We start from the raw sequence: 114260 nt of genomic DNA, 5'->3' as shown, positions 1-114260 counted from the left end.
GTAAATATCTCTGAGATCGGCCTCGGTAACGATGTGAACCGCATCATTGATGGTGGGATGCTGTGAGACACCACGCTCGAAACGTCCTTCCCGCCCCCGTTCACCGACCAGTTGGACCCTCAGCCATTGATTACTCTCGGGCCCAGGCGCGCCTTCTCTCACTGGGGCGGCACCAGCCCCGACCTGTGACACGAGGCCGAAAAGACTCGTGTACCCTAGCGGAATCCGCACGAAACTACCGACCTGACCAATGCGGTAGGCTTCGCCGTTGTGAAAGCTGAGGCCCGTCACCGTGTCTGTCACCAAGGCAACGCTGATTGATGTCCCTGAAACGTCTTGGACCGATCCGATGAGGGTCGAACTAGCTTTCATCAGCAAGTCCCGGCTCGGCTTCTCGATTGGAGAGCTGCGAGGCGAGCAGCGCTCCAAAGGCGGCGAAATCTCCTAGCAGCCATTTGCACTGTCCGTCCGGAGCCGCGGAACGCCCCGGAAGCGCGTCTCGGGTCACGGCGATCTCATAGGCCGGATTGTTGTCCTTGTGGTCACAACACCAAGCCCGCTCGACGGTACCAATCACGCCACCGTCGGCGGCCATGACAGTCAGATTGGCGTATCGCCGCGCGAGCTTGACCGCATCGGGTGCCGAGGCGAGATCGCCGTAGATCAACGCTAGACACGAGGCGTTCGGATTACCGGCGAGACCTTGGGCCAGATAGGCGTTGATGTGCTCGTCGACGAAGGAGTAGCCGCAGGTGACGACCACGCTTTGATGAGCGCGCAGGAAGACTCGCAGCCGGTCCAACATCGCGAGATACGGCATTTGCCGGCTCTGGTCATACTTGAGGTGAGACGGGTAGATCAGCAGTTGCTCGCCATCTACCTTGTCCCGACTACGCCGCACCTGATCGGTCTTGGTGAGCCACCAATTGATTGAGCCATGCATCTTCCACAGTCGCGCCCAACGGGCAGGAAGATCGTCCTCCACCATGGACTCGAGATCCAGGAAGGCGCTGGCTGCGCCGACGAAGCCGTCGAAATAGGGAACGCCCCGGTTCTCCAGCGCTTGCTCCATTAGTTCGTCATAGTTGGTCGTGAAGATCTCGACCGGATGCTCTCGGTAAATCGACTGAATCCAGCTCGCGAGCGTGTGGTACGGCGTGCCTTCGGTCGGGAGAGATTTAGACACCGCCGAACGTACTGTCGTGCAGGCCCCTTCGTCGAACGCCTTCAGCTGGGCCTTGCTGAATCCGTCGACGCCAGACTCGCCGCACAGCGACAAAAGCGTCCTCGCATGACTGAGCAAATCCTCAATCGTCGGTGCCGGGATCTCGCGGCCCTCGACTCGTTCCCATAGGCCGGTCGCCACGGCTTTCGTGCTTCCATCGGCGAGCAACGACGCCTTCACCAGCTGAGTGAGACCGGCGATGTCAGGGATCAGAGCAGCACCGTTCTCTCGAATGGAAAGGGGGCAACCCGCACCGAGGAGGAATGCGATCCGCATCCGCCCAGGCGAGAGACGCTGCAGTATATCTGTCACCCTCCGATAAGGGTCATGCGACGGCAAGCTGTTCGCCGCGCCATTAGTCGCATCTGCCATCTTCGCTTGCCGCCCCTAACTGGAAACTTGCGACTCTAAACGAGTTCCCAGGCAAGCGCCCCTACCGTGCAGCTTGGACCATGCCCACCTACACTGCAAGCTCGGGTTGCAAGCGGTAGGCTTTGATATTGCGGCTATAGACTGTTCTTCCGACCCTCTGCATGCGTCCCGCTGCGACCCGGCTAATCCACATGGCCCACACCCCGAGAGCAGACGCTGAGAACCGCCGCTTTGAGTCACGAACTGACCTGCCGTGCCGGCGCTCTGAAATGTCCGCCTCTGACCCCTTTGCCGACTCAAAAATAATCGCCCTCGGTCGATACAAGAACCTTCGTTCGGCGCTGACTCTTCTCGGACGATGAGAAGGTCCGACTCTATGCAATCGCGATTGCCGCCGACGGAGCGCTGCATATGCGAGCGAACGACTAGAAGGTGCGTGATGGCACGCATCTTATTTCAGTGCGCAAACATGCCAGAGGCTGTGTAAGCGCGGGGTGCCCCGGACGCTTATGGTTGAGCGTCGCCGTTAGCCAAGCTGCGACGGACGCAGGTCGCGATCAGCATAACGCTCAGCGGGTAAGCAGCAGCTCTAGGCTCGCTAGAAATTGCATGACATGCATACGCCGTCTTGGAGAAGTGCTTTCGATGAGTTCTCCCAGTCGCTCCAGTTGCTTGCTGGCGTCATTGGGCGGCTCCTGCTGAAGCCAAGCGGCGAGTGCTGTTGATGTCTTTCGGCCGGGGGAAAGGCCCCCAGACAGCACCCGGCTCATGTGTGGCTGCGAGAGCCCACAGGCGCGTGCGACGTCATTTTGGCTCAACCCCAGCTCTTTCATCCGGCGCTTCACAGCGTCCATATCGACCATATTGTTGTTGACCGGGAGCCATGTATTGCATAGAAATTATATGCATTACATGAGGTCGCGAACCTTGCAACAGATCATTGGCGGCTCCGACGGCGAGTATCGCTTTCTGGAAATCCCGGACCCTGATGCTTGGGTTATGCCTGGAGTGCGATGGGGTGCCTTCGAACACGCTCTAACGCCGGCGTTCTGGGTCAGTCAGGCGTGGCAGGAAGGCGAGCCGGAAGAGGGGTTCCAGCTGTGCAGCACCCTCATCGAGGAGGTTGTGACCTGCCTTCTCGGTGGTCATGGCGCTCCTGCGGAGGTCGGACTGGCCGCGTCTCGACGAGTGATTGAGGCTCTCCGCTTCAATCCGGCGGGTCCCCACGATTTTAGCTGGGCAGAGGAACTTTTGAAGGAGCCGTTGACCGTTCGTGGGCGTCAAGTCCGCTATCGGTTTGCATCTCAGCGCGCAAAATACCTTGCAGGTACGCTCGCGGGCCTAACCCACATCAATGAAAATGGCCTGGACGATCTGGGTCTCCGAGAAGCGTTGTGCGCTCTGCCCGGCATCGGACCAAAGACTGCTTCGTGGATCGTTCGCAACCGAAGGGGGAGCAACGAGGTCGCGATCCTCGACGTCCATATCGTCCGCGCCTGCGTGCACATGGGTGTCTTTCCGGAGGGAGCTGACCCGGCTCGACACTATTTCGACCTCGAGCGACGCTTCCTTGAATTCTGCGCAGGGACGAATGCGAAGGCCTCTCTTATCGACGCGGTGATGTGGGCGATCATGCGCCAACTGGACCGTTCACTGATGCGGCTTCTGATTGACCCCGGAACGCCGATAGCCGAACGTCTGCCCCTTCTTCAATGGGGCGAGGCGCAATGTCAGGTAGTGGCGGAACACGGGACGATTCGAGAGACTACGGGTCGGGAAAGTCGGGGGGCCAAGCGGGAGGCGCTGGCGGCGGCGAGGATCCATGCCTGATCACGCTTCGCGGGCCAATCAATAGCCCGCAAGCCGCAGCGCTGACAGGCGTGGTTGCGGGCGATACTCTGCTTGTCGAAGTCGACAAGACCGGGGTCGCACCGGTGCTCGTCGTAAAGACGCTGGCCGGCGCTCGTGCGGGATCGCTGACCATGTCGGGCTATCTGGCGATGATCGGCTGCATTGATCGCGGGCACAATTACGAAGCTACGGTCATGACGATCGCTGGCGCGATCTATGACGTGCGCGTGACCCGTATATGAGCGGCTTCACGATTGTTGGTGGCGTTTATCGAGAACGCTGCGTCCAGCCCCTGTGGGACTACATTTACGGTTCTGCTGGCCGGGCATTGGCCGCTACGTCGCAGCTAGCTCCCGGCGCGCGACTCGTTTCATACGTCGATGAGGTCACCACACCGGCCGCTCAGATACTGGCATCGGAAAACGGCGGAACGTTTGAGGCGCATGAGACTCATCGCAGCATCTGCTTTGACTACCTCCATCCGCTCGCAACGCCCAGGATCACTCCTCCGCCGGGATCCGCCTCGAACGCGGCAATCGTCGTCACAGATGACGTCGTCCTCCGGTACGGGATGCTGGAAGGCGACTCGATCGTTCACGCCAGGAAAGCGATCTACGACCCCCAATCATCTTTCGGCGCGAAGCGGTTCGAGGAAAATGGATCAACGGCTGATCGCTTGGCGGTCGTTCTGAATCAAACAGAAGCCCGGTCAATGACCGGTGAGCGCGATGCGAAGGCTGCAGCGGTCTCGCTGCTATCGAGCGGCGTGGAAGTCGTCGTCCTGAAAATGGGGCCCCAGGGCGCGCTGGTGGTAACAGCGGGGCGCGAGCAACTGGTGCCACTCTATAAGTCCAACACTGTCTTCAAGATTGGATCGGGCGACGTGTTTTCGTCCACCTTCGCGGCGTTGTGGGGTGTTCAGGGGTACGACCCGGTGGAAGCCGCAGACATCGCGTCCAGAGCGACGGCTTACTACTGCCAAGAACGTACCCTTCCGCCGCCTTCACCTGAGGCATTAAAGGAGCTGGAATTTCAGCCCGTCAGCCCCGGCACCGGCACGATCTACCTCGCCGGTCCCTTCTTCGATATCGGTCAACGATGGTTGGTCGAGGAAACGCACGATCTTCTGCGCGAGATGGGTGCGGACGTGTTTTCTCCAGTGCATGCCGTCGGGCCTGGGCCGGCTCACATCGTGGCACCGGAGGATATCGCCGGACTTGAGGCCTCCGATGTGGTGTTTGCGATCCTGAACGGCATGGACCCCGGAACCATCTTCGAGGTCGGCTACGCCATAAAGAAGGATATTCCCGTCGTGGGTCTCGCTCAGAACGTTCGCCCTGAGGATTTGAAGATGATGGCCGGAACGGGCTGTGAGATTCAGGACGACTTCGCGTCTGCGATCTACCGCGCCATTTGGTCTCTGCCGGCCTGATGGCAGCGCTCCTGCTCTCCGGAGGTATGGATTCCGTCAGCATCGCCTGGTGGAAACGCCCATCGGTCTCAATTTTCGTTGATTACGGACAGAAGCCAGCACGGGCCGAAGAGGGAGCCGGTCGCGCGGCGGCCGAGGTCATGGGGCTGCGCTACGAAGTGGTCCGCGCCGATTGTTCAGCACTAGGGTCCGGCGATCTAGCCGGGCGTCCCGCAGCAGCCGTTGCGCCGGCAAGCGAATGGTGGCCGTACCGAAACCAGCTCATTCTAACGATTGCGGGGACGGCGGCTCTTCAGTTGGGCGAAACAGAGCTGATGATTGGCGCCCTGCGGACGGACGGGCACCACGCGGATGGCCGACCGGAATTCATCCAGAAAATATCTGCATTGATGGAGATGCAGGAGGGAGGACTCTCCGTAACGGCCCCCGCCGTCGATCTATCAGCCCCTGAGCTGGTTGATATTTCCCAGATACCGCAAAGCGTACTCGCTTGGGCTCACTCGTGTCACACCGGCAACCTCGCGTGTGGGCAATGCCGGGGATGCGTCAAACACTTCGAGACTTGGAAAGCACTTGGTTGGACCCCGCATTAAGGAGCCTTTTCCTCGCCCGATAGCGGGTTGGGTGCCGTTCGTTTGGCCTGTTGAAGCGGGTGAACCGCTGGCGGCGGTATGGCAGGGCGACGGTAGATCTTTCGCGGATGTGGCTTGGTCTCGGCGCTCCAGGTTAGGTGCCGGCGTGACTCTAGCCGCTACCGGCAATCTGCTGCACCACCTAGCGCGCGACTTGAATCCTCCCCGCGTAGGGCGTGCTGGTCTTCCGATTCATGAGCGGATCGCCCCTTCGGCCGGAGGACTGCATCCGTGTAGTTTTGTCTGTGTGAGCAATGTGGAAGGGCGCGTCCTGCTCTATGATCCGATTTCTCACGCGTTCCGCCCCTTCAAAGGGGACCAGCAACGGCTTACGGACATCAATCGCTGCGATGTCGAACAGATTCTTGGCTCGGCTCCGGGCGTGACTGTCAGGATCGTCGCCGACGTCTCGTTGGTCGGTGCCGCCTATGAGAACCCCGAAACGCTCATTCTCCGTGATGCTGGCGCACTGTTGCCGGTGGCTGGAATGCTAGCGGAATGGCTGGGCCTATTGGTTTGTCCCCTCGGCTTCCTGGGTTCAAGCTTCATGGATCAGCTCGGCTTACCGCGCGAAAGGTTCATGGCCGTAGGTGGTTTTCAGCTTTCTTCGAACGACTGTGCGTCCCGCTGATATGGGAGCAGCCCCTTCGCAGGACCGCCCGATCACGCTTGCTGCTGGCGCGTTCGGGACGTCGGGAACCCCTGCGGCTGGCGCTTCCGGAAGTTCCGCTTTCGCAGGTGCGCCCTCGGCACACCTACCCCGAGCGGGGAGCGTCCAGGCCTCTAAGTCCTCCCGAGTATAGAGGACCGTGCCGCCTGCTCGGCGGAACGCCGGCCCTGTGCCTTGGCTGCGATGCTTCTCCAGCGTCCTTGGAGAGATGCGCAGGAGCGCCGCGGCCTCGGGGGTCCGCAGGAAGTGGACGGTCTCAGACAGGCGATCGGACACGGGCTGGCGCTCCTGCATCCATAACCTGCCTGAACCGCACCACTCGTGAGACCGGCGCCTCTCCCACCGCATGATTCCGGAGCCGCGATGAACTGATCGCCGTGACCGGCGACCCAACTCAAGTCGATTTGTCTGACAATGCCGGCGCAAAGCCTATCCTGCCCTAGACAGTCACGAGCCTTGCCAGCCGCCTATTTCTAGCTCTGGAGATCAGGGGATTCCGACGGCACCTAGGGCTGCGCTGGACGAGCTGGCTGCAGCTTTCCGAGAAGCTCAGCTGTCGACTGAAGGGTCTCTGAGGGAAGCCAACCGGGCCTCACAAAGAGCGATCACCCGGCTTTGCAGCAGTTCGATCCGCTCTCGCGTCCAAGCCAGCTCCTCGGCGTTGACCCTATAGCTTCGAGAGTAGCGCGCCTTGACGTAGGCTTGGCGCAGAAGCTCGAAGCACCGCTTCTGGAACTTCGCTTCCGTCGGCCAAATTTCCGCCAGCGACGGCTCGATCTGCTCGGCGAGATTTCTTAGGCGGACGAGGTTGTGGCTCTTGGGCGTGTACAGCGTCCGCACCAACAGCAGACCGTTGTAGAGGTGCTCGGCGGCTTGGTGCAGCTCAAATGCCGCCTCGTTGGTAAAGCCACGGCTAACAGCGAAAGCAGCTAGCTCTAGGCGACGCGATGCCGGAGGTATCCAGTCTTCATAGTGCGCCCCGGCCTCGGCCAGCGCGGCTTCTCGCTCCAAGGGCTGCGGCTCAGCAAATGCCGGAGCACTCTCCGCCTCATAGATCACGACGCCGTCGTTCAGGATGTCGACGAAGAACGGCCGGCCTCTCCCAAGCGCGTCATCGACCTCGGCCTGGCTATGGACGATGAAGCTGACCGGCGTACGCAACCGCTTGCCCGCCGACAACTCCGCCAGCAGCTTCCTCTCTGCCCCATCCCAGTACTCCAGCACGTCGGTGTGCGCCTCGTCCGCCACCACCACCAAGAGGTCGTAGTCGGAGAAATACCGCCCCACCGGATCCTCGACCCAGTCACCGCGCGCATAGCTCCCGTAGAGGACAATCCGCAGGATACGGCCGTTTTTCAGGCGCTCGGCCTGACGCGTCGAGATCGCTTCGTCGAAGCTGGTTCTCAGCAGCTCGACGACGAAGGCCAGCTCTGCCCGCTTGCCTGCCGGAAGATGATCGAGCGAACGCGCCATGCCCTTGGTCTGGCTCCTGCGGCGCCGCTTGGCAATCCGCTGCTCCTCGAAAGAGGCTCGGTGATAGTCACGCCGGATCATCCCCGGAGTCTCCCGCATCATAGCCCAACACGCAACGGCGGCGCGCTCCGCACACCCCGCGCAATCGCCATGGCGGCCCTATGCCGGACCGGCGGCGGCGCGTCAGGGGTGAGCGCGCCGCGCTCATCGCGCAGCGACGGCGAAGCCGCCCTTGAAGCGACGCCGGCGGTCTGGCCCACTCTCACCCCAGGCGAGGCCGCGCGGCCGACCACCCCAACTTCGATCCAGCTCCCGGTCTCCACATGCCCCTTCTCTCGCGCCAGGCGCTTTACGATCTTGTCTGGAAAGAGCCGGTCCGCACGGTCGCCGCATCGCTCGGCCTCTCGGACGTGGGCCTCAAGAAGCACTGCGTGGCGGCCAACATCCCGGTGCCCGACCGCGGCTACTGGGCCAAGCTGAACGCCGGCAAGCCTGTGGTGCACGTCAGCCTCCCCCAGCGCGCGCCCGGAAAGGCGGCGTTCATTCAGATCGGCGCTCCGGCCCGACACTGGCCTTACGACCCAGCGGCGGAACTGGCCGAGCCCCTCCCCGAGGCTCCGACGTTCGAGGAACCGCTGGAAGACGTCCACGGGAGGATTATCAAACAGGTCGGCAAGGTCCCGCGCGTGCGGGACCTCTCGTCACCGACGGCTGTCGTACGCAAACTGATCGAGGCCGACACGAAGCGACGCATCAAATACCAGGCCTCCAGCTTCGGTTGGGATCCTCCGCTCTTTGACTCGCCTTTCGAGCAGCGCCGGCTGCGAGTGCTGGATGCCCTTGCCAGCGGATTGTCGCGTCAAGGCGCGAAGATGGATGTCACGGGAAAGACGGGCCGCGATCTCCGTGTGAAGATCGGCGATCAATGGTTGGCGTTCAGCCTGGACCACCCGACAGCCAAACCGGACCGCTGGGGTGAACATCAGGTCCAGGCCGGTCCGGTCGGACCTCTGAAGTTTGAACTGAAGCCGCGTTGGGACGAGGACGTGCCCCGTCGGGTGTGGGCTGACGAAGAGGGCAGCAAGCTTGAAGACCAGCTGACTGAGATCGTCGCCGCCGCTCTGCTGACCGGTGAAGCGGAGTATCGCAACCTCGCGCGATCTCAACACGCCTGGGCGATCCAACGACGCGCCCAGAACGAAGCCGAGATCATCAAGCGGCGTACCGAAGCCGAGAAACAGGAACGCGAACGTCTGGAACGTGAGGCTCAGGAGCGCAGGGATCTGTTGTTCTCACAGGCGCACGCGTGGCGCACCGCCATGGATATAAGAGGCTTTGTAAGCGCCGTTCTGGAACAAAGTGCGTTGGATGGCTCCGGTTCGCACAAGGATTGGAGCGATTGGGCGTTAAGCGAAGCGGACCGTCTGGACCCGGTTAAGCAGGACGTACTTCGCGCTCCCGAGGGATTTTAACGCGTTAAATTTTAGCGACGCTATTTATGGCCGGAAAATCGCCGGGAGGCATTTTCCTAACGCCGACTCGGTTTGCGATTAAATGAGCAAAGCGCCGTAGCGTCGGATTTTACGACATTCGTAGAGCGATCTTTGAGCCAGCTTTTAAATAGCCAATCGCTGCGTCGTTCGGATTAGCGATAAAATTGGAGATCGTTGGAAAGGATCGCTTTTCCAACGCTACGATCGCGCAATGCGTTGTGCGTTTAAATGGGCTTATGCCCAGAACGGCAAATAGCGCGCGTAACGACGAGATTCTCCGCCGGTCGCGTCGAGCTTTATAAAACCGGCTTCGATCGTAGCTGCGATAATTTGCGAGACAGTCGCCAACTTGGCTTCTCCCAAGCCAAAACGTTCGCGTAGCGTTTGGTTGGTCATTCGCTCCGAGAGAACGTATTTCAGCACGCAGTGTTGATAGCAGGCGCGGATGCGGCCTTCGCGATCCATCTCATCAAACGGCTTCTGGCCGTAAATCGTCGCGACCGTTCTGCGATGCGCCGCTCTGAAGTCAGGTGCCGGAAGTTGATACCGTTCCGCCAGGTCAACGACACGATCAATGCCGCTGCTGCGCTCTTCGCAGATCGACATGCGGCGCATGAGGTCCGCCAGACGTTCGTTCCGAGATTGATAGCCGTCGATAAATCGCTCAACCGGAACGACGGGCTCGCCCGGGTTCGAAATCTCCAGCCGGTTGGAATACACCTCGATCATCGGGGACATGCCGCTGATCGAAAGGTCCTGGTGCACGAGGGCATTGGCGATCAATTCACGAACCGCATGCTCAGGCAGCAGCTTCACCTTTTCCCGTAGCGCATGCTCGATGACTTCATTCTGAGGCAACTGAGCCATGACGAAATCGACGAGCCCTTGGAAGCCTACGGCGTAGCCACGCTGCCAAATCTGGTCGATCCGGGTATTCAGCTTTGAGGGTCCATCATAAACGAGGACTCTCGGCGCCTTCCTGGCGAGATCGGGAAATTGGTCGAGTCGCTTCGCAAGCAGCAGACCGCCAAGGCGACGGATCGAAAAGCCGGCAGGTTCGCGATCAATCAGGCGCTCCTGGACAAGCTTTTCCAGAACGCCTTCCTGCGACGTTGGATAGGGCAGCTTGAGAAGCTCGAAGAAGGTCTGGGTGTCGAGCAACTCTACGATCTGCGCGGCGTCCAACCCGGATAGCGAAGGTTGCTCGACCCAATCCGGCTGGCCTTCCGCAAAGATGGCTCTCAACCGATCCTCGGACATGGGTCGAAGGCTTTCGCCGGAGCGCATGAGGTATTTGCCGTCGACGTGATGGGCAGTCCCGCGAAGGCGCGGCGGGATCGTGAAGACGACGACTCTCCCGTCGTCGTGGTCCACGGCCTCAACCTCCACCCGGAAACCCACAGCCAGGAAAAGTCTGTCCGCGGTATCGACGATGTTGGGGAACGCCTGACTGCCCACCACCGCCCGAGGCTTCGCGTCAGAGACCCCCAGGACCAGGTGCCCGCCGCCCTCGTTGGCGATGGCGACGCAATACTCCTTCAGCTTCTCGAAATTGAAGGAGGCCTTAGCTTCCTTGAACTCTAAGGCTTGGTGTTCGGTCGGCTCCTGCCGCCAAAGATCGATCTGCGCTGCCGTGATCGCCATATGCTTCTGAATAGCGGATGTCGTCCGATCGGCAATCTCCGAAAGGCCCGGTCGGCGGCTCCGCCTTGGCAAGGTCGAAGCCCTACGGTCGAAGACCCCTGCCAATCCCCTTGTCCAAAATTGTAGTGTTATTTCGGACATGACCCCAATTTCCTGCTGGGCGCACACATCTCCCCTTGGATAGCGGTATGTTCATTGTCGCCGAGATAGATGGGGTTTGGAGACCCAAATGCGACGACAGAAAGCCTTGTTGATCGGCCTTTCAGTCTTGGCCTTGGTCGGATGCAGCGGGGATGCCGGCGACCGGTACGTGGTCACGGCTAACGACGATATTCTCGTTGTCCTGGAAGATGTCGTTCGCGGCGACGGCGGTGCTCTCTCCACTGCGACCGTGCACTATATCCTCGCCGTCCCCCAGCCACTGGAGGAGGGTCAGACGGCAGGGCGGCACATCCAGAGAATGACCTACAGAAGCCGGTTCGACTGCCCACAAAGGACCTGGGGCTCAATCTCTCGGAGCTACACGTTTGAGGATGGCGGGACCGTCAGCGAGACGGAATCGGTTACAGCGCTGCAACCGGCTGCGCCCGACAGCGTAGCCGGTCAGATCATCGCAACGGTCTGCGATCCCGCGACGGCTCAGGCGGCACGAAACCATAGATCCCTGGAGAGGCTTGAGCAGCGGTACCGTGCCGCGCTGTAGGCCCGGCGGCGACAAGAGCCCTCCGTGGCAGGGATCAGTAGAGTCTTTGCAACCCGCCAGCCGTCTGAATGTGTCGGCAGTTAGCGACCCATGCCTCCAGATCAGTGAGCGCATAGCGAACCGCCTTGCCGAACTTGTAGAAGGCGGGCCCGGTCCCCTTGGCGCGGTAGCACTCCAGAGAATGCGGGCTGAGCGCCAGAAATCGCGCGGCCTCCTCCGTCGTCACGAACGCAACCGGCCCCAGATCGTCAACGAGAACCGCGCGTGCGACGAGGTTCGGCGAGGGCCAACGACTCTTAGTCATGGGCGTGGCCCTCCACTGGCTTGCGGGCAGCCCGCAACTTTCCTGCGCGTCTCAGCGGTCGATAGGCGCCAAGAGCCGTGCGCGGCGGCGGCAGGGACAGCGCCGGTCGCCTGAGCGGCGCCAGATCGTACGGCTTGACGCCCGCGCCTTCCGTCAGGTCGCGTCGACGGCTCGCGACCTTGTCCGCGGCGGCGCGGATGGCATCGTCCTCCGGATGCACGTAGCGCATGAACATGGTCACCGTCTTATGGGCGGTCAGCGCCATGCCGATCTTGGTCGGCACGCCGGAGTTGGCGATGTCGGTCGCCGCCCGGTGGCGGATGGCGTGGGTCCCGTAGTGCCGAACACCGGCTCTCTGGAGAATGCGCGTCCAGCCACCAGAGTAAGTGTGGGTTGGCATCGGCGCTTTCGGATTGAACAGGGCCGGGACCACATAGGGGCTGCCTGCCAACCTCGGCGCCTTCTCAAGCAAGGCCGCGGCCTCGTCGGTCAACGGCTTGGACATGCCGCCGGTCTTGCTGTCGGGCCAGGCCACCCTTCGGCGGCCGAAGTCGATCCACTCCCAGCGCAGGCCGAGGATCTCCGACTTGCGCGCGGCGAAGGCGAACTGGAGCCGGATCGCCAGCAGGATGAAGGGATGCTCCAGCCCCTCCCGCTCGGCCTGATCCATGTAGGCGAACAGCCGGCGCATTTCGTCGTCGGTGATGAAGCGTGTGTGCGACCTCTGCGGATAGCGCGGCACATGCCGACACGGATTGGACCCGTCCGGTCGGTAGCCCCAGACTTCGGCGAGGTTGAACATCTTGCGCAGCAGCGACAGCAGATGGTTGGCCGCCGTCGGAGTCGCCTGCATGGATCCGATCAGGTCGGCGATATGCGGACGGGTGACGTCCTGCACCTTCATTGCCCCTAGTTTCGGGACGACGTGGGCGCGGATGCGATCCCGGTTGCCGCGCACCGTGCTCGCCCGGTTCCGCGGCTCGGAGTACTCCCGCATGAACCGCTCGCACAGGTCAGCCATGTCGGGCGCCAGCCGGGCCTGGGTGCGCTCGGCGCTCGGGTCCTCGCCCCGGCGCACATCGGCCAGCCAGTCGCGCGCGACGGCGCGCGCCTGTTCGACCGTCAGTTCTCCGAACCGGCCGATCGCCGGCTTGCGGCGCCGGCCCTGCACATTGGTGTAGGCGAGCATGAAGACCTTGCCGCCGGCCGGGGTGACCTTGAGGAGGAAGCCGGGGGTGAGGGCGTCGCGCAATTCATAGTCGCGCTCGCGCGGAGACGCGGCCTCCACGAGCGTCTTGGTGAGCTTGATTCTGGACATCGGACCTCCGTTTCCGGTTCAGCCCTAGGTGCTCGCTAGGTGCAGCGAGAGAGCGAACCGCCTCGTAGAGAAGGCGACGATCTCGCAAGGCATTATTCCGGATTGTCTACCCGTAACAATGACTTGTCGTATAATCGGCGGCGATCTCGTGGAATGTCGTAGCGCATTCCGCGAGGCTCAAAATCCAGTTCCGAAAGGAGTGCCGGTTCGACCCCGGCCGCCCGCACCACGAACAGGAACGGCGTCAGATCATCCCGTTGGCCGCAGATATTCCGCGGGTATGGGCGCGGCCGGCGTTTCGGCCTGCCAGTAGACGCTGATCACCCACCAGCGCGCGCCGTCGTTGAACAGCTGGATGCTGTTGATCCCTCGGGCAAAGGGTTGCGGGTCTGACAGGTGGTGCAGACTTTCATACGTGGACCAGACATGGACGATCCGGCCGAACCGCTCCGAGCGGTGCGCGATCTCGCGTTCATGGAACCCTTCAGCCAGCAACAGCGGCTCGCTGCGGGTGATGTATTCGTCGGGCGTGACCGAGCGGACGACGCCCTGACCCTCGCGGTTCATGCCCGAGGGCATCAGCCGGGCGGTGGGATGGAACAGCGACCGGAAGCGGCTCCAGTCGCGGGCCACGCCGGCGTCTCCCGAGATGACCTCATAGAGTGCGGCGACGACGGCCTCGGGCGTGGCGACATCCGCTGGAGCGGCGGCCGAAACCGGAACCGGCGGAGCCGCGGTCTGGGCCGCGGCGGGAGCGGCGCAACCGAAGGCCAGCGCAGCCACAAGTATCGAAAGACGCATCCTGCCCCCCCGTTTGCGGGAGTATGCCAAGGCGCGAGCGGGGGCGCCAGCGGGGCGCTAGCCGAGTTCAACCACTTCGCCGTCTTCCTTGACGAAGCGGTCGGGCCGGCGGTCCAGCAGATCGAAGACTTTTTCGGACGGCCGGCACATGGCCGCGCCGCGGGGGGTGCGGACGATGGGGCGGTTCACCAGGACGGGATGCGCGATCATCGCCGCCAGGATCGCTTCGTCCGGCGTCGCGGCGTCCAGCAGAGCCGGATTGATCGCGACCGCCTCCTTCTCGCGCAGCGCCTCGCGGGGACTCAGTCCAGCCTCCAGGAACAGATCGCCCAGCTGGCCGGCGGTCCATCCCGTCTGCAGATACTCGACCACCTCGGGCTGGTAGCCTGAGGCCTCGACCATCGCCAGCACGTTGCGCGACGTCCCGCAGGCGGGGTTGTGGAAGACGGTCACGGGGAAGGCGTCGGACATTTCAGCGCTCCATTTCGGCGTTGCGGCGGACGGCGGGCCCGGCCTCGTACCAGCCCTTCGAGCGATTCACGATCCACACCACCGAAAGCATCACCGGCACCTCGATCAGCACCCCGACCACCGTCGCCAGGGCCGCGCCGGAGTTGATGCCGAACAGGCTGATCGCCGCGGCCACGGCCAGTTCGAAGAAGTTGGAGGCCCCGATCAGGGCTGACGGCCCGGCCACGCAATGGGCCTCGCCGGTCGCCCGGTTCAGCCAGTAGGCGAGGCCGGAGTTGAAATAGACCTGGATCAGGATCGGGATGGCGAGGATGCCGATCACCAGCGGCTGGGCCAGGATCTGCTCGCCCTGGAAGCCGAACAGCAGGAGCAGGGTGACCAGCAGGGCGGTGATCGAGACCGGACCGAGCCGGGTCAGGAGCCGCTCGAGCCCCGTCTCGCCCTGGCGCGTCAACACCATCCGCCGCACGACCTGGGCCACGATGACTGGCAGGATGATGTAGAGGCCGACCGAGATCAGCAGCGTCGCCCACGGCACGGTGATGGCCGCCAGACCCAGCAGCAGGCCGACTATCGGGGCGAAGGCGACGATCATGATGGCGTCGTTCAGCGCCACCTGGCTGAGGGTGAAATTCGGCTCACCGTCGGTCAGGCGGCTCCAGACGAAGACCATGGCGGTGCAGGGCGCCGCCGCCAGGATGATCAGGCCGGCGATATAGCTGTCGATCTGGTCGCCGGGCAGCCAGGGCCGGAACGCCATCGCGATGAACAGCCAGGCCAGCAGCGCCATCGAGAACGGCTTGACCGCCCAGTTGACGAACAGGGTCACGCCGATCCCGCGCCAATGCCGCCCCACCTGGCCCAAGGCGGCGAAGTCGACCCGCAGCAACATGGGGGTGATCATCAGCCAGATCAGGCCGGCCACGGGCAGATTGACCTGTGCGATCTCGGCCCGGGCGATCCGGGCGAAGACGTCGGGGAACAGCCAGCCAAGTCCGATCCCGACGACGATGCAGAGAAAGACCCAGAGGCTGAGCCAGCGTTCGAACAGGGACATAAGTTCAGGCCTCGAGGGGAAGGCAGCGCGACCGCACCGCTGCGGCAGCCAGCGGCGCGCACACCTCGGGAGCCCCGCCGCAGCAGTCCTCGGCGAGCCAGGCCATCAGTTCGCCCATCCGGTCGAACCGGGCCGAATAGATGATGGACCGGCCGTCCCGGCGCGACTGCGCCAGACCGGCGTGAGTCAGCAGGGCGAGATTGGCCGACAGGGTATTGGGCGGCGTGCCTAGGCGGCGCGCGATCTCACCGGCGGCCAAGCCCGTCGGTCCAGCCGACACCAGCAGGCGAAAGACCCTGAGGCGGCCCTCGTGGGCGAGGGCGGACAGGCTCTCGACGGCGATTGTCATTTCCATATTTCCAGAATATCAGAAATGAATGACCGATCAACCCGCACTCGACGCCCGATTTCTCGACGCCCCTGATCTATCGCGGCTGGAGCCCGGGCGCCGGTCTCAGCATCCGCCGCGGATCCTGTTGCTGTACGGCTCTTTGCGTGAGCGGTCGTACAGCCGCTTCGCGACCGAAGAGGCCGCCCGCATTCTGGAACAACTCGGCTGCGAGACCCGCATCTTCGACCCGCGCGGCCTGCCCCTGCCTGACGACGGCGGTCCCGACCATCCCAAGGTCCAGGAGCTCCGGGCGCTCTCGCTCTGGTCCGAAGGCCAGGTCTGGTGCAGCCCCGAACGCCACGGTGCGGTCACCGGGGTAATGAAAAGCCAGATCGACTGGCTGCCGCTCAACAGTGGCGGCGTGCGCCCGACCCAGGGGAGAACCCTGGCGGTGATGCAGGTCTCGGGCGGGTCGCAGTCGTTCAACGCCGTCAACGGCCTGCGTTTGCTCGGCCGCTGGATGCGAATGATCACCATTCCCAACCAGTCCTCTGTCGCCAAGGCATGGCAGGAGTTCGACGAGGCGGGACGGATGAGGCCCTCAGCCTTCTACGACCGCGTCGTCGACGTGATGGAGGAGCTGGTGAAATTCACTCTGCTGACGCGGGACCGGTCCGACTACCTGGTCGATCGCTACAGTGAACGGCGCGCCGCGGGCCGGACCGTCGAGGGCGATCGCATCGCCGACGCCGTTCTCGCGCCAGTGCGCTGAAGGCCTGGGTCGCGCGTCGCCCCGGCTATTTCCTGCTCCGGCGGTTGCACCCGGACACCCCGGCCCCATCTGCCCCCGATGATCATCGCCTCCGCCGAACCCGCCAAGCCCGCCGTCAAGGGGCCGGGCTTTCCCGAGTTCGTGGCCCTGATCGCCATGATGATGGCGCTGAACGCCCTGGCCATCGACTCCATGCTGCCCGCCCTGCCGGCCATTGGAGAGGCGCTGGGCGTGGCGACCGAGAACAGCCGTCAATGGGTCATCACCGCCTATCTGCTGGGATTCGGCGTGACCCAGATCATCTACGGCCCGCTGGCCGACCGGTTCGGCCGCAAGCCCATCCTGATGGTCGGCCTGGGGCTCTATGTCCTGTTCAGCGTGCTGGCGGCCTTTTCGCCGACGTTCGAACTTCTGATCGCCGCGCGCGTCGGGACCGGGGTCGGCGCCGCCGCCCTGCGGGTGCTGGCGGTCTCCATCGTGCGCGACCGCTATTCCGGGCGGACCATGGCCCGGGTCATGTCGCTGAGCTTCCTCGTCTTCCTCGGCGTGCCGATCCTGGCGCCGGCGCTCGGCCAGTTGATCCTGACCGTCGCGCCCTGGCCCTGGGTGTTCGGCGTTCTCGCGGTCGGCGGAGCCGCCTTCGCGACCTGGGCCGCCATCCGCCTGCCCGAGACCCTGCACCCCGAGGATCGGATGCCGATCCGGGTCGGCCGTATCGCCTCGGCCTTCCGGCAGGCGCTGACCGACCGCCAGTCGATCGGCTACACCTTCGCCATCACCGCCATCTCCGGCGCCCTGTTCGGCTTCATCAACTCAAGCCAGCAGATTTTCTTCGACGTCTTCCACGAGCCGCAGCTGTTCACTGTCGTGTTCGCCCTGGTCGCGGGCGGCATCGCGATAGCCTCGCTGCTGAACGCGCGACTGGTGGAGCGGCTGGGTTCGCGGCTGATCTCGCACACGGCGCTGCTGGGCTTCATCACCATGTCGGCGATCCATGCGACGGTGGCGCTGACCGGCCATGAGACGATCTGGACCTTCGCGGTGTTGCAGGCCCTGACCATGTTCTGCTTCGGCTTCATCGCCGGCAATTTCGGCGCGATGGCGATGGAGCCGATGGGCCATATCGCGGGCACGGCCTCGTCGGCCCAGGGCTTCATCTCGACCACCGTCGGAGCCTCGCTCGGCTTCCTGATCGGCCAGCAGTTCAACGGGTCCGCCGCACCCATGACCATCGGCTTCGTATGCCTTGGGGTCACGGCGCTGGTCTGCGTTCTGATCGCCGAGCGCGGGCAGCTGTTCAAGGCGCGGAACTTCGCCCCGGCGCCGGCCCCCTCTTGATCTTTTTCGTTCGCCGGAGCGTTGTCCCGGCAGGAAACGAACCTGGCCCGATCGCCCGAACAAGGACGGCGGGCCTTCTGGTAAGGACTGCCGATGATCCGCACGCTTGGACTGGTCTCCGCTCTCGCCCTTGCGACGGCGCTGGGAGGATGCGCCTCGATGCCCGGCTTCGGCCCCTCGTCCGGCTCGGACATGCCGCCCCTGCCCGCCTCGGCCGCCGCGCCCGCCGAGTATGCGCGTGACGCCCACACCTGGGCGCGGCCCGAGATCGCCCACGTCCGCCACCTCGCCCTCGACCTGACCGCCGACTTCCAGGCCCGCACCCTGGCCGGGACAGCGTCGCTGGATATCCAGGGCATCCCCGGCGCCAACGAAGTGGTGCTGGACGTCAAAAACCTCGACATCCGCAACGTCACCGACGCCGCCGGCGCGCCGTTGCAATACGAAACCGGCGCCAACGACGCCATCAAGGGCCAACCTCTGACCGTCCGCTTCCCGGCCCTGGCCGCGGGCGAGACGCGCCGCATCGTCGTCGCCTATTCCACCCGCCCGGACGCCGCCGCCCTGCAGTGGCTGACGCCTTCCCAGACCGCGGGCGGCCAAAAGCCGTATCTGTTCAGCCAGGGTCAGGCGATCCTGACCCGCACCTGGGTCCCGACCCAGGATAGCCCCGGCATCCGCCAGACCTATGACGCCCGAATCGTCGCCCCCGCCGATCTGCGCGTGGTCATGAGCGCCCAGCAGCTTACCCCCGAGGGCGAAGACGCGGGCCCCGGCATGAAGGCCTGGCGCTTCCGCATGACCAATCCGGTCCCGCCCTACCTGATCGCCATCGGCGTGGGCGACCTGGCCTTCGCCGCCATCGACGAGCGCACCGGCGTCTTCACCGAGCCTTCCCGCCTGAGGGCCGCCCGCGCCGAACTGATGCCAACCGCTGACATGGTCGATGCGGCCGAGCGGCTGTACGGCCCCTATCGCTGGGGCCGCTACGACCTGCTGGTCCTGCCGCCCTCCTTCCCGTTCGGCGGGATGGAAAACCCGCGCCTGACCTTCGCCACCCCGACCATTATCGCCGGCGACCGGTCGCTGGTCTCGCTGGTGGCGCATGAGCTGGCGCACAGCTGGTCGGGCAACCTCGTCACCAACGCCACCTGGAACGACATGTGGCTCAACGAGGGATTCACCGTCTATTTCGAGAACCGCATCATGGAGGCCCTCTATGGTCAGGACCGCGCCCTGATGCTGCGCGCGCTCGGCTGGGGCGACCTCCAGAGCGAGATGGCGGGGCTGCCGCCGGCTGACACCCGCCTGCATCTCGACCTCGAGGGACGCGATCCCGACGAGGGCCTGACCGACGTCGCCTATGAGAAGGGCGCCGCCTTCCTGTTCACCATCGAACGCATCGTCGGGCGCGAGCGGTTCGACACCTGGCTGAAGGGCTATTTCGAACGCAATGCCTTCCGTCCCATGACCACCGAACTGTTCCTGCAGGACATCCGCACCCATCTGGTGGCGGGCGACGCCGGACTGGAGCGTCAGCTGATGATGGACGCCTGGATCTATCAGCCCGCCATGCCGTCGAATTGGCAGCCCCCGGCGTCCAGCGCCTTCGTCCCCGTCGACGCCGCCGCCCGCGCCTTCTTCGCCGACAAGGGTCCCGCATCGGCCATCCCCTGGGCCGGCTGGTCGACGCAGGAGCGCCAGCGCTTCCTGGCCTGGCGGCCCGACGGCGGGCGCGACAGCGCGGACTGGCTGACCGCCGCCCAGCTGGCCGATCTGGAATCGTCCCTGAACCTGCGCGAGGAAGGCAATGCCGAGGTCTTGTTCGCCTGGCTGCAGATCGCGGTCCAGCACCGCTATCAGCCCGCCGTCCCGACCCTCGAGCGCTTCCTGACCACCATGGGCCGGCGCAAATTCGTCCTGCCGCTGTTCACCAGCCTGTGGGCCGAGGGCGACTGGGGCCGTCCCATCGCACGGCGCATCTACGCCCAGGCCCGGCCCGGCTATCACCCGGTGACGACGGGCTCGGTCGATGCGGTGGTCGGCCGGCCCTGATCACCCTTTATCCCTCCCCTTCATGAGGGAGGAGAACGCGCCCACTGACATGTGACCGGCGTCGCCTTGGCTTGGCCGCCGCCGATCACTAGGTTCCGCCCCGAAAGCGGCGATCAACGTCGCGACGCCCTCAGGAGACGCCCCATGCATGACGCGCCCCAAACCGACGCGGCCGCCCGCCTCGACACGGAAAACCCGCTCGGCGTCGACGGCTTCGAGTTCGTGGAGTTTACCGGGCCGGATCCCGCGGCCATGGTCGCCCGCCTCGAGTTGATGGGCTTCACCCGGACCCACGTGAACCCGGCCAATGACGTGGTCCGGCTGAAACAGGGCGACATCACCCTGTTGGTCAACCGCTCGCCCAGGGGTCAGGCTGGCGAGTTCGCCACCGAGCACGGCCCCTCGGCCAACGGCATGGCCTTCCGGGTGGCCAATGCGAAGGCCGCCTTCGAAGGCGCAGTGTCGCGCGGCGGGCGTCCGGCAGAGGGTCATGACGGCGGCGCCCTGGGCGGCGGCTATCCCTACATCCTGCAAGGCATCGGCGGTTCGCTGTTGTACCTCGTCGACCAGTATGGCGACGCCGGTTCGCTGTATGACGGCTGGGACGAGATCGAAGGCTGGGAAGAGGCCGAGCGCAAGAACAACGTCGGCCTGTTCATGCTCGACCACCTGACCCATAACGTGCGGCGCGGCCAGATGCGCACCTGGTCCGGCTTCTACGGCGACATCTTCGCCTTCGAGGAGCAGAAATATTTCGACATCAAGGGCAAGGCGACCGGCCTGTTCTCCCAGGCCATGATCGCGCCCGACCGCGCCATCCGCATTCCCCTGAACGAGAGCCAGGACGACAACTCCCAGATCGAGGAGTTCCTGCGCCGCTACAACGGCGAGGGCATCCAGCACATCGCCCTGGCTACCGACGACATCTTCGAGACGGTGGAAGAGCTGAGGCGCCGCGGCATTCCCTTCCAGGATACGATCGAGACCTATTTCGAACTGATCGACAAACGCTTGCCCGGCCACGGCGAGGACGTCGCCCGCATGCGTCTGAACCGCATCCTGATCGACGGCTCCGACGAGGAAGGCCTGCTGCTGCAAATCTTCACCCAGGACACCTTCGGGCCGATCTTCTTCGAGATCATCCAGCGCAAGGGCAACCAGGCGTTCGGCGAGGGTAATTTCCAGGCCCTGTTCGACTCCATCGAGCTGGACCAGATCCGGCGCGGCGTCATCAAGGTGGATGCCTAAGCCGCCGGCGTGGCTGCCCTGGCTCGGTCCGCTTCTCGCGGCCGCGGTCGGGGCGGCGGTCGGCGAATACGGCCTGGGCGGCGGCTTCTGGACGGTGCTGATCGCGGCGCTGGCCTGCGGCTTCGCGCCGATCGTGGGGTATCGCGTGTGGAAGTGGCGGCACCAGCGCAAGGGGTAACCTGCGCGCCCGAGACTGGGCGTCGACGAGCATCGCGCCAACTGTCCTCCCTTGGAGGGGCGAACGGACTCAACGCTGGCGTGAAAATCGACTCTGCTAACGCAATCCGCTACCGTGTGCGGAAGATGACCGATTCCGGGGGCGGAGGATGCAGGACCCGGCAAGTTTGACGCCGCCAGGGCTTCACCCTGCTCTGACCGTCGACGTTCTGGCGCTTGTCGCGGATTCAGTGATCTGCACGGATGAAGCCGGAAGCATTATGGTTTTCAACCAGGCGGCCGAGCAGGCCTTCGGCTATAGCGCAAGCGAAGTGATCCGCCAGCGTGTTGAAATGCTGCTTCCGCAGAGCGATCGCCTCGAGCACGTCCAGCACGTGCGCGACTTTGCCTTGGGGAACGGCGCCGCGAACCGACTCATGGGCCACCGCCGGGAAGTCCGGGGCCGGCGCAAGAACGGGGACGTGTTCCCGGCGGAGGCGACGGTATCGCGCCAGATGATCGATGGCAGAAAAATCCTGACCGTCGTGCTCAGGGACATCACTGAACGCAAGGAGTTGGAAGAACTGCGTGAGGCGGCCGCGCGCGAACTGCATCATCGGATGAGGAACCTGCTGTCGGTCGTCAATTCCATTGTGGCGATCAGCGCCGCGAGCGCGGTGAGCGTGGAAGAGTTCAAGGAGTCGCTCACCGGACGGTTGAAGGCCCTGGCCGCCACCCAGAGCGCCCTGCGATTTGGCGAGCCGCAGAGCACCAGCCTGAACGAGCTTTTTCTGGCTGAGCTGATGCAATACCAAACCCCGGACGGAGCGAACGTGGTGATAGAGGGCCCGCCGGTTCCTGTGGGGCCAAAGGCGGCTCAACTCCTGGCGCTGGCCGTCCACGAACTTGCGACAAACTCGGCGAAATATGGTGCGCTGAGCCATGCCTATGGACGCGTCGCCGTGACGTTCGCCCTCGAGGGTGAAGGAGACAAGGGCCTGCTTGTCATCCAGTGGCGGGAATCTGGAGGGCCGCCTGTGAAACCACCGGCGCGCCAGGGCTTCGGCACGCGTCTTATCAAAAAGGTCGTTGCAAGGTCCCTTCGGGCAGACGTGGCCATGGACTTTCGACCCGAAGGACTGATCTGTCGGATGACAGTGCCCAGGGCCGCGCTGGAAGCAGGTCAACAGGAACCGGGGGCGGAAGCTCTCCGGGCCGCGTTGTGAAATTGATTTATGGGGCAAGCCTCTCGCGCACTCATCGTCCGTTCCGGGCTGGAGGCGGTCTGCCTGCTCTGCAATGCGTGAGCTTCCCGGCACGACACCGCCTTGCCGCCGGCAGGGCCCTCATCGTCAGTCCATCTGTGATGTCATCCCGGGCAATCGCGTCGCAATTTCCGGGAAACCCTGGCCGGTTGGCGCACGCATTGTGAGCGCTCCGCAGAATGAATGTCGATCGCACCTAGTGAAAATCCCGCGACCCCGGCAGCACCCGCACGTCCCGCGGATGTCGCCCCCGCCCCGGCGCATGACCTGAACCCGGCGCGGAGTCGGGCGTCAGATCCCCCAGCATCGGCGTCCAGTCCTCCAGATGATCGACGACCAGATGGGTCACGCCCTCGGCCGTCTGGACCTTGCCCCGGGCCAGCACCATCCGCGCGCCCATCGCCACCGGCCTCAAGCGCTCGAATACGTCGGGCCACAGGACCAGATTGGCGACACCGGTCTCGTCCTCAATGGTCATGAAGCAAACGCCCTTGGCCGTGCCGGGCCGCTGGCGCACCAGCACCACGCCGCCGACCACGACGGTTCGACCGTTGGGGCGGGCAGGATAGTCCTGCGCCGTCAGCGCCCCCGCCCGCGTCAGCCGCTCGCGCAGGAAGCTGACCGGATGGCCTTTCAGCGACAGGCGGAGGGTCTGGTAGTCGCCGACCACCTCCTCGGACGGCGCCAGAACCGGCAGGGCAGCGGGCGGGCGGCCATCGGCCTCGTTCAGCCCCATGGCCTCGAACAGGGGCGCCGATGACGCCGGCGCCGCGCCCTTGGCCGCCCACACCCCCTGCCGGCGCGTCAGGTCCAGCGAGCCACAGGCGTCCGCCTCGGCCAGCCGGTCCAGCGCCGAGGGCGGCAGGGCGGCGCGGCGGCGCAGGTCGTCAAGATCGGAGAAGGGGCCCGCCTTCCGCGCCTCCATGATCGCTTCGGCCCAGACCTTCCTGAACCCGTCGATGGAGCGCATGCCCAGCCTCAGGGCCCGCCGTCGACGACGCGGTCGCGTCTCCAGGGCAGCGTCCCAGTCGCTGGCGTTCACGTCCGGATGCCGCACCTCCACCCCATGTTCGCGCGCGTCCCTGACGAGCTGGGCCGGAGCGTAGAACCCCATCGGCTGGCTATTCAGCAGACAGGCGGCGAACACATCGGGATACAGCCACTTCACCCAGGCCGAGACATAGACCAGATGGGCGAAGGAACAGGCGTGGCTCTCGGGGAAGCCGTACTCGCCGAACCCCTTGATCTGGTTGAAGCAATTCTGTGCGAAATCGGCGTCATAGCCGCGCGCGATCATCCGCCCGACCATCAGGTCCTCGTAGTTTCCGATGGTGCCGTTGTGGCGGAAGGTGGCCATGGCCCGGCGCAGGCCGTTGGCCTCCACCCCGGTGAACTCGGCCGCGACCATGGCGATCTTCATCGCCTGTTCCTGGAACAGCGGCACGCCCAGGGTCTTGCGCAGCACATTGGCCAGTTCGTCCGGATCCTTCGCCGACCCCGGCATGGAGAAGCGATAGCTGCCGGGGCCGTGCACCGCCTCATGGTCCCGCCGCTCCTTCCGCCGCTGCAGATAGGGATGGACCATCTTGCCCTGGATCGGGCCCGGCCGGACGATGGCGACCTGCACCACCAGATCATAGAACTCCACCGGCCGCAGACGCGGCAGCATCGACATCTGCGCCCGGCTCTCGACCTGGAAGACGCCCAGCGAGTCCGCCTTGCACAGCATCCGGTAAACCCCGCGTCGCTCGGCCGGGACGGCGGCGGTATCCGGCAGTGGTCGCCCGTAGGACTCCCCGATCATGCGGAACGCGCGCTTCATCGCCGTCAACATGCCCAACGCCAGCACATCGACCTTCATCAGCTTGAGGAAGTCGATGTCATCCTTGTCCCATTCGATGAAGGTTCGATCCGGCATCGCCGCATTGCCGATGGGCACGATCTCGATCAGCGGCGCCTGGCTCAGCACGAAACCGCCGACATGCTGGCTGAGGTGACGAGGAAATTTGATCAGTTCGGCGGTCAGGTCCAGGGCCAGACGCAGGCGCACGTCGTCGCGGCTCAACCCGGCGCGGTCGACATGATCGTCCTTCACCCCGGATCCCCATGACCCCCAGACGGTGTCGGCCATGCGGGCCGTGACGTCCTCGGTCAGGCCCAGCGCCTTGCCCACATCCCGGATGGCCGAGCGGGGCCGGTAGTGGATGATGGTCGCCACGATCCCCGCCCGGTCCCGGCCATAGCGCTCGTAGACGTATTGCATCACCTGTTCGCGCCGCTCGTGCTCGAAATCGACGTCGATGTCGGGCGGCTCGGACCGGTTCGAGGAGATGAACCGCTCGATCAAAACCTCCTGCCGGGTGGGATCGACATTGGTGATCCCCAGACAGAAGCAGATTACCGAGTTCGCGGCAGACCCCCGGCCCTGGCACAGGATCGGATCGGGCCGGGACCGCGCCCATGCGACGATGTCGTGAACGGTCAGGAAATAGGGGGCGTAGTCCAGCTCCCGGACCAGCCGGAGCTCCTTCAGGATGATGGCTCGAATGGCTTTCGGCGTCCCTTCCGGCCACCGCGACCGGGCGCCCTTCAGCGTCAGCCGGGCCAGCCAGCCTTGCGGGGAATAGCCCGCCGGGACCGGTTCATCCGGATACTGGTAGCTGAGTTCGCGCAGGCTGAAGGTGCAGGCCCGCGCCACATCCATCGTCCGCGCCAGCGCCGCTTCGTGGCCGCGGAACAGCCGGGCCATCTGGGCCGGCGGCTTCAGATGGCGCTCGGCGTTGGCCTGCAGCCGCCGGCCGGCCTTGTCGATGGTCGTCCCCTCCCGGATGCAGGTCAGGACGTCCTGCAGCATCCGCCGGTCGGGGTGGTGATACAGCGCCGCATTGGTCGCGATCATCGGCGCGCTGGTGCGATGCGCCATCGCCGCCAGCCGGTTCAACCGTTTGCGGTCGTCGCCGCGCCACAGGGGCGCCGCCGCCAGATACAGGGCGTCGGGCCAGGCCTTGCGCCATGCCGCCAGCCGGGCTTCGAACGCCGCATCGGGCTGTTCCGGCGCGGGGGCGAGGGCGATCATGCCTTCGCCCAGCCCGGCCGCCTGTTCAAAGGTCAGCCGCGTCTCGGCCTTTTCAATGCGATCGGCGTCCGGGTCGGCCCCGGGCTGGGGTACAGCCTCGCTCTTGCCCAGCGACAGCAGCCGGCACAGCCGGCCATAGGCGGCACGGTCGCGCGGGAAGACGATCAGCTCGGTCCCGTCGGTGAAACCCAGCCGCGATCCGACGACCAGAGGAATGTCGACCACCTCCGCCCCCATCAGCGCCCGCACCATGCCGGCCAGGGTGTTACGGTCGGCCACGCCAATGGCGGCCAGCCCCATGGTCTTCGCCTGCATCGCGATTTCGCCCGGATGCGACGCCCCCTCCAGAAAGCTGAAATTCGTCATCGCCCCCAGTTCGGCGTACCGGCCGTCCCAGCCAGAGCCCGGGCCAGTCACCGCAGCATCCCGTGCATCCACCACGACGGGGCGCGTTCTTCCGGCGTGCCGGAAAACTCCCGGCCGTAGAGACCTTCGCGGAACAGCCAGTATCGCCCGCCCGCGTCGTCCTCGACACGGTAGTAGTCGCGTGTGCGCACCTGCCGGTCGTCGGGGCGGGGGCGCCACCATTCTGGCGACAGGCGCTCGGGCCCGTCAGAGCGGGTCACGCGCCGCGACAACCGCCGCCAGGTGAAGCGCACCGGCGCGCCGTCGGGCAGTTCGGCCAGGGCCTCGACCGGCTCGGGCGGGTCCAGCAGCAGGATGGGACGGCGCCCATCGCCATCCGTCGCAAGGGGCGGCCGCCCCAGCGCCGGCCGCCAGCTTTCGGCGCGCTCGGGCAGCCAGCTGTCGCCGGGCTCGGGCGTCAGCACCCGGTCCTCCCCCAGTCGTGCGGTCAGGCGGTCGATCAGCGCCGCCAGATTCTCGGCCTGTTTCGCCCCTGCCTCGCCTTCCAGCGTTCCCTGCCGCGCCGTCATGGTCTCGACGCCGTCAGCGGTCAGCATCAGGGCGTCGAGGCCGAACCCCAACTCCAGCCGCCCGAGCCCCGCCTCGCGGAACAGCCGCAGCCAGGTTCCCGGGTCCTGTCCTGGCCGGCCCATGCGCACCGACAGGCTGGTGGTCCGGCCATCCGATCGGAAGCCCGTCAGGGTCAGCGCCTTCGCCCCCTGCCCGTCGCGCACCAACGGCGCGGACAGGTCGGCGGCCAGTTCCGTCAGCCGCGCCTCCACCCCCTCGGTATCGCCGACCGGCTCCATCCATGCCTGCCATGCGCGGTATTTCGGCGGCGGCCGGACCGGGGTCAGACCCTCGCCGGCGAAGCCCAGCGCCTGATCCAGCCGCTGCACCAGCCCCACCCCGTCCCCGTCGCGGAAGCGCCGCGCCAGCCCCGCGCGCGGCATGGGATAGAGGTCGCCAATCCGCTTCAGGCCGAACCGCCGCGCCTGGGTCAGGGTGCGGTCGTCGATGCGCAGGGCCTCTACCGGCAGGGCCGCCAGCAGCGTCCGCACCGTCTCGTCGTCGGCGATACAACCCTCATCCCCGGCCTCGCCCCAGCGCGCCAGCGCCCAGGCCGCGCCGGGCGTGGGAGCCATGGCGACGCGCGCCCGCGCCCCGGCCTCGGCCAGCCGATCCCGGATCTGCGCCAGCAGGGCCATCTCGCCGCCGAACAGGTGGGCCGCGCCGGTGAGATCGAGGAACAGGCCTTCCAGCCCCTCTCCCGCGGGATCGACGCTGACCGAAGGCGACCATCGTTCGGCCCAGACAGCCAGCGCCGTCAGCGCCCGGGCGTCGGCCTCGGGATCGGCGGGCTTGCAGATCAGGTGCGGGATCATGGCCAGGGCGTCGGCCTGGGTCTGGCCGCGCCGCAGCCCCGCCGCCCGCGCCGGCGGATTCAGGGCGTGCAGGATCGCCGCGCCCCGAGTGCTCTTCCGGATCAGGGCGAACGGGTTTTTCGGATCGAGGGCGAGGTCAGGCGGCGAGGCCGGACGGCGCGCCCGCATGGCCGATCGCCGCCAGACCGCTATCGGCCAGTCGATCAGCCAGACGGAGACGATGCGTCTCATCATCCTGCTCCAGCATCCACGCTCCGGGCCGTTCGCCCCGCCCTCGCACCAGTTCGGCGGACAGCCGCGCCGGGCCGGGAGCCCGGGCGTCGTCGGGATCGACGGCGCTGGCCATGGTCGATATCCGCCAGCGCCGCCGCGCCGCGCTGAGCCCGTCCAGTCCGCGCGGCAGCACCAGCCCCACGCACCCGCCCTGTTTGGCGGCGAAATCCAGCCGCCGGGTCTGGGTCAGGGTCGCCGCATCCACCGCGCCCAAGGCCAGGGAAACCGCCCCCGACCGCAACGCCTGCTCCAGCGTCCACAAGGCTTCGGTCGCCGTGTTCACAGGGGCCAGGATGAAGGACGCGTCCCCCAGGCCGGGACCGTAGGGTCGGCCATTTTCGCCCAGCCACGCTCGGGTCGCCGTCATCAGCACGGGCCGGGTGTCTCCTTCCAGCCGTCGCGACAGGGCGAACGACATCAGGGCCGCCCCATCCCGCGGACCCGCCGCGCAGGCCTCTTCCAGCGGGGCGGGGCGCTCGGGAAAAACGCCGGGGGATGACAGGGGCGCGGGGTTCATGAGAGTCCGGAAAATCCAATTGTTCACTATTTGTTCCGGCAGCCGCCAGAGTCAAACAGAGAATCCCGTTCACCGTCATGAGGGGGAAATCAGGCCCTGGGCCGCGCCTTCAGCTCGTCGCGGATCTCGGTCAGCAGGGCTTCTGTCTGTGTCGGCGCGGGGACCGCTTCCGGCTCGGCCGCCCGCTCACGGCGCATCCGGTTGATCCCCCGGACCAGCAGAAACACCACAAAGGCCACGATGGCGAACTGGATCAGGGTGTTGATGAAGGCGCCATACTGGATCGCCACCTCCTCGACCGCCTCGGTGGAAAGGTCCTCGGGGGCCAGCACCCATTTCAGATTGGCGAAATCGACCCTGCCCAGCAGCAGGCCGATCGGCGGCATCACCACCTGTTCGACCAGGCTGGTGACGATCTTGCCGAACGACGCGCCTATGATGACGCCCACGGCAAGGTCAACGACATTGCCCCGGGCGATAAACTCCTTGAACTCGGTAACGAGGCCCATCGGCGATCTCCGGATCAGGCGTCGCCGGCGTTCAGCCGCTCGCGCAGTTCCTTGCCGCTCTTGAAGAAGGGCACGGCCTTGGCCGGCACGTCGACGGTCTCGCCGGTGCGGGGATTGCGTCCCGCCCGCGCCGGTCGGGCCCGGACGGAGAAGGCGCCGAAGCCGCGAAGCTCCACGCGTCCGCCCTCGCCCAGAGAATCAACCATCTGGCCGAGCACGATATTGACCACCCGTTCGACCTCGGCATGGGTCAGATGGGTGTTCTCGGCAGCGAGCTTTTCGATCAGCTCGGACTTTATCATCGGCAGGCCCCCCGCCCTGTTCAGCCTTCACAAGGCCCATACGGGTGCATCCGGGCACGGGATGCAACCCCACCCTAGACTCCGCCCGCCGGAGGAAAAAGCCCCGAGGGCGGTTTGGCTGGCGAAATGTCGGTTAACGCTCACAAATCCGCGCGGCGGGCGCACGAAAAAGGCGGCGGGATCGCTCCCGCCGCCTGATCCGTATCCAGATCACAAAGGTGACTATTCCTTGGTGCTGGCCTTCTCACGAAGGGCCGCGCCGAGGATGTCGCCCAGCGAGGCGCCCGAGTCCGACGAACCGAACTGTTCGATCGCCGCGGTCTCGTCCTTCATTTCCAGGGCCTTGATCGACACCGAGACGCGGCGCGAGGCCTTGTCGATGCCGGTGACCATGGCGTCGACGCGATCGCCGACCGAATAGCGCTCGGTGCGCTGGTCGTTGCGGTCGCGGGACAGGTCGGACTTGCGGATGAAGGCGGTCGCCGGGGCGTCCTCTTCACCGAACTTGACCTCGATGCCGCCGGTTTCGATCGACGTCACGGTGACGGTGACCTGCTGGCCCTTCTTGAAGGTGTCGCCTTCCATCGGATCGCCGCCCAGCTGCTTGATGCCGAGCGAGACGCGTTCCTTCTCGACGTCGACGTCCAGCACCTTGGCCTTGACGGTTTCGCCCTTGCGGTAGCGCTGGATGGCTTCCTCGCCCGAGACGTTCCAGTCCAGGTCCGACAGGTGGACCATGCCGTCGATGTCGTTGTCCAGGCCGATGAACAGGCCGAACTCGGTGGCGTTCTTGACCTCGCCCTCGACGGTCGAACCGATCGGGTTGGCGGCCACGAAGGCGTCCCACGGATTGTCCTGGGCCTGCTTGAGGCCCAGCGAGATGCGGCGCTTGGAGGCGTCGACATCCAGCACGACCACATCGACTTCCTGCGAGGTCGAGACGATCTTGCCGGGGTGGACGTTCTTCTTGGTCCAGGACATTTCCGAGACGTGGACCAGGCCTTCAACGCCGGCTTCCAGCTCAACAAACGCGCCGTAGTCGGTGATGTTGGTGATGCGGCCGGTCATCTTGGCGCCGACCGGGTATTTGGCTTCGACGCCGTCCCACGGATCGGTCTGCAGCTGCTTCATGCCGAGGCTGATGCGCTGGGTGTCCGGGTTGATCTTGACGATCTGGACCTTGACGGTGTCGCCGACGGCGAGGACCTGCGAGGGGTGCGAGACGCGCTTCCACGACATGTCGGTGACGTGCAGCAGGCCGTCGATGCCGCCCAGGTCCACGAACGCGCCGTAGTCGGTGATGTTCTTGACCACGCCTTCGCGGACTTCGCCTTCCAGCAGCTGGCCGACCAATTCGGTGCGCTGTTCGGCGCGGGCTTCTTCCAGGATGGCGCGACGCGAGACGACGATGTTGCCGCGCGGACGGTCCATTTTCAGGATGGCGAAGGGCTGTTCCTTGCCCATGAGCGGGCCGACGTCGCGCACCGGGCGGATGTCGACCTGCGAGCCGGGCAGGAAGGCCGAGGCGCCGCCGAGGTCGACGGTGAAGCCGCCCTTGACGCGGCCGACGATGGCGCCGTTGACCGGCTGGCCTTCGGCGAACACGACTTCCAGACGGGTCCAGGCTTCTTCGCGGCGAGCCTTGTCGCGGCTGATGACGGCTTCACCCAGGGCGTTCTCGACGCGCTCGAGGTAGACTTCGACATTGTCGCCGAGCTTCGGAATGACGGCGCCTTCGCCGATGCCGAACTCGCGGGCCGGGATGCGGCCTTCGGTCTTCAGACCGACGTCGATGATCAGGATGTCTTTCTCGATGCCGACGACGCGGCCGTGAACGACCTGGCCTTCACCGAGATCGCGGCCCTGAAGGGTTTCGTCGAGCAGCGCGGCGAAGTCGTCACGCGAGGGGGAGAAGCTTTGGGTGTCAGTCATGCAGTGTTGAGGTTTCTAACGGTTGTGGCGCGCGACCGGACGGCCCCGCGCGAGGTGAGTGTGAAAGGGTCAGCAGGTCGTCAGGACGCGAGGCGAATGAGCCAGAACGCCCGCGGAAGCCGAGGGATGGAGCGTTGGATTTGCCGGGGGTCCCTAGAGACCGGACCGGCTGCGCGCCGCCTCGACGATACGGCGGGCCGCATCGAAGGCGGTCTCTATATCCATTTCGGTCGTATCCAGCAAGACGGCGTCGTCGGCCTGCACCATGGGCGCGGCGCCCCGGCCCGCGTCGCGCTCGTCCCGACGCACGATATCGGCCAGCATGTCTTCATAGGCGATGGCGTCGCCGCGGCCGGTCAGCTGCTTCCAGCGGCGCATGGCGCGGACCTCGGGCGTGGCGGTGACGAACAGCTTGGCCTGGGCGTTCGGCGCGATGACGGTGCCGATATCGCGGCCATCCAGAACCGCCCCACCCGGCTGGGCGGCGAAATCGCGCTGGAATTCCAGCAGGGCGGCGCGCACGCCGGGATAGCCGGCCGTCCGGCTGGCGGCCTCGCCTGCCGTCCCGCTGGTCAGCCGCTCGGTGTCGCTGAGGTTCTCCGCTTTCAGCGCCCGCGCCACGGCCTCGGCGGCGGCCTCGTCGTCCAGGGATCCGCCGGCGTCGAGAAGCCCGAGGCCCACGGCGCGATAGAGCAGACCGGTGTCGAGATGCGGCAGGCCGTACGCGCGCGCCAGCCGCGCGGCGATGGTGCCCTTGCCGGATGCGGCGGGGCCATCGACGGCGATAATCAGAAAACGGTTCATCCGGACGCTGCGATATCGGCCCCGAGGCCGCGCATCAACTCGACAAATCCGGGAAAGCTCGTCGCGATCATGCCCGACTCGTCGACGGTGACCGCCTTGTTGGCCGCCAGACCCAGCACCAGATGGCTCATGGCGATGCGGTGGTCGCCGTGGGTGGTCACGGTCGCGCCGCCTCGAACAGGACCGCCGGTGACAGTGAAGCCCTCCGGCTCCTCCTCGACGGTAACGCCGCAGGCGATCAGGCCTGCCGCCATCAGGGCGATCCGGTCGCTCTCCTTGACCCGCATCTCGCCGATGCCGCGCATGACGGTGGCGCCTGTCGCGAAGGCGGCGGTCGCGGCGAGGATCGGATACTCGTCGATCATCGAGGCGGCCCGGTCCGTAGGCACCACTACACCCGTCAGCGCCGAATTCCGCGCCGTGACGTCGCCGAGCTCCTCGCCGCCGGACATGCGACGGTTCGAGACGGTCAGGTCCGCTCCCATCTCGCGCCAGGTCTCGAACAGGCCGGTGCGCAACGGGTTCAGCATCACGCCTTCGACGGTCACTTCAGATCCGGGCACGATCAGCCCGGCCGCCAGCGGGAAGGCCGCCGAGGACGGATCGCCGGGCACGGCCACCCGTGTTCCCGTCAACCTCGGCCCGCCCTTCAGACTGACCCGCCAGCCGGCGCCCATCGGCAACACGCCGACCTCGGCCCCGAAGGCGCGCAGCATGCGTTCGGTGTGGTCGCGGCTGGGCTCGGGCTCGGTCACCGTGGTCACGCCGTCCGCGTTCAACCCGGCCAGCAGGATGGCCGACTTCACCTGGGCGGAAGCCACGGGCTGGATGAAGTCGATCGCCGTGAGGGCCCCGCCCTGAATCTCGACCGGCAGGCGATCAGGCTCGACCTTCCAGCCGAACCGCGCGCCCATGTCGGTCAGGGGGCCGGTGACACGCTTCATCGGTCGCTTTCGCAGACTGGCGTCGCCGTCGAACGTCGTCGTCACCGGATACCCGGCGGCCGCCCCCATCAGCAGGCGCACGCCGGTGCCGGCGTTGCCGCAGTCGATGACGCCGGCCGGTTGCTGGAACCCGCCACGTCCAGTGACCCGCCAACGCCCTTCGCCCAGACGTTCGACCGCCGCGCCGAAGGCCTCCACCGCCCGCGCCGTCGCCAGCACGTCGTCGCCCTCCAGAAGGCCCTCGATATCCGTGACTCCCGTCGCCATCGCCCCGAGGATCAGGGCGCGGTGGGACATGGACTTGTCGCCCGGGGCGCGCACGAGGCCGCTCAGCGGGGCGCCGCGGCGGGCGGTCAGGCAGCTGGGGATCGACACCAGATGGTCTCCGAACAGGTCTGCGGGCCCAGTGTCGGGAGGCGCGCGCGGAGATGGTTTTTGACAGCGGCGTCAGGGGGTGGCAAGGGAGCCGCCCCATTTCCCCACTCCCGCCAAAGGTCTTTCCACCGTGGCCAAACCCGAACTGGGCCAGAAGCAGGTCTGCCCGAACTGCCAGGCCAAATTCTATGACCTGGGCCGCCGCCCGGCTCATTGCCCCAAATGCGCGACCGATTTCGATCCGGAGGAGGCGCTGAAACTGCGCAACCGCCGCGGTCGTCCCGCCGGCTATGCCGCCGACGAGACCGACGAGGATCAGGTCAAGGACAAGAAGGCCGACGGCGACGAGGACGAGGAAGAAGAAGCCGTCGCGACGCCCGAGATCGATCAGGAAGGCCATGAGCCGATCCTGACCCCGGACGACGATGACGACGAGACGCCTGTCGATCCCACCGAAGAGTCCGGCATGGGCGAAGCGGTCGAGGACGACGATGTCCTGGCTGACGATGACGACGACTCCGTCCCCTTCATCGAGGACGAGGATGACGACGGCTTCGAGGACGAGATCAAGACGCCGAAGGAAGACGAGTAGACGGTTTTTCGCACCCTTCCCGGACGGCTTTCGGGCGGTCCGGGAAGGACGAAAATAAATGGCTGGACCGGGCTTGATCGCGATCAGACCCTGACATAGGTTCCGCCGCCTCGCAGCAGGGCCTCCCGGCCCAACGCGATCCGACCGAAAGGCCAGAAGCCTGAGGTTCGGGGCTTTAGCTCAGCTGGTAGAGCGCTTGCATGGCATGCAAGAGGTCAGCGGTTCGACTCCGCTAAGCTCCACCAATTTTTCAAGGGGTTAGCAGGAAACTGCTAACCCCTTTTGCTTGCTGGGTAGCACATGGGTAGCAAACCGCGTTCTGTGAAATAATCGCCTGAACAGCCGTTTCGCCCGGCCACGCGGGGTTTCAGGCGGTTCCGGCCGCTGGCTTTCGGGCGCCTCGGTGCGTCTGCGAATCAAGCGGCTGCCGCGCCGCCCGCCGCTCCGGATCCGAACCGGATTTTCAGACTGTTTCGTCAGGCCGTCGGGCGTGGCTTCGCGGCGGCCTCTTCCGGCGTCCATGCCGCCAGCAGCGCCTCCAGAGTCCTCGCCCGGTCGGCGATGGTCTCGGCGAGCCGCCCGACGATCTCGTGGTCAAGGCCGGAGGCCCGCATTTCCTCCGCGACATCGTTGACCGCCGCGGGCGTTTCCCGGGCGAGCTCACGGGCGCGCTCGACCCACCGCTTCGGAGACTGGCGCACCTCGGCCGCCATCCGGCCCACATGCCGCGCCCCGATGTCCCTCAGCCGGTATTCGCCGCCGAGCTTCATCGCCAGCTTGAGCTTCTGATAGTCGAGACCGGGGTACGGCAGGGCGCTGGCGATGTCGTAGAGCGGGGCCAGGCGCACCCGCCCCTCTCCGGACAATAGCAGTGAGTAGTTCTTGGCGTGGGCGTCGGTGCCAACGACGATCCAGTTGAACAGGACAGCGTCCAGGAAGGTGTCTATGTCCTCGCCCGGTGCGCTCGACTGGTCCGCCAGGACCTCCACGCAGTCGCGCACACCCGGCCCGCCCTCGTTCTGGTACTTGTCGGTCGGGAGACGGGCGAGAGCCTGGCAGAAATCTTCCTGGTGCACTCGCGCGATCCGGTCGCCGAGGCGCAGCCGATCGTAGCGTTCGACCACGATGGCGATCTCGTCCCCGAAGCGCTCGACACGAGACGCCGCCGCAGGAATGCCCAGCCGGCGCGCGAGCAGCAGACAGAGATGCTCGTTCTCAGCGTGACCGTCGAAAGCGACACTGGGCGGCTTGAGGATGTGAGTCGTGGGCAGTCGGCCCGACGGCACGCCCCATCGACCATTCTCCCACATCAAGGCGGTCTTGGGCTGGGCGCCGGCGAGACTGAACTGGCCGGTGTCCCTCGCCGCCCGCCAGGCCGCCTGATCTTCCCTGAGCGCCTTCAGCCGTTCGGCGACCTGATGCGACTCCAGCCAGTCGATTGTGTCCTCGCCGCCCCCCTGAAGCGCCTCCAGCCGGTCCGGGCGCACGAACTGCACGGCTCCGGCGCAATCCTCGCCCACCGCTCCGATCAGGGCGAAGGGGTTCTTCGCCGACACCTGGAAATGGCGGGCCCAGCGCTCGATTACGACGTCATTGTCCGGCAGCAGCCCCCATAGGAAGGCGTTGACCGGGCCGTGCGGATACTCCGCCGAGGCCAGAGGCATCGACAGAGACAGGGGATAGGCGTCCGGCCTCAGGCGCCATGCGTCGTCATAGACCAGGGACAGCCGCCCCTTTCGGCGATGAACTGATCCGATGATCTGGCCGTCGAGCAGCAGGATGAGGGCTTCGTCAGCCACCTTGGCGGGCCCTCGCCACGATCGCGTCGATGTCCACCGAGTCGCCGTCACCCTCGCGGGCCACGAGCGGGTCCCCGATCGACAGCGGCATGTCCAGGGCGCGCAGGGTCCTCAGAACCAGCGCCAACTCGGCTCCCGGCTTGCCCTGCTCGAGCGCGCCGATCCACTGACGGCTCACGCCGACCTTGGCCGCGAGCGAGCCCTGGTCCAGCGCCAGCACCTTCCGGCGCGCCTTGACGGCCGCCCCCAGATCCTTGGACGAACGAACGATCATCGTGGCCACCGCGTCAGCATACGCTGACATTTATCACTGTTAGCGTTCGACGACAATGCGAGATGTCACCGTACGATTACAGGTCATATTGTCATCGAACGCTAACAATCAATTTGGGCATCAAGCCGGCGTCGGGGTGGCGAACCGCTTCGCCCGGAAGGTCATGACCCGCTCAATCCGGTCGACAAGCCAGATTCTGTAGCCGTCCAGAAGCTCGCGATCGCGGCCCTCCCCCACCGAGGGAAGCAATCTGTCCGTCTCGGCCAGCGCGGCGGTCAGTGTCAGCCCGCCGGATTCGTCCCCTATCAGACGATCCGTCAGCGCACGCTCCGCCTCGGCGGCAAGCGCCGCCGGAAGAATGGCGCGGTTCCCGAGATAGATCAGCCGCAGGCCAAACGCGCGCAGCCGGTCGTCGTCAAAATGCTCGACGATCCTGACAGCCTCAGCCCACCCCGCTTCATGGAAGTCGTCACGCCGGAGTTCGTCGGCCGGCCCCGGGAAGCCGTCATGCGTGCGACGCTCTGGATGAGGGGATCGTTCGTAAGGGGTCCGCCCGGCCGCCCAGGCGGCAACGATCCGGGCGCAAAGGGCGGCGTCGTCCTTCACCCGACGGGCGACGGCCTCAAAGTCGTCTACCGTGCGCCCGTTGAGCAGGGCGTCCGGCACGTCATAGAGCGGCGTCAGCACCGGCCCTGCATTCGTGCGGAGCTGACGGACGGGTCCAGCCTTCTCCGCGAGCGCCTCTTTCAAGGCCTCATCGGACAGGGCGACAAGCCCCTCGATGTCAATATCGAGGCGGAGACAGAGCCTGCCATTGGCGGCCTGCTCAGGGTTCGCGCCGACCAAGACCACGGGCGACGGGTAGGGCTCGTTGCCGTAGAACTCGGTCAGCAGGAACCCATCCTCGGAGGCGACGAACTGGGCGACGGCCGCCTTGTTCGAGAAACGCACAAAGCGCTGCCAGACATCCGGCGCGCCGTCCTTCACCATGCGGCATAGAGCCAGCGTCGCGCCGACATCGGCCATCGCATCGTGCGCCATCGCGTGGTCGAGACCGTTCGCTGCCGCCAACGCCTCGAGGCGGAACGTCGGGCGGCCTTCCGAACCGAGAGGAACGATGAGACAGCCCGGCGTATCGGCGACCGCCGCCATGACCAGGCCGAGCGCGTCGCCCCGGCAGTTGTTGTTCCGGCTGGTCAGATAGGGATCGTGGAGAGTCTGGAAGAGCGCGTGGCGGATCATCTCTTCGTCGAACCGGATCGAGTTGAAGCCCACGACGATCGAGGGCGTCCAGTCCAGGAGCTTCGCGCGGACCTGACGCATCATCTCGTAGTGGGTCGGCAGGCCGGCGTCGGTCAGCCGCGATATCGGAAGGCCATTGGTGGTCACGGCCGCGGGATGGGGAACGATGTGCGCCATCAGCCGGCATCGCGCCTCGAAGCGATCGATTTCGTTCAGATCGTTATCGGTCCGGATCGCCGCGAAATGAACGATCTGGTCGAATCCCTTGTGGAGGCCCGTCGTCTCGGTATCGAAGAAGACGAAGCTCACCGCAGACTCCGGTCTAGAGGCCGCTGGCCAAGCGATACCGCATCGCCGAGGCGCTAACCCGGAACTTGCGGGCGAGGGCCTCGACGGCGGCGTCGTCATCCATATCGATCCCTCCGCCGTCGAGCGCTGCAATCAGGAGTTCGCGCGGCATCAGCAGTTCGGCGGCAAAGGCGTTCGCCTGGACCTCGAGGTCGTCCGTGCCCTGTGCGGACAATTCGTCCCGGAACAGCACCCGCAGGCCGCTGTCCACGTGAACGGCCTTCTCGATGATGTCGGCGTGAAGTTCGTGATGCGCCAGCTCGTGCGCCGCCGAGAAGCGCTGGCGGTTGGGATGATGCAGGGCGTTCACCCCGATGATGCCTACCCCGTCCTTGATGTAGGCCATGCCGGAAAGCGCCTCGTCCAGCGGCGCGTACTGGAGCGCGATGTTGCGCGCCTTGATGATCCGCTCGACCGGCACGGGCGCGGTCTTGACCCCGAAGTCGTCAAGGATCGCGCGCGCCTTCTGACGGGCCTGCTCGACGGTCACGGTCACGGCCCGACCTTCAGGCCGCGTTGTCCCATAGCGCTTGCGATCATGTCGGTGATCTGGGCGCGCGTCTGGGAGGTGACCGCGACCGTCTCATCCCACCGGATCACTTCAAGGTCCTCGTGACGGACAGGCCGCACCGGGGCGGGCAGGATGTCGGATAGCTTGGCCACGGCAAGCGCCGACGCGAGGCTGTAGACGTGGTGCAGCAGGACGTTCTGCCGGCCGCTCTCGATGTTGGCGATCGAGGCGCGTGACATCCCCACCCGCGCAGCCAGCTTGGCCTGGGTCAAATCCAATTCCCGGCGCCGCGCGGCGACCGAGCGCCCGAACGCTTTGTAGATTTCATCATCCGACATGCACGTATGTTTGCGTTGCGCCGCGATCCTCTGTCAATGCTACGCACAAATGTGCGTGTCATAAACATAAGGATGTGCTTATTTGACAGCACCGCCGTTCTCAGCGTTAATCATTCCACCGGTGAGGGATAGGCCCGAGTCGTCTTGAGGAGCCGAAAATGTCGAAACGCATCCACGTCGTCCCGCATGGATCGGAATGGGCGGCGCGCCGCGAAGGCGCCTCCCGCGTCGGTTCGGTGCATTCCACCCAGGCGCAGGCTGAAGCCGCCGCCCGGTCCACCGCCGTCCGTGAACGCGGTGAAGTCATCATCCACCGTCCCGACGGTCGCATCCGCGACGCCAACTCCTACGGCTCCGATCCCTTCCCCCCGAAGGGCTGATTCAACCCGGACGCCGCAGGGCGGCGTTCCCTCCTCCGAAAGACCGCGCTCTTGATGTCTGCTCCGACCCCCTACCGGGATTTCCGCACCGCCGATCCCTTCGCCGATCCGCTCGACGCCCTGCTGGCCGAGATCGCCATCAGCATCCAGCTGCCGCCCGGGCTCCACGCCAAGGCCGGCGACCGCTACGCGTCTGTACGCGCCTTCATCGAACGTCCGGGCAGTCCGCTTCATGGACGGGTGCGGGCCTTCTATCCGCAAGGATCTATGGCGATCGACGCCACCATCTCCACGCGCGGCACCGACGACGAGTACGACATCGACATCATCTGCGAGATCGACGGGGCCGGCGAGACCGCCGCCCAGCTGATGGACCTGCTGGAAGCGGCGCTCGCCGACTATCCGCAGATTCGCATTAAGCGCCAGACCCGCTGCATGACGCTCTACTACGCCGACGGCATGCATCTCGACATCACCCCCTCCCGGCGCGCGGCGCCGGCCGAGAAGGTGAGCGAGATCGTGCACCACAAGTCAGACAGCGCCGACGCCGGCCGCTATGTCCTCATGAACGCTTGGGGCTTCATCGACTGGTACCGCGACCGCACGCCGACCGAAGACCGCTTCGCCCTCGCCATGAACAGCCGGCTTTACGAGGACGCCGGCATCGCCTTCGCCGCCGCGGATGTAGACGAGGTCCCGCCCCAGACCCCCCTAGTCATCAAGAATGTGGCGACGGTGGCGCAGCAACTCCTCAAGCGCCACCGCAACATCGCCTACTCGGACGCCGATGGCCGGATCCCGCCTTCGGTCGTCATCTCCTGCCACGCGGGCAAGGCGGCCGTTCCGGGACTCGGCTTGGCCGACATGCTGATCCGTCAGGCCCGCTGGACGGCCCGGGCAATCGAGGAGGCGGACCGGGCCCAGCGCCTGATCGCGGTCCCCAATCCCGTGTTCGGGCTTGAGAAATTCACGGACCGCTGGCCCGAGACACACGCCCAACAGCGGACCTATGCCGGCCTGCTCAACGCCCTGGCCGACGGGCTCGAAGCCGCCCGGCGCAACGTGGAACTCGAAGACCTTCAGGCATGGCTGCGCAAACAGTTCGGCGAGCGTGTCGTCACCCGGTCGGTCGTCGCCTTCAACGAGCGTCTCGGTCGCCAAGTGAAGAGCCGGCAGCACGGCTACACCCCCGGCGGCGGCCTATTCACGCCGGCGGCCCCCGCGCTCGTCGGCGTCGCCGCCGGCCTGTCGCCGGTCCGCGCCGTGGCTCACACCAACATGGGGGAGCGCCACCCGTCGTGACCCGCGCCATCGAGACCCAGATCGCCGACCTCGCGCGGCTATGGCCCCAACTGGCGCTGGCGGCCAGGGCCGGAGATCGCGCCGTCTGGCAGGGCCCGCTGAAGCCCCTGCTCCAGACCTTCCAGGTCCGGATTGTCTACCGGGCGCCCCTCATCATCGAACGTCCCGACGTAAGCAACACGCAGCCGGAGGTCACCGTTCTGACGCCGCCGCTCCGCCGCCGACCGGGAGACGCGGAAGGCGCGTTGCCCCATGTCTATTACCGGGAGGACGGCTCGGTTGTCCTGTGCATGCTCGATCCCGACGCCGACGACTGGTCTCCTGCGGACAGTCTGGCGGAAACGACCGTCCCCTGGATCATCGAATGGCTGGCCGCATACGAGGGCTGGCGCGCCACCGGACAATGGACCGCGAGCGGTCGGCATGTGGAGGCCGCGTGATGGCGAAGACCACTATTCCTAACAAGGTCGCCAACGCCCTGTGGGCCCGCGCGGGCGGATGCTGCCAGTATCGGGGCTGTTCCGAATACCTCGTCGGCGACCTGATCGCTGGCCGTGAAGACGGAACCTTCGGCTTCCTTGCCCACATCGTGGCGGACAGCCCGGACGGTCCGCGCGGCGACAAGGTACGGTCGGCCCTGCTGGCCAAGCGCCTGGAAAACCTGATGCTGATGTGCGCGCGCCACCACAAACGCATCGACGTTGATGCGCCCGACGATCACCCCGAGACCCTGTTGCTGGAGATGAAGGCCGAACACGAGCGCCGTATCGTCCGCAACGTCGCCATCCGGCCGGATCTGGCATCCCATGTGGTGCGGTTCTCGGCGAAGATTGGCGAGAACCCGGCCCTGGTGTCCACGCGCGAGATCTTCGACGCCATGCTGCCGCACCGGCATCCTGCGTCCGGCGAAACGATCGATCTGGAACTGGTGGGGGCCGCCTTCGGAGACCACGAACCGATCTACTGGGATACGCAGCGCCTCAACCTCGGCCGCCAGTTCGAGACAGCCGTCCGCAGCCGGATCGAGCGCCAGGACATCCGCCACCTCAGCGTCTTCCCGCTCGCGCCCCAGCCCCTGCTGATCGAACTCGGACGCCTGCTCGGCGACATCGTTCCCGCCGCCATCCACCAGCGTCATCGGGAACCCGCCACCTGGGCCTGGCAGGACGACCAGCCAATGCTCGTTCTGAACGTCGGCGAACCTGCGGCCGGCGCGGGCCCGGTCGCGCTCAAGCTGGCCGTCAGCGCCGACGTCGATGACGATCGGATTCGCGCTGTCCTGGGCGACGACGCCGCCATCTGGTCGATTACCGCGACCGGCGCCCATAACGACATCCTGCGACGGCCGGAGGATCAGGCGAACTATCGCCGCCTTCTTCGCGGGCTGTTCAACCGGATCAAGGCGGTGCCCGGACAATCAACCGTCATCCATGTGTTTCCAGCGCTTCCGGCCTCGCTGGCCGTCGAGACCGGACGGGTCTGGATGCCGAAGGCGGATGCGCCCCTGCGCCTCTACGATCAGAACGGCGCTTCGGGCTTCGCCCGCGCGTTCGACATCGGCCGAGTCGCGGACGGCTCACAGGAAGCGGAAGCGGCATGACCGACCTCTCCGAACCACCGATCACCGCGCCCGAGGGGTTTCCAATCTGCATCCGCGCCTATGGGGACGAGACGGAATCCTCCCGGCTCGGCCACCTGGTCGGCGGGCTCGTGCGCCACATCAGCCGAACCTTCGACCTGTCGGGGCTCGACGGCATGACGATCGCCGGCGACTACGTTCAGGCCCTCGCCGAGCTCGACCGGGGCTACGCCGCCACCATTGTGCTGACGCCCTCGGAAGGCGATGTGATCGGCATCGCGATGACGCCGTCCGTCCTGCGCGACGGCATCCTGAAGAGCCACCTGGTCTTCAACGCCGGTTTGGTGTCGGCCGTGCTCGACGACAGCTCTGAGCACTATCAGCTCGCCATCCACATGATCGCGCACGAGTGCGCACATGTGGAGATCACCCATGCCTTCGACACCTGTTTCCCTGGCGTCCAGCTGCGGACGCGGCATACCGACCCCCTGCGAAACCTGCGCTGGAACATCATCTTCGCCTGCTGGGACGAGTACGCCGCAACGCGACGGAGCAGTTGCTACGGTCAGGATCCCACGGTCGGCTACGAGGACACCTTCCTGCTCGCCCTCGGCCACACCGAAGACCGGGCAAACGCCGCCATCCGATCCTACCGATGGCACGCCGATGTCGATCAGGTCCTGCGGGAGGTTTCGGACGCTTACGGCCAGCTGATGAAGTTCGCCGCCTATCATCTGGGCAATATGGCCGGACAGGGTTTGGCGGACGACGATCTGCCCCGGACGAAACAAGCCCTCGATGGCCATTGGTTCCAGCCCGTGTGGCTGAAACTCAGGGCGGCCTGCGAGACGCTCTGGGACGGTTTCGGCAGCTGGGATGACCAGACGGGATTCGAAGCCATCGGCGACATCGCCGTGGAGCTGATGGCCAATCAGGGGATGCGCCTGACGCCGCTCGACGGCGACGGGATGCACGTCGATCTGCCGTTTACGCCGCAGACCGAAGCCTTCGGCATCGAAGCCTATCTCGCCAGTCTCCTGGGCAAGGCGGCCTGAGGCGGTTGGTAGAAGACTGGCAAGATCTGCCGAGACTCCGGACCGTCATTCCGACAACGTTAACAATATTCACATGTCCCTGTTATCCCAAGCTTGATTTCTACTAGGGGCTGTGGCTCTCTCGCGCTTGAGACGGGGGCCATCATGTCGAAATATTCAGCTCGAAAACGCTTGGCGCCGCCCCTCGCCCCGCTTCGAAATGCCTCGTCAATGACACAGAGTCGGATGGGACCCACGCGGTCGGCGGTGCCGTGTCGGCGGCCCTGGAGTCCGAGGGCCATCGCGACGTCCCAGACCGGGTCATGGGATCCAAGGGCTACCCACTCTCCGGTTGCGGGGCAGGAAGCGGCGCGGGGGGCGTATGAACAGGGCTGACATCGAACTGGCAGTCGGCGCGGCCATCGAGCAGATGGTGCTCAAGGACGTTCGGATGGAGAAGTTCAGCTTCTCATTTGTGCCGAGCAAGGCCCGGTCGGACGGTGGGCTCGGTGCCGGCTGGAACGCTTGGCACATCCTGCTCAACCACCTCCGGCGCAAACGCCTTTCCAAGACCGCGCCATTCACCGGCCTCGTGATCGATCCAATCCTCGTGGACACCACACTCGACAAGGACCTGCGGTCGCTCCGCTACCAGCTGACCGAGCGTCTCGTCCTGATCGACCGGTACCTGACATGAGGAGAGCCGGCCTGCTCGCCGCCGGCCTGCTTGCTGGCGTCTCGGGGGCAGCCCATGCACAGGCGATCCCGGATGCGAAGATCACTGCGGTCTTCACCCCGGCGACACGGGCCTTTCTTTGCCGAGCCGACAGCCCCGGCGTGCGTGTCGCGCCCATGCTCGGCGAGTTGGCCAAGACCTACAGCCTGAACCCTTTCGCTCTGCCCCCGCCGCCGGCAGCAGCGGCGTCGACACCCACGGCGGAGGCAGCCTTCGCAGGCTGGATCCTGGCTTCGGCCGATCTGATCCAGGCCGAGGCGATGGAGGCGGGGATTAGCGCTACGCTCCACGAAACCCTCACCCAGATCCGTTCCGGCCTGGTGGAGTATGTGCAGTCCATCCGCGGCGCGGCGCCGTCCGCGTCGTTCAGGGCCGGACCTGAAGCCGGAGCCGCGGGCACGGCGGCTGAGCAGAAGCTATTGCTTGAGCGGCTGCTTGCGCCCGTCTTGGGCGTGGCGACCTCCCAGGCGGTGATTGAATGTGGGCCGGCTCCGGCGCCCACCACGCCAGCGAGAGACGGTCCGTCGTCGTTTGGCCCCGGCCCAGGATCCCGAGAGGCTGCTCCCCCGGGCGGCGTCATCGCGTTTCGGGGCCGGATCGACGACCTGGCCGTGCCCCGTTTGGCGCCCGGCGCCCAGACTCCGGGCGAAGCGTACAAGAAGGCGTCTGACGCCACCCTAGCCTTTACCGACAACGACCAGAAGGGCGAGGAGAGCGTCGCGATCGAGGCCGTGCTCGGCTGGGGCCGCAACCTGACCCGAACGGACAGCGTGTTCGGCTTTATTCACTACGTGGAGACGTCCACGGAGACGGACGCATCGGGCGACGATGACGACAGCAAGGACATTCGCGCGCTCAGCCCCGGGATCCTGTTCCGCCATCCCATCGGCCCGTCGAACACGCCGGGCCTTATCTACGGCACCCTCGGGGTCACGGCCTATCCGACCTATAATTTCGCCCAGGACTCAGAGACCCTTCGGGCCCGCGTCTTCCTCAACGACATCTCGCTGGACCTCGGCGGCGCCGGCCCGCTCTGCGACATCACCGGTCAGGTCGGCCCCTTGCAGTGGACGTGCCGCCTGGGTGTCTCTGCGGAATGGACCCATGTCGTCGAGGCGGGCCGGAGCCTCGACCTCGCCACCCTGGACGACGACCAATTCTTCGGGGTGGGCGGCGAGATCGCGCTCGGCCTGTCCCTACCCGACAACGAGGCGCTCGCGCCTTTCCTGCTGACGGCGGAGTACCGCTACCTCGGCATCGTCTCCGGCGGGCTCGACGATCCTGACCGCCTCTCGATCAGCCTGACCTACAAGGTCCCGAAGTCCAACGTCTCCATCGGCCTCACGCGGATCGACGGCGTGAATTTCGAGACGCTCCAGCCCGAGGAACAGACCAAGGTGTCCGTGGGGTTCCGGTACTAAGGCGCCGGGTAGCCCTGCGACGAACACGCGGCGTCCTGACGGCCCGCGAAACAAGGGAGGCTGACGATGGCGTTCGACGTTCTCGCGTTTGCTGCTGCGGCCGTGCTGTCCGCGCCCCAGGTCTCTCCGGCAAGTCCGCCGCCGCGGCCCGCTCCGCTCTTCGCCGCACCACCGGCCTTCGCACCCGCCCTGCCGCCGCCGCTTGATGTCTGGATGCTCGACATCGGCCAGGGCTCATGCGTCTACGTGGATTGTCCGGACCGGCGAACGGCGCTGCTGATCGACTGCGGAAGCAAGGGGGCGAGGCCCGCCGTCTCGATCCCGGCGGTGGTCGACTGGGTCCGCGACCGGCTCGCCGTCGATGAGACCGTCACGGTGATCGTCTCCCACGGCGACGAGGATCACTATTCGCTGCTGCACAACCTCGACGCTTCCCGCGTCGATCGGGTCCGGCTCGGCGGACTCAGGGCCGACTACCGGGGCCCGAGCGGTAAGCTGGCCCAGATCGACGGCTGGCTCCAGGCGGTCGAGGCGTCCGGCGGCGACGTGGCGGTCTGGGCGCCGAACGCCTTCTCGGCGGCGGATCCCGAACTGTCGTGCGGTGGCGTCAGCGTCGATGTGCTGGTCGCCTCCTATCTCCAGTCTGCGCCGACCACGGCCGTCGACTCTCGCAAGAACGCCGACAGCGCCGTCATCAGGGTCCGTCACGGCGGTGTGTCGGTGGTCATGGCCGGAGACGCGGAAGGCTCCACCCAGCAGGCCGCCCTGCGCAACGCCGAGGCCGCCGGCCTCGTCCTCTCAGGCGACACCGTACTCATGGGATCCCACCACGGCGCCCGGACGGCGGGCAGCAACAATCCGCCGTGGGTCGACGCCTGGCGCCCGACGGTCGGGGCCTTCAGCGCGTCGGTGGCCGTTCGCTTCGGCCATCCCCAGTGCGAGGTGGTGGCCCGCTTCGCGGCCACCGCGCGCCCCATCGCGGAGCGATACCCGGTGTCCTGCGGCGTCGGCGCGCGTCAGGAGGTCCGCTATGTCAGTTCCGCCATCGTCAACACCTTCGACAATGGCACGGTGCTGTTCCGGCTCTCGGGCGAAAACGGCCTGACGATCCTCTGCGAGATCCTGACACCCGGCTGCGACGCCGCCCTCCAGCCCTTCGAGGCGCCATGACCGAACCCGACGCCCGGGCCGCTCCGCCGCTGGAGCCCTACGCCCCCGAGGATTTCAGCGTGCCCGACAAGGTGTGCGACCTTGTGATGAAGGGCGGTGTGACCTCCGGCGTCGTCTATCCCTATGCCGTGCTCGAACTGGCCCGCGTCTATCGCTTCAAGTCGATCGGCGGCACCTCGGCCGGCGCGATCGCCGCGGCCTTCGCGGCCGCGGCGGAATATGCGCGCACCGTCGGGAATGATCCCGCCGGTTTCGTCAGGCTTCAGCGCTGGTGCGACGCGTTGCCGGACATCCTGCCGACGCTGTTCCAGCCCTCTCCCCGGTACGCCCCGCTGATGGATTATCTCCTGCGCGGACAGGCCGGCACAGGCGGCCTTCGGTGGCTCTGGAACCTGCCGCGGGTGTTCTGGGGGACGAGCCTCGCGGGAACGATCGGCGGCGTCCTGGCGATGCTCCTGCTCGGCGCCGGCTTGGCCGGCGCCGTCCTGGGCGGTGTCGTGGGTTTCCTCGTCGCGATCGTCGTGCGGATGATCGGCTTCGCCTCGGCCCTTGCGTCGGACGACTTCGGAATGTGCCCGGGGATCCGCCAGCCGGGGCATGAGGGGCCGGCGCTCGTCGACTGGCTTCACGCCGCCCTGCAGGACATCGCCTTCGGGGCGGAGCCCGGCGACCGGATCCTGACCTTCGGCGACCTTGAAGGGCCGGACGAGACCCGGCCTGTGATCGACCTTGAGATGATCACGACCAACCTGTCGCAACACCGCCCGCACAGCCTGCCCCGGATCGAGGCCGTCATGGCCTTCCTGGCCGACGACTGGGCTCGCCTGTTCCCCCAACCGGTCCTGAACTTCATGGCGGCGCGGGCGGGCCGCCACGGCCGCAACCCGGCCCTGGAGAAATTCCCCTCGGCAAGGGACCTGCCCGTGATCGTCGCGGTGCGAATGAGCCTGAGTTTCCCGTTCCTCTTCCGGGCGGTGCCGATGCGGTTCTGGAACGTCGAGAAGGCGTCCTTGATGGCCTTGCTCGCCCCCGCGCCCCGGTCGGCCGCCGCACCGGCGCGGGCCAATGTCCCGTGGGACCCGGTGCTGTTCACCGACGGAGGCCTCAGCAGCAACTTCCCCATCCACATGTTCGACACCCTGCTGCCCGCGCGTCCGACCTTCGCCTTGAGCCTGGAGGCCCTCCCGAAGGGCATGCCGCTCAATGGCCCCCGGGTGCTGATCCCGAAGACCGCCGGGGACGGCCTTGGCCTCGCGGTGGCCGAGGTCCGTTCCGCGCCCGCCTTCGCCATGGGTCTGCTTGGCTCGGCCAAGGACTGGCAGGACGCCCTGCTGTCCGTGATGCCCGGCCAGCGCGAACGCATCGCCCGCGTCTACCTGTCGCCTGACGAGGGCGGCCTGAACCTCTCGATGCCGAAGGCGCGCTCGCTGGCGCTAATGGGCTACGGCAAGGCGGTGGGAGCCGGTTTCGCCGGGGGCGCCCTGAACTTCGACGAGCACCGGTGGCGACGCGCCCTGGTCGCCTACGACCAGCTCGAGGACGCCGTCAGATCGCTCGACGCCGTCTGGACCGAGGGCGGCTTCGACGCCTTCCTCGCGGCCTATGACAAGCCGCTGAGCTACAAGAAGGCAGCCGGCGACCGCGACCGCATACACCAGCGCCTCGGCGCCGTCGCCGACCTTTGGACAACCGTGTTCCAGCCGCCGGTCGCGGCCAAGGACAAGAAGATGCCGCGTCCCGAAGGCCGTCTTCGCATTGGTCCAGATGTCTGACGCTCGACCTGCCCGGGCGTACGGAACCTGGCATCCGCCGCGGGGCGTCCCTCAACCAGGCCGAGGCCTTGGACAACCCTTGGCCTCAAACCCGGCCGCCGTCATCGGGACTGCTTCCGCCTTTCGACAGGCGTAAAAAGGTGCAACGGAGGATTGTTGAACATCCGGCGTTCGGCCAACGTGGCGCGTCGCGGGAGGCGTGCATGGAAGAAGCGAAGATCAGGAAGCTGCTGGGCAAGGAGCTTGCCCAGGATGACGACAACTTCCTCAAATACGCGCTGAAGCGTCGAGACCTTCTGGACAGGCTGATCGCGCCCGACAATCGCCTCGCCATCATCAACGCCCCGCGCGGCTGCGGCAAGAGCGGCCTGTTGCTCAGTCACGAAGCGGAGCTGCGCACCGCCTCGCCTACACGCAACGTCGTGATCAAGCGATACGCGAAGGATGGCATTGCTCTCGGCGACAGCGAGACAACACGCGATGCAATTCAGAAGTGGCGCTTGAAGGCGCTGGAGTGGATGGCCGCTCAGGTGGGTGCCCGGATCGGCGTGCCGAAGACCCGCGAAGAACGAGTGGCGGTTGAACTCGCCGAAAGGGACGGCCTGCTCGAGCGGGAAGACGCGCCAGACGATCCCATCGCAGCGGCTTCGGAGGGCGTCCTGGTGCGCATCGTCCAGAAGGCCGACTGTGAGTTCTGGCTCCTGATCGACGAGATGGACATCCACTACGAGGATGTGCCCCGCGAGGACCGGCGGCTCGCCGGGCTGATGCACGCTTGCAAGAGCCTGACAGAAATTCCGAATGTTCGGGTCAGGGTGACGATACGTCCGCACATCATGACCAATCTTCTAACCCGCTTCGACGGTGTCCAGACGCTGCGATCCCATGAGGAGACGATCGCGTGGTCGGCGGACGAACTCGTCGGCATCCTCGGACGGCGGATAGCCAATTTCGAGGGCGAGCAGACGCGCGCCGGCGATCTCCAGCTTACGCCCGACGAGAACGAGGAAACCGATGAGGACCGCGTCTCACACTTCTTCGAAGATTTCGACGCGGGTTTCTCGGCCAAGTCCGGCCGCGACTACCACGGCTTCCATACGATCGCTCTTGGAAGGCCACGCTGGATGCTCGAGTTCTGTGGACTGGCGCTGAGGGAAGCGCCCGACGACTACGCCGACAAGATCGCCTTGCGTAAGGCCATGCACGACTACGGAAACAATCGAGTCCAGTATCTGGCCGGCGAACACGCGTTCCACGCCCCGAAGTTGGCCGAGTACATCAACAAGATGGTGGGCCCGAGGCGCACGACGTTTGGGTCGTCGGATGAACTCAGACAGTTCATCAACAGCCACGTCCTCAATGTGACGCCCCACTACGACTGGCCCGTCGCCGAAGGCGATACAAGCCCGCCGCTCAAGATCGCCCGTCTCCTCTACATGGTCGAGGTGCTGCGCGCAAAGCAGCAACTCGGCCGCGATTACCGCTGGTATGGGTACTCGGATCGTCCGAGCCTGCTGGCCTCGTGGAGCGCCGAGCACAACATCTCCTGGGAACTGCATCCGGTCTTCGCCAAGGGCCTGCAGATAAACGACCTGGGGACGTTCAAGGCAGGCGGACAGTTGCGGACTTTCGGCGAAGCAAAGGCCGCGGGTCAGAAGCGGAATCGTCCGGGGTCGAAGGCGAGAAAGCGGCATCGCGAGGAAGAAGGCCGCTCCGGCGCCGGTCCCGGAAAGGATGGAGAGGCTACCCCGGATGGTCCGAAGGACTCTTGAGGCCCCGGCGGATCAGCCCGCCGGGTTGGAGCTTGAAGACTTCGCCTCGACCCGTCGGATCGACTGCCAGGCCTTCGGCGATGAGCTCATCGCCTGCCAGACGGGCGAACGAGCGCCGCTGGAACGACGTCGTGTCCGAAGGAATGACCGCCGACGCCGCGAGAGTCGTCAAGAGCACTGTCCCATCGGCGGCGGATCCCGCAATCCGTACCGCCTCGTCCTTCAAGGCGAGGACGACGTCCGTCCCGGCCGGCTCGCCGGTCCCGCCGCCGACGGTGCGCCACACGTCGACGAAGACCCGGCGAACGGTCGGGCCATGCCGCACACCGAGTGCAAGACCGGCGGCCAGACCGACAGCGAGGGTGATGAGTGCTCCGTAGTGCCTCGCCACGAAAGCGAGCAACAAAGCATTCACCGTGATCACGGTCTCCGCGAACTGGATGAGTTGGTTGGTGGGATGCTTGAACGCTCCATGCTCGTCAGCCAATTTCTCAAGGAAAGGGAAGACGACCGACGAGGTGAAGGCAAGGATGGTGAAGGCTATGAGCGCCTTGCCCCAGTTTCGTGGTTTTTCTCGCGCTGCCATCGCTATTGCTCCGCTTGCAACATAACGTTGCTCGCCCACGAAGCGCAATCAGCGTCGAGTGCCGCATACTGCCCTGACCCTGGTCCAGGACCACTCGGCGTTTGGCTCTTGTCCACTCGTCGCGAGCGGTGCTTGAAGGCCGGTGCGACGTAAGCCGTAAGGCGAATGAGACGGGCAGGCAGGATCCACGAGTTGCAGGTCCTCCGGGAGACTGCTTACTACGAGAATGGCGAAATACGATCCGCTCCGCGACTACCTGCGCAGACAGAAGTTAGACGAGTTCGAACTCACCTTTGCCGAGATGGAGCGCAAGATCGGCTACATGCTGCCCAAGAGCGCGGGGCGTCCCCAGTGGTGGGCCAACACGACCGACCCCGACACGACCCATGTGCAGCGCAGGGCCTGGGGCGACGCTGGCTTCGACGCCTTCCTGATCGCCGGCGCGGATCGCGTGCGCTTCCGGCGCGCCCGACCCGACGAAAGGCCTTCCTAGCTCCCGAAGTCAAAGGCGATCTGACCGGGCGAGGTCCTGGAGCCCCGGCGTCCCACGGAGGCCGAGCTCGCCTGCACCTGCTCACCGGCCTGGGTCGTCGTCGCAACCGCCTTGCTCGCGGGGTCGACCGGGCGATTGGCGCCTTGCCGTTCCGGGTCGGGCGAGGCCTCGAACAGCCGCATCTCGGGCGGACGCCGCGGTGCCCGCGCGATCTTCCAGGCCGCCAGTTCGCTCTCCCACCAGCAGACACGACCGGGCGACACCACGACCGGGAGGGGGAAGTCCCCCGTCTTCTGCATCCGCCACGCTGTGGTGCGGCTAAGGCCGGTGATGTCGCGCACGGCCGGCCAGGCCAGCAGCCGATCATCCCGGCCGCCCGGCCGTGTATCCGCCTCCGTCAGGTCGCCCATGACACCGCCTCGTCGGCCCGCCGTTCCAGCACCTCGGCCAGGAGCCGCGCGTCCCGGGCCGCATCGACCGGATCGCGCACCTCCCAGACGAGAAGCACCTCCTTCAGCGCATAGCTGACGGCGGGATGCGCCAGCAGGTCCGCCACGGTCGGGACCGCAACGCGCCGTTCGCCGCTGTACTGGATCTCAGCCATGACGGCGCCCCCGGGCGGCCGGCGGGGCCGAGGCCCGCAAGTCCCCGACCTGGGTCAGGGCCCAGTCCCGGAGCACCCCGCGTGGATAATAGGGCTTGTGCCGAACATGCCGGCATGGCGGCCCGTTGCCGCCCGTCGACCACAGGCGCGCCAGAGTCTCCGGCTTCATGCGGATGCCGAACTGGACCAGGAAGGCCGAGGCTTCCTTTCGGGTCAGCAGGTCCTCGTCCCCCGCGCCAGGGACCGGTTCCACAGGCTCGATCACCGGGATCACAGGACCGCCTCCGGCACCCGGCAGTCGCGCGCGTTCCGTGCGCCCCGGCCGGCGGTCAGGGCGAGGTAGCAATCGACGACGGCGACCACATAGGCTCGGGTCTCCGCGATGTCGGGGATGCGGCCGAGCCGGGCGACGCGGCCCGGTCCCGAGTTGTAGGCCGCCAGGGCCAGCCGGACGTCCCCGAACCTCAGCATCTGCCGGGCGAGATAGGCGGCCCCGCCGGACAGGTTCTGCTCCACGTCGAACCGGTCCCGGACCCCGAGGTCGGCGGCGGTTCCGGGCATCAACTGGGTCAGGCCGCCCGCGCCCGCCGACGACACCGCATCGACGCGGTAGGCGGACTCGACGATCACCAGGGCGTGCAGCAGCTTGGGATCGAGGCCGTGCCGATCGGCCGCCCGCGCGATCGCCTCCATGAAGGGCTGCGACAGGGGCGCGAGCCGGGGCTCAGGACCGCCCGCGTCCGCCATCACCACTGTCGCCTCGACGATAGCCGGCCGCCCGAACAGGTCGCCACCGGCGTCGCGCCAGTCGACCGACTGGGCCTGGGCCGTTGTCGACCAGAACAGGACCGCCGTCGCGGCCAAAGCAGATCTCACCATCTCAGGGCCTCCCGAAATACCCCCTCCACATCGTCGCAGCGGACGGGCCCGAAGTACCGGCTATCGAAACTCCCCGGCGTATCGCCAAGCAGAAAGAGTTCGCCCGGCCCGAGGCGACGGCACCCCCGCCACTGCGGAAGCGCCGCGCCCCTGTGGTCCCGGCCGCGCACCGGTACGCTCCGGTCCGCCGCCGCGATCTCATTCCCGCGTCGGCAGACCAGGTCGCCTCCAACCGCCGCCACGCGCTTGATCAGCAGCACCTCCGGGGGCATGCCGAGCGCCCCGAGATAGGCTCGCCCCGCCGCCGGCTGGGGCAAGGCCACGGTCGCGCCGCGCCCGATCGTCGCCCCGGTATCCCGGAGATAGAGGCCGCGCGGCAGGCTGGGGCTCTCGTTGATCAGGGCCAGGGCCGGCGTCCGGGCGGCCACCGCCGCGAGGCAGCCGAGGGCGAAGACCGTCACCCCCAGCACGGCCCAGCGGATTCCATTGTCCAGGAACGAGATCATGGCCGGTACGGCTCCAGGATCAGGTCCCGGGTGATCATCACCCGCACCGGCGCGCCCGGCCGCAGGCGGATCGAGGGGCGGACCTGTAGCTCGCGGTCCACCAGCCGGCCGCCGACCTGGGCGCCCTCGATGGCCGCCGCATCGCCGGCGTCACCAAGCAGGCCGCCGGACGACCGATCATCCCCGTCCCGGGCAATCTGGCCCAGGGTGGTGATGGCTCCGGCGAACAGGGTCCCGACCAGCAGGGGCAACAGACGCCGGTCGACCTGCCCGCGCACCCCGACCGCGCCCTGGGCGTCCACGCCCGGCTCCTCGGTCAGCAACAGGCTCTTTCCGTTGGGCAGGATCAGCCGGTCCCAGGCGAGGAAAGCGCGGCGGTCGCCATAGGCGCTTTCGCCTTCATGACGGCCGATCAGGCGCGTGCCCTGGGGCAGGACCAGGTGGCGGCCGCTGACGGAGTCGTAGACGTTCTGCGACACCGTCGCCACGACCGGTCCGGCGCGGGAGGTGTCGATCCCCGTCAGCAGCACCGCCGGAATGATCGCCCCGGCCTTCAGCTCATAGGGCGACAGGGGCGCCGTCAGCACATGGCCGTTGTACACGGCGCCCACATCGCCGCTCTCCGGGCGAACGCCGCGCGCCGTCGCCGGAGGCGGCGCCCCAGCGGCCGAACCGTTCGCCTGCGCGGTCTCGAAGAACAGGTCCGACCGCGCCGCGAGATCCCGGGGACTTGGTCCTTGTGGCCGAGGCGCGGGCCGGGGCGCGTATCCGTCATAGGATCGCGTCGGGGCGGGCGTCCCCGGATCCACCGTCTCCTCCGGCACGGCGGCGTTGCGGGGCTCCGGCAGTCGGTCATACGTCGCCGGCTGGTCGGTCACGGCCTCGGCCGGCCGCACGACGCCGTGCGCCTCGTCCTCCCGGGCCTCGACCGCCCGCGCCCGCGCGCTGTCCCGCAGTTCCGGCTGGACGACAAAAGCCCAGGCCAAGGAGCCCGAGACCAGCACCGCCCCGCCGATGACGATCGTCTGCACGACCGACTTGCGCAGGCGGGTGGCGGGGGGACGCGGCGCCCGCATCGACAGGCCGGGCGGCGGCGCCTTGGCGGCGGGCTCGGACGGCGGCGCCTCGCCGGCGGCGTGCGGGTCGGCTTGATGATCAGAAGACGGGGTCATCGGGCGGCTCCCTGGAGGCGGCGGATGCGGACGACCTGCGGCCGCCGGTCGCCGAGCCGCAGTTCGGCGCGGTCGAACACGCGATCGACGATGAAGAGGCCGCCCGACTGGCGGTAGTTGACCATCTGCGCCTCGCCGTCGGGGGCGACGACGAACAGTGCCGGCGCCTCGTCGATCTGCAGGTCGGGGGCGAAGGCGATGAAGGTGCGGCGGCCGTCGTTGAAGACCGAGACCGGCGTCCATCGGGGGCGTCGTCCCTGGGGTTCGATCCGGTAGCGGGCGTCGAGCGGTCCCTCCGGCATGACCACCGGATCGGAGACCCGGACCTCTCCGGTCCCGAGGGACGCAGGATCGGGCGGATCGAACGCGCCCGTGTCCCAGGCGATGGCGGCGTTGAACCCGTCCGCTCCGCCGCTCTTCAGGTCCAGGAAGTAGACCCGCCGGCTGGTGGTCAGGACCAGATTGGTCTCAAGGCCCCGTTCCAACGGCTTGAGCAGGACATGGGTGCGGACCGCCGCGCCCTCGCCCGAGCTCGTCTCGCCGATCTGCCAGCGGACGGTGTCCCCGGCCGCCTTGGAGACGAGGGTCTCGCCGGCCCCGAGCGTCAGGGTCGTGACCCGCAGCGGCGCCGCCCAGACCTCGTAGACCCGGCCCGGCGACCAGGCGAAGATCTGCACCCCGCCCACGAAGGCGTCGGCGCGCGACGCGGCCCGGGCTTCCAGGTTGGCGGCGGCGATCGCGCGCCGTCCCGAAACCCCGGATGGAACCGGCGGAGCCGCAGCCGCCGCCTCATAGGGCACGGCTCCATCCGCCGGCCTCACGGTCGGTCCACCCACCGGCTCCGGCGCGTCCCGCGCGCTCTCGCTCCCGGTGAGGTCCACTGACTCGGCTGTCGCCGCAAGGGAGAAGACCGGCGGAGCGGCGACGGGGAGCGTCGGGTCCGGGTCCGCGTGGCGGAAGACCGCGCAGCCGGACAGGGTCAGGCCCAGGCAGGCCAGGATCAGGAGGCGTCGGGGGTCCATGATACGTCCTCGATTTTCAGTCCAAGGGGGTTCTTCATCAGCTCGGCCTCGGTGCGCGGGGCTTGGCGGCCGGTCGTGATCAGCGCGCGCCAGCGTTCGACGCCGGCCTGCTGGCCGTTGACGAAGCGGGTCTCGCGCCACTGGAGGTCGTAAGTCCGCTCGGTGCGCCGCACGACGTTCAGCACCTCAACGTTCACGGCCTCGCGCCCGACGTCGGCGAAGGGGTCGTGGGCCGAGGCCCAGGCGTTCAGGAATGACGCCGCCTTGGGGGTCAGCAGGTCGTAGGCCCTCAGCCAGTTCTGGCGGATGACGATCGGGTCGATCGACTTGGACCGGACGTCCCGGACCCATCCCGCCAGGGCGTGGCCGATCTGGGCCTCGGTCGGTTCATAGCGCCCGCCGATGGCGGTGATCCTCTGGGTCTCGCCCCAGTCCGACACCTCCACCACGAAGGGCTTCACGACGGCCCGGTCCGCCTGGACCCACCAGCCGGCCCCGAGGAAGCCGGCGAGGACCAGGTTGGCCACCGCCATCCGGCGCCAGTTCCGCGCATGGGCCAGGGACAGGCCCATCCGGTCGTCCCAGATCTGACCGGCGCGCTGGTAGGGCGTGGCGTCCGGCGCCGACGGCTGAACGCGTCTCGGGCGAAAGAACGGATGCATGCTCAGGACTCCTCGGTTCTGAGGTTGGGAGACAGGACGCCGCTGGTCTCGCCGGCGGGCAGCAGCCCGCGCCCGGCGTTGGCGACGAAGAAGGCCTGGAGGGCGGCGGCGCGTCCGGCTGGTTTCGGCGGAACGCCCGGCGATCCGGCGGCGGCCCGGTGGAAGGCCTTGCGGGCTGCTTCGGCCTCCTGCCCGATCACCGCAGCAGGCCGCCCCGGCGCCATGCCGCCCGATCCGACGTCTGCTCCGCCGGATGAACCGACGCATGGGGCGCCCGAACCCGGGGCGGAATCCACCCCCGACGCCTCGGGCGCCCAGGCTGTGGCCGGCTCGGCAACGCCGGGACTGAAGGCGGCGCCGGCTCCGGAGGGCCGGGGCCCCGGAGAGGTCGGATTGTCGTTCGAGGGCCGCGGCGGCGCAGACCTGGGGCTGGAAGGCCCCCATCCCGACGCGCCCGATCCTGAAGGCCCGCCCCCCGTGGGCGCCGGACCCGAAGGTGGGGCGGGCGGACGGCCCGACCCGGCCCCGGCGGCGGCTTTCGCCGGCCCGGCCATCCGGGCCGCGGCGCCGGAGGCCGCGGCGCCCGCCCCCGCCAGGCCCGCCCCGGCCAGGGCCCCCGCGCCGCCGACCGCCAGGGTCCCGGCCAGGGCCGCGCCGGCGCCCAGGGCCGGTCCGCCGGTGACGAGCGCCGAGGCGAGGTTGGGAATGAACAGGACGAGCATGGCCAGCAGGATCGACGCCACCAGAATGCTCAGCGCCTCGTAGATGTCCGGGTTGGCCGAGGGCTGGAGCTGGTCGAAGATGGTCCGCGCGCCGGAGACGACGATGGCGAGCGCCAGCACCTTGAGGCCCGAGGAGACGACGTAGCCGAGCGGCCGCTCGGCCAGGAAGGCGGACTTGTTCCAGATGCCGAACGGCAGGAGCACGAAGCCGCCGAGGGTGACGATCTTGAACTCCAGGAGGGTGACGACGATTTGCAGGGCGAGCACGGCGAAGGCCAGCATGATGCCGATCATGGCCAGACCCAGGATCAGGGCGTCGGCCATGTTGCCGACCACGTCGAGCGGATTGTCGACCGGCGCCGGGGTCTCGCCGAGCGCCTTCACGATCTCCCAGCCCTGAGCGAGGATGGCGCCCGGATTGAGGAAGTCGGCCCGGCTGAGCGAGCCCCCGCCGGCCGTCAGCCCCAGTTCTATGAAACCGGCGTAGATCGTCTCCGACAGCTGCTGCCAGTCATTAATCAGCCAGGCGAAGGCGCCGATCAGCAGCACCTTGCCAAAGCCGGAGGCCAGCACCTCCCGGTTGGGCGACAGGGCCCACTGGATGCCGGTCAGGGCGACCACCAGGACGATCAGCAGGCCGAAGACGCCGTTGACCGAGCCCTGGAGGGCGTCGAACCCCGCCGAGATGGTGTTGGAGAACACCACCATCAGCTCATTGGGGGTTTCCACTCCGACCGACATCGGACCGCTCCTCAATCCCGCGCGTGCGACAAGGGATCGAAGGCGGGCGCCGACGGCGTCCCGGTCGACCGCGCCCATCGCCGGCGGCGGGCCTCGTCACCGGCCGCCCGGTCGGCGGCCTCCCGCGCCGTCGCCTCGGCCAGGAGCCGCGACTGGGCCAGCATGATGGTCCGCAACGCCGCCAGGTCCTCGGCCAGCACCGCCAGCATCTGGTTGGTGGACTGGACCGCCGCCGTCTGGCCCTGGGCCGTCTCGCTGGCCGACAGGGCGCCGGTCAGCCGCTGGTCGCGCCCCTGGCCGAGACGCTCCAGCTCCGCCGCCGTCCGCGCCAAGTCCTCGGCCGTCTGGCGCGCGGCGACCGTGCGGGCTTCGCCCTGCTCCAGCAGCCGCGCCAGGTCCGCGCCCTCCAGGTCGTCCGGGTAGAGGTCGCGGAACTGCTGCTCGAGGCCCCTTACAGAGGTGGCGAGGCCCCGCGCGGTCCGCGCCAGGTCGGCCATGTCGCGCAAGGACTGGCTGTTCTGCGTCAGATGGCTGTAGGGCGAGGCGGCGAGGGTCCGGGCTTCGTTGGCGAGGCTCTCCAGCTGCCGCGCGGCCTGCAGGGCGTTCTCGATATGATTGCGGGGATCGAACACCACCTGCTGGGCCGGCACCGGGGTGGCGGTCGCCATCAGGCTGACCGCCACCACACTGGCGGCGATAATCTGCAGGGGCCTATTCGGCCGCGAGCGGTCGGGCGAAGGCGTCGAGGACGGCGTCAACATGTTGCACTCCCTTGGCTGTGAGGAACTCCCGCGCGAACCCGGTTTCTCCGGAAGCGGCGAGGATGTCGTCGATGAGGGCCTGGTCTTCCGGCGTGCTCGCGCCGCACAGGGCCAGGGCCACGCCCGTCAGGCGCAGGTCGAAGAGCCGGCGGCCCCGGGGCTGGCGCCAGTAGTAGGCCCGCTTCGGCGTGGCGAAGGCGATCAGTTCCAGCTGGCGCCGGTTCAGGCCGAACCCCTGGTACAGGCGGGCCGAGGACGGCTCTAGCGCGCGGGGGTTGGGCAGGAAGACCTGGGTCGGGCAGCTCTCGATCAGGCTGGCGGCGATCGGCGAGGCCGTCACGTCGTCCAGGCTCTGGGTGGCGAAGACGACCGCCACGCGCTTCTTGCGCAGGGTCTTCAGCCATTCCCGGATCTTCGCCGCGAAGGCGGTCTCGCCAAGGAACAGCCAGGCCTCGTCCAGCACGAGCAGGGTCGGTCGCCCGTCGAAACTGCGTTCCAGGTGATGGAAGAGGGCCGAGAGGACGGGCGCCACCGCCGACGGCGTGGCCATCAGACTCTCCAGCTCGAAGGTGTCGAAGCGGCTCGGGACCAGGGCCTCGCCCTCGCCGTCCAGCAGGGCGCCGTGCGGCCCCTTCAGGGTCAGAGGCTCCAGGGCCGCGGCGACGGCCTTGTCCTGCACCAGGGCGCAGAAGACCGTCAGGGTGCGCTGGGTCACGGGCGCGTCGGCCAGGGCCGCCAGCGCCGCCCAGATCTCTTCCCGAATCCGGGGCACGGGCTCCAGCCCGGCCAGGCGGACCGTCTCGGCGATCCATTCCGAGGCCCATGCCCGCTCGATCTCCTCGTCGATCCGCGCCAGCGGCTGGAGCGAGAACCGGGCGCCGGGCTCCAGGGCGCGCCATCGGCCGCCCGCGGCCAGGGTCGCGGCCCGGGCGGACCGCCCCTTGTCGAAGAAGACGACCCGGGCGCCCGGATAGCGGAACCACTGCAGGGCGAGGAAGGAGAGGAGCGCGCTCTTGCCCGAGCCGGTGGGGCCCACGACCATGGCATGGCCGACATCCCCGACATGGAGCACAAGCCGGAACGGCGTCGAGCCGGTGGTGCGCGCCGTCGCCAAGGGCGGGCCGCCGAGATTTTCGTCCATGGACGGCCCGGCCCAGACCGCCGAGACCGGGAGAAGGTCGGCCAAGTTCAGGGTCGAGACCAGGGGCCTGCGGACGTCGGCATAGGGCTCGCCGGGCAGGGATCCCAGCCAGGCCTCGACCGCATTGAGATCCTCGATCCGCGCGAGCAGCCCCTGGGCGTTCAGGGCCGCCTCGATCGCGCGGGCCTTGGCCGCCGCGCCGTCTTCCGTGTCGTCGAGGACCGTGACGGTCAGGGTCAGATAGCCGAAGGCGCAGGCCTCGGCGCCGAGCGCAGCCAGGGCTCCGTCGCATTCCTCGGTCTTGGAGGCGGCGTCGGTGTCAAGGAGCGGCACCTCTTCCTTGGTGATCGCCTCACGAAGAAGGACGCCGACGCCCTTGCGTTTGGCGAACCAGCGCTTGCGTAGCTTGACGATCTCGCGCTCGGCCTCGGGCTTGTCGAGACCGATCCAGCGCGCGGTCCAGCGGTAGGGGAACGGCAGGGCGCCGAGGGCGTCAAGCAGACCCGGCCGGGTGACCGACGGCAGGCCCCGCACGGACACCACCTTGATCCACCGTCCGCCCAGACGCGGTGCGATCCCGCCCGAGAGATCAGCGTCCGCCAGCCAGGCGTCGAGAAACATTGGCCGCTCAGGGACCGTCACCGGGAAGGCGCGCGGCGAGACGCAGTCGTGCAGCCAGGTCAGCAGGCCCGCGTCGTCCAGCGGCGCAATCTCGGGCAGGGCGTCAGACAGGAGATCGAGCGTGGTCGCCGTCTCCCGCGAGAACGCCGCCAGGGCCTGGCGCCAGTCCGCGCCGCTTCGGGCCAGGCCGTCGAACAGCCAGCGCTCCATCCGGCGGGTCTCGTCGGCGGGCGGCAGCCAGGTCAGGGCCAGCCGAAAGTCGGTCTCGAAAGCGGGGTCGCCGGCCTCGAAGCGGCTGCGGCGCTCCGCGTCCAGCAGCCAGGCCACATCGAGCTCAAAATCGCTCTCCGGATAGGGCGCGGCGGCGCGGCGGCGCGCCTCCATATGCATGCACCAGCCGGTTCCGAGGCGCCGGAGCGCATTGTTGAGGCGCGCCCGCACCGCCATCAGCTCGTCCTCGGTCGAGGACTCCAGGTCCGGGCCCCGGAACCGGAAGCCGGTCGTGAAGGCACCGTCCTTGTTGAGGATCACGCCCGGCGCGACCAGGGCCGCCCAGGGCAGGTGATCGGCGAGGGCGGCGGGTCGTCTGCGATGTTCGTCGAGAAAGCGCATCCCGGCCTCACGCGTCCAGATGGCCCGGCAGGGCGAGGTGTCGCCGCAGCACGTCGAAGAAGCGGCGATCGGCCTTGGCCGCCCACAGCCCGATCGCATGGGCCACCGCCCACCAGAGCAGGCCGAGCCACCAGATCCGCAGGGCCAGGCCCAGCACCATGGCGATCGTGCCCATGGCGATGGCGTAATCCCGGGGCATCCCGGCCATCAGCACGGGCTCTGCGAGGGCCTGGGCCACGGGAAGGTCCCAGCCTTCCGGCCGGGGATCAGAGGCGGAGCCGGCCATCACCCGATCTCCGCCCCGCCGGCGAAGCCGAAGAAGTCGAGGAAGAAGGTCGAGGCCGCGAAGGCGATCGACAGGCCAAACATGATCCCGAGACCGCGCCGCATCGACGATCCGTTCTCGCTCATGGCGATGCCCGCGCCGAAGATGACCACCGCCACCACGGCGGCGGCCTGGACCACCGGTCCGGTGATGGACTGGACCACCTGCTGCAAGGGGCCTTCCCACGGCATTCCCGAACCGCCGGCCAGAGCCGGCCCGGCCATCATCGCCCCGCCCACCAACAGGGCGTATTTCATCGCGCCGAAAGGCCGGCGTCCCAGTATCCGTCGCATATCTGACTTCCTTTGTTTCAGCGCATCTCAACGCGCCGCGACACATTGCAAGCAAATATATCCACAGCCTGTCAACACAGTGGACTGATTATTTTTCACGACTTGCTGACGACTCTATTTCAAGTCATTTCAACTCAACTGACAACTTGCGATGACTTGCGCGTCACGACTTCCGCCGGCCCGCATGACGACTTGGAACGACTTGCGTCCAGGGCACGCCACGATGGCGTTCGGACGTCGGGCGCCACATTCAGGGCTTCAGGATCAGGCTCAGGCCAGGACGCTGATCGCGTAGGCGTCGTCGCCGGAGGGCTCGACGCCGAGCACCGCCTCCACCTGCCGGCCGGCCGCCGTTCGCCGGATGTGGACAATCCGGTCGACCGCCTGGGCGATCGCGCGGCGCGGCGTCCGGGTCGAAACCTCGGTGATCAGGTCCTCGATCCGGCGCAGGACGTCGTCCGCCGAGTTGGCGTGAATCGTCGAAAGTCCGCCCGGATGACCCGTGTTCCAGCTCTTCAGCGTCTCCAGCGCGGCGGCCCCGTCGCGCATTTCGCCAACCACGATCCGGTCCGGCCGCATGCGCAGGGCGTCCCTGACCAGGTCCACGACCCCGATCAGGATCGGCTGACGCCGCGTGAGCACCGACACCACGTCCCAGGCCGAGCACTGGAGTTCCGGCGTGTCCTCGATCAGGAAGACCCGGTCACAGGCGAAAGCCGGCTCGGCGAGCACGGCGTTCGCCAGGGTCGTCTTCCCCGATCCCGTGCCGCCCGAGATCAGGATGTTGAGCCGGTCGGTCGCGGCCGCGCGCAACACCCCGGCCTGACGATCCGTCATCATCCCGCCGACGACATAGTCCTCCAGCGTCCAGATCACGGCGGGTCGTTTGCGGATCGAAAAGGCGGGCGCGGCGGTCACCGGCGGCAGCATTCCCTGGAACCGCTCTCCGGTTCCGGGCAACACGCCCGACAGCCTCGGATCGTCCCGCGTGACCGTCTCGCCGACATAGTCCGCTATCAGGCGGACAACCCGCTCCCGGGCCTCGGCCGACAGGGTCGCGCCCGTGTCGCGCCGGCCCTCGCCGCTGCGGTCCAGGATCAACCGCCCGTCGGGATTGGCGAGGATCTCCACCACCGCCGGTTCAACCAGGGCCGCCAGGACGGTGTCGCCCAGGGCGTGGCGCAGGGCCTCCAGCTTGCGCTCGGCGATGATCGGATGGGCGGCCATCAATTGGCCGGGCCGAACGACCTGTCCTCGGGAGGCACACCCCCCGGCCGCTCGGCGCGTCCGGCGACGATCCGCGCGGCCGTCGCATCGAGGAGCCGCTCGATCCGGCGATCAACCGCGGCCTGCACCGTCGGATCCTGGTCGACCACCGCATCGGGCAGGCGCAGGAAGAAGGCCCGCGCGACCTCGATCAGGAGCTCCTGGACGATCTGCATGTCGCGGGCGGTGGATCTCATATGGTCGCGCAGGGACCGCTCCAACTGGAGCAACCGGTCCTCGGGATCGGCCTGCGGGCTTTTTTGCAGCCCGCGCGCGATGGCGCGTCCCGCCGCCTGGCTGAGCGCCAGCCTGCCGCTCCGGGCCTCCCGGTTCAGTCCGGCCACCACCTTGGCGTCGGTGAGATAGACCTGGACCCTGCAGGTCGCTGCTTCTTTCCTAGCCATCGCCCAGTCCTCGCAAATGATCGAGCGCCGCGTCCTGCGCGGCCATCTCCTGCGCCACCCGCCCGTAGATGTCGGCCACCCGCGCCGCGACCTTCTTGTCGTCCATCGCCGCCGCCACCTCCTTGAACAGCGGCAGGGAGCCTTTCGGATCCTCCCCCAAGCCCCGGCGTCCGGCCCAGGGGTCGGGCGGCTGACGCGGGGCATCCACCCGCACCACCTGGTCGGGCGCGACGTCGCGCGCCCGGGTCCGGAAGGGCTCTCGCCGGTCATAGAGGAGCTTGCGCGTCCTCAACGGCCGGACCCCGGCGGCGAAGATTAGCTGGACGTCGTCCGGCAAGGCCCGGATCTCGCCGGGCTCCAGCAAGGGCCTGTCGATCTGGGACCGCGACACCGAACTGCGGCCCGCGCCGAGGCCGGCTGGCGAACTGCGGCTCGTGCGTGTCTCCAGCACCGACCCGGTCAGCTTCGAGACCTTCTCCTGCGTCAGCGGATCAAGGGCCGAGAAGGCGGTGTAGACCGCGCAGTTGTCGAGGAGGGTGTTGTTGACCCCGTAGGTCTCGACGATGTCGTTGAGCGACTGGGCTACGAACATCACCTTGACCCCGTAGCCGCTGAGCAGGCGCAGGGACTTCTCGAAGAAGCTGACCCGGCCCAGCAGCGGGAACTCGTCCATCAGCATCAGGAGATTGTGGCGCTTGGGCCGGCCGTCGGCCGCCTCGGTCTCGCGCACCGTCAGCGACTGGGCGGCCGCGTAGAAGAACAATCGCACCAGCGGCCGCAGGGCCGCCGCGTCGGCCGGCGCGACCTGGACGTAGAGTGACAACGGCGCCTCGGCGCACATCAGGTCGCCCATCCCGAAGTCGGACCGGGACAGGGCGCGCTCGATGTCCTCCCCGGCCAGCCATTTCAGATAGGAGCGCGCCGTGCCCTGGACCGAGGTCCGGAAGCGGTCGTGCATCGCGGCATAGCCCTTCACCGCGGTGGCGATGAAGGGGTGGGTCTTGGGCTCGCCGTCCGCACCCGGACGATGCAGGGCGCGCGCCATGATTTCCGCCGCCTCGTCGAGATCGGCCAGCATCCCCCGCACCGTCAGGAGGGTCTTGTCTCCATCTTCGGCCGTGTAGAGGACGTGCAGGACCACGGCTTCGAGGATTTCCGAGGCCGCCTTGTCCCAGATCGCCTCGTCGTCCCGCACCCCGCCGGGATCGGCCAGGATCGACACGAGCCTCTGGACATGGGCCAGTTCCCCGGGTCCCGGAAGGATTTCCGCCAGCGGGTTCCAGCAGGCCGAGGCGGGATCTCGGGGATCGAAATAAAGCGCGTGGCTGAACCGCGACCGCCAGCCGGCGCTCAGGTGCCAGAGCTCGCGCTTAGGGTCATGCACGAGCACGCTCGCATTCCACGACAGCAGGGTCGGCATGACGTGACCGCGCCCCTTGCCGGACCGCGTCCCACCGGTGACCAGACTGGGACGCAGGTCCGTCGTGGCGAGCAGGCGCCGCCCGATCAGGCCCAGGATGCAGCCGCCATTCGCGGTCAGTCCGGCGAGGCGGGCGTCGGCCACCCCGCCCCAGCCGCGAACACGCCGATGGCCGGTTCCCTCCTCCACCAGGACGCCAAGGCCCAGACCACCGAGCGCACCGAGAAGGATCAGGGGAGAGCAGGAGGCGAAAGACTGTTCCGCCTCGCCGGCGAATTGCAGCCGCCAACGAAAGATGGACCAGGCGGGATAGAGCACCATATTCTCCGACACGCGCCACGCGGGACCGAGGGCCGGGGCCGCATCATACAGCCAGGCGAAGGCCTGGGTCGCAGCCTGGGATCCGACGGCAAGGCCCAGGCCTAGGAAGATCAGGCGCCCGATCACGGATCACCCGGCGCCGGTCGGCAGCGGACCGCCGCGTTCGACCTCAAGGACGATGACTGCGGCGTTCTCCATCCGTCGCCGGTGATAGGCGTCGATGGCGGTCAGCAACTGCGTGCGGGAGCCGACGGTCTCGATGCGCACCAGCGCGCGCGCCTCCTCCACGGCGTCTGCAAACACTCGCGCCTCCGCGTCGCCGAGCAGCCGCAACTGGGCGTCGACCCGTTGGAAGGTCTCCACGAGCGCCCGGTTGCCTGTGGCGCGCACGAGACGGTCGAACAGGTCCCGGACAGCGGTCTCACCGGCGGCACCCGGGGTTGCCGCCGGCGGCGACGCGAGGTCGGCGGTCAGGTCAAGGCTCGTCGCCAGGCACCGCAGCCGGACCCAGAAGCGGTCGCGCAGCAGGGCGGCGTCCAGTCGGGGCGCGAGGTAGCCCGCGCGGGGGGCCCGCTCCATGAGGCCCTCGCCGCAAAGCCAGGCGAGCGCCTCGCGCACCGGCGTGGTCGACAGACCGAGACGGCGCGCTTCCTCGATGATCACGACGGATCCGCCGGGCGCATAGACGCCCCGCATCGCCCGATCCCGGATGTTCTCGAGCGCCAGGCGGAAAGGATCGCGGGCTCTCGGCACGACAAACTCCGTACAGGCAGGCCCCGCACTATCGCCAGCCAGACGACCCTCGCCAATGGGTTGCGGCCCACAGGCGGCGGAAGCGCAAATAAACGTCGGGTCGGCCGCCAGAAACTTGCGGGTGTTCCCCCAGAAATCGGCGAAAGCCCACAGGTGGACTCCTCGCCGATACACGCGAGCGTTGATCCCTTGGCGATCAGGACGCACGATGGCAACCGTACGCTTCGGAAAGGACGAGAGTGTCTATGGGGCAGCTTGGGCAGGGACCGCAGGACGATGGACCCTTGCGCTCGGCCGTCCTCAAGCGGGTGCGCCGGCACAGCGGCCTGTCTGCCCACGACGTCGCGAGCGGCCTGAACATGCCGCTGCGGACCTACGAGCATTTCGAGGCCGGACACGGACGGCTGAACCTCGACTATCTTCATCGTTTCGCCGAGGTCACCGGTTCGGATTTCTACGGCCTGTTGCACGCCATCGCGATCGGGTCGCCGGAGTTCGCCGTGCGCACCGCCGACAATAAATTCATGACCACCTTCACGATCTTCCTGCAGGCCTACGACCGCAAGATGGGCGACCGGATCCGCGACCTTGACGCCCGCGCCCTCATCGCCGCCTTCGGCGAGATGTTCGAGGCGCTGGCGGAGGTCGGCGACCAGCGGGCCGACGAGGCCGCCGCCTTCCTTGATGAGGGCCGCGAGGACCTCCGCTCCCGGCGCCCCAAGCCTGGACGCTGACGCAAATATACGCCGGATATAGCTTTGCAGCGGCTCCGTACGGTCGCTGACTGGTCTCCGCCACGTCCGTGGCGATCAACCCAAGGAGACTGAAATGACCACCACCAAACTGCGCCTCGTCAGCTTCGGCAGCGCCAAGGTCCTGACCCGCGACGGGGCTGGCGTCGAGTACCTCGAGATGAACATCCGCAACAGCAAGTTCCCGACCCTCGGCTGAGCGCGCCGCGGACGATCGCCAGTCGCGGTCGTCCGCGAGTGCTCCAGGCCTGCACGCCGGAACCCGGCCGCAGAATGTCATCCGCCTCCACCGGGCAGGATTCGACGTGTGTTGTCACCGGCGGGCGATCCCCGAAACCGGGTCCCGGACGCCGCCGCGAATATACTCCGGATATAGCTTTGCAGCAGAATGATCCGGGCGCTGACTGGTCTCCGCCACATCCGTGGCGCCAACCCAAGGAGACCTGAAATGACCACCACCAAACTGCGCCTCGTCAGCTTCGGCAGCGCCAAGACCCTGACCCGCGACGGGGCCGGCGTCGAGCATCTCGAGCTCAACATCCGCAACGGCAAGTACCCGACTGCGGGCTGAACGCGGCGCGGACGATCGCTCCTCGCGGTCGTCCGCGAGTGCGTGCGGCTCCTGCCTGAACGGCGCCGGATGGCCAGCCTCTCGTCTCCTCCCCTCCTCCTCTCCAGCAAGATGGCCAAGATGGACATCACCTCACCCCTCCTCTGGTGCGCGCCAGGAATCCATCTCGTTCGCGTCGATGAGGACGTCGTGGTCCTGGACGTCGGCGGCGACCGGTATCATTGCCTGCCCGGCTCGGCGAAGGACGTGCAGATCGGGAAGGACGGCCGGATCGGCGCCTCGGATCCAGCGATCCTGGCCGACCTTGTGAGCGCGGGGATCGCGACCCCTCAGCCTCCGGCTCGACCCCGATCCGCCATCAGGGGCGCCCTGCGCGAGCTCCCTCCCGGCCCGGCGTCCCGGCGATCGGACATCCTGCGCGCCGGGCTCGCCCTGGCCGTCTCGACTGCCGCGTTCCGGGGAAAATCCCTCGCCCGACTGACCATTCACGATACTGCGCCACCAGCCGATGCCGAGACCGACGAAGCCGTGCTGGCGTCCCTTGTCGCGGCCGCGCGCGCCGCGCGTCCCTGGATCCCGTTCGAAGGCGAGTGCCTGCAACGCGCGTTCCAGCTTCGACACCTCCTCACCCGGCGCGGGATCGCCGTCGACTGGATCTTCGGTGTGCGGACCTGGCCCTTTGGCGCCCACTGCTGGCTACAGATCGGCGACCTCGTCATCGGCGACCGGCTGGAACGCGTCGGCCGCTATACGCCGATCATGAAGACCTGAGCGTGGGCGAATACCTCATCGTGGCGCCGGACCCGGCAGACGAAGCGGCCCGCGCGCTCTCGGAGGCGCTCGCCCATCTTGCCCGGACCAACGGATTTACCGTCTCCTTGCTCAACGAGACCACCTGGCTGGCGACGATCGGACCCAATCCCGCCCGTCGCCTCCAGATCGGGGCCTGGACCCTGATCGGCGATGTCTTCAACAAGCAGCGTCCCCAACTGCCCTGTACTGCAGCCGATGATCCCTGGGATTACGAGCGCAAGATGATCGCCCGGTTCTGGGGCCGGTTTATCGGCATTCGGTTCGGGGCCGGCCAGCGGCCTGACGCTCTCCTGCGCGATCCCTCGGGGGCCGTCGAATGTGTCGCCTGGACCCAGGACGGACTAACCCTCGCCTGCAGCCATGCCCGGGACTGGCTGTTGGAACGCCTGCGGCCACCCTGGGGCATTAACGTGAGCCGGCTGGCCCGGGCGCTGCATGATCCGCTGGCCGGCGCCGGCGTTCTCCTCATCGACGGTCCGACCGCGCTAACGCCCGGAACCTTGCAGCCAGTCCCCCTGTCCTCTCCCGCCGAAACCCTCTGGCGACCGGCAGATATCGCCAGACGGAGCCTCGGTCCGGGCCCTTCGATCGCGGAGGCGCGGCAGACCCTCTGCGCCGCCATCGACGAGGCCGTGGGCGGGCTCTCCGGCGTTCCGGGGCCGCTCGCGGCCGAGGTCTCCGGTGGTCTGGATTCCAGTCTCGTGGCGGCCAGCCTCGTTCATTCAGCGCGAACGCCGATCTCGCTCTGGCTCAACGCCTACGGGGCGACGCCCGAAGCCGACGAGCGCATCCACGCCCGGACGCTGGGCGCCGCCCTCGGCTTCGAACCCCTCAGCGTTCCCCATGTCACTGCGCCGATGACGGCGACCGCACTGCAGGAGGCCGCGACAGGATTTCGCCCCAACGTCGCCATCCTGGATACGGCGCATGACCTGACGTGGGCGCGCCATATTCTTGAAGCCGGGGCGGCTGCCGTCATGACCGGAAAGGGCGGCGATTCCATCCTGGTCCAGGCGCCGTCGGCCGATGTCTTCGTTGATCTGTGGCGAGCGCGGGGCTGGAAGGCGCTTCGGTCGCCCGACATGGCGGAACTGGCCGCCACGAACGAGGTGTCGCTCTGGACGATGGTGGGCGCCGCACGTCGTCACCACCGCCATGGCAGTATCCCGCCGGCCTGGGACCATCCCATTCTGACGCCACTGTCAGAGGACGTGGAGATCCATCCGTGGCTGGAGGATTGCGAGGCCTTTGGCCCGGCCAAGACGTTCCAGATCGCCGGGGTCGCGGATAGCGTCTCCCACAACAGCCCGACGGCGCTCAGCGCCGTCGTGGATGTGCGGAATCCGCTCGGCGCCCAACCTGTGATCGAAGCCTGCCTCGGCCTTCCGACCTGGATTCTCGCGGCTGGCGGGCGAGACCGGGGACTGGCGCGGTCCGCCTTTAGCGACCGGCTGCCCAGCGAGGTTCTTGGCCGCCGATCCAAGGGCGATATGACCAGGCTCTACAGCCGGATGGTTCTGGACAATCTCGATGTCGTGAGACCCTGGTTGATAGAGGGGCGGCTCGCCGCGCTCGGTGTCATCGACCCCGTCGTCGCCGACGTCGAACTGACACCCGAGGCGCTGCTGTGGCGGGGTCGATACGCGCCGCTCATGGCCGCGATCGCGTTCGAGGGCTGGGTGCGGGCGTGGGAGCGCCGGCTCGGACCATCAGACCCGGCTCGGCCCCGGACGTAAGGTGGAGCTCCAGCCAGTCGAAAATCTGGGCGAAACGATCCCGGATGTTGGCCGGGCTCCACAGGGTGTGATGTTCGCCCCAATAGGTCACCAGCCGGGCGCGACCGCCGGTCCGCAGGAGCGCGCTGTACATTCGCTCCGCCTGCGAGAGCGGGACGAAGTCCATGTCTGCCGCCAGCAGCAGGACCGGGTCCTTGATCCGGTCGGCCATCAGATAGGGACTGGAGGCGGCGTAGGCCTCGGGCGCGAGCCACGGCGGAGCCGCCAGGACGGCCTGGCCTGTCTCCGCCCAGCCTTGGGTCGCCCGGATCATACCGCCGTCTTCCGGCAGGATTCGCGTTGAAGGCTCGAACTCGCCCCAGACGCCGAACATGTCGCTGAACGCCGATGAGGCGATGTAGGCCCTGTACCGCCGCGACCGGGCGGCGATCTCCAGCGAGGCATAGCCCCCGAAGCTGTGCCCGAAGATCGCCATCCGGTCGGCGGGCAGGTCGGGATGGGCGGCGAGCGCGGCATTGACCGCAAGATCGACGCTGCGGACGAGATTGTCGCCACGGTCCTCAAGGGCGCCCGTCTGCGGCGTGACGGGGCTGAGCACGGCGTAGCCTGCGGCGACGAACACCTGGGGACTGAGGCCGTAGGTCAGGCTGAGCGGGTCGCCCCCCGTCTCACCGTCGGCCCATCCGGGATAGACCTTGACCACCAAACCGTGGACCGGCGCGCCCGCCGCAGGCAGGAAGAGCCAGCTCTGCGCCTCACGGCCGTCGATGTCCCTGTGCACGACCGCTTCGGGCGCGGCCAGCCGCACGCCGACGAAGTCCTGGTTGACGGCGTCGAGCGGGGTCTCGGCGGACGCCGTCCTCAGAAACAGGACTTCCGAGAGACCGGCGCGCCGCAGGAACAACTCGCCCTCGGCCGACGACGCGAGGACGCGGTCCACCGAACCGGTTCCCGGCCCCAATCGTCGCGCCCCTTCCGCGTTCAGAATGATCGTTTCGCCTTGCGCGCCATGGGCCGCCGCCCAGGTCTGGCGCGGTGCCTCATTGACCTTCAGCCGGGTCGCCAATTCCATGTCGCTGACGGCGACGCCCCGCAGACCTGTCGCGCCCGGCGTCAGCAACCGTGACCCGGACGTCCCAACCTCCCAATAACCCCCGTCAGCGAACAGGCGGACCGTACCTTGGCCCGCCGCCGCCAGCTTCCCGGAAACCGTCTCCATCGCCAAAGTCAGCGGCCTGGGGTTGGCATCGGGAGACAGCGCGTGCCAGTCGAACCGTTCGCTTCCCACGCGCCGGGCGTAGACGATCGGGGTGTCCCCGAGCCAGTCGGCGCGAACGCCCAGCACGACCTCGGTGGACGATCCCATGTTCAGTCCGGTGAGACTGGCCGCGATTGCGCCGTCAGCCCCGGCCTCCACCAAAGCGCCATCCCGCCAGGCGGCGCTGTCGCGCCGCGCCCACACGAGAACGGCGCGTGAGTCGGGCGACCAGCGCAGAAGTCCCGGCGCGACATCGTGATCATCCATGGGCCGCGCGACCTCGCCGGTGGCGATATCCACGACCCTCAGCCGCTGACGGTTCGAGAGCTCGAACTGCACCACTTCGTCCGGGCGGAGGGCCGAGCCCTCCGCCCCCTGGACGATCGCAACGTGGCGGCCATCGGGCGAAACCGAGAAATCGTTGATCCGGCCCTTGGCGAGGGTCCGTGCCTGTCCGCTCGCCATATCCAGAAGCACCAGGGCGCTGGGCGGCCGGGCCGCCGGCGTACTGGCGACCCCGTCCGCCGCATCGACGATCGTCCGGGACGGCTCCTCCCCGAGGGCGGTCCGCTCCCAGGCTTCGGCGAGACGCGTCTGTGTCTCACCCTGGTAGGCCAGCGACGCGGGAAGCGAATGGTCCGGCCGGACCAGCGCCACCACCTCATCTTCAGAGCGCCACGCGACCTGGGCCCCGGTCCTAGGAACATCCAGCGTCAGGCCGGTCCAGCGGACCGACCGGTCCGCCATGGAGACCACGCCGGGCTCGAGACGCCCGTCGCGGAACCGGGAGATCAGGAGCCGCGTCCCCGACGGCGACCAGGCCACCCGTTGCAACCCGGGCCCCTGTCCCGGAAGGAGCCGTCCTGGCGGGGCGGTCGGGTGGTGGAGATCCGCCACCCACAGGTCCATGATGGCCCAGGTCGATCGCCACTCGTACTCGAACCGGGGGATGGTGTCGTAAGCCCCCCGCTTCTCGTAGACGGCCCACCGGCCGTCCGGGGACAGGGATCCCCGGCCGAACGCGGCGAGTGCGGTCAAGTCTGCGACCGCCAGCGGCCGGGACGGCGGCGCTCCCCCCGTCACCGGGGATTGAGCCGAGGCGGAGGTGAACAGGCAGGCAGCCGCGATCACCGCGCCGACGAGGCGCGTCAGGGAGGTCAGCATGTCCGCCGCTCACCAGCGCTGGATCAACTGAAGGGAGATCACGCGGCCGATGAGACTGGCCTGGCCCGCGTCGAACCCGAAACCCAGGGGCGCATCGTAGAAGGGCGGATCCTCGTCGAGCAGGTTCTGCACACCGAACTGAAGGGTGAGGCCGGCGAAGGGCGCGCGATTGACCGACCAGTTGAACTGCGCATCGAGCGTGTCCCAGGCGTTGATCGTCTGCCCTGCGAAGTCCTTGTAATCATCCACGTGAGACCAGTGGACGCCGAGCCGAAGCGGACCCCGGGACCACGTCACGCCCGACCTGGCGCGCAGCTTGACCGGATAGCCGATCAGGCCGGCGACCTGGCGAACCGGCGCCGTCGGGGTCGGGCGGGTCTCATAGTCGAGGATCCAGGACGCCGAGGTGTCGAAAACCAGAAGTCCAGCGCCGGTATCCCATTCGTAGCTCGCGGACAGATCCAGGCCGCTCACCTGCACCGCGCCTGTGTTCACCCATCGGGAATCCACCACGGCACCGTAGGTGCTTGTCGGATAGAGCCCAGAGAAGCCCGGCAGGCCAGAATAGCTCTCGACGAGCGCCAGGTCGCCGGCGCTGGTCGCCGGACTGACGAAGGTCACGAACGGCCTGAGGTTCGGATCGGTCAGGGCCCCATAGAGATTTTCATTCACCGGCCGGGCGATCCGGTCGCTGAAGCGCGTCTCGAAATAGTTCAAGCTGAGCGACGGCCGTCCCTCGCCCTTCCCCCGATAATCGAACCCCAGGGTGAAGGTCTCCGACGTCTCCGGCTTTAGGTCGGCGTTGCCGCCTGTCAGCAGCAAGGTCAGGGCCGTCGTTCCGTTCTCGCGAGCGAGGAAGGCGGTCGATACCCCGGTCTGGTCGAAGCGCTGGGGCAGCGAGCCCGCCCGGAACGAAGTGCCCCAGGACGTCCGAACCCCCAGCCCCTCGAACGGCGACCAGACGAGACCGAACTTCGGATTGGTCGTCGTCCCGAACTCGTCATAGTCCTCGACCCTGCCCGCCAGAGACAGGACCAGGCTGCGAAGGCCAGGGCGTGCATTGTCGGGACCGATCAGGGGCGCTCGGACTTCAGCGAAGGCCGCCGACACGGACCGTTCCCGCGTCGGGCTGGAATAGAGAAAGGGCGAGGCGGCCGAGAGGAAGGTATAGCCGCCGGTGTCGAAGGTTTCTTCGCGCACCTGGGCGCCCACAGCGAGCATGAGATCGCCCCCGGGCAGCCGCCAGATTGGTCCCTGGGCCATCAGGTTGGCGGAGGTGGACCGGCTTCGCTCCTGCCCGCCTGCCGAGCCGCTGCCGATGAAATCCAGAACGGCCCGGGAGTTCGCCGTCCCGGCGCCAAAGAGGTTGAAATAGCCGTCGACGGCCGCGCGATAGGGCGTTGTGGGATCGTCGGGGAGATTGCCCAGCGCCTCGTTGAGGTAGCGGCTGTTGACCCGGTTTGTGAGTCCGTAGTCCGCCCGCTCCGAGGCCTGCGCGACATAGCCCTCGAGCGACCAGTCGGCGGACAGGTCGTAGCGCGCGCCAATAGTGAAGCCGAGGCTTTCGGAGCGCGCGTGGCTTCGGGCCGGACCGAGTTCCCGTGCGAAGGAATAGGCGATGGTGTGAGATGCCGAGCCGGTCGGCGAGACAAACCAGGGGTTGGCGTTCGAGACCGAGAAGATCCCGCCCGCTCCGGCCGTCGCGATCTCGTTGGTGCGCAGACTGTAGCGGAGGTCGGCCGTCAGCTCGAGGCGCTCGCCCAAGGACTGCCGGAGGCTTCCATAGACGCTGTGTCGCTCGACAGAGGGCAGCAGGTCGATGCCCTGCAGCGTCGTCTGGAGGTTGGTCGTCCCCGCCGCGAAATCCGCCGGTCCCTGGGCGGTCCCGCCGGCATTGGGGCGGATGGCAAATTGGGTGACGTAGGACGATGTGGCGGCGTCGAACGCCACGATATTCCCAGGCGCACTGTAGAAGGCGCGGTGGTCCGTCCCCCCGAACGGCCGAAGGTCGCCGTCTCGCGTATAGGCCCGGTCGAACGAACTCAGCCCGTTGGCCGTCTGATACTCGTAGGACAGATAGGCCGAGCCCGTGGACCAACTCCGGCCCGCCAGATGAGAGGCCTGAACCTCCTCGGCCCCGCCTTGCGCCGCCGAAACCCGCACCCGGCTCTCGTGACCGTCAAACGATCGGCGCATGATGACATTGACCACCCCCGCGACCGCATCGGCGCCGTACAGGGCCGAGGCCCCGTCGAGGAGCACGTCGACCCGTTCCACCGCAGCCGACGGCAGCGCGGACACATCCGCGAACTCGGCCCGCGATCCCGTGCCGGCCAGACGCCGACCATTGACGAGGGTGAGGGTGGAGCCCGCGCCCAGGCCTCGCAGGTTGACGCCGGTGGCGAAGACGGTGTTCGACGCCGCCGCATCGGACAGGGTGGCCTGAACCATCGGCGTCGCCGACCCGGCATAGTTCTGCGGCAGGCTGGTCAGCGTTTCGGCGACGGTCCCGAAGCCGCGACGATCCAGCGCGTCGCGATCCAGCATCACCACGGGCGACGCCAGATCGCCGGAGGACCGAATCAGCGTCCCCGTGACCACCACCTCGTCAAGTTCGATCGCACTGTCCTCCCCCGCCGCCATCCCGGCGCCCCGGCGCAGGACGATGACGCCGGGCCGCGTCTCCGACCACGCCAGGCCGGAACCGCGCAGCAGGCTGTCCAGCGCGTCGGCGGGAGCGTACCGCCCGCGCAGCCCTTGCGACCGCAGGCCCGCCACCAGGTCGGCGGAGAAGAAAATCTGCTGGTCAGACTGGCCCGCGTAACTGTTCAGCGCGTCGCGCAATGATCCGGGCGGGATGTTGAACTCCCGCGCCTCCTGAGCGCAGGCGGCTCCACTCGAAGCGAAAACGCAGGCGACCAGCGCGCTGGTGGTCAGCAGATTCAGGCGGTTCATCATGTCGGCTCCCCTCGACGCCCTATGGCGACGTGGAAGAGACGGCCGAGACCCCGTCGAACCCCGGAGCACACCTCAATTATTTGTCCGTTTCGAGAGCAACAGAGTTCCGTCTGGCTTCACGCTGCTACTCAGGCCGAGGCCTTCGGCGGCGGCCGAGGCGAAGGCCTCACGATCCCCCGCGCGGAAAACGCCGTTGATCGGCACGTCCGCCCACTCGCCGGCCTCCAGGTCGATCCCGTCCGTGAGATAGCGGTTCACTTCGGCGACCGCGTCACGCAGGGACGTGTCCTCAAACACGATCCGGCCGTCGGTCCAGCTTGTCGCCTTCGCGACATCGACGGCCCGCGTTGTCACGGCGGCCGGTGTCACGCGCGCCTGCTGCCCCGCACTCAGGCGCGAAGGCGGCGCGCCCGCGGCCCGGGCGACATCCACGGCGCCCGACACCAGGGTGACCTGGACGTTCTCACCAGCCCGCCGGACGTCGAACACGGTCCCGACGGCCGTGACGCGAGCCCCGCCCGCGCTGACGACAAACGGGCGGTCCGCATCATGCGCGACGGTGAACAGGGCCTGGCCCCGCTCGAGCTCTATCCGCCGCTCGTCCCTCTCGAACCGCACCTGGATCTGCGACCCCGTATCCAGACGGACGGTCGATCCATCGGCCAACTGAACGACCTGCTGCTCGCCAACATCCGTACTAAACACAGTGCGGGTCTGGTGCCAGAACCAGATACCCATCGACAGGACGACAGCGGCTGTCACCGCCGCCGCACCGAACAGGGTGCGGGGAAGCCGCCTCTTGGCGTTCCGATCGACCTTGCGCTCCATGGCCTCGGCGACGGCGGCCTGGATCTGCCGATCGCCGGCCAGCTTGCCGGCCGCGGCCCAGACCTTCTCGACCCGCCGGTACGCCTCCGCGTTGGCCGGCTCAGACCGCCAGGCGAAGAATTCCTCGATCGTCCGGGTAGAGACGCTACGGACGCCGAGGCGGACGTGCCACGTCGCCGCCTCCGTATCCGCCGTCACAACCCGGTTGTTCGGGCTGGCCATCCTGCGCCCCATCCTTAGCGCCGAAACTGGGCTGCGCAGTGGGCCAGGGCCTTGGTCATGCGCCACTCGACAGTTTTCGGTCTGATCCCGAGCTGCTCGGCGATCTGACTGTTCGTCAGCCCGCCGAACCTGGACAACACAAAGACATCCCGGAGGGGTTGTGGCAAGCTCGTGATCACTTGCTTCGCAAGAAGCTCGTCGCTTTGCCCGGCCCATTCCAGAGCGGGCTGAAGCGCGCTCTGCTGCTCTTGCCAACGAGCGGTCCTGGCGCGGCAGCTGAGCCGATCCGCGATCAGGTTAGATGCGACCCTGAGCAGGAATGCTCGCGGATGTTTTATTTCTCTTCGGCTCTCGTAAGGCACCACCTTCAGCCAGACGTCCTGGCTAAGATCATCGGCGTCTTGGGATCCATAGCGCCTAATGATCGCTACGCGGAGCCACGCACCGTACGCGTGATAGAGGCCGCCGAGTCCAACGGCCTCCTTCATGGGACTAGGGCTACGAAAGGTCACACAGCGCACCGAACTAGCAAATCAGCGGGACAGCATGGGCAATATATTGCTAGCTGTATAGCACCTTTCCCGCACATCGCTGACGGCCGACCCATGGCCGATGGACTGGAAGACCCGTCTCGGGAAGAACATTCTGAAGTATCGGACTGACAGGGCTTGGTCCCAGCAGGTGCTTGCCGGTGAAGCGGATCTGTCACTGCGCTATTTGGCCGGCGTCGAACGCGGAGAAGAGAACCCAAGCCTGGAAACAATCATCGCAATCGCTAGTGCGTTAGCGGTTCAGCCAGGACGACTCTTCGAATAGGCGCACGAGGCCCAGCCCAGCGCTTCGCCAACCCGACCACGTCGAACGAAGCCCCGTCGCCGCCAAGACTTCCGCAAAAGACAAGCAACATATTGCTAGTGGTATAGCACCTTTCCCGGGGATGGCAGACGGCCGACCCATGGCCAATGGATTGGAAGACCCGTCTCGGGAATAATATTCTGAAATATCGAACTGAGAAGGCTTGGTCCCAGCAGGTTCTTGCCGGCGAAGCAGATCTGTCACTGCGCTATTTAGCCGGTGTCGAGCGCGGAGAAGAGAACCCAAGCTTGGAAACGATCCTCGCAATCGCTGGCGCGTTAGCAGTTCAACCAAGACGCCTCTTCGACTAGGCCGACCCACGAGCCGCCTCGGACCAGGACTCCGGTGAGGGCGATCGGGATGCCGAAAGGGGTTGCGTCGGCCGAGGGGGGCTCCGGCGCTTACGGCAGCGCTGATTGACTGGGGGAGCAGCGAGTACCGCCAGATCCCTTTGTTGTTCTGCGACAAAGTCTTTTCCAAGGGGTCTGTCACTTTGCTCCGATGGCCATCCTATCTACTAAGATTTACGGTGCCGAGAGAGGCCTGAGTTGCGCCTACCGGCAATGGGCGGCGCAGTCGCACTGCGCCATGCTCCACGGCTACTCGTTGGGGTTCCGTTTCACGTTCGCGGCCGAACAACTCGACGGGCGCGGGTGGGTAATTGATTTTGGCAAGGATGGCTTCGGGCCCATCCGCGAATGGCTACACCAGACATTCGACCACACTCTGTTGGTGGCGCGGGACGACCCGGAGAGGCAAGAGTTCATTCACTTACGCGATCGCGGACTCGCGGACATACGCATCCTGCCGGGGGTGAGTTGCGAGCAAATAGCCGCTTGGGTAGGAGAGCAGACGGGACCGGGCGTTCGCGAACGCACGGATGGCCGTTGCTGGATCGACGAAGTGGAGTGTTTCGAGCACGGTGCAAACAGCGCCGTATGGCGAAATCCCGAGGCCGTCCTGCGCGGCCTGTCGGCCGACGTTCTCCGCATGTTGATCGATCAGCACCGATAAACGAACGGACCAGTCCTTTCTCCGATGGAAGCCATTCGGGAGAGAAACTCGGCCCCGGCATGTGCCGCGCCCGAGCCACCTGCGCCTGGCCAATCTGCAAGGAAGAATCGTCATTCACCGCGTCCAGGTTATGGCGATGGCCTGTTTGAGGACCCGGTGGGCATGCCGCCCTGCGGGGGCATCTGGTGATCAGCCAGCGCGGCCAGGATGTCGTGGTTTTGGCCGGCGGGGAGCAAGAAGCGAACAGGTCGACCCCGGCTGCCGCCGGCTATATGGACTTTCGTCGTTAGTCCGCTCTGCCATATGCCAGATCGCGCTAGATTTGCGGAGATACAGGTGAGAAACTGCACGTCGAAATCGTGATTTGTGTGCGAAAACCGCATCAAGTTGCGCAAACGACGGCGTAGAAACTGTGACCCTCATCATCTCGAACTGCAGTAAGAGAAAGCGAGCGCCGCTCGATCCGCAACTGCATGCGGGTGCTCTGGCGACGGGATCGGCCGCGGCGGTTGCGATCGCATGGGGAGAACGCCTCCGGGTAGCGCATCCGACCACGCTCGCGAAAGACCTCTACGCCGGCCGCGCGTTCCATGAAGCCACCTTCACCGCGAACACTCTCGGCGCCCGGTTGGCTATCGTCTCCGCGGGACTGGGTCTCGTTGATGGCGCTGTGTCGGTGCCCTGCTACAGCCTGACGACCGCGCGCCGGGACCAGGACGACATCCTGGCGAAGACCGGGAGTTCCGCCTCGGAATGGTGGGCGTCGCTCCAAATGCAGTCTCCCTTCCACACCACTTCGGTCGATGAGGAGGAAGGCCTTATCCTGGCGGCTCTGTCCTCGAGCTATATCGCCATGGTCGCCGACGAATGGGCCCAATGGCCCGCGGAAAGAAAAGCTCGGCTCCGCCTCTTCACCAAGGAAGAGCCACAAGGTGTCGCCGATGATCTGAGGAAAGCTTGGATGCCCTACGACGATCGTCTCGACTCCATCGGCAACGGTCACGCCGGAACCCAAAGCGATTTCGCCCAGCGGGCCCTTCGGCATTTCGCGACAACGATCTTCGACAACGGTGCGCTGGAGCAGGACCGCGCCGACGTTCAGCGCAGCCTCCAGGGCCTGAAGGCGCGCGAGGTTCCGACCAGGACGCGCAGCACAGACGACGAAATCCAGGCCCTGATCGTCGCCGAATGGGACGCGGTCGACGGTCGCTCGGGCGCCATGCTTCGTCGCCTCCGCGACACCCTCGGCGTCGCTTGCGAACAGAGCCGCTTCAAACGGCTTTTCGGCCTTGTCGCCGCCGAAGCGAAAGGGAATGCACAATGAAAGGCCCGAAGGTGACGGTGCGAGCGCTGCGGACCCGGCAGGGGCCGGACGTCGAAGTCTACGCCTTCTTCCTCCCCGGCGATCAAGTCACCCAGGTCGCAGACATCTCGCGCCTGCGTCGCGGCGAAGGCAGTCTCGAAGGCTTCCAGCGCAAGGAAATCCGCGCCCATGTTTCGGAGATCGCGGAGTTCCTCAGCCAGGGGCCCGTACTGTTTCCGAACGCCATCATCCTCGCGCTCTCCCCGCAGGTCCGCTTCAAATCGGCCCGGGGCCCCGCCGGCGAGAATGGAGATGTCCGGAGCGGCGAACTCCTCATCCCGATCCGTCCGGAAGGCCAACGTGCAGCCTGGATCGTCGACGGCCAGCAGCGCTCGCTGGCGCTCGCCCGCGCGGGACAGGCGCATCTGCAGGTGCCGGTCGTCGCCTTCGTCTCGGATGAGGTCGAGACCCAGCGCGCGCAGTTCATTCTGGTCAATAAAGCCAAGCCTCTGTCTTCCAGACTGATCGATGAGCTTTTGCCTTCGATGTCCATGGCCCTGCCAAAATCGCTGAAGCCGAGACAGTTCCCGAGCGCGCTCTGCACGGCGCTGACCGAAAGCCCCGACTCCCCCCTGCACGATCTCATCAAGCGGGAGTCCCAAGGCGACGGCGCAAGGGGCGTCATTACGGACTCTGGCCTAACCCGGGCGATCGCGGCGAACCTGCGCCCGGCCGGGGCCCTCGGCGCGTATGATCCGGAGAGTGGGGCGGACGCGGCGTTCCAGGCGCTGTGCATCTACTGGGCCGCGGTCCGGGATGTCTTCCCGGACGCCTGGGGGCGCTCGCCTGAGGAAAGCCGTCTGATGCACTCGGCCGGCATCCAGGCCATGGGGGCCTTGATGGATCCCATCTGGACGCGTGCCGATGCGAGCGCCGATCCCGCGGCCGAGGTCGCCGCCGCGCTGTCCCGCATCGCCCCCCGGTGTCGCTGGACCGAGGGCGAGTGGGAGGGCCTCGGATGGGCATGGAATGACGTCCAGGCCACCAGCAAACACATCAAAGGTCTGAGCGAGCACTTGCTCAAGCTCGACCGCGAACTGTCGAGACCGGCCCGTTGAAGTTCATTTTCGCCGACAGTCTCGATTTCGTCGATCCAGGCTACGACTTCCTCAACGACCGAAACGCGCCGGGTCGGAAACCTTACTGGGACGACGCCTACCCCCACGAAATCCTGGGGTATGCGCCCTACCATGGCATGCTCGTCTCGCGCGGCATTGTCGGCGATGGTCCGGTCAAGGGAAAGTACACCGAAGCCCAGAGCATGCGGTTTCGGCGGGTAGGAGCGCGTGAGTTCCTGCGCCTCGACAAACCTGAGTTCGTCGATCTGGCCCTCTTCGGCGATTGCGGCGCCTTTACCTACGTCAAGGAAGACAAGCCGCCCTACACACCGGCCGATACGGTGGAGTTCTACGACGACTGCGGCTTCACCCACGGATGCTCGGTCGACCATATCATCTTCGACTTCGACGAGACCGTGACGGGGATGGAGGGCGGCAGCGCCGAGGCCCGTCGCCGCTTCGATATCACGCTTGAGAACGCCGCCGCCTTCCGGGACGAGGCCGGCCGCGGCGGTCGGTTCACGCCCATGGGCGTGATCCAGGGCTGGTCGCCCGCCAGCATGGCCGAGGCCGCCCGGCGATTGGTCGCCATGGGCTACGACTATCTGGCGATCGGAGGCATGGTTCCGCTCAAGGCGGAGCAGATCAAACGCTGCCTGGTCGCGATCCGCGACGCCGTACCGACGACCACGCGATTGCACATCCTGGGCTTCGCCAAGGCCAACGAGATCCACGAATTCGCCCCCTTCAACGTCACCAGTATCGACACGACTTCGCCGTTGTTGCGGGCCTTCAAGGACGACAAACAGAACTACTGGCTCGGCGATGGGCCAAACCTGACCTACTACACGGCCATCCGCATACCCCAGGCGATCGAGAACCCCCGCCTTCAGGCCCATGTGCGTCAGGGCGACTTCAAGGCGGAGGAACTCACGCGCCTTGAGGTCAACGCCCTGGCCGCGCTCCGGGCCTATGATCATGACGATCAGGACCTCGAGGGCGTGCTTGAAACGGTCCTCGCCTACAACGCCGTCCTGGCCACCGGTCAGGCGTATGAGGATGTTCGCGACCACCGGACCATCGAAAAACTGCGCGGCCGCTACCGCACCACCTTGGCCGACAAGCCTTGGCGAAAGTGCGGTTGCCGCATCTGCAAGGATGTCGGAATCGAAGTGATGATCTTCCGGGCGAGCAACCGGAACAAGCGGCGCGGAATCCACAACCTCGCCGCCTTCAAGACCGTGGTGAATGCTCTGCCTTCGAACCGAGACCAAAGCCTATGACGATCCTGACCTTCCTCGCGGCGCGGGCGCGCCAAAGCCCCGAGCATGATGTGCTGACCTTCGCGGCCACGGCTGGCCAGGTCCTGCAGTTCGCCGAAATCGACCGGGTCGGTCGGGACGCCGAGGGTACGCTTAGCGGCTTCCAGCGCCCTCAGATCGCGGGCCACATTCGCGAGATCAAAGACTATCTGGAGACGCCTGCGGCCGTCCTTCCCAACGCCATCGTCGTGGCCTTCACGAGCGGCGTCGCGATCGAGGAACTCGACGGGGGGATCTGCCGCGTGACGATCGATCTCGACAAATGCGCCAAGGGGCTCGTGGTCGATGGACAGCAACGCCTGACCGCCCTGAACCTCTCGGGTCGGTCGGATTTCCAGCTCTTCGTGTCCTTGCTGGTCTGCCGGGACGAGGCCGAGTTGCGGCGTCAGTTCGTCCTTATCAACAACACGCGGCCCCTGCCCAAGTCCCTGATCTACGAACTGCTGCCGACGGTGGATGGTCTGCCGGAGCGGATGCAGAGCCGGGCCATGGCCGCGCAGCTGACCGAACGGCTGAACTTCAGCCAGGCGTCCTCACTCAAGGGGCAGATCTATCAGCACACCAACCCCTCCGGGATCCTCAAGGACACCTCTATCCAGAAGGTTCTGATGAACTCCCTGAGCGACGGCGTCATGCGGCTTTTGGTGCTCGAGCCCAACGGCCCCAGGAAGTGCTTCGACCTCATCAGCGAGTTCTTCAAGGCTGTGCAGATGGTCTTTCCGGAGGACTGGTGGGGTCACAAACCGGCCTCGTCGCGTCTGGTCCACGGCGCCGGCATCCAGGCGATGGGCTTTGTGATGGAGACGCTGGCGACCCTCGACAACGCCCGCACCTGGAGCGAATTCGCCAAGGGCTTGGCCGCCCTGGAGGGCCGTACCGCCTGGACATCGGGCAGTTGGGACTTCGGCAATGGCGACGTTCGCTATTGGAAAGCCGTCAATGTCACCAGCGGCGACGTGACGCTGCTGACCAAGCACATCGAAGGCATTGTCCGCCGGGATCTCCGCGCGCGCCGGGCCGGAGCGGTCGCGGCCGCCGAAGCCCAACCGGAACTGCTCCAATCCGCCGACTCATGATCTTCTGCGACCGACGCCATGTATGAACTGACCAAACAATTCCGGTTCGACGCCGCCCACACCCTCGAGCGCGAGATCGAGACCGAGGGCAGCCGCCGCATACACGGCCACTCCTACCGCGCCGAAGTGACCCTGCGCGGCAAACCGGATCCCGAAACCGGGATGATCATCGACACGGGTCTCTTGGCCAAGAAGCTCGCCCAGGCGCGTGACGCCCTCGACCACCGCTTCCTCGACGAGATCAACGATCTCGGTCCGGGCACGATGGAGAATCTGTGCGCCTATATCTGGCGCAAGCTTGAGGACGAGATCTCGAACCTCCACAGCGTCGCCGTGCTGCGCGACTCCACCGAGGACCGCGTCACCTATTTCGGCGAAGGGGCGTGAGCGGCGCCCTGGTCCTCTTCTCCGGCGGCCAGGATTCCGCCACCTGCCTGGCCTGGGCCTTGGACCGTTTCGACCGCGTCGAGACCATCGGCTTCGACTACCGCCAACGCCACCGGGCCGAACTCGACGCCCGCGCCGTGGTTCTCGACGGTCTACGCTCCATGAAGGACTGGGACGGCAAGCTCGGCGAGGATCGCGTCCTCGATCTCGGGGTCCTGGGCGAGATCAGCGACACGGCCCTGACCAAGGACGTCGAGATCGCGACCACGGCCTCCGGCCTGCCCAACACCTTCGTGCCCGGCCGCAATCTCCTCTTCCTCACCCTCGCCTCCGCCGTCGCCTACCGCCGCGGCCTGAAACATGTCGTCACGGGCGTCTGCGAGACCGACTACTCCGGCTACCCCGACTGCCGTGACGACACGATCAAGGCGCTTCAGGTCTCCATCAATCTGGGCATGGAGTCCCGCCTGGTGCTGGAAACCCCCTTAATGTGGATCGACAAGGCCCAGACTTGGGCCCTGGCCGACCAGACCGGCGGCCCCCGGCTCGTCGAACTCATCCGCGCCGAGACGCTCACCTGCTACAAAGGTGACAGTCAAACCCGGAACCCGTGGGGGCGGGGATGCGGCGCCTGCCCCGCCTGCGAGTTAAGACGCTCGGGGTTCGATCGGTGGCGATCGAACGGCGACCTTGGGCCATAAGATTGTTCCCTCAGCAGTTGCAAACCGACAGCTTCCAATAGAGCGTGTCTCCAATGGGGGGTGACGCAATGAGTCCGGATATGCCGGGCCGCGAGGTTCTCGACGTCGGCGAGACGTCGTGGCTGACGGCGAGCCGAGCGAGATGTCGCACCGCCTTGCTTGAAGCTTGCGCGCCCGCGGACCGCGCTGCGCTTCTCCGGTCCTGGGTCAGACTGTGCGACGGTCTGCTCGATATCGCCTCGGAGGGCGTGACGCTCACCCAGGAAGACGAGGGCCAACTCGGCCGCTTCGGTCTGGCCCGAAGTGGTGCGGGCCATGTCCGGCTGGTGAGCGAAGCCTTGGCCCTGGATGGTCTCGCGGAGGCCCTCACGCTCGACCAGAGGAACCGGCAGGCGTTCGAAGCCGCGGCGCCAGATGGCGTTTTGATCCGATCCAGCCAGCACAAAGCCTATCGGCATGCGGCGCAGAAGGCCTCGGTCAGAGCGATGCTGACCCAACCCGACGGGTCAGGTCTGATGGTCAGCATGCCGACGGGCTCCGGCAAGAGTCTGCTGTTCCAGATCGCGGCCCTGGAAGGGCGGCGGCGTGATCCCGGCGTCTGCGTCCTCGTCATCACCCCGACGATCGCCCTGGCCCTCGACCATGCCCGAAGCCTTGCCGCCGTGCCGGGTCTCGAGGGCAGCCGGGCCTTGACCAGCGACACGGGGGTGGCCGAAAGCGCCGCCATCATCGACGCCTTCCGCCGCGGCGAAGTGCCGGTGCTTCTGCTGTCGCCCGAGAAGGCGTTGAGCCCGGCGCTCGCCGACTATCTCGCCGAATGCGCCTCCCCCACCGCGCGCCTGCCGGGTCTCGACGGTCGGCTGACCCACCTGTTCGTCGATGAGGCCCACATCATCGAGAGTTGGGGCCGAAACTTCCGGCCCGATTTTCAACGCCTGCCGTCCCTGTTGGCGCGATTGCGCGTCGCGAACCCCGCCCTTCGCGCGGTGCTTCTTTCGGCGACGCTGCCTCCAAGCGCCCGCAGGGTGCTGGAGGCCGGATGGCGCCTCGGGGGGTCTTGGCTCGAAGTCGACGCGCAATTGCCCCGCTACGACCACGACGTCGTCATCGCGCCGTTCGAGCGCGCAGAGGACAGGGACGAGCAGCTTTGGCGGGTGATCGACCGGGTGCCGCGGCCCGCCATTGTCTATTTGACGGAGGTCGAGGCGGCGAAGTCCTGTTTCAAGCGGCTTACCGGCGACGGAGGGCACGCGCGGATCGCGCTGTTCACGGGGGAGACCACCGGCGCGGAGCGGACGCGGATCATCGACGCCTGGGCCGCCGATGCGCTCGATCTCGTCGTCGCGACCTCGGCCTTCGGCCTGGGGATCGACAAGGGCGACGTCCGGACCGTCATCCATGCCTGCCTGCCGGAGAGCGCGGCCCGCTGGTACCAGGAGATCGGACGGGCGGCCCGGGACGGGGGCCAGGGCCTCGCGGTCTGCCTGTTCACGAGTGGCTTCAAAAAGAGCGACGCCTCGATGGCCTTCGGCCTGGCGACGAACGGCTTGCTGACGCGCGAGATCGCGGTGCCTCGCTGGGAGGCCATGCTCGAACAGGCCAGCCAATCGGAGTGGATCGGCGGCAAGCGACAACTGACCCTTGATCTGGACGCCATTCGCGTCGGCCTCGCCCCACTGAGCAGCGACTATAACCGGGCCTGGAATCGCGCCCTTTTGACGCTCATGCAGCGCGCGAACGGCATTCAGGTCATGTCCGTATCCAGCCAGTCCGACGCCCCGGGCGTGACCTGGAGGGTCGAACTGACGGAGGCGACCCTTTCCGACCCGGCCGAAACGGACGTCTGGGACCGGATCTATGCGGTGCGCGATGCTGAACTGCGACAGATCCGGGCTGAGTTGACGCCCTTCGAGGCCATGATGACGGCTCCCGCCAAGACCTGCGTGACGAGGGCGGCGTTCGAACTCATCGAACCCCTCGCCCTGGCGCCGCCGTGCGGCCGATGCCCGGCCTGCCGGGCGGCAGGCGCTTCGCCGCCCGTGCGCCTGCATTGCGCGGGCCTTGAACGCTTTTGGGACGTGGGGGCGCGGCCCCTGGCCGGCCATCCCGCCGGCGTCCTGCTTCTGGAACCCGCGGACCCGGACTACGACCGCGGCCTGCCAGGCCTGTTGCGACGTTTGACATCGGCGGGGTTCGAACAGTTCGTCGTGCCGGCGCGACTGGCCAACCGCGCCGCGGCGCTTCTCGCCGAGACGTCGGGCCTCGCCCTGCTTCTCTCGACCCGCGACCTCTCCGGCTCGGGGCGACCGGCGCGATTGTCCACGGCGATCATCCTAGACGCGGACGATGGCGTCGCCCTGGACCAGGTCCGCGATGTCGCCGCCTGGAGTTCGCAATGGCCGGAAACGACCTGGTGTGTCATCGATCGTGGCGGTCGCTCGCTGTTCGGTCGTCGACTGGACCAGATGGTCTCTCGTCATGCGCCCTTGCCTGAGGCCGCTTTTGAAGATGTCGTCGGCGAGCCTGAGGTGGTGTCATGAGCGTTCTTTCGAGCCCCAACGGGTCGCCGGAGCGGGTCTGGTCGCTCGTCGCGGGCCTGGACGCCCTCGGCGGTCGCACGGAGCGCGCCCTGCTCGATGGTCTGTTCAATCCCGGTTATCTCGTCGATGGCGAGAGCAACAAGGTCAAGGACAGTCTCGCCAACGATACCTATGGCGCGGCGTCGAGCCTCGGGCTTTTGCAACTCAACGGCAAGGAGGTCGTGCTGGCCCCCGAGTTGCTCTCCCGGTCCGCCATGGAAATGGCCGACGTCGTCTATGACGAACTCTGCGGACGGGCCGCGGGTGATACGGACGCGCCTCTCCTCGACTCCTATGCCTGGGTCGCGATCGAGGCGGATCGCCTGCAGGACCTGGCCTGGCTTTTCGATCTCAAGGGATCCGAGGTCGCGGATCGCATCAACACGGTGCTCGTCGAGGAGGGGGCGTCCGGTTCGGCCATGAATCCCACCAAATGGGTCGCATGGCGGAGATGGATGGCGTTCCTCGGACTCTCCGCGTCGCTGCCTTTCGCGAGCGCCCAGGACTACCTCGATCCCAGCCGTAGGTTGGCGCGCGAGATCGTCCGGGAAGCAATCGAGCCCGGCCAGCGCCTTTCGGCGCCGGTGTTTCTTGAGATCATCGCACGCCGCCTGCCCTTCCTGGACGGCGGCCGGCTGTTCACCCGGTTGAGCAATCAGACCAATCACACGCCTGCGCCGCGGCGGATCAGCCCGCTTCTGAGCATCGCCCTTCACGGACTGCATCAGCAGGGTCTCGTCCAGTTGCTGGTCTCCGGGGACAGCGCCGGTGTGTACAAGCTGTTCGAGACGGAGGGCGACGGTCCCGTTGCGTTCGACGCCGTCATGATCGGCGAGGAGACCCGCTGATGAGTTTGGCCATGGACGCCTGTTGGCAGGCCGAGGACGCCAAGGCGATCTTCGTCACCGAGGCGCTTGAAGGCGATGACGCCATCTTCCTGGCGACCCATACGCCCATCGAGGGGTTCGATGTGGCGGGCAGAGACGCCGGCGAGTTCGCCGCTCTGGATGAGCGTTCCGTTCTGATGTCGCTGTCCGACGCCAACCGCACCCACGCCTTTTGCGTGGTGCAGGGCGAGCCCGGATCGGGCAAGTCACACATCATCCGATGGTTGTCGATCAACTGGCCCCGGGGCGAGGACGTCAAACTTCTTCTCCGGCGCGCGGACGGGAGTCTGGAAGGCGCGCTGACGCAGTTGAAGGCGCGGCTCCCGGAAGAGTTCGCCCCGCTGTTCGACACCTTGGGCAAGCGTCAGAAGGCCTCGTCCCAAGGCCGGGCGAACATCTTCCTGAGCACGCTCGCCAACACCCTCGAGGTGGGCCACTACGATCCTCCCCTCGACGACGAACAATGGTGCCAGGACTTCGCCCCCGCCGAGATCCTCGGCCACGCCAGGATCAAGGGCCGATGGGCCAGCCCCGCCCGCATCCTCGGCCTCCTGGAGGGAGCCAAGGGCGAGCGGAACTCGGCGTCGGCGACTTTCGACCTGTTCGACATCGAGGCGCTCGCGGACCTGTTGGGCGTCATCTACAACAGCGGCGTCTCGGGCAAGGCCGAGGAACTCGCCCGACGTCTGGTCCGGGAAGGCGAGACGATCGCGGCCTACCGCGCCGAGGGCTGGCTCGCCGACGAACTGGCGGCCGACATTGAGGCGCAGGGCCGGCTTCGGACGAGCATCGCCTTTCTGAAGGTTCTCAACCGGCGCAAGAACGACGCGATCCAGAATGTGCTGGGCGTTTCGGCGGAGGGTCTGAAAACCCTTTTTCGGAGCGTTCGCCAGGCGCTCGCGCAACGCGGCCAGAGGCTTGTTCTGCTCCTGGAAGACATCACGTCCTGGGAAGGTCTGGACGACAGCCTGATCGACGTCCTGACCTTCAACGCCGACGCCAGGGGCGATGAAGACGAGGTGGACGTCTGCCCGCTGATCTCCGTCGTGGGGGTGACGCCAGCCTACTACGACAAGCTTCAGCCGAACTTCAAGCAGCGGATCACCCACGAAATCCGGCTCGGCGAGGCCGATGGCGGCTTGCAGGACGTCGCGACCCTGCGGGACCCCCGGGGACGCCGCCAGTTTCTCGCCCGCTACCTGTCCGCCGTACGGGCGGGCGAGGTGCGGCTCAACGGCTGGAGACGTGAGTTCGCCAACGACGACAGCTTGGCGCCGCCCAATCGCTGCGATCCTTGCCCGCATCGGGACAGCTGTTTCGCCACCTTCGGTCAGGAAGGCGATATCGGGTTGTTCCCGCTGACGCCCACGGCCATCGACAACATGTTCGAGGCCTTGAAGGAGAATGACGGGGGACAGACCTGGAAGACGCCGCGCGGCATGCTGCAGGCGATCCTCAATCCCTCCCTCTCCCAGCCCGACGCCCTGGCGGAAGGCCGGTTTCCGCCACGGCACATAGAGCCGACCGCCTTCAAGGAGGACCGCCGGTCGGACCGAGCCTTGTCGCGCCGGCTCAACCAGATCGTCTCCAACAAGATCGAAGATCCGGTCGAACAAGCCCGGATGCGGCGACTGTTGGCCTATTGGGCGGACCCCGACCGCGCCGACACCACCGAACGGGACGGCGAACTGGCTTTCGCCACCGCGCCGAAGAGTCTTTTCGACGCGCTCCGGCTTCCCTGGCTGGGCCAAGATGTCGCCGGCGCGGCGCCGGCGGAAGACGCCGCCCCCGCCATCGAACCGGTCGCGGACGTTCCGCTGGAGGTGGCCGACGCGCCCGAGCAAGGTCCCGCGACATCGCTGTTGGCTCGCCCGGTTCGCCCGACCGTCTCCATCCCCAAGCCGAAACGCGCCTCGGTCAAGGCGTCTGAGTTCGACATCCTGCGCGACAGCGCCCGCGCCTGGGCGGCGAGCGAGCGGATCGAAACCGCGAGCCGCTGGAACACCCTGCTTTACGAGATCGTGTCTCGGCTGGATTCCAGGCGGATCAATCTGCCCCCGGCGCTTTTCGCGAGGCTCGTCACCGCGGAACGGGTGAAGCTCGAAGGCACGACCTCCGGCGCGCGAGACTACCTGATCCTTCCCCGCGAGGCTTGGGCTCTGGACGGCCTGGAGGCCTATCTCGCACTCGGGTGGGACAAGACGCTCTCTGCGGGCGATGCGGACTTCCATCGCCGAAACCTGGCCGCCTTCATGGGCCGGCTCGAGCAGATCGCAGCCGCCTTCATCACAAGACGCGTGCCGACCACGGCGGATGGCGAACTCTGGCGGCCCGCCGGGTCGATCGCCCAGATCCTGCTTCTTCGCGGCTGGCTTCGAGGGTCGGTGTCGCCCGAGGCGCCGCTCTGGGAGCAACTCCGCGACATCCTCAGCGACGAGCAGGATCCGACCAGCGACCTTCGGGCGCGATGCCTCCCTTGGCAGGAATGGCTGACCGCCACGGACAAATTCCACACCCGATTGCGCGCCGAACTGCGCGCGCTGATCGCCCTGCCTCTCGCGACGGGCGACGGAATCCCCACCCACGGTTTGACGGACGTCAGCGACGTAGCGCCCGCCCTGGCGCGCCTCGTCTCCACCGGATCGGCCGACGCCCCGCCGCAGGGCGACTGCAGCATGCCCGACGAGTTCGGCAAGACGATCGAGCTGCTCGGGATCTGGAAAGAAAAAGGCGGCCAGATCGACAGAACCGAACTGGCTCAGTTGAAGAACAGGGGAGCCAATCTGATGGAGCTTCTCCGAGGGCGATCCATCGCGGACCATCTCAAACGCCTGGATGCGGCGATATCGCCCGTCTCCATCCTTCTGCCCGCCGTCGGGACGGAGCGCATCTCGGCGTTCAAGGCGACGTTCGACCGACTGAAGAGCGCAGGGCGACTGGACGCCGAGGTGCTTGAACCGATGGAGGACTGGCTTCTCGATATGGAAGACGCCGAGGCCGTCGTGCCGGCCGCCTTGTCAAAGCGGCTCGGTTGGCTGGCGCGCACCCCGGCGCGGGCGTTGGATGACGTCAACACCCTGTGCCAGGACGGAGAACGACTCGTGGACCTGTTCCACGAACACGCCGCCGCCTGCGTCCGGGATGCCGCGGGGGCGGCGTCCTTGACGGAAATCCAGAAGACCGGGCACGCTATCGCTGCGGCGGCGACCGCCGGTCGAGGAGTGGAGGAATGAGCGATCGCCTGGCGGACCTCGAGACCCTGCTGGATGTGCTGCCCGACGCGGTCGCCCGCAGGCGCCTCGGCGACAGCCTCAATCAGGCCAGCGAGAAGCTGAAAACCTCCGGTCAACAGACCGCGCGGCTGGAAGCGCTTCTCGAGGTGGCGGACTTTATCGGCTTCGTCGGCCAGGGCGACGCCCAACACGTCGTGGACACCGCCCGGCGCACCGCCACCGATGTGGGAGAGAGCCTGTCCGAAGCCCAGGATGAAACGGCGCTGCGAGAGTCCCTCTGGGCCTACGAACGAGAATTCCTGCCCGCGGTCGCGGGGCTGGATCGGTCCGTGAGGTCGAGGATCAGGATGGTGGCGCAGGACCGCTACCATCCCTTGATCACCTACGGCCAACTGCTGGGCGGCATCGCGGCGACCTCGGATCTGGGTGCCCGGCTCACCGCCTTCGGCCAGAAGGCGATCCTTCCCCAGGATCAGGTGGCGACGACGGACCTCCCGACCCTGATCCGGCGCCAGAAGCTTGAATATGACGCACTTCAGGAAGAACGAACGGCGGCGATCGGCGCCGGCGACGTGGGGGAATTCCTGAACGCCCTGGCGGAACATCGCGCGACCTTGGCGTTGATCACGGCGGAAGTCTGGGAATGGCTAAGGGCCAACGACGCCCTGGACCGGTTCGACGTTCTGCCCGCCTAGACCATTCGTCGCTCAAGTTGGTGCGTAGCCGTCGTGGCGGAAGTAGTTGGCGCATTCGCTTGGCGTGAAGGCTTTGATGACCTCAGCGATCCGGTCCCATAGGGCGTCCACGGTTCGCTCGCCTGCGCTTCGCAGGAGGGTCTTGAACTTGGAGAAGGCCAACTCGATGGGGTTGAGGTCGGGCGAGTAGGGCGGCAGCAGCATTCGTCTGGCCTGCCAGGCCTCGATCCTGCGCCGGACCTCATCGCCCTTGTGGGCCGGCAGGTTGTCCATGACGACGATGTCGCCGGGCTTGAGCGTCGGGCCGAGCACCTTGTCGATGTAGACGAGGAAGGCCTCCCGATTCATCGGCCCGTCGAGCAGGAAGGGCGCTGTCAGGCCATCGTGACGCAGGGCGGCGGTGAAGGTGGTCGTCTTCCAGTGACCGAACGGCTGGCGGGCCAGGGCGCGCTGACCTCTGGGAGCGCGGGCGTAGGTCCGGACCATCTTGGTGTTGGCCCCCGTCTCATCGATGAAGACCAGCCGCTTCGGATCAAGATGGGGTTGGTTGGCCTTCCACAAAGCGCGGGCCTCGGCCACGTCTGGCCGCGTCTGCTCGCCGGCGTGCAGTGTTTTTTTTGACGGTGATCCGGTTGCGTTTGAAGAACCGCCGGATCGAGGCCTCGTTGGTCCGAACACCTCGCTCGTCCAGCAGCCGCCGCCCGATCTGCGCCAGCGTCAGGTCGTTCTCCGCAACGATCAGCGCCACCAGCCAGTCCGTGTGCGGCGTCAACGGCGATCTCGGCTTGCCGCCCCGAGGCCGCTGGCCGATGCCACCCGTCTCCGCCTTCAGCGTCACCCAGCGGATCGCCGAGGAGACCCCCACCTGGAAACGCGCCGCCGCCTGCCGTCGCGACATCCCCGCCGCAACAGCCGCCACCACCCGCTCCCGAAGATCGTCCGAACGTGCCTTGCCCATCATCGCCTCCTGTGACGACCTGATGGACTCATGGTTCGGTGCCGATGGGAATCCCAAGCGACATCACATTTGATTCAACTCAGTGACCGATTGCTCTAGCTAGCCTCCCAGGAACGCCGCCACAGCGGTCCGACTGACGCTGCTTTGCACGAGGGTATCGCTCATCAGGTCGCTCGACTGGTGGACGCAGGCGCGACAGCCGTCGACGCACAGAGGTGCCGCGAGCCGATTGACCTGATCGGCGAGGCGGGCTTCCGCGCTGAATCCGCCGTCTCCCAGATCATCAAGCGTCTGATAGGCCGCATAGAGGCGCGCGAGAACGGGCGCGGCGCCCGACTGGGCTTCCAGAACCGAAGCGCCCGCGATCTCCCAATCGTGCGGCTTGCGCCCCAGGCGCTCCCTCAGTCCCGCCTGTACGGCGCGGATCTCGCAGGCGAGATCGTAGAGCGCCATGGGTTCGGCCGACACCGCCTCGATATCGAAGAGGATGCGGAGCACGGCCGACGGTGGCGGAGAGCCGGAGCGACCGATCGCCGCCCCGATCTCGGCCATACGCCGCGGGTCGCGCCGATCCAGCGCCCTCCACGCCACATGGCTGGAGGACAGGGTCCAGAAGCGTTCGACCGCGGCATCCTCCTCCGCGTTCGGACAGAAGGCCGCGAAACCCTCGTTCCACAGCGCGCGCACGCGGTCCCACGCGTCCGCGACCGCCCGGACGGTTCCGTCGCCGTGCGCGCCGGCCTCGCACACGGTGATGACGTCGTCCGTGTCGCCGAACTGAACCGGAAGCCGGACGTGGGCGAGCAGGCGGCGATCATCGCCCTGTCCGATATGGGCTACGAGATGTTTCAGCCGGATCGCCAAGCCGTGGAGCACCATGCTTCTCAGATGGCGCTTGCCCGCCTCGGGATCGTCGCTGTCCCTGAGAACCGCGATGACGACGGCTCGCATCGCGTCGCTGCTGAAGGCTTCAGCCGCCCGCTGGACCCGGGTCGCGGTCATCAGCGGGTGATGGGCGAAAGTCTGGAGTCGCGCCTCTTCGAACAAGGCCTCGAGACGGTCGGTCGCCCAGAACCGGGTCGTGCGGAGAAGGCGGGTCTTGAGCTCCGGGGTCTCGGTCAGGGCGGCGATCAACTGGGCGCCCCGCTCGGCTTCGTAACTGTTCAGGCCGGCGCTTCGGCCTTGCGACTCCACCGCGAACCGGACCGCTTGCCGACGCCACCATAGGCGATCTTCCGCCGTGGTCTTCAGGTCGTGACCCTCCACGAACGCATCGAGCGCGGCGGAGTCGAATGCGAGCCTCAACCCCTCGGTCTCCACCTGGAAGCCATGCAGTTGAGGTTGACGCGTTCCCGGATGGATGAAGGTCTGGGACAGCGCGACGGGCTCAACCTCCCGATCGTCGAACTTGAGGGTGACATCCGCCCCCCAATAGACGCGGGCCGCGCGAAGGCCGGCACCCTGACGACCAAGGGCGTCTCCGGTGTAGAGCTCCACCGTCGCTCCCGACAGCGCGGGTTCGAGGGCTGCGCCGGCCCCCGGCTCTGCATCGATCAGGACAAAGCCGCGGAGGCTTCCTCGACTCTCGTGGCCGAGGGGCTCGCGTCCGTCGGTCAGCGGCCCGATAGGCGCCGACAGGCCTGCCCGATAGCCTGCTTCCGGCGTCCAATGGGAGCCGGCCATTCGCCCGACCTTGTCGAGGCGCACCTGGGTCGGCCGACAGAGGCTGGTCGCGAGGCCCGCGAGGCCCGGCCTGGCTTCGAGCGGCAACTGCTCAAGCACGGCGTCCGTCGTAAGCGCCAAGGACCGGTAGTCGGCAACCTCATAGTCATCGGACGCAAACCAGGGCCCCGGGCCCGACCAAGGCGTCCGCCAGTGGAGGCTCGCGGCATTGTACCGTCGCGTGGCGTTCCCTGGAGCCACGGTCGCCAGCGCCAGACTCACGTCCTGACGCGCGCCGCCCAGCACCTCGGGCCCGATAACGTTCACCGTGGGAAGGTTGATGCTGTCGAACAGCGCGTTCGGGGCCCAGGCCAATCGCTCACGAAGTCTGGGCAGATCGAGGTCGCCCCCCGGAGCGGCGTCGAGCGCCGATCCGAGGAACGCTCCGGCGTCTTCGGCGTCGAAGATCGACCAGACGTCAGCCCCTAGGACCTTTTGAGCGAGACGTTGCGCGTCCGCCAGGGCCGGCGCTCTCACCCCGCCGCCCGGGCCGAAGGCGGACGTCCCGTTCTGACGCTCCCATCGCGCCAGACCATCCAACAACGCCGTCAGCGCCTGTCCTCGTTTGACGAAGGTGTTGTCGGGGTTCAGCGGCGCGTCGAATCCGGCGGGCGACACCATTTCGTGGGGTCGCCTGAACCACCAGGAATCGCGCGGCGAGTAGAGCGACAGCGTCACGGCGGTGGTCGGACGATCATCCGCGCCTCGCCCCCCTCGGCCCTTGCGCTGAACGAAGCTCGCCATGTTGAGCGGGGCGTAGTGCTGGTAGACCAGAGTGATGTCCGGATCGTCATAGCCCACTTCCAGCGACGACGTTGCGAACACGACGTCCGCGCCTTTGACGAGGGCCTCGGCTTCGCTGCTCGTGCCCGAATAGATTGGACTGCGCGCCACCCGGAGAGGCTGCCCCGGGGGCAAGCTGCCCTGGGCCCCTCGCTGTCTCTGATCCGTGGCGGCGAACCACCAGCACTCGCCGTCGGTGAAGCGATCGCAGCCGATGGGATCTCGACAGCATTCGCGCTGAGGCTGACCCCTTGGGTCGTCGCCATAATCGACCGTCCGATAGGCGGCGAGTTCGAGCCCCTCTTCGGCATCGACATAGGCTCCATGGAGCCGCCGCATCTTGTCGATCGAATCGAAGAAGACCAGCGAGCGGAAGCCCCCGTCGCGCCCCGTCCGCCGTCTGACGCCATGCCCCAGACACATAAGGCTCTGGATGGTTGTCGAAGATCCGCTGATGTCGCTTCCTCGCGACTCGATCTCGGGCTGGATGAAATAGAAATATTCCCGACCCCGAGGATTGGTCTCGGTCTCCTTTGGAGTCGGCCGGATAACCGCGACAGATGATTGACCGATCAGCCGGCCCCAGGCCGCCGCCGGATCGCCGATCGTCGCGCTCATTCCGACATTCACCATGGGGGCCATTCCCGGACCCGCGTTCTCCGCGACACGACCCGCGAGCCGCCGCAAGGACCAGCCGACCTGCGATCCGTGAATGTGGGTATAGAGGTGGATCTCATCCGCCAGCAGCAGGCGCGGGGCGGCATAGCCGGGGTCGTCTCCGAAGAGACGTCCGTAGGCGGGATTGTGCATCCATTGATGCAGGCTGTCGGTCGTCGGCAGGAAGAGGGCCGGCGGACGCGCCTTGAGCGCCTCCTTGGAGCCGACCCATCCGTCATAGCGCCAATCGCCGTCTGAGCAGACCAGGGCGTCGGCGCCCTCCACGCCTTGCGCCACCCTGAGCGTGAGGATCCCGCCGCATCGGGGGCAGTTGAAGAACGGGAAGACGAAGCTGTCCGGACCGGCCGGCTTCCAGTCCGAGTTCCGCTCCGGGTGCAGGTTGTCGAAACTTTGAGGGACCGCGCCGACCTGAAGGCCCAGGGTCAGAAGAGGCAGTCCGGGCATTTCCGCACAGGCCGCGAGATACTCGGCGAGACGTTGCGCCTGGTTGGCCGCCAGCCTTATCCGGGGATAGGCCAGGATGGCCCGGACGCCTTTGACGCCGGTCAGGTGATCCGCCAAGGCGGCCGCGATGATCGGCAGGACCGCTGCCTCCGTCTTGCCGGACCCGGTGTCGGCGGCGATGGCCAGGTTCGTGTGGCCCTTGGCCTGCCACGCATCTAGGATCATCGACAGTCCTCGGGATTGAAATCCCGCCAGAGCCGCCGTTGGGCCCCACATGCGTTCGAGGGTCTGTTGAAGACCGACGAGCGCCTGCTGCAACGCAGGATCCCTGCCGGCGGAGGCCGCCTCGAAGACGTCGCCGAGCGGGAGGTCGCGCGTGGGTTTGTCGCGATTCCGCAACTCGACCTTGACGTTTCGGGTCAGATACGGCCGCCGGGCCGCATCATCCGAGCGGAACCGTTGCTTCACATGACGCAACTCGCGAGCCAGTTGGGCCATGCGGGACCGGATGCGGTTGCCCTCGATCAACATCAGATGACCGTTCTGTTCGAGGCGAGAGAGGGCTTCCGTCGCCCCTTCCAAAGTCAGGTTCGCCCGGTCGGCCAACTCGACCACGGAGGTCCAGCCGTCGAAGACGCCGAAATTGATCCGGTGGGCTTCGAAGGACTCGAGCGCATTGAGGAGCACAAAGTCGTCGTCGAGCAGCACCGGCGCCGGAGCGGGCGTTTCCATCTCCACTGAGGCGGCGACCCCCGCCATCTCCACCGTGAGGCTGTCATTCACGGGGCGCAGGTGAAGGACGCCTTCGGCCTCGAGGCGGTGAAGGAGGGGCAACAATTCGTCCTGGCCGCCCGGAGACATCCAACCGAAGCGATCCCGAACCTGATCGTAGAAGGCGTATTTCCCGCTTCGAGCGTCTCGCACGATATTGGGAAGTCGATTTCTGACCTCGGGTTCATCGACCGGATAGACCCGCCGAGGCGCCTCGAACGGTCGCGCCGTCCAGAATGGCCCGAACTTCCCGGGGCGGTGCTGCAGGGAAATCCACCCCAGAAGATGGAGGCGTCGGGCCTCGTCGAAAGGCTCGTGCGGCAGCGCCAGCGCCTTGCGAACCTTGCTGAGCATGGCGCTTCCGAAGCCGCCTCGGGTGGAGACATCCCGTATGCCGGCGAGCACCCGCTCGAGATCGTCAGTGAAGGCCAGGCCGCTCTCGATGGGCGTCTCCGTGATCGTGACGTCAAGCGTCGCCTCACCGCCTTCGAAGCCCTTGGTGAGAATCTCGATATTGATGGTGCGACCGTTGGGACCGTCCGCCGATACCCTGCCTTGAGAGGTGCAGTCGAAGACGAAGCGCCGCAGGATCTCGACCTTGTCGACGATCTCCTGGTCCGCCGGCGCGACATCGACCAGGCGGCGACTGATCAGCACAATCAGCTTGGACCGGGCGCGGGTCGTGGCGACATTCAGCCGCTCGGAGGAGAAGATGAACTCGCCCTCGGCCAAGGCGAACTCGGCGTCGGCGACGCAGTAGGACAGGATGACGGCGTCGCGCTCCTTGCCCTGGATGCGATCGACGGTTTCGACGAAGGCCGCGGGCTTGAGACGAGGCGGCAGGGCGGCCCGGATCGCGGCGTTCTGGGCCCGGTGGGGACTGACCACCGCCAGGCTGTCGGTCCAGAAGGTCTGAGGCGTCAACACGTCGCCCGCCGCGTCCACAACACGCTCCGACAGCGCCTCCGCCAGACGCGCGGCCAAGGCGGCTTCGAACGGATTGGAGATCGAGGCGGAGGGACCGTCGTGCAGCAGGACGACGATCGGAAACTCGGGGTCGAGCGCGGCTCTCGCGATAGCGTCCAGACCGTCTGACCAGTTCGCCGCGAGACTGAGCCTCTGGTCCGGGGCCGCGGACACATAGGTCTTGTCGTAGAACTGGTCGCGGGCGAACTCGGTGAGAGGGCTGTTCAGGCGGAAGGTTTCCTCGAGCTTGAACTCTCGGACCCCCGCCGATTTGAGGAAGGCGTACAAGGACCCGCCCAGATCCCGACCCGTCTGCGGCGTTGCGCGCGCGGCTCGAATGGGCGGCAGCTGACGGTCGTCGCCGGCCACCACGACACGACAGCCCGGAGCCATGCCCGCGAGCGCCATGAGGCCTTGGCCGAGGACGAGTTGCGACGCCTCATCGATGCAGACGAGGTCGAACAGCGGCGCGGTTCGGCCCCCGCCCCCCGGCGCGTCCGGATGGGAAAGAAGCCGGTATAGCGACCAGATGGTGCCGCCCACGACCACCCTGCCCGTGGCGATCTGTCGGAAAACCTCGGCCTCGTCGCCGCGCCCGAGGACCGTGATGCCGTCCGCGATCCCTCCCGCCGGCGGTGCGCCGAAATACAGCGGCGGCGGCGCGTCCGGATCGTGGGTTGCCTGTCGTTTGACTACGCCTTCGAGAACATTGGCCGCGGCGTTTCGGGTGAAGGCGCTCACGAAGGTCCGAGCGGTCAGATCCGAGGCCTGGCGCGACAGGGCATAGGCGGCGATGAGCCACGACAGCAGGTGCGTCTTGCCCGTTCCGGGCGGTCCCAGCACCAGTCCCGCTCTCGAGTGCGCCAGCCCCATCCAGGCCGCCTCCTGGGCCGCCCGTAACGGTCGGTCGTCGTTTTTCAGGATGGACGGCTTGGCGAAGTCGGTCAGTCCCGCCGCCCAGACGTCGGGGTCGCGCACCGTCGCCGAAAAATCGGCCGGGGCCCTGAGGAACTCCAGAATGTCGTCCCGGACCGTCACGCGGCCAATCCCGCGCCCAGGAAGGTGAGGAAGGCGTCGGCCTTGTCCGCATTCAGATCCACGAAGGTCTGGTCCAGCCACCAGCCATCCTGTCCGGCCCGTCGCACAACCTCCTGAAAGAGGGGTGCCTCGAACGTGGGGCGGAAGACGTTGATCCTGATCTCGCCCGGGCTGTCGCCGGGGCGTGGTGAGCACAGATCGCACGCCAGATCACGCCACAGACGCGGATCGAGAATGAGGTCCGGTTCGCCGTCGCTCGCGACGATCCCATATCCTCCGGGCGCCAAGTCCGCATCTTGCGCCTCGCCCCGGCGGACCGCCAGCCGAATCTGCACGACCCGGGCCCGTTTGGAAATATCGATGAGCGTCAGGGGACCCATGGCGCGGCCGGAATCCCGCCGGGTCGCCTTGGGCTGCGCCAATCGGATGAGCGTATCGAGCATTCCCGCACGATTTTCGAGGAGTTCGAAGGCGCGAAGATGATCGAGGTCTCCGGCGTCGAGGGGATCGAAACTCTCCTGGAGACGAAACGGCTTCTTGTTCAGCCGCAGCATCGGTCCTTCGCCAGCCGCGAGACGCGCCTCGTGCTGGCCGCGAAGCCAGTCCGTGACGCCTCGCAAGGCCGCGAGACGGGTGGACACATCCGCGCGGATCTCCGCAGCGCCGGGATGGCCCTTACGGTTCTCTCTCAGGGCGCGACTGACTTCCAGCGAGAGGAGGGCCGAAAACGGCCGCTCGAAGCCGCTCTCCGGCCGATAGGCGGAGACTTCGGGATGGGCTTGGGCGATGGCCTGGCTGACCTGGCGGAGATCGTAGGAGACCGTGACCGGCATCGCGAACAACTGCTCCATCACGCTTCGCACGGCGGTCGCAGGCAGATGCTGCATGCCCCGGAACTCCGGCTCCGGAACAATCTCCTCGGGCGGGAAAAGCCGAACCATGTTCAGCAGCCCGCCCCTCACGCGCGGATCCTTCAGGTGACGGGCGACGGCGTTCTGAAGGGAAATCGCCTCGCTTGGTTCATAGAGGAAGATATGGGCGTGAAGGCCTTGCCCTCCGGCGGCCTCCGTCGCCTCGTTTCTGGCGTCGACGGCCTGCAGATCACTGACCACCGCGGCGAAAATCCGGACCAGGGCGTCGGCTTCAGCCTGACGATCTGAAGTCGGCAGAACCTCGATGATCTCCCTCGCCTCGCCGCCTTCGACATAGGCGTAGCCCAGCGTGGTCAGCCCATCGTCCACGGGGTCATTGTCGGCGAGCAGATAGAGGGCGACATCGGCCCTTGGCGGCATCAGAAAACTATGGGGATCGATGCCGCGGCCGATCGCGCCCTCCCGCAAGGCCTTGGCTCTGTTGATGAGGGTCTCGGCCCGTCTCGAAAGCGACCAGCCCGCTCCATCCATCTTGGCGATCCCCGGCGAGGCGTCAGCGAGGCTTGCGACCGTCCGTATGCCGACGCCGGTCAGGGTGCGCTTCGCCTCGTGGGAGAGGCCGGCGACAGCGGATATATCCCTCCGCTCTGGCGGCCGGGCCGGAGAGACCCATTGCTCACAATGGGGAAGATAGGCGCACTGCTCGCACTTGAAATAGACGTGGAAGAAGGTCTCGTCCTTGCCGGCGGCGACAACCTTGCTCGCCACGACCGGCAGGGTGTTGAGGCAGAAGTCCTCCACCTGACGGAGGTAGGGGGCGAGAAGAAACCGATCGACATCATGGTCGCTGCCCGTGGCGTCGCTTCCTTCGGCGATATGCCAGATCTCCCCATGGTCGGCGACCTTGCCCACCGCCCCGATCTCGTCGAGCACGGCCCTCAGAAGCCGGACGTAGTAGGCGACCTGGGTCTTGTGGAACGGTCGGGCGGACCGGGTCGCCTTGATGTCGATCACCGTGAACACCGGTTGGGGGCCGGACATGTCCCTACGGATCAGGTCCGCGAAACTGTGCCGAAGCCGGAGGTCGCTGCCAGGGCCGAGCACCCGATCGGTCTGACGGGGCCGCAGGTTGACCTGGGCGGCGTATTCCGCGGACCCGAGCCCCTTGAGAAAGCCGAGGGCCATGCATTCCGGCAGACCTTCTTTTGGAACATTGGGTTGAAGGACTCCGGTCTTTTTCGCGAGGCGCGAAACAACACGGTCCTCGAACTCGATGCCCAGGATCGCCCAGGATTCTTCACGCGCGTCCTTCACGACGGGCACCGCGGCGAGATCCTCGGGATCCATGATCTCGTATCGGGTCTTGCGTTCGCAACGATACTGGAACCAGGACTTGATAGTGGAGCCGCTGATTCCGCTCGCCATTCGGCATCGTCCCCCTGAGCGATCAGCGTAAGCGCACGCCGATTCGGTCAATCACGCCACTGTGGTATGACTCGCCCGCCAGGTCCCGGCAACGCGCCACGTCCGTGACACCGCGAGGCGCGCCGGGCGTTGAGAACATGCTTGAAAAACACGCGCCGCCTTTGGCCTTTCGGCTTGGACATGCGCAACGGCCACCTGGGCGCGGTCAACCTAGCCTCAGGCCGGGACGCCGCCAACACTATCGGGACAGATCCGCGGCGCGTCCCAGGATGACCTGCGCCAGCCCGTTGGACAGCGGCTGCACCGTCGCCTGTTTGCCGACCTCCAGCGCCGCGCTGCCCGTCCTCAGACGGGCGTAGTGCTCTGTGCCTGTGTCGTCCCGAACGACGACGAAAGGCGCGGCCCCGGCCTCGTCGTGGAACCCTGTCTTGACGACGACGCCTCGCACGGGGTCTCGGCCGAGAGCCTTGACCTCCCGAGCCCCTTCCAGGCGCCGTTGATTCAGGGCGCGGATGATGTCGCGTCGTACCTGGAGCGTCCGCAGGGTCATCTCCAGATCGTCCTTCAAGTGGTAGCGGCGACCGATCCGCGTCGCCAAGCCGAGCCCTTCCAGATGACGGAGCCGGCCTCGGGTCAAGGCGGCCCAGGCGTCCGTAATCCCCACGCCATCATCGACCATCCCGCCCCCGTCGGCCGCCGCGATCAGTCGCCTGTCGAAACCGGTAAAGCGATCCGCCTCGGTCTCCCTCCAGATACGTCGCTCGGCCTCGACCCGGGAGAGATCCCCCAGCCGCTCCTGTGCCACCTCCTGCGCCCGCGCCCGGAAACCGTAGCCGATATAGTCGCGGGGAATGACCAGGTCGCGGCCGTCCTCGCGACGCCCGCGAACCAGCACATGGGCGTGGGGCTGGTCGGTGTCGAAATGGCAGGTCGCCACCCATTTCAGGTTTGGTTCGCCGAGGTCCGCCGAGACCCGTCCCATGACCTCCCGGACGTAGGATTTCAGGTCGAGGCGCTCGCCATGCTCGGGGGAGATGATGAACCGGAAATGATGCCGGTCCTCGCTCCAGCCGTCGGTCTCGACCGCCGCCAGAACCCCATCGGTTTCCCGGTCGAAAAAGTCCGGCCGCTCGCTCTCCAGGCCCGCGCCTGACCGGCCAAGATAGGCGACGTGCTTGGCCAGGGCCGCCGCCCGGTCGGCGCCGCGTCCGGCATGACGCGAGACCAGCGCTTTGACGATTACCTTCTGGCGGACGTCCAGGCGGAAGGCCCGACCCGACCGGTTCTGGGCCGCCCTCAGTACGCCGGAGCGATCGCCGAGCGCAAAGGCGCGTGAACTCGCAAGCCGTTGGAGCATCCCCTTCCGGACCCCGGCGCGGTCCTTTTTCAAGGAGAGCGGCAGGGTCAACCGAAGCCCGCCGGCGTCCTGGCCAGATCCGGCAGACAGTCGCTCGTCGATGGCGTTGCGGATCAGCATTCGACACCTCACAGCACCGGAAAAGGCCTCCGCCGCAAGACAACTCAACGCAAGTCGCCGATGAGCAGATTCGTCCCAGCTAAGTCACGGACAGAATAGAAGAAACGCGAAGCGTCAAAAACTCCCTTTTATCTTGCCCTCCACCCCTTTTCGCAGATTGTCATACATCGCAATCACAAGCCGACATGCCCAATAAACAGAAACGAAGGCCGTCTCCGAAAGGAATGCTCTGCCGGTGGGACTGCAACGTCCTTCCGACCGCGCCCGGATGACAAAGAAAAACCCGCCCGGCCGAAGCCGAACGGGTCGTTGAAGTCAGTCTCGATCTTTCAGGCGGCTCGCGCCTTGATCGATACATGCCGCAGCCCGGTCTCCGTCGCCTTCTGTCCGAAGTTCAGCGCTGGTCCGAACGGCCGCTGATCCGCCCGCGCCCGATCCACCGAATGGACCAGGGTCAGGCAGACCTCCGGCTCGAGGGCGATCAGCTCGTCGTTCGCCCGGAAGGGAGCCGCCTTGCCGTGCGTGTCGAAATCCGCTCGGGCGAGGATCAGGGTCACCCCCTTCTGCTGGGCCCATTTGATCGCCAGCTTCTCGGACCCCTTCGCTCCGGTCGTCGCCAGAGCCATGTCCGGCCACTCCTGTTTCGCCCAGTTGAGCGCGTCGAAGATCCGGCCAGCGTCTTCCGCGCTGTCGGCCGCCGGCGCGCCCCGGAAGGCGATCACCGGTCCGCCCGGATTGGCCTCTCCGGACCGCCGTTGCCTGATCGCCCTGATCGCCTGTTTCGCTTCCAGTTGGGCCGCCGTCAGATGCGTGCCCCGGCGGCTGCCGCGCCAGGCTGTCCAGACCTCCCCGGTCGCGACCGTCCAGGTCCCGGAGGCCGCATCCCGGATCAGTTCACAGGCCTGGGTCGCCGCATCGCCCGCCCGGGCCTTCGCTGTGGCTTCCTGGAGCTCGGTGTCTGCCGCCTCCGATCCATCGAAGTCGCGGTCGAGCGATCGCATCGTATCGCGCGCCCGGTCCGCGTCTCTCTCGATCCGGCCGGCCGCCGAGTGGAAGGCGCCGATCAGGGCCTCTCCCAGGATCGTCTGATAGTCCTCGAGCGCGGTGTCGGAGATCACATCCACCAGCTCGGTCATGAGCGCGCGCCCGAGCTGGACCAGGGCCTCCTCCGTCGGATGCGGGCGCGCCTCGTTCAGGGCGGCGGTCAGGTCGTCGAAGGCGGAGTCGGACTTCTGGAAAGCGGAGGCGATGAAGGGATGGCTGTAAAAGGTCATTGGAACATTCCTTTGAGAATGCCGTGCGCCCCATGCGCAACGACCCCGGTCTTGGCCATATCGGGGTCCCCGGCAGTCACCGGAGGAGGCCGCCGCTTGCGGCCTGCGAAGGGGAACGGCGCAGCCGTTGACTTCCGGGGTGATATGACAAGATCGGAGGGCGTTGTGTGGGGGCAAGTCGTCGTCGCCCTTCGCGACGACGACACAACTCGGCGCATCGCTTGCGCCGATACGGACGACGACGCAGCGCCTGCGTGTCCCGACGGCGGCGAGCCGCCGTCCTGTCCGGTCGATTGCGCCAGCTACAAAGAAGACGGCGGCCTCCAGGAGACCGCCGTCGATCATCACACGCACGTCGAACCAACGAAACCTGGCGTCACGCCAGACCGGCGAGGCTGAGCAGCGACAGAGCGCCGCCCGGCGGCGTCCGATAGCCCACCTCCGCATGTGCGACGCAAAAGGCGCCCCTGGCCACCGGCCGACCGCAGAGGGAGAAGCCTGCATCGGCGGGATCGCCGTAGGGCCACCGGCACTGGCCGCGCCTCACCGTCAGGATCGTCAGCCCACCGGTCAGCAGATCGGGCGCGCGTTCGGCCGGGACCGATGCGCCGCCGGCTGTCGCCCGCTCGACCGGCTTGGCCACAGGCCTTTCGACACGCGCCCGGGGCGCCACGGGTCCGGAGGCCGCAGGCGGTCTCCCCGGCCTTCCGGCCGACAGGCCGAGACGGTGAACCTTTCCCAGCACCGCACTGCGGCTGATCCCGTTCTGCAATTCGCGGGCGATCTGGTCGGCGGTCCGGCCCTCGAGCCAGAGCGTCTTGAGGCGACCAACCCGGTCGTCGGTCCAGGCGGATTTGGTCATGGCGGAACTCCGAAGCCGGCAGGCCCGATCGGCCCGCCCGCCTCCGCCCTTCCTCCCGCCTCCCGGCGCCATCCGCCTCACAGACAAACGGCCCGGGTCACAGTGACCCGGGCCGTTGTCCTGTTCGGATGTCGTCAGAACGGGATGTCGTCGTTGAGGTCGTAGCCGCCGGCCGGCTCCTGGACCTGCCGGTCGCCGGGCTCGGCCTCCCGGGCCGGATCACGTCGGTTCTTCAGCCGGAGGTCGCTGACGATCAGGCGCAGGTCGTAGTGTTCCACCCCGTCCTTACCGGTCCAGGTGTCGTTCTCGACATGGCCCTGAATCACGACCCGGCTCCCCTTTCGGGCGAACGGCGCGATGTATTTCTCGGTCGTCGCCTCGCCGAAGCAGAGACAGTTGAATCCGGTGGTGCGTTCGCCCGGCGTGCCGTCTGCCTTGCGGTAGCGGGTGGTCTCCAGGACGCGGAAGCTCGCGCGCTTGCGGCCGCTCCCCTGAGCCGAGAGGATGGAAGGATCGGCGGCCAGATAGCCTTCGATGACGAGGGATTGCATGATCAGTCTCCTGAGAAATGAGTGAGGTTGAAAGGTCAGGCTGCGGCGCGGGCGGCGCCTGCCGCCTCGCCGGAGGCGGCGTCGCGAGCCTCAGCCCAGTCGAGGATGGTCAGGCGGTTCACCACCAGCTCCTTGGCGGTGCGTTCCTGGCCGTCTCGGGTTGCATAGGCCGTGTCGATGAAGGCGCCGATGACGACGGCCTCGCAGCCCTGCGCCAGCCCGCGTGCGATGACCTTCTCGTTCAGGCCCTTGGACCAGCTGACGCAGTTGACGCCGACGAGCCGGTCCTTGCCGGCGTTGTCCACGCCGCGCTTCTCGAGCAGCCGGAACACCGCCTTGGCGAAGTCATCACTGATCTGGGGGTCGGCAGCCAATCGGCCGGTGAACACCATGGTTTGCATGTCAGTCTCCTGTTGATCCGAAGCACCGAGAGAGTTGATCTCCCTCATCCCGCTTCACCCGGGACCTCCCTTCCTCCCGTCTTCATCCTGGTCGGTGCGGGCCTTCGCCCCGCCCGGCCCGGTTCAGGCCGCCGCCCCGTCCAGGACGCTCAGCACGGGATGACGACGCAACACCGCCTCCAGCACCTCCGGCCGGTCCACCGGCACGAACACCCGTGGCGTGAAGGCGATGATCTCGACAAAGCAGCCGGTCGCGACGAGAGCGTCGCGGTCCGTCCGGCCGCCCACCACCTCGATCCGCCACCGGTCCATCACACGCGACCGCTTCAGCCAAAGACCACCCTCGAGCGACAACTGGACGCTGCCGTCGAGAAGGACGGCGGTGGTTCTGGCGCCGTCTGACCAGGCCTCGCCCACGTCGGTCAGCCCGAGGCTCGCCTTCAGGCTGCCGGCCTGGACCGCGTCCAGAACGCGACCGAGCCAGCGCCGCCCGTCGGGGGCGCGCACGCGCCTGACCGAACAGCCCCGGGCCGGCAGCCGGCCCCAGATAGGCAACAGCAGGCCGGTGGCCAGGGTCAGTTCGCGTGTGCGCCAAGGGTCGGTCCTCGCCACCTCCTCGTCCCAGATCCGTCGCCAGTCGGCGAGCATGGTGGGCTTCCAGGCGGACTCCTCGAACGTCTTTTCCGGCGCCGTCTGGCGTCCGTCGGGACGAACAAGGCGGACGGCGGCGACCAGGCGGTCGTCGTCGTTCGTGGTGGTCAGGCCCAACTCCGCGATCGCGGCCCGCCCGGACTTCGCGTTGACCACCAGCTGGTGGGCGACATCCTGAGCCCAAGCCAAGGCCTTCCCGGAGCCGAGGATGTCCCGCCGGACCTTGAGCGAGAAGGTCACCAGGGCGGTCTCGGCCCCGGTCGAGACATCGGTGCGGATCGTCTCCTGATCCGTGACCTCAAGCTCTTCGGCCTCGATGTCCTCCAGCCCCCGGTCCAGATCGCCGGACGCCGCCGCGCGCTCGAGGATGCCCGCCAGGATGCGGTCGAAGTCCTCGAACAGGGCATTCTGGTCGGCGATGCGCAGCGCCAGCAGCCGGTTCAGGAAGGTGTGAACCGGCGGCAGGTCGTCCGACGGCTTCAGCCCGCCGTCATTGTCGAGGAGCTTCAGGCCGGTTTTGGCCATGAAGGTCTCCAGGGTCATGGAGGCCAATTCCCCGAAACTGAGCGCTCCGTAGAAGACCAGCAGCGCCCGCCGCGCCCACGGGCTTTCCAGATTGTCCTCGGCGCGAAACAGCCCGGCCCCTGCCGTGCGTCGCTCGCCGCGCGTCAGCGCCCCGAGCGAGTCCAGCCGTCGCGCGATGGTCGAGGTGAAGCGCTTCTCGCCCTGGATGTCGGTGGCGACGGGCCGGAACAGGGGCGGACAGGCCTGGTGCGTGCGATGGCTGCGGCCGAGACCTTGGATGGCGGCGTCCGCCCGCCAGCCGGGTTCCACCAGATAGTGGACGCGGCGCTGACGGTTCTGCGCCGACAGGTCGGCGTGATAGCTCCGTCCGGTCCCCCCGGCGTCGGAGAAGACCAGCACCCGCTTCCTCCCCGACATGAAGGCGTCGGTCTCGGCGCGGGCGGCCGAGCCGCCCCGCCGTTCCACCACCCGCCGCCCGCCGCGCATCACCACGCGGCGTGACCGCCCGGTGATCTCGGCCACGGCGTCCGTGCCGAAGGCGTCGAGCAGGGCGTCGAGTACGCCGGGCACGGCCGGCAGACAGGCCATCCGTTCGATCAGGGCCTCGCGACGGGCGAGCGCCTCCTGGCTGGCGGCGGGCCGCCCCTCGTCCATGACCGGGACCATGGTGACATTGCCCTCCCCGTCCTCGACCGCCTCCATCAGATGGACCGGAAAGGCTTCGCGCAGATAGTCGAGGACGTATTCGCGGGGGGTCAGATCGACGGACAGATTGTTCCATTCCTCCGGCGGGATGGACGCCAGCCGCCGCTCCATCACCGCCTCATTGGTCGAGACGATCTGGACCACGGCCGAACGATCCTGAGCCATATCCTCACGGACCGCCGCGACCAGGCTGGGCGATTTCAGCCCCGCTAGCAGATGACCGAAGAAGCGCAGCTTGGCGCTCTCGAAGGCGGAATGGACGGCCGAGGCCGCCATGGCGCTCTTGGGCTTGCCGTCCTCATCATTCAGTCCGGTCGCCTTGAGCGCCTCGGCCAGATTGGCGTGGATCAGCTGGAAGGCGTCCGCCCAGGCGTCCCAGATGGCGATATCGTCGGGCGTCAGCGGATGGACGAGCGGTTCGTACTCCACGCCCTCGAACGACAGGCTGCGCGCCACATAGAGGCCGAGCGCCTTGAGTTCGCGCGCCACCAGCTCCATCGCCGCGACCCCGCCCCGGTCCATGGCTTCCAGGAAGTCGGCGCGGGACATGAAGGGCGCCTCCGGCCCGCCCCAAAGGCCGAGACGAGCGGCATAGGCCAGGTTCTCCGCGGTCGTGGCCCCGGTCGCCGAGACATAGAGCACCCGGGCATCGGGCAACCGATTCTGCAGCGCCAGCCCGGCCATGCCTTGCAACGAGGCCTTTCTGGTCCCGCGCGCGCCCTTGCCGCCGCCCGCGGCGTTGGCCATGGCGTGGGCTTCGTCGAAGGCGATGACGCCGTCGAAGTCTTCGCCCAGCCAGGCGATGATCTGGTCGAGGCGGGAGGCGCGATCGCCTCGCCCGGGCTGGCGCAGGGTGGCGTAGGTGGCGAACAGGATTCCCCGGTCGAGCCGGATCGCCTCGCCCTGCTTCCAGCTCGAGAGCGGAACGATGTCGTGAGCGCCGCCGCCGATGGCGCTCCAGTCGCGGCGCGCATCCTCCAGAAGGGCTTCGTTCCGCGACAGCCACAGCGCCCGCACTCGACCCTTGGCCATGTTGTCGGCGATGACGGCGGCGATCTGGCGGCCCTTGCCGCAGCCGGTGCCGTCGCCGAGGAAGAAGCCCCTTCGAAACTGGAGGGCGTCGTCTTGATCGTCACGGACGAGCACGACCTCATGAGGGGCTTCACCCGAGCGGAACCGACCCGGAAGAGGGGCACCGTGCGCCTCCCCGGCGTAGATCACGGTCTCGATCTGGGCGTCCGAGAGATGTCCCTCGCTCCGCAGGGCGGCCGGCAGGACGGGACGATAGGTCGGGGCGGGCGGCGGAACCGAGGCCATGGGGCCTGACTCCACCAGAGGCGATGGATGGGGCCGGGGATCGGGCAGAACGATCCTCGCCAGAGCGTGATCCTGATAGAGGCCCACGTCGCGACCCTCGCCACTCCAGGGTTTCAGGTCATAGGCCAGGGAGGTCGCGCCCGCGAGGAAGGCCAGCCGGCCCTTCGGCAGGGACAGCGCCCGTTCCCGGGGCGCGAGAAACGCGGTCGCGTCCAGGGCCAGACGCACACGCGGGCGCGCGGTGGCGCGCGGTGGCAAGACCGCCAGGATCCGGGCTGTCGCCTCCAGATCCTCGGGCTGATGGCAAATACCATCCCAAGGTGATGCGCCGGCTCGGTCCATGACCAGCAGGCCTGTCTCCACCGACGTTCCGTGCCTGGCGAAGGCGCGGGCGGGAAAGGCCACGGCCGCCACCATGGCGCCGTCGCGTTCCAAGGCCCGCCTCAGACCCGCATCGGCCAAGGCTGTAAGCGGCACGATCGCCGCCATCCGCCCGCCCTCAGCCAGAACCTTGAGCGCCGCTCCCAGATGCGCCGCCAGGTCGGAGAAGGGCGGATTGACGAGCACCCCATCAAACGCTCCCGCGGTGGGCAGGAGATCGGCCAGATGGCGGCCGTCGTGGCGGGTCCTCGGAGCCTCGGGGAAGAGCCCGTCGAGCAGGGCGGCGCGTCCGGCCGCCCTCTCGTTCAGACTGACGATGGCTCCGCAGGCCTCGGCGACAACGGCCAGCAGGCCAGTGCCGGCCGACGGCTCCAGCACCCGATCGCCGGGCCGGATCTGGCCGGCCAGGACCGCCATGGCCGCAAGCTGCGGCGGCGTCGAGAACTGGTCCAGCGCGACCTGTTCCTCGCTCCTCCGGCTGTGCGTCAGGCCAAGGGCGGACACCGCGGCGAGAAGAGCGGCGATCCCGGCGGGCGCGTCCTCGAGGCGGGCGACCTGGGGACCGAGGCGGCGGATCTGGAGCACGGTCGCCGCCTCGATGGCGTCATAGGCGTCTCGCCACCCCCAGACGCCCTCTGCATCCGAACCCCCGAAGGCGGTGGTCATCACCCCGGACACCAAGCGGCGGTCCAGAGGGCGCGAGCGCGCCAGATGGAGCGCAAGGGTCCGGGCCGCGGCCAGGATGTTGGCGGGCGCGTCTGTCGTCGCAGGATCGGCGAACAGGGGAAGGCTGCGGGGTGCAGACATGTTGAGGCTCCGGTCGCCTGGAGCGGAGGGCGCCTCCCTCTCGGTCCTCCAGGCTCGCCTGACCCGCCCCTCCCTCCACCCTCCGCCTTGCACCGCCTGGAGCACGCCTGCAGACAAACACCGCCCCGGCGATCGCCGGGGCGGTGCGTGGCCTTGAGCAAAAGGTCAGGCGGCGCTGGACGCCAAGGCCGCTTCGCCCGCCGGGGTGATGACGAAGGCGCCCGTCCCATCCTCGCTATCGCCGGCCTCGTCCCTTTCGACGCCGCTCCCGGCCGGGCCGTCCTCGGGGTCGATATCCGGCGCGGCGGCGGCGTCGTCAGACCCGATCGGCGCCGCCCACGACAGGCCTGGCGGCGCCCAGTTAAGGCTGGCGGCCTGTTCAGCGACCCAGTCGATCAGTTCGGTCTTGCGCAGCGTCTTCGCCCGTTCGTCCTGTGCCCCCATGGCCTCCAGCATCCCTGTCAGCAGACCCTTGGAGTGGGACTGCAGGAAGGGGGCGTCCGGGGTCCAGTGTTGGGTGATGTCCGCTTGGCAGAGCGCCGCCAGTTCGGCCGCCTCAGCCCGGGCGTGCCAGCGGATCAAAGTGGTCCGTTCCTCGCGAACGTCGAGGCTGATGGCGGTGAGCTCCGCCAACATCGCCATCTTCTCGCCGTGCGGCAGGGCATGGACCCAGGCGATGACGGTTTCGCCCGACGCTTCCCAAGCCAGGCGGCGGTCGTCCAGGCGCCGGCGCACCTCTCCGTCCAGGGGTTCGATGACCCGGCCATTGGCGGGGTCGAAGGCGCTGGCCGTCAGGGCCAGGGCCGAGTCCGAACGGGCGATATGAGCGTGCCGCACGAGGACGGTGAAGAGACGCGCGATCAGGGCAGTGAGCGCCGCGCCGGGATCGTCGGCCAGCGCGCGGATCAGCCCCCGGGTCGCCACATCGGTCCTCACGGCATGCAGGGCGTGGTTGACGCCTTCGGTGTCCGGCTCCGGGGTTTCGACCTCGGGCGGCGTGTATGCCGCCGGCAACACGGGTCGACAGGTCGTTTCGGTCTCGTCGTCCTCGTCACCCTCATCCCGTTCGGCCTCCTCGGGCGTGTAGCAGCGCACGTCGACGCCCGTTCCTCCCGCAGGCCACATGATCATCGTCGTGACCACCCGGTCGCCGCAACCAGTCTGATCGGACGCGATCCTCGCGTGGATCATGTCGACGATCGCCAGATCGGCGACGTCGGATCGATCGGCCTCCGCCAAGGCGATGCGGACGGATTCGGCCCGATCGTTGAACACTTCGCGCTGCGCGCGATAGCGCGACATCGCCTCAGCCGGAAGAGAGCCCCCGTAGACGTAGCCGAGGGCCTCCAGGTCGTCCGGCAGTTCGGGTTCCGGTCCCGCGGTGACGTGGACCGCGATCCCTTCGGCCTCGAACACGGCTGCGATCCCGCGCACACGGCGGGTCCAGACCTCAGTCAGGATGTCCGGGTCGAGCAGGACCGGCGGGAGTTCGCCGAACAGGTCGGTCTCGGTGCGACCGCCCGCGTCGGCGTAGGCTTGCGGATCGACGAGGGCACACCGTCGATCACGCGTCGTGACCCGGCTGTCATCGAGGCGTTCATTGACCCGCCACTCCTGGAAACCCTGTCCGTCCAGCGCGCTCTGGGCGATGGCCTCCTGTTCCTCAAGGTCGGGCAGGCGCGCGAGAAGCCGGGTCTGGCGCAGGGTGATCCGGCCGGCCTTCAGAGCGACCAGAGCGGCGGGCGCGACCCCGGAAAGCGCGGCCAGCCGTCTGATCTCGATTTCGGCATAGCCGAGGGCCCGGGACATGGCGCTCACCGTCAGGCGGGACTTCAGCATCCGGCCGATGGCGGCGATGATATCCGCGACATGGACGGGAACGGCGGTGTTGGTCAGCAGGACCGCCGCCGCCTGGCGCGCCGGATCGGTCTCAACATAGGCCCGGACCGGATAGTCCTCGTCGATGTCGCCGGCCTCCCGCAGGAGCGCGAGGGCGAGCCGGCGCCGACGGCCGTCAAGCGCCATCCAGGCCTGTTCCTTCTTGCCGCGGCCCGGCCGGACGGTGACGGGCTGGAGCTGGCCGGCCGCCTTGAGCGTGGCGGCCAGGGCGGGGATGTCGTCGTCCGGCGGATCGGCCCAGCGCAGATTCTCGCGCGCGACGCCAAGATCGCCCAGCCTGACGATCCGCTCGTCAGGGGTGAAAATGATGGCCGGAAAAGCCGCCGCCGGCGGGGTAGCGGGAACACGATCGGTCATGAGGTCTCTCCTGCCGGGCGATGGGGCCCACCCCCGCCGCTCCGGCACCCCCGAGCGCCCTCACTCCCTCCTTTCCCGTCCGATCCCGACGGCGGCCTCGTTCCAGTCTCCGAAAGGAGGGTCGGGTCGGGACACACGGACCTCCAGACCGTCGCGCATCAGGCGTCGGAACAGGCGCGCCGCCGCCGTTTCACCGACCGCGCCCCGATCCGCCGCAATCAGGACGCGGCGCACCAGGGACGGAGGCCGCCAGGCGGCGAGATTGTTGGCGGCCATCAGGGCCCAACCCGCGAGACCGAACCGGTCCATGGCGGACAGGGTGGTGATCACGCCCTCGCCCACCAGCATCTCCTCGGCGGCGGGCGACAGCCGAACGGCCGCGCCGGGCGGAACCCGCCCCACCGTCTTGCGGGCGAGCCGCAGGCCGCGGGCAGGCCGCCCGTTGGGATCGAGATAGGTCACCTCGACGGCCGTCAGACGGTCGTCGGCGTCGCTGATCCGCGAGATAAGAGCCGGCCGGGTCTGTCCTCCCTGCCGGTAGACCGAAACCGGCGCCGCCGGGTGAAGGCCCAGATTGAGAGCGGCGCCTCCGCCGATAACGGCGCGGCGCCGCAGATACAGACCCGCCGGGTCGCTGTGTGTCAGGCCGACCGTCGCGCCCCACAGCCGGCGGGCCGTCTCGACACGGACGCGGCGGTCCGGCCTCGGCGACGACAGCCCGCCGTGCTCGCCGCCCATGAGCCGGCCGGCGTCGTCGATGAAGCCCCGCGCCCGAAGATCGTCGCGGGCGGTCCGCCAGTCGATGCCGCCGAATCCATGGATGATGACCCGTCCCTCAGTCAGCCACAGCGAGAGGGATCGGTCGTGGACGCTGTGGCCAGGTGCGGGAAGACTCGCCCGAAAGCCTCCGCTGTAAAGATCACCGCCCAGGGCGGCGACGATGGCGTGCAGGGTCATGGCCGTCTCAGATCAGACCGAGGGCTTTGAAGCTCGCGGTGCCCTGCCGGCCGACGACGAGATGGTCGTGAACCTGCAAACCGAAGACCCGCGCGGCCTCGACGATCTTGCGGGTCATCTCGATATCGGCCTGGGACGGCGTCGGATCTCCGGACGGATGATTGTGCACGAGGATGAGGGCGGAGGCCGAGACCTCGAGGGCGCGCCGGATGACTTCCCGCGGATAGACCGGGGCGTGGTCGACCGTCCCGTCGGCTATGAACTCGTCCTGAAGCAGGGTGTTGCGGCGATCGAGATAGAGGGCGCGGAACTGCTCTCTCGGCTGATGCGCCAGCGCCGCCCGGACGTAGGCTTGAAGAGCGCTCCAAGAGGCGATGGCGGGCCGACGACAGGCATCGATGCGCGCGAGCCGGACGGCCAGTTCGCGCAGGATTTTCAGGTCGGCCACGACGGCGGGCGCGGCGTCTCCGGCCCGGGCCAGTTCGCCGATATCGGCAGCCACGACCGCGCCGAGGCTGCCGAATCGGGCGAGCAACGCTCCGGCCAGACGACCCGGATCGGCGTGGGACCGTTTCAGCATCAGACCGAGCAAAGCCAGATCGTCCATAGCTTCGCAGGCGAGCGTCAGGTTCGGACGAACGTTGCGGGACGCCTCACGACGCCTGTCAGCGGGGACCGGGGTTGAGGTCTGGATCATGGCGGTGTCCTCTGCCGCTCCACCACGGAGCGCCCGCCGCCGACCTTCCTTTCCCCTCCGGCAGGGTTGTCGTCGCCACGCCGCGACGTCAGGCTGGCCTCATGAAATGGCTTCTGATCCCCGCCGCCCTTCTGCTGTTTCCAGCGACCGCCAGGGCCGACCCGTGCGAGGGCCGATTGCCGGATCGCGCCGGCCAGACCTTTTCCGGCGTCGTCCGCTACATCGGCGACGGCGACAGCCTCTGCATCGGGCAGAACCGTGATCCGGCGACCTGGATCGAGGTCCGGCTCTCGGACTTCGATGCGCCTGAACTGCAGAGCCAGACCGGCCGGGCCGCCCGTGACCGGCTGTCGACACTCGCGCGGGGACGGACCTTGAACTGCGTCGCGGTCCGGCGCCGAAACGGCCGGGTCATCGTCTATGACCGGGTGATCGCCGCCTGCCGCCTCAACGGCCAGGGTGTGGGCGATCTGCTTCGCGCGGCCGGCGGGCGGGAAGGCGGCAACTAGCAATCAGCCCTCGTGGGGCCTCCGACAGAGCCGCCTTCCAGAGCCGCCTCTGTCAGCCCGTTCCTGCCTCCCAGACCTTGTTCAGAACTTCGGCGGCGAGCGCCGCCTTGTCCTGCGGCAGGAACCGACCGTAATGATCGGCGACCGTGGCCGCCGTGTCTTGAATCGCGTAGCTCGCCTGTTCGTAAGAGCCTGTCTGTTTGAGAATGTGGGTGGCCAGAACATCGCGGACGCTGTGCGGGCCATGCGGCAGCAGCCCGGCGATCGCGCCCCGTCCCGTGTACGGGTTGTGGATGCCGTAGCGCTGGATCGTCAGCCTCCAGGCTTCATAGAAGGCCTGCTGGCTGTAGGCCGCGTCCCGGCTCTTGGTCTTGACCGTCTTGATGAAGAAGACGCCCGGGTCGGTTGCGCCGGCGAGGAGACGCGCCCTGTGTCGGTCGAGGTAGTCGTCGATCCACCGATAAAGGTCGCCCAGATCAGGCAACAGCAGCCGGAAAGGCCGCTTGGCGAAATAAGCCGAGTGCGCATTTTTGAAAGCCGCGCAGGGGATGAAAACCTCCCAGCCGCCGTAACGGTCGCTCCACCGCAGTTCACCCCGTTTCAGGCGTTCCAGTTCCCGCTCGCTGGTGTGGGTCTGTCCCCGAAGCCGCACGAGCAGCTGGCGCAGGTTCTTCTGCCGGAGGCCGAGGTGAAGACCGAGACGGATCATCAGAAAGGCCCGGACGCTTTCCGCCGCCGCGCGGGGGTGACGACCGGCGTTCGGCATTCGCAGGAGAACCTCTCTGCTGATCTTGAGGTATTCGCCGACCGGGCTCGCCGCTTCCAGAACCGGGAGCAGGGGTTCGAACGGGTCGCGGTGGACGCGAGCGACCCGCTGGATTTCCTTGGCGCGCGCGAGGGCATGACGATGCAATCGCTCGCAGGCGCCATCCCAGTCGTCCCGCATCTGCCGGACGTCGTCTTCGGAAATCAGCCCCTCGACCACCTCAAGGTCGGCCGCTAGAGCGGGATCACTTTAGACGGAAGCATATCCGGCATTGATGATGTAGTTCCT

At 67.2% G+C, this 114260-nt stretch carries 103 protein-coding genes, 1 tRNA gene and 1 pseudogene (1 of these 105 running past the window's edge); 45 read left to right on the top strand and 60 right to left on the bottom strand.

From position 1 onward, the window contains the following. The 3 genes from PSV23_RS16140 to PSV23_RS17435 all read right to left on the bottom strand — a co-directional run. Nucleotides 1-372, bottom strand: the 5' portion of a protein-coding gene (locus PSV23_RS16140) for an ATP-binding protein (RefSeq protein WP_300471078.1). Its footprint begins 1527 nt before the window's first position; only the first 372 of its 1899 coding nucleotides appear in the window; its start codon is at nt 370-372; its stop codon lies beyond the left edge, outside the window. Continuing rightward, nucleotides 362-1501, bottom strand: coding sequence for an SIR2 family protein (locus tag PSV23_RS16135; RefSeq protein ID WP_300471036.1), 1140 nt, complete (start codon nt 1499-1501; stop codon nt 362-364). The genes PSV23_RS16140 and PSV23_RS16135 overlap by 11 nt, the downstream gene beginning before the upstream one ends. Before the next feature lie 665 nt (nt 1502-2166). After that, nucleotides 2167-2430, bottom strand: coding sequence for a helix-turn-helix domain-containing protein (locus PSV23_RS17435; RefSeq protein ID WP_366524260.1), 264 nt, complete (start codon nt 2428-2430; stop codon nt 2167-2169). 94 nt (nt 2431-2524) lie between these two features. On the opposite strand from PSV23_RS17435, the gene PSV23_RS16130 reads away from it, so the two are divergent. The 5 genes from PSV23_RS16130 to PSV23_RS16115 all read left to right on the top strand — a co-directional run bounded on the left by PSV23_RS16130 (nt 2525) and on the right by PSV23_RS16115 (nt 6143). Further along, the gene (locus tag PSV23_RS16130; protein WP_300471034.1) at nt 2525-3427 is read left to right on the top strand and encodes a hypothetical protein; all 903 of its coding nucleotides are present in this window, start codon (nt 2525-2527) and stop codon (nt 3425-3427) included. Between the two features lie 50 nt (nt 3428-3477). Beyond that, nucleotides 3478-3690, top strand: coding sequence for a hypothetical protein (locus PSV23_RS16125; RefSeq protein WP_300471031.1), 213 nt, complete (start codon nt 3478-3480; stop codon nt 3688-3690). Next, nucleotides 3687-4880 (top strand): PfkB family carbohydrate kinase, encoded by a 1194-nt coding sequence (locus PSV23_RS16120; RefSeq protein ID WP_300471029.1) that lies wholly within the window; start codon nt 3687-3689, stop codon nt 4878-4880. Before PSV23_RS16125 ends, PSV23_RS16120 begins: the two co-directional genes overlap by 4 nt. After that, complete coding sequence (locus PSV23_RS17430) at nt 4880-5473, top strand: 7-cyano-7-deazaguanine synthase (protein WP_366524258.1); 594 nt, start codon at nt 4880-4882, stop codon at nt 5471-5473. The genes PSV23_RS16120 and PSV23_RS17430 overlap by 1 nt, the downstream gene beginning before the upstream one ends. A 286-nt stretch (nt 5474-5759) precedes the next feature. Next, the gene (locus PSV23_RS16115; protein ID WP_300471080.1) at nt 5760-6143 is read left to right on the top strand and encodes a hypothetical protein; all 384 of its coding nucleotides are present in this window, start codon (nt 5760-5762) and stop codon (nt 6141-6143) included. Between the two features lie 144 nt (nt 6144-6287). On the opposite strand, the pseudogene PSV23_RS16110 reads toward PSV23_RS16115, so the two are convergent. Beyond that, nucleotides 6288-6476 (bottom strand): annotated as a pseudogene (locus PSV23_RS16110) (helix-turn-helix domain-containing protein); the annotation flags it as partial. A 255-nt stretch (nt 6477-6731) separates the two neighbouring features. Continuing rightward, nucleotides 6732-7736 (bottom strand): HEPN domain-containing protein, encoded by a 1005-nt coding sequence (locus PSV23_RS16105; protein ID WP_300471027.1) that lies wholly within the window; start codon nt 7734-7736, stop codon nt 6732-6734. A 242-nt stretch (nt 7737-7978) separates the two neighbouring features. Here PSV23_RS16105 and PSV23_RS16100 point away from each other — a divergent pair, with 242 nt between their 5' ends. After that, on the top strand, nt 7979-9127 hold the full coding sequence (locus PSV23_RS16100) for a hypothetical protein (protein WP_300471024.1): 1149 nt from the start codon (nt 7979-7981) through the stop codon (nt 9125-9127). 255 nt (nt 9128-9382) lie between these two features. On the opposite strand, the gene PSV23_RS16095 is transcribed toward PSV23_RS16100, so the two are convergent. After that, entirely contained in the window at nt 9383-10792 is a 1410-nt protein-coding gene (locus PSV23_RS16095; RefSeq protein ID WP_300471022.1) for an ATP-binding protein, read from the bottom strand. Nucleotides 10793-11021: 229 nt separating this feature from the next. On the opposite strand from PSV23_RS16095, the gene PSV23_RS16090 reads away from it, so the two are divergent. Then, the gene (locus PSV23_RS16090) at nt 11022-11495 is read left to right on the top strand and encodes a hypothetical protein (RefSeq protein WP_300471014.1); all 474 of its coding nucleotides are present in this window, start codon (nt 11022-11024) and stop codon (nt 11493-11495) included. Between the two features lie 34 nt (nt 11496-11529). Here PSV23_RS16090 and PSV23_RS16085 read toward each other — a convergent pair whose 3' ends face one another. The 6 genes from PSV23_RS16085 to PSV23_RS16060 form a co-directional block, all read right to left on the bottom strand. Beyond that, the gene (locus tag PSV23_RS16085) at nt 11530-11799 is read right to left on the bottom strand and encodes a helix-turn-helix domain-containing protein (RefSeq protein ID WP_300471013.1); all 270 of its coding nucleotides are present in this window, start codon (nt 11797-11799) and stop codon (nt 11530-11532) included. Then, nucleotides 11792-13117 (bottom strand): site-specific integrase, encoded by a 1326-nt coding sequence (locus PSV23_RS16080; RefSeq protein ID WP_300471012.1) that lies wholly within the window; start codon nt 13115-13117, stop codon nt 11792-11794. The genes PSV23_RS16085 and PSV23_RS16080 overlap by 8 nt, the downstream gene beginning before the upstream one ends. A 249-nt stretch (nt 13118-13366) precedes the next feature. Continuing rightward, the gene (locus PSV23_RS16075) at nt 13367-13918 is read right to left on the bottom strand and encodes a hypothetical protein (protein WP_300471011.1); all 552 of its coding nucleotides are present in this window, start codon (nt 13916-13918) and stop codon (nt 13367-13369) included. A 57-nt stretch (nt 13919-13975) separates the two neighbouring features. Then, on the bottom strand, nt 13976-14389 hold the full coding sequence (gene arsC, locus PSV23_RS16070) for an arsenate reductase (glutaredoxin) (RefSeq protein WP_300470996.1): 414 nt from the start codon (nt 14387-14389) through the stop codon (nt 13976-13978). A 1-nt stretch (nt 14390) separates the two neighbouring features. Next, a complete protein-coding gene (arsB, locus tag PSV23_RS16065; RefSeq protein ID WP_300470994.1) occupies nt 14391-15446 on the bottom strand; it encodes an ACR3 family arsenite efflux transporter in 1056 nt (351 codons plus the stop codon). A 4-nt stretch (nt 15447-15450) separates the two neighbouring features. After that, the gene (locus PSV23_RS16060; RefSeq protein WP_300470991.1) at nt 15451-15801 is read right to left on the bottom strand and encodes a metalloregulator ArsR/SmtB family transcription factor; all 351 of its coding nucleotides are present in this window, start codon (nt 15799-15801) and stop codon (nt 15451-15453) included. 22 nt (nt 15802-15823) lie between these two features. On the opposite strand from PSV23_RS16060, the gene arsH reads away from it, so the two are divergent. From arsH to PSV23_RS16030, 6 genes are all read left to right on the top strand, one after another. Continuing rightward, nucleotides 15824-16549 carry an arsenical resistance protein ArsH gene (gene arsH, locus PSV23_RS16055; RefSeq protein WP_300470989.1) on the top strand — a complete coding sequence of 242 codons (726 nt, stop codon included), beginning with the start codon at nt 15824-15826 and terminating at the stop codon, nt 16547-16549. Nucleotides 16550-16627: 78 nt separating this feature from the next. Further along, a complete protein-coding gene (locus tag PSV23_RS16050; RefSeq protein WP_300470987.1) occupies nt 16628-17887 on the top strand; it encodes a multidrug effflux MFS transporter in 1260 nt (419 codons plus the stop codon). Between the two features lie 93 nt (nt 17888-17980). Further along, entirely contained in the window at nt 17981-19942 is a 1962-nt protein-coding gene (locus tag PSV23_RS16045) for a M1 family metallopeptidase (RefSeq protein WP_300470985.1), read from the top strand. 144 nt (nt 19943-20086) lie between these two features. Next, nucleotides 20087-21190, top strand: coding sequence for a 4-hydroxyphenylpyruvate dioxygenase (hppD, locus tag PSV23_RS16040; protein ID WP_300470984.1), 1104 nt, complete (start codon nt 20087-20089; stop codon nt 21188-21190). Next, nucleotides 21183-21368, top strand: a complete 186-nt coding sequence (locus PSV23_RS16035) for a hypothetical protein (RefSeq protein WP_300470983.1) — start codon at nt 21183-21185, stop codon at nt 21366-21368. Before hppD ends, PSV23_RS16035 begins: the two co-directional genes overlap by 8 nt. A gap of 148 nt (nt 21369-21516) precedes the next feature. Then, entirely contained in the window at nt 21517-22572 is a 1056-nt protein-coding gene (locus tag PSV23_RS16030; protein WP_300470982.1) for a PAS domain S-box protein, read from the top strand. Nucleotides 22573-22807: 235 nt separating this feature from the next. Here the strand turns inward: PSV23_RS16030 and PSV23_RS16025 are convergent, their stop codons facing one another. From PSV23_RS16025 to aroA, 8 genes are all read right to left on the bottom strand, one after another. Further along, the gene (locus tag PSV23_RS16025; protein WP_300470981.1) at nt 22808-26104 is read right to left on the bottom strand and encodes an error-prone DNA polymerase; all 3297 of its coding nucleotides are present in this window, start codon (nt 26102-26104) and stop codon (nt 22808-22810) included. Continuing rightward, nucleotides 26101-27708, bottom strand: a complete 1608-nt coding sequence (locus tag PSV23_RS16020; protein WP_300470980.1) for a DNA polymerase Y family protein — start codon at nt 27706-27708, stop codon at nt 26101-26103. Before PSV23_RS16020 ends, PSV23_RS16025 begins: the two co-directional genes overlap by 4 nt. Next, a complete protein-coding gene (locus PSV23_RS16015) occupies nt 27614-28267 on the bottom strand; it encodes a hypothetical protein (protein ID WP_300470979.1) in 654 nt (217 codons plus the stop codon). Before PSV23_RS16015 ends, PSV23_RS16020 begins: the two co-directional genes overlap by 95 nt. A gap of 89 nt (nt 28268-28356) precedes the next feature. Then, nucleotides 28357-28776, bottom strand: coding sequence for a large-conductance mechanosensitive channel protein MscL (gene mscL, locus PSV23_RS16010; protein WP_300470978.1), 420 nt, complete (start codon nt 28774-28776; stop codon nt 28357-28359). Between the two features lie 14 nt (nt 28777-28790). After that, nucleotides 28791-29078, bottom strand: coding sequence for an integration host factor subunit beta (locus PSV23_RS16005; protein WP_056619956.1), 288 nt, complete (start codon nt 29076-29078; stop codon nt 28791-28793). 222 nt (nt 29079-29300) lie between these two features. Continuing rightward, nucleotides 29301-31010 carry a 30S ribosomal protein S1 gene (rpsA, locus tag PSV23_RS16000; protein WP_300470974.1) on the bottom strand — a complete coding sequence of 570 codons (1710 nt, stop codon included), beginning with the start codon at nt 31008-31010 and terminating at the stop codon, nt 29301-29303. A 153-nt stretch (nt 31011-31163) separates the two neighbouring features. Then, entirely contained in the window at nt 31164-31814 is a 651-nt protein-coding gene (gene cmk, locus PSV23_RS15995) for a (d)CMP kinase (protein WP_300470972.1), read from the bottom strand. After that, nucleotides 31811-33127: a 3-phosphoshikimate 1-carboxyvinyltransferase gene (gene aroA, locus PSV23_RS15990; RefSeq protein WP_300471076.1), complete on the bottom strand. Its 1317-nt coding sequence runs from the start codon at nt 33125-33127 to the stop codon at nt 31811-31813. The genes cmk and aroA overlap by 4 nt, the downstream gene beginning before the upstream one ends. A gap of 136 nt (nt 33128-33263) precedes the next feature. Here aroA and PSV23_RS15985 point away from each other — a divergent pair, with 136 nt between their 5' ends. Then, nucleotides 33264-33725: a TIGR02300 family protein gene (locus PSV23_RS15985; protein WP_300470970.1), complete on the top strand. Its 462-nt coding sequence runs from the start codon at nt 33264-33266 to the stop codon at nt 33723-33725. 169 nt (nt 33726-33894) lie between these two features. Beyond that, nucleotides 33895-33970 (top strand) — tRNA-Ala (locus PSV23_RS15980). Nucleotides 33971-34201: 231 nt separating this feature from the next. Here PSV23_RS15980 and PSV23_RS15975 read toward each other — a convergent pair. The 5 genes from PSV23_RS15975 to PSV23_RS15955 all read right to left on the bottom strand — a co-directional run bounded on the left by PSV23_RS15975 (nt 34202) and on the right by PSV23_RS15955 (nt 38237). Continuing rightward, a complete protein-coding gene (locus PSV23_RS15975) occupies nt 34202-35524 on the bottom strand; it encodes a type II toxin-antitoxin system HipA family toxin (RefSeq protein WP_300470968.1) in 1323 nt (440 codons plus the stop codon). Further along, on the bottom strand, nt 35517-35798 hold the full coding sequence (locus PSV23_RS15970; RefSeq protein WP_300470965.1) for a helix-turn-helix domain-containing protein: 282 nt from the start codon (nt 35796-35798) through the stop codon (nt 35517-35519). Before PSV23_RS15970 ends, PSV23_RS15975 begins: the two co-directional genes overlap by 8 nt. A gap of 120 nt (nt 35799-35918) precedes the next feature. Then, a complete protein-coding gene (locus PSV23_RS15965; protein WP_300470963.1) occupies nt 35919-37349 on the bottom strand; it encodes an exonuclease domain-containing protein in 1431 nt (476 codons plus the stop codon). A 13-nt stretch (nt 37350-37362) separates the two neighbouring features. Beyond that, a complete protein-coding gene (locus tag PSV23_RS15960; RefSeq protein ID WP_300470961.1) occupies nt 37363-37884 on the bottom strand; it encodes an ImmA/IrrE family metallo-endopeptidase in 522 nt (173 codons plus the stop codon). After that, a complete protein-coding gene (locus PSV23_RS15955) occupies nt 37881-38237 on the bottom strand; it encodes a helix-turn-helix transcriptional regulator (protein ID WP_300470958.1) in 357 nt (118 codons plus the stop codon). Before PSV23_RS15955 ends, PSV23_RS15960 begins: the two co-directional genes overlap by 4 nt. A 158-nt stretch (nt 38238-38395) precedes the next feature. Here PSV23_RS15955 and PSV23_RS15950 point away from each other — a divergent pair, with 158 nt between their 5' ends. From PSV23_RS15950 to PSV23_RS15905, 10 genes are all read left to right on the top strand, one after another. Continuing rightward, nucleotides 38396-38617, top strand: a complete 222-nt coding sequence (locus PSV23_RS15950; RefSeq protein WP_300470956.1) for a DUF2188 domain-containing protein — start codon at nt 38396-38398, stop codon at nt 38615-38617. 54 nt (nt 38618-38671) lie between these two features. Beyond that, on the top strand, nt 38672-39919 hold the full coding sequence (locus PSV23_RS15945) for a nucleotidyltransferase (protein WP_300470954.1): 1248 nt from the start codon (nt 38672-38674) through the stop codon (nt 39917-39919). Beyond that, nucleotides 39916-40359, top strand: a complete 444-nt coding sequence (locus PSV23_RS15940) for a hypothetical protein (protein WP_300470951.1) — start codon at nt 39916-39918, stop codon at nt 40357-40359. Before PSV23_RS15945 ends, PSV23_RS15940 begins: the two co-directional genes overlap by 4 nt. Further along, nucleotides 40359-41519, top strand: a complete 1161-nt coding sequence (locus PSV23_RS15935; protein ID WP_300470949.1) for an SAVED domain-containing protein — start codon at nt 40359-40361, stop codon at nt 41517-41519. Before PSV23_RS15940 ends, PSV23_RS15935 begins: the two co-directional genes overlap by 1 nt. Then, nucleotides 41516-42553: a hypothetical protein gene (locus tag PSV23_RS15930; RefSeq protein ID WP_300470947.1), complete on the top strand. Its 1038-nt coding sequence runs from the start codon at nt 41516-41518 to the stop codon at nt 42551-42553. The genes PSV23_RS15935 and PSV23_RS15930 overlap by 4 nt, the downstream gene beginning before the upstream one ends. A 361-nt stretch (nt 42554-42914) precedes the next feature. Continuing rightward, entirely contained in the window at nt 42915-43229 is a 315-nt protein-coding gene (locus PSV23_RS15925) for a hypothetical protein (RefSeq protein WP_300470945.1), read from the top strand. After that, nucleotides 43226-44689: a hypothetical protein gene (locus tag PSV23_RS15920; RefSeq protein WP_300470943.1), complete on the top strand. Its 1464-nt coding sequence runs from the start codon at nt 43226-43228 to the stop codon at nt 44687-44689. Before PSV23_RS15925 ends, PSV23_RS15920 begins: the two co-directional genes overlap by 4 nt. A gap of 66 nt (nt 44690-44755) precedes the next feature. Beyond that, nucleotides 44756-45859, top strand: coding sequence for an MBL fold metallo-hydrolase (locus PSV23_RS15915; RefSeq protein WP_300470940.1), 1104 nt, complete (start codon nt 44756-44758; stop codon nt 45857-45859). Next, the gene (locus PSV23_RS15910) at nt 45856-47631 is read left to right on the top strand and encodes a patatin-like phospholipase family protein (RefSeq protein WP_300470938.1); all 1776 of its coding nucleotides are present in this window, start codon (nt 45856-45858) and stop codon (nt 47629-47631) included. The genes PSV23_RS15915 and PSV23_RS15910 overlap by 4 nt, the downstream gene beginning before the upstream one ends. A gap of 203 nt (nt 47632-47834) precedes the next feature. Further along, complete coding sequence (locus PSV23_RS15905) at nt 47835-49403, top strand: P-loop ATPase, Sll1717 family (protein ID WP_300470936.1); 1569 nt, start codon at nt 47835-47837, stop codon at nt 49401-49403. On the opposite strand, the gene PSV23_RS15900 is transcribed toward PSV23_RS15905, so the two are convergent. Further along, nucleotides 49375-49989, bottom strand: a complete 615-nt coding sequence (locus PSV23_RS15900) for a hypothetical protein (protein WP_300470933.1) — start codon at nt 49987-49989, stop codon at nt 49375-49377. The two genes, PSV23_RS15905 and PSV23_RS15900, sit on opposite strands and share 29 nt — an antisense overlap. Nucleotides 49990-50215: 226 nt before the next feature. Between PSV23_RS15900 and PSV23_RS15895 the strand changes: the two genes are divergently transcribed. Next, complete coding sequence (locus PSV23_RS15895; protein WP_300470931.1) at nt 50216-50482, top strand: hypothetical protein; 267 nt, start codon at nt 50216-50218, stop codon at nt 50480-50482. Here PSV23_RS15895 and PSV23_RS15890 read toward each other — a convergent pair. The 17 genes from PSV23_RS15890 to PSV23_RS15810 form a co-directional block, all read right to left on the bottom strand. Further along, entirely contained in the window at nt 50479-50892 is a 414-nt protein-coding gene (locus PSV23_RS15890; protein WP_300470929.1) for an AlpA family transcriptional regulator, read from the bottom strand. The two genes, PSV23_RS15895 and PSV23_RS15890, sit on opposite strands and share 4 nt — an antisense overlap. Then, nucleotides 50880-51086: a hypothetical protein gene (locus PSV23_RS15885; protein ID WP_300470927.1), complete on the bottom strand. Its 207-nt coding sequence runs from the start codon at nt 51084-51086 to the stop codon at nt 50880-50882. Before PSV23_RS15885 ends, PSV23_RS15890 begins: the two co-directional genes overlap by 13 nt. After that, on the bottom strand, nt 51079-51360 hold the full coding sequence (locus PSV23_RS15880; protein ID WP_300470924.1) for a hypothetical protein: 282 nt from the start codon (nt 51358-51360) through the stop codon (nt 51079-51081). Before PSV23_RS15880 ends, PSV23_RS15885 begins: the two co-directional genes overlap by 8 nt. Next, the gene (locus PSV23_RS15875; RefSeq protein WP_300470922.1) at nt 51357-51965 is read right to left on the bottom strand and encodes a lytic transglycosylase domain-containing protein; all 609 of its coding nucleotides are present in this window, start codon (nt 51963-51965) and stop codon (nt 51357-51359) included. Before PSV23_RS15875 ends, PSV23_RS15880 begins: the two co-directional genes overlap by 4 nt. Continuing rightward, nucleotides 51959-52471 (bottom strand): S26 family signal peptidase, encoded by a 513-nt coding sequence (locus PSV23_RS15870; RefSeq protein ID WP_300470920.1) that lies wholly within the window; start codon nt 52469-52471, stop codon nt 51959-51961. Before PSV23_RS15870 ends, PSV23_RS15875 begins: the two co-directional genes overlap by 7 nt. Beyond that, complete coding sequence (locus tag PSV23_RS15865) at nt 52468-53643, bottom strand: TrbI/VirB10 family protein (RefSeq protein WP_300470918.1); 1176 nt, start codon at nt 53641-53643, stop codon at nt 52468-52470. The genes PSV23_RS15870 and PSV23_RS15865 overlap by 4 nt, the downstream gene beginning before the upstream one ends. After that, the gene (locus PSV23_RS15860; protein WP_300470915.1) at nt 53640-54665 is read right to left on the bottom strand and encodes a TrbG/VirB9 family P-type conjugative transfer protein; all 1026 of its coding nucleotides are present in this window, start codon (nt 54663-54665) and stop codon (nt 53640-53642) included. The genes PSV23_RS15865 and PSV23_RS15860 overlap by 4 nt, the downstream gene beginning before the upstream one ends. Next, nucleotides 54644-55327, bottom strand: coding sequence for a conjugal transfer protein TrbF (gene trbF / locus PSV23_RS15855; RefSeq protein ID WP_300470913.1), 684 nt, complete (start codon nt 55325-55327; stop codon nt 54644-54646). The genes PSV23_RS15860 and trbF overlap by 22 nt, the downstream gene beginning before the upstream one ends. A gap of 2 nt (nt 55328-55329) precedes the next feature. Further along, nucleotides 55330-56790 carry a P-type conjugative transfer protein TrbL gene (gene trbL, locus PSV23_RS15850; protein WP_300470909.1) on the bottom strand — a complete coding sequence of 487 codons (1461 nt, stop codon included), beginning with the start codon at nt 56788-56790 and terminating at the stop codon, nt 55330-55332. Between the two features lie 11 nt (nt 56791-56801). Further along, the gene (locus PSV23_RS15845) at nt 56802-57551 is read right to left on the bottom strand and encodes a conjugal transfer protein TrbJ (protein WP_300470907.1); all 750 of its coding nucleotides are present in this window, start codon (nt 57549-57551) and stop codon (nt 56802-56804) included. Further along, nucleotides 57502-59925 (bottom strand): conjugal transfer protein TrbE, encoded by a 2424-nt coding sequence (gene trbE, locus PSV23_RS15840; protein WP_300470905.1) that lies wholly within the window; start codon nt 59923-59925, stop codon nt 57502-57504. The genes PSV23_RS15845 and trbE overlap by 50 nt, the downstream gene beginning before the upstream one ends. Nucleotides 59926-59932: 7 nt before the next feature. Beyond that, complete coding sequence (locus PSV23_RS15835; RefSeq protein ID WP_300470902.1) at nt 59933-60211, bottom strand: VirB3 family type IV secretion system protein; 279 nt, start codon at nt 60209-60211, stop codon at nt 59933-59935. Continuing rightward, the gene (locus tag PSV23_RS15830; RefSeq protein ID WP_370461095.1) at nt 60211-60507 is read right to left on the bottom strand and encodes a TrbC/VirB2 family protein; all 297 of its coding nucleotides are present in this window, start codon (nt 60505-60507) and stop codon (nt 60211-60213) included. Before PSV23_RS15830 ends, PSV23_RS15835 begins: the two co-directional genes overlap by 1 nt. Before the next feature lie 306 nt (nt 60508-60813). Next, nucleotides 60814-61770 carry a P-type conjugative transfer ATPase TrbB gene (gene trbB, locus PSV23_RS15825; RefSeq protein WP_300470898.1) on the bottom strand — a complete coding sequence of 319 codons (957 nt, stop codon included), beginning with the start codon at nt 61768-61770 and terminating at the stop codon, nt 60814-60816. After that, nucleotides 61770-62213: a hypothetical protein gene (locus tag PSV23_RS15820; RefSeq protein WP_300470896.1), complete on the bottom strand. Its 444-nt coding sequence runs from the start codon at nt 62211-62213 to the stop codon at nt 61770-61772. The genes trbB and PSV23_RS15820 overlap by 1 nt, the downstream gene beginning before the upstream one ends. Next, nucleotides 62206-64080, bottom strand: coding sequence for a type IV secretory system conjugative DNA transfer family protein (locus tag PSV23_RS15815; RefSeq protein ID WP_300470894.1), 1875 nt, complete (start codon nt 64078-64080; stop codon nt 62206-62208). Before PSV23_RS15815 ends, PSV23_RS15820 begins: the two co-directional genes overlap by 8 nt. A gap of 3 nt (nt 64081-64083) precedes the next feature. Further along, nucleotides 64084-64707: a GntR family transcriptional regulator gene (locus tag PSV23_RS15810; RefSeq protein ID WP_300470890.1), complete on the bottom strand. Its 624-nt coding sequence runs from the start codon at nt 64705-64707 to the stop codon at nt 64084-64086. A gap of 284 nt (nt 64708-64991) precedes the next feature. Between PSV23_RS15810 and PSV23_RS15805 the strand changes: the two genes are divergently transcribed. The 5 genes from PSV23_RS15805 (at nt 64992) to PSV23_RS15785 (ending at nt 68579) form a co-directional block, all read left to right on the top strand. Next, on the top strand, nt 64992-65441 hold the full coding sequence (locus PSV23_RS15805) for a helix-turn-helix transcriptional regulator (RefSeq protein ID WP_300470888.1): 450 nt from the start codon (nt 64992-64994) through the stop codon (nt 65439-65441). Between the two features lie 94 nt (nt 65442-65535). Next, nucleotides 65536-65658: a hypothetical protein gene (locus tag PSV23_RS15800; RefSeq protein WP_300470886.1), complete on the top strand. Its 123-nt coding sequence runs from the start codon at nt 65536-65538 to the stop codon at nt 65656-65658. A gap of 249 nt (nt 65659-65907) precedes the next feature. Further along, on the top strand, nt 65908-66030 hold the full coding sequence (locus PSV23_RS15795; protein ID WP_300470884.1) for a hypothetical protein: 123 nt from the start codon (nt 65908-65910) through the stop codon (nt 66028-66030). Between the two features lie 69 nt (nt 66031-66099). After that, nucleotides 66100-66801, top strand: a complete 702-nt coding sequence (locus PSV23_RS15790) for a lasso peptide biosynthesis B2 protein (RefSeq protein ID WP_300470881.1) — start codon at nt 66100-66102, stop codon at nt 66799-66801. Between the two features lie 2 nt (nt 66802-66803). Beyond that, complete coding sequence (locus PSV23_RS15785; protein ID WP_300470878.1) at nt 66804-68579, top strand: asparagine synthase-related protein; 1776 nt, start codon at nt 66804-66806, stop codon at nt 68577-68579. Here the strand turns inward: PSV23_RS15785 and PSV23_RS15780 are convergent. The 4 genes from PSV23_RS15780 to PSV23_RS15765 form a co-directional block, all read right to left on the bottom strand. Next, on the bottom strand, nt 68494-71001 hold the full coding sequence (locus tag PSV23_RS15780) for a S9 family peptidase (RefSeq protein ID WP_300470876.1): 2508 nt from the start codon (nt 70999-71001) through the stop codon (nt 68494-68496). The genes PSV23_RS15785 and PSV23_RS15780 overlap by 86 nt on opposite strands. 9 nt (nt 71002-71010) lie before the next feature. Continuing rightward, nucleotides 71011-73956 (bottom strand): TonB-dependent receptor, encoded by a 2946-nt coding sequence (locus PSV23_RS15775; protein WP_300470874.1) that lies wholly within the window; start codon nt 73954-73956, stop codon nt 71011-71013. A 75-nt stretch (nt 73957-74031) separates the two neighbouring features. Beyond that, a complete protein-coding gene (locus PSV23_RS15770) occupies nt 74032-75009 on the bottom strand; it encodes a FecR domain-containing protein (RefSeq protein ID WP_300470871.1) in 978 nt (325 codons plus the stop codon). 14 nt (nt 75010-75023) lie between these two features. Next, on the bottom strand, nt 75024-75497 hold the full coding sequence (locus PSV23_RS15765) for a sigma-70 family RNA polymerase sigma factor (RefSeq protein WP_300470869.1): 474 nt from the start codon (nt 75495-75497) through the stop codon (nt 75024-75026). A 124-nt stretch (nt 75498-75621) separates the two neighbouring features. Between PSV23_RS15765 and PSV23_RS17425 the strand changes: the two genes are divergently transcribed. From PSV23_RS17425 to PSV23_RS15710, 13 genes are all read left to right on the top strand, one after another. After that, nucleotides 75622-75825, top strand: a complete 204-nt coding sequence (locus PSV23_RS17425) for a helix-turn-helix transcriptional regulator (protein ID WP_366524257.1) — start codon at nt 75622-75624, stop codon at nt 75823-75825. A gap of 146 nt (nt 75826-75971) precedes the next feature. Further along, the gene (locus PSV23_RS17420) at nt 75972-76175 is read left to right on the top strand and encodes a helix-turn-helix transcriptional regulator (RefSeq protein ID WP_366524256.1); all 204 of its coding nucleotides are present in this window, start codon (nt 75972-75974) and stop codon (nt 76173-76175) included. A 190-nt stretch (nt 76176-76365) separates the two neighbouring features. Next, nucleotides 76366-76878 (top strand): 6-carboxytetrahydropterin synthase, encoded by a 513-nt coding sequence (locus PSV23_RS15760; protein ID WP_300470867.1) that lies wholly within the window; start codon nt 76366-76368, stop codon nt 76876-76878. A gap of 412 nt (nt 76879-77290) precedes the next feature. Then, entirely contained in the window at nt 77291-78202 is a 912-nt protein-coding gene (locus PSV23_RS15755; RefSeq protein WP_300470865.1) for a hypothetical protein, read from the top strand. Continuing rightward, on the top strand, nt 78199-79299 hold the full coding sequence (gene dbpB / locus PSV23_RS15750) for a DGQHR domain-containing protein DpdB (RefSeq protein WP_300470863.1): 1101 nt from the start codon (nt 78199-78201) through the stop codon (nt 79297-79299). Before PSV23_RS15755 ends, dbpB (PSV23_RS15750) begins: the two co-directional genes overlap by 4 nt. Next, nucleotides 79296-80582: a tRNA-guanine transglycosylase DpdA gene (gene dpdA / locus PSV23_RS15745; protein ID WP_300470861.1), complete on the top strand. Its 1287-nt coding sequence runs from the start codon at nt 79296-79298 to the stop codon at nt 80580-80582. Before dbpB (PSV23_RS15750) ends, dpdA begins: the two co-directional genes overlap by 4 nt. Beyond that, complete coding sequence (gene dbpB, locus PSV23_RS15740) at nt 80579-81697, top strand: DGQHR domain-containing protein DpdB (RefSeq protein ID WP_300470859.1); 1119 nt, start codon at nt 80579-80581, stop codon at nt 81695-81697. The genes dpdA and dbpB (PSV23_RS15740) overlap by 4 nt, the downstream gene beginning before the upstream one ends. An 18-nt stretch (nt 81698-81715) precedes the next feature. Then, the gene (locus PSV23_RS15735) at nt 81716-82084 is read left to right on the top strand and encodes a 6-carboxytetrahydropterin synthase (protein WP_300470857.1); all 369 of its coding nucleotides are present in this window, start codon (nt 81716-81718) and stop codon (nt 82082-82084) included. Continuing rightward, on the top strand, nt 82081-82785 hold the full coding sequence (gene queC, locus PSV23_RS15730) for a 7-cyano-7-deazaguanine synthase QueC (RefSeq protein WP_300470854.1): 705 nt from the start codon (nt 82081-82083) through the stop codon (nt 82783-82785). The genes PSV23_RS15735 and queC overlap by 4 nt, the downstream gene beginning before the upstream one ends. A 68-nt stretch (nt 82786-82853) precedes the next feature. Further along, nucleotides 82854-85325, top strand: coding sequence for a DEAD/DEAH box helicase (locus PSV23_RS15725; RefSeq protein ID WP_300470851.1), 2472 nt, complete (start codon nt 82854-82856; stop codon nt 85323-85325). Continuing rightward, nucleotides 85322-86212, top strand: coding sequence for a hypothetical protein (locus PSV23_RS15720; RefSeq protein ID WP_300470849.1), 891 nt, complete (start codon nt 85322-85324; stop codon nt 86210-86212). The genes PSV23_RS15725 and PSV23_RS15720 overlap by 4 nt, the downstream gene beginning before the upstream one ends. Then, nucleotides 86212-89484 (top strand): hypothetical protein, encoded by a 3273-nt coding sequence (locus tag PSV23_RS15715; RefSeq protein ID WP_300470847.1) that lies wholly within the window; start codon nt 86212-86214, stop codon nt 89482-89484. Before PSV23_RS15720 ends, PSV23_RS15715 begins: the two co-directional genes overlap by 1 nt. Beyond that, nucleotides 89481-90179 carry a hypothetical protein gene (locus PSV23_RS15710; RefSeq protein WP_300470845.1) on the top strand — a complete coding sequence of 233 codons (699 nt, stop codon included), beginning with the start codon at nt 89481-89483 and terminating at the stop codon, nt 90177-90179. Before PSV23_RS15715 ends, PSV23_RS15710 begins: the two co-directional genes overlap by 4 nt. 12 nt (nt 90180-90191) lie before the next feature. Here the strand turns inward: PSV23_RS15710 and PSV23_RS15705 are convergent. The 12 genes from PSV23_RS15705 to radC form a co-directional block, all read right to left on the bottom strand. Continuing rightward, a protein-coding gene (locus tag PSV23_RS15705; protein WP_370461094.1) for an IS630 family transposase occupies nt 90192-91137 on the bottom strand; the annotation gives its coding sequence in 2 pieces (ribosomal slippage) (nt 90192-90786 and nt 90785-91137; 948 coding nt in all). Nucleotides 91138-91236: 99 nt separating this feature from the next. After that, the gene (locus tag PSV23_RS15700; protein ID WP_300470839.1) at nt 91237-97539 is read right to left on the bottom strand and encodes an AAA domain-containing protein; all 6303 of its coding nucleotides are present in this window, start codon (nt 97537-97539) and stop codon (nt 91237-91239) included. After that, nucleotides 97536-99836: a hypothetical protein gene (locus PSV23_RS15695; RefSeq protein WP_300470837.1), complete on the bottom strand. Its 2301-nt coding sequence runs from the start codon at nt 99834-99836 to the stop codon at nt 97536-97538. The genes PSV23_RS15700 and PSV23_RS15695 overlap by 4 nt, the downstream gene beginning before the upstream one ends. 238 nt (nt 99837-100074) lie before the next feature. Then, nucleotides 100075-101313, bottom strand: coding sequence for a DUF3363 domain-containing protein (locus PSV23_RS15690; protein ID WP_300470834.1), 1239 nt, complete (start codon nt 101311-101313; stop codon nt 100075-100077). A gap of 329 nt (nt 101314-101642) precedes the next feature. After that, entirely contained in the window at nt 101643-102587 is a 945-nt protein-coding gene (locus tag PSV23_RS15685; RefSeq protein ID WP_300470832.1) for a DUF2493 domain-containing protein, read from the bottom strand. A gap of 376 nt (nt 102588-102963) precedes the next feature. Continuing rightward, on the bottom strand, nt 102964-103449 hold the full coding sequence (locus PSV23_RS15680; RefSeq protein ID WP_300470830.1) for a GcrA family cell cycle regulator: 486 nt from the start codon (nt 103447-103449) through the stop codon (nt 102964-102966). 134 nt (nt 103450-103583) lie between these two features. Next, complete coding sequence (locus PSV23_RS15675) at nt 103584-104000, bottom strand: single-stranded DNA-binding protein (RefSeq protein ID WP_300470828.1); 417 nt, start codon at nt 103998-104000, stop codon at nt 103584-103586. A 35-nt stretch (nt 104001-104035) separates the two neighbouring features. Further along, nucleotides 104036-104401: a hypothetical protein gene (locus PSV23_RS15670; protein ID WP_300470826.1), complete on the bottom strand. Its 366-nt coding sequence runs from the start codon at nt 104399-104401 to the stop codon at nt 104036-104038. A gap of 123 nt (nt 104402-104524) precedes the next feature. After that, complete coding sequence (locus PSV23_RS15665) at nt 104525-108787, bottom strand: strawberry notch-like NTP hydrolase domain-containing protein (RefSeq protein WP_300470824.1); 4263 nt, start codon at nt 108785-108787, stop codon at nt 104525-104527. A gap of 165 nt (nt 108788-108952) precedes the next feature. After that, complete coding sequence (locus tag PSV23_RS15660; protein WP_300470822.1) at nt 108953-111043, bottom strand: ParB N-terminal domain-containing protein; 2091 nt, start codon at nt 111041-111043, stop codon at nt 108953-108955. 60 nt (nt 111044-111103) lie between these two features. Beyond that, nucleotides 111104-112000 carry a toprim domain-containing protein gene (locus PSV23_RS15655; RefSeq protein ID WP_300470820.1) on the bottom strand — a complete coding sequence of 299 codons (897 nt, stop codon included), beginning with the start codon at nt 111998-112000 and terminating at the stop codon, nt 111104-111106. Nucleotides 112001-112007: 7 nt separating this feature from the next. Beyond that, nucleotides 112008-112697 (bottom strand): DNA repair protein RadC, encoded by a 690-nt coding sequence (gene radC, locus PSV23_RS15650; RefSeq protein WP_300470818.1) that lies wholly within the window; start codon nt 112695-112697, stop codon nt 112008-112010. A 101-nt stretch (nt 112698-112798) separates the two neighbouring features. On the opposite strand from radC, the gene PSV23_RS15645 reads away from it, so the two are divergent. Further along, entirely contained in the window at nt 112799-113206 is a 408-nt protein-coding gene (locus PSV23_RS15645) for a nuclease (protein WP_300470816.1), read from the top strand. A gap of 52 nt (nt 113207-113258) precedes the next feature. On the opposite strand, the gene PSV23_RS15640 is transcribed toward PSV23_RS15645, so the two are convergent. Next, nucleotides 113259-114191 carry a hypothetical protein gene (locus PSV23_RS15640; protein WP_300470813.1) on the bottom strand — a complete coding sequence of 311 codons (933 nt, stop codon included), beginning with the start codon at nt 114189-114191 and terminating at the stop codon, nt 113259-113261. Nucleotides 114192-114260: the final 69 nt, after the last annotated feature.

The sequence above is a fragment of the Brevundimonas sp. genome, assembly GCF_029946145.1.
Classification (GTDB): Bacteria; Pseudomonadota; Alphaproteobacteria; order Caulobacterales; family Caulobacteraceae; genus Brevundimonas.
This window is presented reverse-complemented; position numbering and strand designations above follow the sequence as displayed.

Excerpts from the sequence above, each read along its gene's own strand:
- PSV23_RS15915 (WP_300470940.1), top strand. The coding sequence starts at position 44,756 with ATGGCGTTCGACGTTCTCGCGTTTGCTGCTGCGGCCGTGCTGTCCGCG.
- PSV23_RS16050 (WP_300470987.1), top strand. The coding sequence starts at position 16,628 with ATGATCATCGCCTCCGCCGAACCCGCCAAGCCCGCCGTCAAGGGGCCG.
- arsH (WP_300470989.1), top strand. The coding sequence starts at position 15,824 with ATGACCGATCAACCCGCACTCGACGCCCGATTTCTCGACGCCCCTGAT.
- trbE (WP_300470905.1), bottom strand. The coding sequence starts at position 59,925 with ATGCGCTTTCTCGACGAACATCGCAGACGACCCGCCGCCCTCGCCGAT.
- PSV23_RS15725 (WP_300470851.1), top strand. The coding sequence starts at position 82,854 with ATGAGTCCGGATATGCCGGGCCGCGAGGTTCTCGACGTCGGCGAGACG.
- PSV23_RS15970 (WP_300470965.1), bottom strand. The coding sequence starts at position 35,798 with ATGATCGTTCGTTCGTCCAAGGATCTGGGGGCGGCCGTCAAGGCGCGC.
- PSV23_RS16015 (WP_300470979.1), bottom strand. The coding sequence starts at position 28,267 with ATGAACCCCGCGCCCCTGTCATCCCCCGGCGTTTTTCCCGAGCGCCCC.
- PSV23_RS16005 (WP_056619956.1), bottom strand. The coding sequence starts at position 29,078 with ATGATAAAGTCCGAGCTGATCGAAAAGCTCGCTGCCGAGAACACCCAT.
- PSV23_RS16075 (WP_300471011.1), bottom strand. The coding sequence starts at position 13,918 with ATGCGTCTTTCGATACTTGTGGCTGCGCTGGCCTTCGGTTGCGCCGCT.
- PSV23_RS15845 (WP_300470907.1), bottom strand. The coding sequence starts at position 57,551 with ATGTTGACGCCGTCCTCGACGCCTTCGCCCGACCGCTCGCGGCCGAAT.
- PSV23_RS15920 (WP_300470943.1), top strand. The coding sequence starts at position 43,226 with ATGAGGAGAGCCGGCCTGCTCGCCGCCGGCCTGCTTGCTGGCGTCTCG.
- PSV23_RS15690 (WP_300470834.1), bottom strand. The coding sequence starts at position 101,313 with ATGCTGATCCGCAACGCCATCGACGAGCGACTGTCTGCCGGATCTGGC.
- PSV23_RS15735 (WP_300470857.1), top strand. The coding sequence starts at position 81,716 with ATGTATGAACTGACCAAACAATTCCGGTTCGACGCCGCCCACACCCTC.
- PSV23_RS15685 (WP_300470832.1), bottom strand. The coding sequence starts at position 102,587 with ATGACCTTTTACAGCCATCCCTTCATCGCCTCCGCTTTCCAGAAGTCC.
- radC (WP_300470818.1), bottom strand. The coding sequence starts at position 112,697 with ATGATCCAGACCTCAACCCCGGTCCCCGCTGACAGGCGTCGTGAGGCG.
- PSV23_RS15665 (WP_300470824.1), bottom strand. The coding sequence starts at position 108,787 with ATGTCTGCACCCCGCAGCCTTCCCCTGTTCGCCGATCCTGCGACGACA.
- trbF (WP_300470913.1), bottom strand. The coding sequence starts at position 55,327 with ATGCATCCGTTCTTTCGCCCGAGACGCGTTCAGCCGTCGGCGCCGGAC.
- PSV23_RS16030 (WP_300470982.1), top strand. The coding sequence starts at position 21,517 with ATGCAGGACCCGGCAAGTTTGACGCCGCCAGGGCTTCACCCTGCTCTG.
- PSV23_RS15695 (WP_300470837.1), bottom strand. The coding sequence starts at position 99,836 with ATGGCGAGCGGAATCAGCGGCTCCACTATCAAGTCCTGGTTCCAGTAT.
- PSV23_RS15830 (WP_370461095.1), bottom strand. The coding sequence starts at position 60,507 with ATGAAATACGCCCTGTTGGTGGGCGGGGCGATGATGGCCGGGCCGGCT.
- PSV23_RS15860 (WP_300470915.1), bottom strand. The coding sequence starts at position 54,665 with ATGGACCCCCGACGCCTCCTGATCCTGGCCTGCCTGGGCCTGACCCTG.
- PSV23_RS16060 (WP_300470991.1), bottom strand. The coding sequence starts at position 15,801 with ATGGAAATGACAATCGCCGTCGAGAGCCTGTCCGCCCTCGCCCACGAG.
- PSV23_RS15900 (WP_300470933.1), bottom strand. The coding sequence starts at position 49,989 with ATGGCAGCGCGAGAAAAACCACGAAACTGGGGCAAGGCGCTCATAGCC.
- PSV23_RS16135 (WP_300471036.1), bottom strand. The coding sequence starts at position 1,501 with ATGCGGATCGCATTCCTCCTCGGTGCGGGTTGCCCCCTTTCCATTCGA.
- PSV23_RS15795 (WP_300470884.1), top strand. The coding sequence starts at position 65,908 with ATGACCACCACCAAACTGCGCCTCGTCAGCTTCGGCAGCGCCAAGACC.
- PSV23_RS15760 (WP_300470867.1), top strand. The coding sequence starts at position 76,366 with ATGGCCATCCTATCTACTAAGATTTACGGTGCCGAGAGAGGCCTGAGT.
- PSV23_RS16090 (WP_300471014.1), top strand. The coding sequence starts at position 11,022 with ATGCGACGACAGAAAGCCTTGTTGATCGGCCTTTCAGTCTTGGCCTTG.
- PSV23_RS16120 (WP_300471029.1), top strand. The coding sequence starts at position 3,687 with ATGAGCGGCTTCACGATTGTTGGTGGCGTTTATCGAGAACGCTGCGTC.
- PSV23_RS15955 (WP_300470958.1), bottom strand. The coding sequence starts at position 38,237 with ATGTCGGATGATGAAATCTACAAAGCGTTCGGGCGCTCGGTCGCCGCG.
- PSV23_RS15765 (WP_300470869.1), bottom strand. The coding sequence starts at position 75,497 with ATGAAGGAGGCCGTTGGACTCGGCGGCCTCTATCACGCGTACGGTGCG.
- PSV23_RS16105 (WP_300471027.1), bottom strand. The coding sequence starts at position 7,736 with ATGATCCGGCGTGACTATCACCGAGCCTCTTTCGAGGAGCAGCGGATT.
- PSV23_RS15925 (WP_300470945.1), top strand. The coding sequence starts at position 42,915 with ATGAACAGGGCTGACATCGAACTGGCAGTCGGCGCGGCCATCGAGCAG.
- PSV23_RS16085 (WP_300471013.1), bottom strand. The coding sequence starts at position 11,799 with ATGACTAAGAGTCGTTGGCCCTCGCCGAACCTCGTCGCACGCGCGGTT.
- PSV23_RS17425 (WP_366524257.1), top strand. The coding sequence starts at position 75,622 with ATGGACTGGAAGACCCGTCTCGGGAAGAACATTCTGAAGTATCGGACT.
- PSV23_RS15660 (WP_300470822.1), bottom strand. The coding sequence starts at position 111,043 with ATGACCGATCGTGTTCCCGCTACCCCGCCGGCGGCGGCTTTTCCGGCC.
- PSV23_RS16100 (WP_300471024.1), top strand. The coding sequence starts at position 7,979 with ATGCCCCTTCTCTCGCGCCAGGCGCTTTACGATCTTGTCTGGAAAGAG.
- PSV23_RS15835 (WP_300470902.1), bottom strand. The coding sequence starts at position 60,211 with ATGGCCGGCTCCGCCTCTGATCCCCGGCCGGAAGGCTGGGACCTTCCC.
- PSV23_RS15935 (WP_300470949.1), top strand. The coding sequence starts at position 40,359 with ATGGCGAAGACCACTATTCCTAACAAGGTCGCCAACGCCCTGTGGGCC.
- cmk (WP_300470972.1), bottom strand. The coding sequence starts at position 31,814 with ATGAACCGTTTTCTGATTATCGCCGTCGATGGCCCCGCCGCATCCGGC.
- PSV23_RS15675 (WP_300470828.1), bottom strand. The coding sequence starts at position 104,000 with ATGCAATCCCTCGTCATCGAAGGCTATCTGGCCGCCGATCCTTCCATC.
- PSV23_RS15865 (WP_300470918.1), bottom strand. The coding sequence starts at position 53,643 with ATGACCCCGTCTTCTGATCATCAAGCCGACCCGCACGCCGCCGGCGAG.
- PSV23_RS15820 (WP_300470896.1), bottom strand. The coding sequence starts at position 62,213 with ATGGCTAGGAAAGAAGCAGCGACCTGCAGGGTCCAGGTCTATCTCACC.
- PSV23_RS15885 (WP_300470927.1), bottom strand. The coding sequence starts at position 51,086 with ATGGCTGAGATCCAGTACAGCGGCGAACGGCGCGTTGCGGTCCCGACC.
- PSV23_RS15895 (WP_300470931.1), top strand. The coding sequence starts at position 50,216 with ATGGCGAAATACGATCCGCTCCGCGACTACCTGCGCAGACAGAAGTTA.
- PSV23_RS15710 (WP_300470845.1), top strand. The coding sequence starts at position 89,481 with ATGAGCGATCGCCTGGCGGACCTCGAGACCCTGCTGGATGTGCTGCCC.
- hppD (WP_300470984.1), top strand. The coding sequence starts at position 20,087 with ATGCATGACGCGCCCCAAACCGACGCGGCCGCCCGCCTCGACACGGAA.
- PSV23_RS15905 (WP_300470936.1), top strand. The coding sequence starts at position 47,835 with ATGGAAGAAGCGAAGATCAGGAAGCTGCTGGGCAAGGAGCTTGCCCAG.
- PSV23_RS15775 (WP_300470874.1), bottom strand. The coding sequence starts at position 73,956 with ATGAACCGCCTGAATCTGCTGACCACCAGCGCGCTGGTCGCCTGCGTT.
- PSV23_RS15790 (WP_300470881.1), top strand. The coding sequence starts at position 66,100 with ATGGCCAGCCTCTCGTCTCCTCCCCTCCTCCTCTCCAGCAAGATGGCC.
- PSV23_RS15670 (WP_300470826.1), bottom strand. The coding sequence starts at position 104,401 with ATGCAAACCATGGTGTTCACCGGCCGATTGGCTGCCGACCCCCAGATC.
- PSV23_RS15770 (WP_300470871.1), bottom strand. The coding sequence starts at position 75,009 with ATGGCCAGCCCGAACAACCGGGTTGTGACGGCGGATACGGAGGCGGCG.
- PSV23_RS16035 (WP_300470983.1), top strand. The coding sequence starts at position 21,183 with ATGCCTAAGCCGCCGGCGTGGCTGCCCTGGCTCGGTCCGCTTCTCGCG.
- PSV23_RS15645 (WP_300470816.1), top strand. The coding sequence starts at position 112,799 with ATGAAATGGCTTCTGATCCCCGCCGCCCTTCTGCTGTTTCCAGCGACC.
- rpsA (WP_300470974.1), bottom strand. The coding sequence starts at position 31,010 with ATGACTGACACCCAAAGCTTCTCCCCCTCGCGTGACGACTTCGCCGCG.
- trbL (WP_300470909.1), bottom strand. The coding sequence starts at position 56,790 with ATGTCGGTCGGAGTGGAAACCCCCAATGAGCTGATGGTGGTGTTCTCC.
- PSV23_RS15870 (WP_300470920.1), bottom strand. The coding sequence starts at position 52,471 with ATGATCTCGTTCCTGGACAATGGAATCCGCTGGGCCGTGCTGGGGGTG.
- trbB (WP_300470898.1), bottom strand. The coding sequence starts at position 61,770 with ATGGCCGCCCATCCGATCATCGCCGAGCGCAAGCTGGAGGCCCTGCGC.
- PSV23_RS16080 (WP_300471012.1), bottom strand. The coding sequence starts at position 13,117 with ATGTCCAGAATCAAGCTCACCAAGACGCTCGTGGAGGCCGCGTCTCCG.
- PSV23_RS17420 (WP_366524256.1), top strand. The coding sequence starts at position 75,972 with ATGGATTGGAAGACCCGTCTCGGGAATAATATTCTGAAATATCGAACT.
- PSV23_RS16020 (WP_300470980.1), bottom strand. The coding sequence starts at position 27,708 with ATGAGACGCATCGTCTCCGTCTGGCTGATCGACTGGCCGATAGCGGTC.
- PSV23_RS15655 (WP_300470820.1), bottom strand. The coding sequence starts at position 112,000 with ATGACCCTGCACGCCATCGTCGCCGCCCTGGGCGGTGATCTTTACAGC.
- PSV23_RS15780 (WP_300470876.1), bottom strand. The coding sequence starts at position 71,001 with ATGCTGACCTCCCTGACGCGCCTCGTCGGCGCGGTGATCGCGGCTGCC.
- dbpB (WP_300470863.1), top strand. The coding sequence starts at position 78,199 with ATGAAAGGCCCGAAGGTGACGGTGCGAGCGCTGCGGACCCGGCAGGGG.
- PSV23_RS15715 (WP_300470847.1), top strand. The coding sequence starts at position 86,212 with ATGAGTTTGGCCATGGACGCCTGTTGGCAGGCCGAGGACGCCAAGGCG.
- PSV23_RS15800 (WP_300470886.1), top strand. The coding sequence starts at position 65,536 with ATGACCACCACCAAACTGCGCCTCGTCAGCTTCGGCAGCGCCAAGGTC.
- PSV23_RS17435 (WP_366524260.1), bottom strand. The coding sequence starts at position 2,430 with ATGAAAGAGCTGGGGTTGAGCCAAAATGACGTCGCACGCGCCTGTGGG.
- arsC (WP_300470996.1), bottom strand. The coding sequence starts at position 14,389 with ATGTCCGACGCCTTCCCCGTGACCGTCTTCCACAACCCCGCCTGCGGG.
- PSV23_RS15950 (WP_300470956.1), top strand. The coding sequence starts at position 38,396 with ATGTCGAAACGCATCCACGTCGTCCCGCATGGATCGGAATGGGCGGCG.
- PSV23_RS15930 (WP_300470947.1), top strand. The coding sequence starts at position 41,516 with ATGACCGACCTCTCCGAACCACCGATCACCGCGCCCGAGGGGTTTCCA.
- PSV23_RS15875 (WP_300470922.1), bottom strand. The coding sequence starts at position 51,965 with ATGGTGAGATCTGCTTTGGCCGCGACGGCGGTCCTGTTCTGGTCGACA.
- PSV23_RS17430 (WP_366524258.1), top strand. The coding sequence starts at position 4,880 with ATGGCAGCGCTCCTGCTCTCCGGAGGTATGGATTCCGTCAGCATCGCC.
- PSV23_RS16095 (WP_300471022.1), bottom strand. The coding sequence starts at position 10,792 with ATGGCGATCACGGCAGCGCAGATCGATCTTTGGCGGCAGGAGCCGACC.
- PSV23_RS15945 (WP_300470954.1), top strand. The coding sequence starts at position 38,672 with ATGTCTGCTCCGACCCCCTACCGGGATTTCCGCACCGCCGATCCCTTC.
- PSV23_RS15890 (WP_300470929.1), bottom strand. The coding sequence starts at position 50,892 with ATGGGCGACCTGACGGAGGCGGATACACGGCCGGGCGGCCGGGATGAT.
- PSV23_RS15680 (WP_300470830.1), bottom strand. The coding sequence starts at position 103,449 with ATGACCAAATCCGCCTGGACCGACGACCGGGTTGGTCGCCTCAAGACG.
- PSV23_RS15720 (WP_300470849.1), top strand. The coding sequence starts at position 85,322 with ATGAGCGTTCTTTCGAGCCCCAACGGGTCGCCGGAGCGGGTCTGGTCG.
- arsB (WP_300470994.1), bottom strand. The coding sequence starts at position 15,446 with ATGTCCCTGTTCGAACGCTGGCTCAGCCTCTGGGTCTTTCTCTGCATC.
- PSV23_RS15910 (WP_300470938.1), top strand. The coding sequence starts at position 45,856 with ATGACCGAACCCGACGCCCGGGCCGCTCCGCCGCTGGAGCCCTACGCC.
- mscL (WP_300470978.1), bottom strand. The coding sequence starts at position 28,776 with ATGGGCCTCGTTACCGAGTTCAAGGAGTTTATCGCCCGGGGCAATGTC.
- dbpB (WP_300470859.1), top strand. The coding sequence starts at position 80,579 with ATGACGATCCTGACCTTCCTCGCGGCGCGGGCGCGCCAAAGCCCCGAG.
- PSV23_RS16045 (WP_300470985.1), top strand. The coding sequence starts at position 17,981 with ATGATCCGCACGCTTGGACTGGTCTCCGCTCTCGCCCTTGCGACGGCG.